At 46.7% G+C, this 115,343-nt stretch carries 99 protein-coding genes, 1 other RNA gene and 1 other annotated feature (2 of these 101 running past the window's edge); of the genes, 6 read left to right on the forward strand and 94 right to left on the reverse strand.

Going from position 1 to position 115,343, the window contains the following annotated elements; genetic code table 11:
* The 36 genes from ileS to ACYCS5_RS02490 form a co-directional block, all read right to left on the reverse strand.
* A protein-coding gene (ileS, locus tag ACYCS5_RS02315; RefSeq protein WP_341039634.1) for an isoleucine--tRNA ligase crosses the window boundary here: on the reverse strand, positions 1 to 2,836 show its 5' portion. The gene continues 254 nt to the left of window position 1, outside the view; 2,836 of the gene's 3,090 nt are visible here — the first part of the coding sequence; it begins with the start codon at positions 2,834 to 2,836; its stop codon lies beyond the left edge, outside the window.
* 79 nt (positions 2,837 to 2,915) lie between these two features.
* Positions 2,916 to 3,197, reverse strand: a binding site (T-box leader).
* A 165-nt stretch (positions 3,198 to 3,362) separates the two neighbouring features.
* Positions 3,363 to 3,872 carry a DivIVA domain-containing protein gene (locus tag ACYCS5_RS02320; RefSeq protein WP_023989434.1) on the reverse strand — a complete coding sequence of 170 codons (510 nt, stop codon included), beginning with the start codon at positions 3,870 to 3,872 and terminating at the stop codon, positions 3,363 to 3,365.
* A 172-nt stretch (positions 3,873 to 4,044) separates the two neighbouring features.
* Positions 4,045 to 4,827: a YlmH family RNA-binding protein gene (locus ACYCS5_RS02325; RefSeq protein WP_459760742.1), complete on the reverse strand. Its 783-nt coding sequence runs from the start codon at positions 4,825 to 4,827 to the stop codon at positions 4,045 to 4,047.
* A gap of 8 nt (positions 4,828 to 4,835) precedes the next feature.
* Positions 4,836 to 5,093, reverse strand: a complete 258-nt coding sequence (locus ACYCS5_RS02330) for a YggT family protein (RefSeq protein WP_029517743.1) — start codon at positions 5,091 to 5,093, stop codon at positions 4,836 to 4,838.
* A gap of 7 nt (positions 5,094 to 5,100) precedes the next feature.
* Positions 5,101 to 5,553 carry a cell division protein SepF gene (locus ACYCS5_RS02335; RefSeq protein ID WP_069010286.1) on the reverse strand — a complete coding sequence of 151 codons (453 nt, stop codon included), beginning with the start codon at positions 5,551 to 5,553 and terminating at the stop codon, positions 5,101 to 5,103.
* Positions 5,544 to 6,245, reverse strand: coding sequence for a YggS family pyridoxal phosphate-dependent enzyme (locus ACYCS5_RS02340; protein WP_459760743.1), 702 nt, complete (start codon positions 6,243 to 6,245; stop codon positions 5,544 to 5,546). Before ACYCS5_RS02340 ends, ACYCS5_RS02335 begins: the two co-directional genes overlap by 10 nt.
* Positions 6,246 to 6,253: 8 nt before the next feature.
* Positions 6,254 to 7,138, reverse strand: coding sequence for a peptidoglycan editing factor PgeF (gene pgeF, locus ACYCS5_RS02345; protein ID WP_459760744.1), 885 nt, complete (start codon positions 7,136 to 7,138; stop codon positions 6,254 to 6,256).
* 81 nt (positions 7,139 to 7,219) lie between these two features.
* A complete protein-coding gene (locus ACYCS5_RS02350; RefSeq protein ID WP_185156367.1) occupies positions 7,220 to 7,564 on the reverse strand; it encodes a YlmC/YmxH family sporulation protein in 345 nt (114 codons plus the stop codon).
* A gap of 299 nt (positions 7,565 to 7,863) precedes the next feature.
* A complete protein-coding gene (gene sigG, locus ACYCS5_RS02355) occupies positions 7,864 to 8,646 on the reverse strand; it encodes an RNA polymerase sporulation sigma factor SigG (protein WP_007431182.1) in 783 nt (260 codons plus the stop codon).
* A 96-nt stretch (positions 8,647 to 8,742) separates the two neighbouring features.
* Positions 8,743 to 9,483: an RNA polymerase sporulation sigma factor SigE gene (sigE, locus tag ACYCS5_RS02360; RefSeq protein ID WP_176715674.1), complete on the reverse strand. Its 741-nt coding sequence runs from the start codon at positions 9,481 to 9,483 to the stop codon at positions 8,743 to 8,745.
* Between the two features lie 105 nt (positions 9,484 to 9,588).
* The gene (gene spoIIGA / locus ACYCS5_RS02365; RefSeq protein ID WP_029517748.1) at positions 9,589 to 10,575 is read right to left on the reverse strand and encodes a sigma-E processing peptidase SpoIIGA; all 987 of its coding nucleotides are present in this window, start codon (positions 10,573 to 10,575) and stop codon (positions 9,589 to 9,591) included.
* A 188-nt stretch (positions 10,576 to 10,763) separates the two neighbouring features.
* Positions 10,764 to 11,888: a cell division protein FtsZ gene (gene ftsZ / locus ACYCS5_RS02370; RefSeq protein ID WP_013311084.1), complete on the reverse strand. Its 1,125-nt coding sequence runs from the start codon at positions 11,886 to 11,888 to the stop codon at positions 10,764 to 10,766.
* Positions 11,889 to 11,955: 67 nt separating this feature from the next.
* Entirely contained in the window at positions 11,956 to 13,227 is a 1,272-nt protein-coding gene (ftsA, locus tag ACYCS5_RS02375; protein ID WP_340932653.1) for a cell division protein FtsA, read from the reverse strand.
* 199 nt (positions 13,228 to 13,426) lie between these two features.
* Positions 13,427 to 14,191 carry a cell division protein FtsQ/DivIB gene (locus ACYCS5_RS02380; protein ID WP_069010282.1) on the reverse strand — a complete coding sequence of 255 codons (765 nt, stop codon included), beginning with the start codon at positions 14,189 to 14,191 and terminating at the stop codon, positions 13,427 to 13,429.
* 56 nt (positions 14,192 to 14,247) lie between these two features.
* Positions 14,248 to 15,558: a UDP-N-acetylglucosamine 1-carboxyvinyltransferase gene (gene murA / locus ACYCS5_RS02385; RefSeq protein ID WP_459760745.1), complete on the reverse strand. Its 1,311-nt coding sequence runs from the start codon at positions 15,556 to 15,558 to the stop codon at positions 14,248 to 14,250.
* Positions 15,548 to 16,453, reverse strand: coding sequence for a UDP-N-acetylmuramate dehydrogenase (gene murB / locus ACYCS5_RS02390; protein WP_029517752.1), 906 nt, complete (start codon positions 16,451 to 16,453; stop codon positions 15,548 to 15,550). Before murB ends, murA begins: the two co-directional genes overlap by 11 nt.
* A 146-nt stretch (positions 16,454 to 16,599) precedes the next feature.
* Complete coding sequence (gene murG / locus ACYCS5_RS02395) at positions 16,600 to 17,709, reverse strand: undecaprenyldiphospho-muramoylpentapeptide beta-N-acetylglucosaminyltransferase (RefSeq protein WP_340885915.1); 1,110 nt, start codon at positions 17,707 to 17,709, stop codon at positions 16,600 to 16,602.
* Positions 17,710 to 17,715: 6 nt separating this feature from the next.
* Positions 17,716 to 18,813, reverse strand: a complete 1,098-nt coding sequence (gene spoVE / locus ACYCS5_RS02400; protein WP_029517754.1) for a stage V sporulation protein E — start codon at positions 18,811 to 18,813, stop codon at positions 17,716 to 17,718.
* A gap of 49 nt (positions 18,814 to 18,862) precedes the next feature.
* Positions 18,863 to 20,284, reverse strand: a complete 1,422-nt coding sequence (gene murD / locus ACYCS5_RS02405) for a UDP-N-acetylmuramoyl-L-alanine--D-glutamate ligase (RefSeq protein ID WP_340885918.1) — start codon at positions 20,282 to 20,284, stop codon at positions 18,863 to 18,865.
* A 4-nt stretch (positions 20,285 to 20,288) separates the two neighbouring features.
* The gene (gene mraY / locus ACYCS5_RS02410; RefSeq protein WP_013311092.1) at positions 20,289 to 21,257 is read right to left on the reverse strand and encodes a phospho-N-acetylmuramoyl-pentapeptide-transferase; all 969 of its coding nucleotides are present in this window, start codon (positions 21,255 to 21,257) and stop codon (positions 20,289 to 20,291) included.
* Between the two features lie 22 nt (positions 21,258 to 21,279).
* Positions 21,280 to 22,683: a UDP-N-acetylmuramoyl-tripeptide--D-alanyl-D-alanine ligase gene (locus tag ACYCS5_RS02415; RefSeq protein ID WP_459761293.1), complete on the reverse strand. Its 1,404-nt coding sequence runs from the start codon at positions 22,681 to 22,683 to the stop codon at positions 21,280 to 21,282.
* Positions 22,683 to 24,170, reverse strand: a complete 1,488-nt coding sequence (locus ACYCS5_RS02420) for a UDP-N-acetylmuramoyl-L-alanyl-D-glutamate--2,6-diaminopimelate ligase (protein WP_029517757.1) — start codon at positions 24,168 to 24,170, stop codon at positions 22,683 to 22,685. Before ACYCS5_RS02420 ends, ACYCS5_RS02415 begins: the two co-directional genes overlap by 1 nt.
* Positions 24,171 to 24,225: 55 nt before the next feature.
* On the reverse strand, positions 24,226 to 26,142 hold the full coding sequence (locus tag ACYCS5_RS02425; protein ID WP_025721601.1) for a stage V sporulation protein D: 1,917 nt from the start codon (positions 26,140 to 26,142) through the stop codon (positions 24,226 to 24,228).
* Positions 26,143 to 26,224: 82 nt separating this feature from the next.
* Positions 26,225 to 28,579 carry a penicillin-binding transpeptidase domain-containing protein gene (locus ACYCS5_RS02430; RefSeq protein WP_165149083.1) on the reverse strand — a complete coding sequence of 785 codons (2,355 nt, stop codon included), beginning with the start codon at positions 28,577 to 28,579 and terminating at the stop codon, positions 26,225 to 26,227.
* Positions 28,580 to 28,639: 60 nt separating this feature from the next.
* On the reverse strand, positions 28,640 to 29,020 hold the full coding sequence (locus ACYCS5_RS02435) for a type VI secretion system membrane subunit TssM (RefSeq protein ID WP_029517759.1): 381 nt from the start codon (positions 29,018 to 29,020) through the stop codon (positions 28,640 to 28,642).
* A 24-nt stretch (positions 29,021 to 29,044) separates the two neighbouring features.
* A complete protein-coding gene (rsmH, locus tag ACYCS5_RS02440; RefSeq protein WP_023989455.1) occupies positions 29,045 to 29,995 on the reverse strand; it encodes a 16S rRNA (cytosine(1402)-N(4))-methyltransferase RsmH in 951 nt (316 codons plus the stop codon).
* Positions 29,996 to 30,012: 17 nt separating this feature from the next.
* A complete protein-coding gene (gene mraZ / locus ACYCS5_RS02445; protein WP_013311099.1) occupies positions 30,013 to 30,450 on the reverse strand; it encodes a division/cell wall cluster transcriptional repressor MraZ in 438 nt (145 codons plus the stop codon).
* A 332-nt stretch (positions 30,451 to 30,782) separates the two neighbouring features.
* Positions 30,783 to 32,048, reverse strand: coding sequence for an adenosylhomocysteinase (locus tag ACYCS5_RS02450; RefSeq protein ID WP_318627862.1), 1,266 nt, complete (start codon positions 32,046 to 32,048; stop codon positions 30,783 to 30,785).
* A 65-nt stretch (positions 32,049 to 32,113) separates the two neighbouring features.
* Positions 32,114 to 33,745, reverse strand: coding sequence for a bacillithiol biosynthesis cysteine-adding enzyme BshC (bshC, locus tag ACYCS5_RS02455; protein ID WP_340932660.1), 1,632 nt, complete (start codon positions 33,743 to 33,745; stop codon positions 32,114 to 32,116).
* A gap of 122 nt (positions 33,746 to 33,867) precedes the next feature.
* Positions 33,868 to 34,806 (reverse strand): ABC transporter ATP-binding protein, encoded by a 939-nt coding sequence (locus tag ACYCS5_RS02460; protein ID WP_029517761.1) that lies wholly within the window; start codon positions 34,804 to 34,806, stop codon positions 33,868 to 33,870.
* Positions 34,807 to 34,817: 11 nt separating this feature from the next.
* Positions 34,818 to 35,768 carry an ABC transporter permease gene (locus ACYCS5_RS02465; RefSeq protein ID WP_459760746.1) on the reverse strand — a complete coding sequence of 317 codons (951 nt, stop codon included), beginning with the start codon at positions 35,766 to 35,768 and terminating at the stop codon, positions 34,818 to 34,820.
* 4 nt (positions 35,769 to 35,772) lie between these two features.
* Entirely contained in the window at positions 35,773 to 36,705 is a 933-nt protein-coding gene (locus tag ACYCS5_RS02470) for an ABC transporter permease (RefSeq protein ID WP_029517763.1), read from the reverse strand.
* 202 nt (positions 36,706 to 36,907) lie between these two features.
* On the reverse strand, positions 36,908 to 38,611 hold the full coding sequence (locus tag ACYCS5_RS02475) for a peptide ABC transporter substrate-binding protein (protein ID WP_029517764.1): 1,704 nt from the start codon (positions 38,609 to 38,611) through the stop codon (positions 36,908 to 36,910).
* Between the two features lie 153 nt (positions 38,612 to 38,764).
* On the reverse strand, positions 38,765 to 39,154 hold the full coding sequence (locus ACYCS5_RS02480; protein WP_013311106.1) for a DUF3397 domain-containing protein: 390 nt from the start codon (positions 39,152 to 39,154) through the stop codon (positions 38,765 to 38,767).
* 4 nt (positions 39,155 to 39,158) lie between these two features.
* Entirely contained in the window at positions 39,159 to 40,118 is a 960-nt protein-coding gene (locus ACYCS5_RS02485) for a ketopantoate reductase family protein (RefSeq protein WP_340956092.1), read from the reverse strand.
* A gap of 126 nt (positions 40,119 to 40,244) precedes the next feature.
* Positions 40,245 to 40,895: an RsfA family transcriptional regulator gene (locus ACYCS5_RS02490; RefSeq protein ID WP_039272257.1), complete on the reverse strand. Its 651-nt coding sequence runs from the start codon at positions 40,893 to 40,895 to the stop codon at positions 40,245 to 40,247.
* 297 nt (positions 40,896 to 41,192) lie between these two features.
* On the opposite strand from ACYCS5_RS02490, the gene ACYCS5_RS02495 reads away from it, so the two are divergent.
* Entirely contained in the window at positions 41,193 to 42,278 is a 1,086-nt protein-coding gene (locus ACYCS5_RS02495) for a coiled-coil domain-containing protein (protein ID WP_459760747.1), read from the forward strand.
* A gap of 101 nt (positions 42,279 to 42,379) precedes the next feature.
* Here ACYCS5_RS02495 and ACYCS5_RS02500 read toward each other — a convergent pair whose 3' ends face one another.
* The 5 genes from ACYCS5_RS02500 to ACYCS5_RS02520 all read right to left on the reverse strand — a co-directional run bounded on the left by ACYCS5_RS02500 (position 42,380) and on the right by ACYCS5_RS02520 (position 48,579).
* On the reverse strand, positions 42,380 to 43,711 hold the full coding sequence (locus tag ACYCS5_RS02500; protein ID WP_029517767.1) for a PhoH family protein: 1,332 nt from the start codon (positions 43,709 to 43,711) through the stop codon (positions 42,380 to 42,382).
* Between the two features lie 302 nt (positions 43,712 to 44,013).
* On the reverse strand, positions 44,014 to 45,075 hold the full coding sequence (locus ACYCS5_RS02505; protein WP_039272259.1) for an LCP family protein: 1,062 nt from the start codon (positions 45,073 to 45,075) through the stop codon (positions 44,014 to 44,016).
* 125 nt (positions 45,076 to 45,200) lie between these two features.
* On the reverse strand, positions 45,201 to 47,042 hold the full coding sequence (gene typA / locus ACYCS5_RS02510) for a translational GTPase TypA (protein ID WP_029517769.1): 1,842 nt from the start codon (positions 47,040 to 47,042) through the stop codon (positions 45,201 to 45,203).
* A gap of 291 nt (positions 47,043 to 47,333) precedes the next feature.
* Positions 47,334 to 47,825: a LiaF transmembrane domain-containing protein gene (locus ACYCS5_RS02515; protein ID WP_039272260.1), complete on the reverse strand. Its 492-nt coding sequence runs from the start codon at positions 47,823 to 47,825 to the stop codon at positions 47,334 to 47,336.
* A 94-nt stretch (positions 47,826 to 47,919) separates the two neighbouring features.
* Positions 47,920 to 48,579: a TerC family protein gene (locus ACYCS5_RS02520; protein ID WP_342425027.1), complete on the reverse strand. Its 660-nt coding sequence runs from the start codon at positions 48,577 to 48,579 to the stop codon at positions 47,920 to 47,922.
* 217 nt (positions 48,580 to 48,796) lie between these two features.
* On the opposite strand from ACYCS5_RS02520, the gene ACYCS5_RS02525 reads away from it, so the two are divergent.
* The gene (locus tag ACYCS5_RS02525; RefSeq protein ID WP_430024322.1) at positions 48,797 to 49,492 is read left to right on the forward strand and encodes a TerC family protein; all 696 of its coding nucleotides are present in this window, start codon (positions 48,797 to 48,799) and stop codon (positions 49,490 to 49,492) included.
* A 73-nt stretch (positions 49,493 to 49,565) separates the two neighbouring features.
* Here the strand turns inward: ACYCS5_RS02525 and thiI are convergent, their stop codons facing one another.
* The 6 genes from thiI to ACYCS5_RS02555 all read right to left on the reverse strand — a co-directional run bounded on the left by thiI (position 49,566) and on the right by ACYCS5_RS02555 (position 54,374).
* Positions 49,566 to 50,792 carry a tRNA uracil 4-sulfurtransferase ThiI gene (gene thiI / locus ACYCS5_RS02530; protein WP_459760748.1) on the reverse strand — a complete coding sequence of 409 codons (1,227 nt, stop codon included), beginning with the start codon at positions 50,790 to 50,792 and terminating at the stop codon, positions 49,566 to 49,568.
* A gap of 1 nt (position 50,793) precedes the next feature.
* Positions 50,794 to 51,942, reverse strand: a complete 1,149-nt coding sequence (locus ACYCS5_RS02535; RefSeq protein ID WP_165149077.1) for a cysteine desulfurase family protein — start codon at positions 51,940 to 51,942, stop codon at positions 50,794 to 50,796.
* 158 nt (positions 51,943 to 52,100) lie between these two features.
* A complete protein-coding gene (locus ACYCS5_RS02540) occupies positions 52,101 to 52,793 on the reverse strand; it encodes a lytic transglycosylase domain-containing protein (protein WP_318627858.1) in 693 nt (230 codons plus the stop codon).
* Positions 52,794 to 53,015: 222 nt separating this feature from the next.
* A complete protein-coding gene (locus ACYCS5_RS02545; protein ID WP_322251723.1) occupies positions 53,016 to 53,408 on the reverse strand; it encodes a hypothetical protein in 393 nt (130 codons plus the stop codon).
* A gap of 44 nt (positions 53,409 to 53,452) precedes the next feature.
* Positions 53,453 to 53,680, reverse strand: a complete 228-nt coding sequence (locus tag ACYCS5_RS02550) for a DUF1540 domain-containing protein (RefSeq protein WP_029517777.1) — start codon at positions 53,678 to 53,680, stop codon at positions 53,453 to 53,455.
* Between the two features lie 187 nt (positions 53,681 to 53,867).
* Positions 53,868 to 54,374 carry a YpuI family protein gene (locus tag ACYCS5_RS02555; RefSeq protein WP_069010271.1) on the reverse strand — a complete coding sequence of 169 codons (507 nt, stop codon included), beginning with the start codon at positions 54,372 to 54,374 and terminating at the stop codon, positions 53,868 to 53,870.
* Between the two features lie 186 nt (positions 54,375 to 54,560).
* Here ACYCS5_RS02555 and ACYCS5_RS02560 point away from each other — a divergent pair, with 186 nt between their 5' ends.
* Entirely contained in the window at positions 54,561 to 56,441 is a 1,881-nt protein-coding gene (locus ACYCS5_RS02560) for a S8 family peptidase (protein WP_459760749.1), read from the forward strand.
* A gap of 57 nt (positions 56,442 to 56,498) precedes the next feature.
* On the opposite strand, the gene ACYCS5_RS02565 is transcribed toward ACYCS5_RS02560, so the two are convergent.
* Entirely contained in the window at positions 56,499 to 56,729 is a 231-nt protein-coding gene (locus tag ACYCS5_RS02565) for a hypothetical protein (protein WP_459760750.1), read from the reverse strand.
* 88 nt (positions 56,730 to 56,817) lie between these two features.
* The gene (gene pdxR / locus ACYCS5_RS02570; RefSeq protein WP_029517780.1) at positions 56,818 to 58,293 is read right to left on the reverse strand and encodes a MocR-like pyridoxine biosynthesis transcription factor PdxR; all 1,476 of its coding nucleotides are present in this window, start codon (positions 58,291 to 58,293) and stop codon (positions 56,818 to 56,820) included.
* A 116-nt stretch (positions 58,294 to 58,409) separates the two neighbouring features.
* Here pdxR and ACYCS5_RS02575 point away from each other — a divergent pair, with 116 nt between their 5' ends.
* A complete protein-coding gene (locus ACYCS5_RS02575) occupies positions 58,410 to 59,630 on the forward strand; it encodes an aminotransferase-like domain-containing protein (RefSeq protein WP_165149062.1) in 1,221 nt (406 codons plus the stop codon).
* Positions 59,631 to 60,088: 458 nt separating this feature from the next.
* Here ACYCS5_RS02575 and rnpB read toward each other — a convergent pair.
* The 33 genes from rnpB to ACYCS5_RS02740 all read right to left on the reverse strand — a co-directional run bounded on the left by rnpB (position 60,089) and on the right by ACYCS5_RS02740 (position 102,082).
* Positions 60,089 to 60,487: RNase P RNA component class A (gene rnpB / locus ACYCS5_RS02580), an RNA gene on the reverse strand.
* 79 nt (positions 60,488 to 60,566) lie between these two features.
* Positions 60,567 to 61,133, reverse strand: a complete 567-nt coding sequence (locus tag ACYCS5_RS02585; RefSeq protein ID WP_029517782.1) for a flavin reductase family protein — start codon at positions 61,131 to 61,133, stop codon at positions 60,567 to 60,569.
* Positions 61,134 to 61,193: 60 nt separating this feature from the next.
* Positions 61,194 to 62,309 (reverse strand): Nif3-like dinuclear metal center hexameric protein, encoded by a 1,116-nt coding sequence (locus ACYCS5_RS02590; RefSeq protein ID WP_165149059.1) that lies wholly within the window; start codon positions 62,307 to 62,309, stop codon positions 61,194 to 61,196.
* Complete coding sequence (locus ACYCS5_RS02595) at positions 62,285 to 63,046, reverse strand: tRNA (adenine(22)-N(1))-methyltransferase (RefSeq protein ID WP_029517784.1); 762 nt, start codon at positions 63,044 to 63,046, stop codon at positions 62,285 to 62,287. Before ACYCS5_RS02595 ends, ACYCS5_RS02590 begins: the two co-directional genes overlap by 25 nt.
* A complete protein-coding gene (locus tag ACYCS5_RS02600; RefSeq protein ID WP_459760751.1) occupies positions 63,043 to 63,882 on the reverse strand; it encodes a hypothetical protein in 840 nt (279 codons plus the stop codon). The genes ACYCS5_RS02595 and ACYCS5_RS02600 overlap by 4 nt, the downstream gene beginning before the upstream one ends.
* An 87-nt stretch (positions 63,883 to 63,969) precedes the next feature.
* The gene (gene rpoD, locus ACYCS5_RS02605; protein ID WP_007431230.1) at positions 63,970 to 65,103 is read right to left on the reverse strand and encodes an RNA polymerase sigma factor RpoD; all 1,134 of its coding nucleotides are present in this window, start codon (positions 65,101 to 65,103) and stop codon (positions 63,970 to 63,972) included.
* A 43-nt stretch (positions 65,104 to 65,146) separates the two neighbouring features.
* Entirely contained in the window at positions 65,147 to 67,021 is a 1,875-nt protein-coding gene (gene dnaG / locus ACYCS5_RS02610; RefSeq protein ID WP_029517786.1) for a DNA primase, read from the reverse strand.
* Positions 67,014 to 67,490, reverse strand: a complete 477-nt coding sequence (locus tag ACYCS5_RS02615) for a YaiI/YqxD family protein (RefSeq protein WP_029517787.1) — start codon at positions 67,488 to 67,490, stop codon at positions 67,014 to 67,016. The genes dnaG and ACYCS5_RS02615 overlap by 8 nt, the downstream gene beginning before the upstream one ends.
* Positions 67,491 to 67,605: 115 nt before the next feature.
* Positions 67,606 to 69,681 carry a glycine--tRNA ligase subunit beta gene (glyS, locus tag ACYCS5_RS02620; protein WP_340885942.1) on the reverse strand — a complete coding sequence of 692 codons (2,076 nt, stop codon included), beginning with the start codon at positions 69,679 to 69,681 and terminating at the stop codon, positions 67,606 to 67,608.
* A complete protein-coding gene (glyQ, locus tag ACYCS5_RS02625) occupies positions 69,674 to 70,561 on the reverse strand; it encodes a glycine--tRNA ligase subunit alpha (protein WP_023989480.1) in 888 nt (295 codons plus the stop codon). The genes glyS and glyQ overlap by 8 nt, the downstream gene beginning before the upstream one ends.
* 403 nt (positions 70,562 to 70,964) lie before the next feature.
* Positions 70,965 to 71,717: a DNA repair protein RecO gene (gene recO / locus ACYCS5_RS02630; RefSeq protein ID WP_013311133.1), complete on the reverse strand. Its 753-nt coding sequence runs from the start codon at positions 71,715 to 71,717 to the stop codon at positions 70,965 to 70,967.
* Between the two features lie 42 nt (positions 71,718 to 71,759).
* Positions 71,760 to 71,897 carry a YqzL family protein gene (locus ACYCS5_RS02635; protein WP_080658633.1) on the reverse strand — a complete coding sequence of 46 codons (138 nt, stop codon included), beginning with the start codon at positions 71,895 to 71,897 and terminating at the stop codon, positions 71,760 to 71,762.
* Between the two features lie 506 nt (positions 71,898 to 72,403).
* The gene (era, locus tag ACYCS5_RS02640) at positions 72,404 to 73,306 is read right to left on the reverse strand and encodes a GTPase Era (RefSeq protein ID WP_459760752.1); all 903 of its coding nucleotides are present in this window, start codon (positions 73,304 to 73,306) and stop codon (positions 72,404 to 72,406) included.
* A gap of 49 nt (positions 73,307 to 73,355) precedes the next feature.
* On the reverse strand, positions 73,356 to 73,730 hold the full coding sequence (locus tag ACYCS5_RS02645) for a diacylglycerol kinase family protein (RefSeq protein ID WP_025722122.1): 375 nt from the start codon (positions 73,728 to 73,730) through the stop codon (positions 73,356 to 73,358).
* Positions 73,730 to 74,227: an rRNA maturation RNase YbeY gene (gene ybeY / locus ACYCS5_RS02650; RefSeq protein ID WP_029517792.1), complete on the reverse strand. Its 498-nt coding sequence runs from the start codon at positions 74,225 to 74,227 to the stop codon at positions 73,730 to 73,732. The genes ACYCS5_RS02645 and ybeY overlap by 1 nt, the downstream gene beginning before the upstream one ends.
* Positions 74,228 to 74,282: 55 nt before the next feature.
* Positions 74,283 to 76,529: an HD family phosphohydrolase gene (locus tag ACYCS5_RS02655; protein WP_069010263.1), complete on the reverse strand. Its 2,247-nt coding sequence runs from the start codon at positions 76,527 to 76,529 to the stop codon at positions 74,283 to 74,285.
* Positions 76,530 to 76,624: 95 nt separating this feature from the next.
* A complete protein-coding gene (locus ACYCS5_RS02660; RefSeq protein ID WP_029517794.1) occupies positions 76,625 to 77,596 on the reverse strand; it encodes a PhoH family protein in 972 nt (323 codons plus the stop codon).
* A 6-nt stretch (positions 77,597 to 77,602) separates the two neighbouring features.
* On the reverse strand, positions 77,603 to 78,796 hold the full coding sequence (yqfD, locus tag ACYCS5_RS02665) for a sporulation protein YqfD (protein WP_029517795.1): 1,194 nt from the start codon (positions 78,794 to 78,796) through the stop codon (positions 77,603 to 77,605).
* The gene (yqfC, locus tag ACYCS5_RS02670; RefSeq protein ID WP_029517796.1) at positions 78,793 to 79,086 is read right to left on the reverse strand and encodes a sporulation protein YqfC; all 294 of its coding nucleotides are present in this window, start codon (positions 79,084 to 79,086) and stop codon (positions 78,793 to 78,795) included. Before yqfC ends, yqfD begins: the two co-directional genes overlap by 4 nt.
* Before the next feature lie 381 nt (positions 79,087 to 79,467).
* A complete protein-coding gene (locus ACYCS5_RS02675) occupies positions 79,468 to 80,877 on the reverse strand; it encodes an amino acid permease (RefSeq protein ID WP_165149027.1) in 1,410 nt (469 codons plus the stop codon).
* A 421-nt stretch (positions 80,878 to 81,298) separates the two neighbouring features.
* On the reverse strand, positions 81,299 to 81,877 hold the full coding sequence (locus ACYCS5_RS02680) for a hypothetical protein (protein ID WP_340932677.1): 579 nt from the start codon (positions 81,875 to 81,877) through the stop codon (positions 81,299 to 81,301).
* Positions 81,878 to 81,921: 44 nt separating this feature from the next.
* Positions 81,922 to 82,923, reverse strand: a complete 1,002-nt coding sequence (floA, locus tag ACYCS5_RS02685; protein WP_029517799.1) for a flotillin-like protein FloA — start codon at positions 82,921 to 82,923, stop codon at positions 81,922 to 81,924.
* Positions 82,924 to 82,966: 43 nt separating this feature from the next.
* On the reverse strand, positions 82,967 to 84,334 hold the full coding sequence (locus ACYCS5_RS02690) for an NfeD family protein (RefSeq protein ID WP_165149024.1): 1,368 nt from the start codon (positions 84,332 to 84,334) through the stop codon (positions 82,967 to 82,969).
* Between the two features lie 279 nt (positions 84,335 to 84,613).
* Entirely contained in the window at positions 84,614 to 85,057 is a 444-nt protein-coding gene (locus ACYCS5_RS02695) for a GatB/YqeY domain-containing protein (protein WP_013311146.1), read from the reverse strand.
* Between the two features lie 16 nt (positions 85,058 to 85,073).
* Complete coding sequence (gene rpsU, locus ACYCS5_RS02700; protein WP_005547957.1) at positions 85,074 to 85,247, reverse strand: 30S ribosomal protein S21; 174 nt, start codon at positions 85,245 to 85,247, stop codon at positions 85,074 to 85,076.
* 171 nt (positions 85,248 to 85,418) lie between these two features.
* Positions 85,419 to 85,778, reverse strand: a complete 360-nt coding sequence (locus tag ACYCS5_RS02705; RefSeq protein WP_025722131.1) for a histidine triad nucleotide-binding protein — start codon at positions 85,776 to 85,778, stop codon at positions 85,419 to 85,421.
* 162 nt (positions 85,779 to 85,940) lie between these two features.
* Positions 85,941 to 87,284: an aminotransferase-like domain-containing protein gene (locus ACYCS5_RS02710; RefSeq protein ID WP_459760753.1), complete on the reverse strand. Its 1,344-nt coding sequence runs from the start codon at positions 87,282 to 87,284 to the stop codon at positions 85,941 to 85,943.
* Between the two features lie 329 nt (positions 87,285 to 87,613).
* Positions 87,614 to 88,018, reverse strand: coding sequence for a hypothetical protein (locus ACYCS5_RS02715; RefSeq protein ID WP_029517802.1), 405 nt, complete (start codon positions 88,016 to 88,018; stop codon positions 87,614 to 87,616).
* 260 nt (positions 88,019 to 88,278) lie between these two features.
* The gene (locus ACYCS5_RS02720) at positions 88,279 to 91,674 is read right to left on the reverse strand and encodes an AAA family ATPase (RefSeq protein WP_459760754.1); all 3,396 of its coding nucleotides are present in this window, start codon (positions 91,672 to 91,674) and stop codon (positions 88,279 to 88,281) included.
* Positions 91,671 to 92,855, reverse strand: coding sequence for an exonuclease SbcCD subunit D (locus ACYCS5_RS02725; protein WP_459760755.1), 1,185 nt, complete (start codon positions 92,853 to 92,855; stop codon positions 91,671 to 91,673). Before ACYCS5_RS02725 ends, ACYCS5_RS02720 begins: the two co-directional genes overlap by 4 nt.
* Before the next feature lie 28 nt (positions 92,856 to 92,883).
* The gene (addA, locus tag ACYCS5_RS02730) at positions 92,884 to 96,903 is read right to left on the reverse strand and encodes a helicase-exonuclease AddAB subunit AddA (RefSeq protein ID WP_459760756.1); all 4,020 of its coding nucleotides are present in this window, start codon (positions 96,901 to 96,903) and stop codon (positions 92,884 to 92,886) included.
* Positions 96,900 to 100,466 (reverse strand): helicase-exonuclease AddAB subunit AddB, encoded by a 3,567-nt coding sequence (addB, locus tag ACYCS5_RS02735; protein WP_459760757.1) that lies wholly within the window; start codon positions 100,464 to 100,466, stop codon positions 96,900 to 96,902. Before addB ends, addA begins: the two co-directional genes overlap by 4 nt.
* Before the next feature lie 236 nt (positions 100,467 to 100,702).
* Entirely contained in the window at positions 100,703 to 102,082 is a 1,380-nt protein-coding gene (locus ACYCS5_RS02740) for a class I SAM-dependent rRNA methyltransferase (protein ID WP_165149006.1), read from the reverse strand.
* Positions 102,083 to 102,479: 397 nt separating this feature from the next.
* Here ACYCS5_RS02740 and ACYCS5_RS02745 point away from each other — a divergent pair, with 397 nt between their 5' ends.
* Positions 102,480 to 103,502 (forward strand): Na/Pi cotransporter family protein, encoded by a 1,023-nt coding sequence (locus ACYCS5_RS02745; RefSeq protein WP_459760758.1) that lies wholly within the window; start codon positions 102,480 to 102,482, stop codon positions 103,500 to 103,502.
* Here ACYCS5_RS02745 and ACYCS5_RS02750 read toward each other — a convergent pair.
* The 5 genes from ACYCS5_RS02750 to prmA all read right to left on the reverse strand — a co-directional run bounded on the left by ACYCS5_RS02750 (position 103,492) and on the right by prmA (position 107,989).
* On the reverse strand, positions 103,492 to 103,926 hold the full coding sequence (locus tag ACYCS5_RS02750) for an NUDIX hydrolase (RefSeq protein ID WP_029515343.1): 435 nt from the start codon (positions 103,924 to 103,926) through the stop codon (positions 103,492 to 103,494). The genes ACYCS5_RS02745 and ACYCS5_RS02750 overlap by 11 nt on opposite strands.
* A 104-nt stretch (positions 103,927 to 104,030) precedes the next feature.
* Complete coding sequence (gene mtaB / locus ACYCS5_RS02755; RefSeq protein WP_029515344.1) at positions 104,031 to 105,374, reverse strand: tRNA (N(6)-L-threonylcarbamoyladenosine(37)-C(2))-methylthiotransferase MtaB; 1,344 nt, start codon at positions 105,372 to 105,374, stop codon at positions 104,031 to 104,033.
* A 1-nt stretch (position 105,375) separates the two neighbouring features.
* Positions 105,376 to 106,140 (reverse strand): 16S rRNA (uracil(1498)-N(3))-methyltransferase, encoded by a 765-nt coding sequence (locus ACYCS5_RS02760; RefSeq protein ID WP_459760759.1) that lies wholly within the window; start codon positions 106,138 to 106,140, stop codon positions 105,376 to 105,378.
* A gap of 188 nt (positions 106,141 to 106,328) precedes the next feature.
* Positions 106,329 to 107,021 (reverse strand): site-2 protease family protein, encoded by a 693-nt coding sequence (locus ACYCS5_RS02765; RefSeq protein WP_029515346.1) that lies wholly within the window; start codon positions 107,019 to 107,021, stop codon positions 106,329 to 106,331.
* Between the two features lie 2 nt (positions 107,022 to 107,023).
* Positions 107,024 to 107,989, reverse strand: coding sequence for a 50S ribosomal protein L11 methyltransferase (gene prmA, locus ACYCS5_RS02770; protein WP_029515347.1), 966 nt, complete (start codon positions 107,987 to 107,989; stop codon positions 107,024 to 107,026).
* A 39-nt stretch (positions 107,990 to 108,028) separates the two neighbouring features.
* On the opposite strand from prmA, the gene ACYCS5_RS02775 reads away from it, so the two are divergent.
* On the forward strand, positions 108,029 to 108,427 hold the full coding sequence (locus tag ACYCS5_RS02775; protein ID WP_459760760.1) for a hypothetical protein: 399 nt from the start codon (positions 108,029 to 108,031) through the stop codon (positions 108,425 to 108,427).
* An 84-nt stretch (positions 108,428 to 108,511) separates the two neighbouring features.
* On the opposite strand, the gene ACYCS5_RS02780 is transcribed toward ACYCS5_RS02775, so the two are convergent.
* The 7 genes from ACYCS5_RS02780 to dnaJ all read right to left on the reverse strand — a co-directional run.
* On the reverse strand, positions 108,512 to 108,697 hold the full coding sequence (locus ACYCS5_RS02780; RefSeq protein ID WP_069290020.1) for a YfhD family protein: 186 nt from the start codon (positions 108,695 to 108,697) through the stop codon (positions 108,512 to 108,514).
* 24 nt (positions 108,698 to 108,721) lie between these two features.
* Entirely contained in the window at positions 108,722 to 109,096 is a 375-nt protein-coding gene (locus ACYCS5_RS02785) for a hypothetical protein (RefSeq protein ID WP_069012560.1), read from the reverse strand.
* Between the two features lie 168 nt (positions 109,097 to 109,264).
* Entirely contained in the window at positions 109,265 to 110,461 is a 1,197-nt protein-coding gene (locus ACYCS5_RS02790; RefSeq protein ID WP_069012559.1) for an NAD(P)-dependent malic enzyme, read from the reverse strand.
* 63 nt (positions 110,462 to 110,524) lie between these two features.
* Positions 110,525 to 111,871 (reverse strand): 2-hydroxycarboxylate transporter family protein, encoded by a 1,347-nt coding sequence (locus tag ACYCS5_RS02795; RefSeq protein WP_165148994.1) that lies wholly within the window; start codon positions 111,869 to 111,871, stop codon positions 110,525 to 110,527.
* Positions 111,872 to 111,992: 121 nt separating this feature from the next.
* Entirely contained in the window at positions 111,993 to 112,700 is a 708-nt protein-coding gene (dcuR, locus tag ACYCS5_RS02800) for a two-component system response regulator DcuR (RefSeq protein WP_165148991.1), read from the reverse strand.
* Complete coding sequence (dcuS, locus tag ACYCS5_RS02805; RefSeq protein WP_165148988.1) at positions 112,693 to 114,348, reverse strand: DcuS/MalK family sensor histidine kinase; 1,656 nt, start codon at positions 114,346 to 114,348, stop codon at positions 112,693 to 112,695. The genes dcuR and dcuS overlap by 8 nt, the downstream gene beginning before the upstream one ends.
* A 155-nt stretch (positions 114,349 to 114,503) precedes the next feature.
* On the reverse strand, positions 114,504 to 115,343 hold the 3' portion of the coding sequence (gene dnaJ / locus ACYCS5_RS02810) for a molecular chaperone DnaJ (protein ID WP_029515355.1). 291 nt of this gene lie beyond the right edge of the window; only the last 840 of its 1,131 coding nucleotides appear in the window; its start codon lies beyond the right edge, outside the window; the stop codon is at positions 114,504 to 114,506.

Genomic DNA, 115,343 nt, shown 5'->3' on the forward strand with positions numbered 1-115,343 from the left:
CCGGTGTAATGTCCGTGTTCAACGCTACCGTTAAGCCATAACCGGAAGCAGAAGCGAAGCCTTCTTTCGCTTTTTTCTCTACCAGCAATTCTTCAGCTGTAACTTGCAGCTCTTCACCTTCTGGAGAAGCGACATTTAACATTCCCTGTTCTACAACAGTGCGGGTATCCTCAGCAGACATTCCTTTAAAAAAGTTTTGTAGGAAAACGACATTTTTGCCGTATTTCTTGCCTGCTACTTTCAAATTCAGTTTCAGTGTAAAATCTACAAAGCCGCTATCGTCCGTCTCAACATGAATATGCTTCACGTTAATCTCATCTTTGATGATCTCCTCATAGCCACTCAGTTCAAAATCTTGATCCATGGATAGAATCAACTCGGACAACGGTTGACGCGTTTTCAAACCCGTTTCGTTGCGGACGTTACGCGCCAATTCAACGACACGACGTGCCGTTTCCATATCTCGTTCCAATTCCAGATCGATCAAGGATTCATTGGCAGTCGGATAATCATCCAGATGAACACTTTCCCCGTTACTCAGGTTGAGGTAAATATCCTCGGCAAGCAGTGGTGTAAACGGCGCAAGCAGTTTGGCAGTCGTTAACAGCACTTCAGTCAGTGTACGGTATGCATCCAGCTTATCTTCTGTAAGACCATTGCCCCAGAATCGGTCGCGTGAACGACGGATATACCAGTTGCTCAGCTCATCCACAAACGACTCAATTGCTTTGGATGAGTTCAGGAAGTCATTTACAGCCAGCGCTTTGTCCACTACCAAAATCAGGCTGTTCAGACGGGACAAAATCCAGCGATCCAACTTATGAGCCGATGGTTTGAACGGGTGCTGTGCCGGATCAAATCCGTCGATATCCGCATATAAGGTCAGAAAAGCATGTGTATTCACAAGCGTATCTACCAGCTTCGATTTAGCCTCACCTACGATTCCTTTGGAAAAACGTTTGCTATTCCATGGTGCACTATCGGACAACAATGCCCAGCGGAAAGCATCTGTACCATACTCGTCAATCACTTCCCACGGATCAATAACATTACCCTTTGATTTGGACATTTTCTGCCCTTGCTCATCCAGTACATGGCCTGTCGCCATGACAGCTTTATAAGGAGCTTTGCCAGTCAGCATAGTCGAAACCGCAAGCAAGCTATAGAACCAGCCACGAGTCTGGTCAATCCCTTCACAGATCATATCTGCCGGAAATTGTTGCTCGAACGTTTCATTATTTTCAAAAGGATAATGATGCTGTGCAAACGGCATGGAGCCGCTATCAAACCATACGTCGATCACTTCCGGTGTACGAGTCATTTCGTATTTACCGCATTGGCTACGAACCTTAATATCATCTACATATGGTTTGTGCAGCTCGATGTCCGCTGGTACGTCGCCAATCGCACGTTCCCTCAATTCAGCAATACTATGCGGAGCAAACTGTTCTCCAGTTTCCTCACAAACCCAGATGTTTAGCGGTGTACCCCAGTAGCGATCACGACTGATGTTCCAATCCACCAGTTCCTCCAAAAACTTGCCAAAACGTCCTTCACGTACATGACCCGGATACCATTCGACTTCGCTGTTGTTGGCAATCAGTTGATCCTTGATCGCAGTTGTTTTGATAAACCAACTGTCCATAGCATAGTACAATAATGGAGTATCGCAACGCCAGCAGAACGGATAGCTATGCTCGTATTTTTCCTTGCTGTACAGCAGGCCTTTTTCGGACAGCATTTTTACAATATCTACATCACAGTCTTTCACAAAACGACCTGCAAAATCAGTGATTTCCTCTACATAGTTACCTTGAAGATCCACCACGTTGATGAACTCAACACCATTTTCACGACATACCCGGTAATCATCTTCACCATGCGCTGGAGCCATATGAACGATACCTGTACCGCTGGAATCTGTTACGAACTTCGCACCCAGAATCTGATTACCCTTCTCAACCTGAAAATACGTAAATGGCGGGGTATAGGTTTGGCCAACCAGTTCTGAACCAGATAGCGTGCCAATCACTTCATGCTCGCCTTTAATGACGTCTTCAACCAGATTTTTAGCAACGATGTATACACCGTCTTCCTGCTTCACACGTGCATATTCCAGTTCAGGGTTGACGGCGAGCGCCACGTGACTCGGCAAGGTCCAAGGTGTTGTCGTCCAAGCCAGTACATATTCACCACTACTATGCAACTTGAACTTGGCCGTGGCACTCAGATCCTTTACATCTTTGTAGCCCTGCGCTACTTCATGAGAACTTAGCGTTGTCTGACAATCCGGACAATACGGACTCACACGATGACCACGATACAGCAGATCTTTTTCATGAATGGTCGCCAAAATGTTCCATACGCTCTCGATATAGTTATTATCCAATGTAATGTACGGGTTATCGAGGTCTGTCCAGTATCCGATCGCTTCGGTTAGATCACGCCATTGTTGCTCGTATTCAAACACGCTCGCCTTACATTTTTTTATAAACTTTTCAACGCCGTATTCTTCAATTTCAGGTTTATGGGAGATCCCCAGTTGCTTCTGTACACCTAATTCTACCGGCAAGCCATGCGTGTCCCAGCCTGCCTTACGTACGACGCGGTATCCCTTCATTGTCTGATATCGGCCCACAAAATCCTTAATTACACGGCCCAGCACGTGACCGATATGCGGTTTACCGTTAGCTGTTGGTGGGCCCTCATAGAACACAAAATTTGGCTTTCCTTCACGATTTGTAATGGATTTACGGAATGTGTCCTCCTGCTTCCATTTGCTCAGGATGCGCAGGTCACGGGACCGTGCTTTTTCTTTAACATCCACTCTGTTCATACTGTCATACTCCCTCTCTGCTCATCATTGATTTCCCTAGCATTTCCTAAAAAAAGCAACAAAAAAAGCCCCATCCCTGTAAAGGGACGAGACTGTGCTCGCGTTACCACCCTGATTCCGTAAAAATAGACCATTCTAAAAATACAGTCTCATCACGGCTCTCTGAGCCCCACTCAACTACAGCAGGGCGCCATTATAACGCATGGCAAACGGTGATTGCTTACACACGCCATACATCTTAAGCGCTTCAGCTCACTTCTCCGGGAGGATCTTCGGTCATGTTCTGAACGTTGGCTTGCACCGGAAGGCCAACTCTCTGAGGGACAAATCATGACGTACTCGTTCCCATCAACGAATTAAACATGTTAAATTCATCGAATATTACAGCAACATCGTTACCTTGAATAACAACCATCAGCCGACGGACGGATAATCATTGAATTCAGTATAGTATTTACAGTTATAGCCTGTTTAAAGTGAAAAGTCAACCCTAACAACGCCTAATAAAAGCTTGTCAGAAATGAAATTAATAAATTTCTTTCATCTCACGCTCGCGCTCCAGTACTTCGCGTTCCCGGTTTTCAAGAGCTTCCCAGCCGTCTTGGCTTAACAAGTCAAGCTGTGCTTCCACCAGTGTACGAAACCGTGCTCGGTAAATCGATGCCTGCTTCTTCAGCTCTTCAACCTCCAACGCGATCTTGCGGGATTTGGACAATGCTTCGTTCACAATACGGTCCGCATTTTTTTCCGCTTCCTTCACGATCAGTTGGGATTCTTTCTTGGCGTTGTTACGAACTTCATCTGCGGCTTCCTGCGCTACGATAATCGTCTTACTCAGCGTATCCTCAATGGTCGCGAAATGATCGAGCTTCTCCTGTACGTTCAACAACTCGGTGCTCAGTTCTTTATTTTCACGAATAACGCCCTCGTAATCTTTGATCACCTGATCCAAAAATTCATTAACCTGATCCTCATCATAACCGCGAAGCCGGCGGGCAAATTCCTTGTTATGTATATCCAATGGCGTTAATGGCATGCCGTCCACCTCCTATAAGATTGACAAAAAATACATTTTCCGCGTCACGACGCTCACTATCATCTATCGGTCATCATACCCCGTTTTGTGAATACTGTACAGAGCAAAATCGTTCCAGTTCTTCGCTATAGCTTAATTCTTTCGACAGAAAGCTCGTGATTCCTGCCTACAGCTATACAAACTTACCAATTTTGACACGGAATCTTCCCTTTTTTGTCATCCCGCCTGTTTCAAGCACTTTGAAACGCCCAAAACCCTGCATGGAAATAACGTCTCCAGCTTTAAGTGGAGTGGATGGATTCTCCTCCACCTTCCAATTTACCCTGCACCGTCCCGCCCGAATCGGTGTTAATATTTTACTGCGGCTTAGCTTGTACACATCGCTAGCAATACCGTCCAGACGCAAAGAAGCGACCGTCAGGTCTAGCGTCTCTAATGCAACTTCCTTCGTTCGCAGACTAGCTACAGGCAATAGTTCTGTCCATACATGAACACGGTGTACCTGCTGCAAATGCATCGTCATAAAATTACCGATCTCTGAAGCTACCAATACATGACACCCATCATCCAGTACATGAATATCTCCAATTTTCCCACGTTTGATTCCAAGTCCCAGTAGGGCACCTAGATAATCACCGTGCTCAAGGGTACCTATTTTAAGATCGTCAGATGTGATGGAAAGGACCTGAATCCCCATCTCCTCACCGTCCAAATACGAATAATCGGGCGCAATCAGCGCCCGCTTTCGTTCCGAAGCCATGTATCCGCCATCTACCCTAATCGTGACCTTGTCTTCCTTCGAAGCAAGTGTCTCCAATATGTACTGTTGGCGCGGGTCCAAGAAATCAGTCAGCTTCTGCTCATGATAAGCCCCCGCATGACTGATCCATTCGGAAGCACGATCCACATAATCCCGTTCATCCGGGTGAAAATGCTCATAAATCTCAGTTCGCATAACTCCTCCTAGACGAGCTTACCAATTAAAGAAATCAAACCGTACGACGCAAAACGCAGAGCAATCAGCGCAACGATGGGAGAAATATCAATCATCCCGAAGATTGGCGGTATAAACCTGCGAAAAGGAGACAAATACGGCTCCACAAACTTGGCAAGTAAATCACCAATCACACTCTCTCTAGCATTAGGAAGCCATGACAGCAGAACATATGCAATGATCATGTACGAATAAATCTGAAATAGCCAGTAAATTACCTCGATCAAGAAAAGTTCACCTCATTCTGTTAAGTTCTTGTTCAGTGTCAGCCAGTATTTCCGTAATAGAGCCTTGAATCTCAACCGTATCTGGTGTACACAGAAAAATATTGTTCCCGACCTTGGAAATACCACCACCCAGTGCATACACAGTACCACTCAAAAAATCAATAATGCGTAGCGCCTGATCCTTGCGAATTCGTTGCAAATTGACTACGACGGTGCGATGGGAACGGATATGGTCGGCAATTTCCTGTGCTTCATCATAAGAACGCGGCTCATACAGGACAACTTTCACATTTTTCTGTGAATGGATGCTGACAACATTAGTGCCCTTCTGGTTCTTACGTTTATCAAAGCTTGGGGTTTCAATTTCTTGATCTTCCTGCGTATTCATAACCTCTCGCTCTATAACTTCCTCTTCTTCCTGAAGCCCCAGAAAGTTCATGAACTTATTCATTACGCCCAATGGAAATCCTCCTCTCGTCCGACCAGTACGGAACCAAGCCGCAGCCAGGTCGCTCCTTCTTCAACCGCCACTACAAAATCATTGGACATCCCCATAGACAAGTGAACGATGGGTTCCCTGGTCAAGGCTTGTCCATTTAACCTATCCCGTAATTCACGCAATCCCCGAAACACAGGCCGAGTTTTTTCCGGGTCTTCCTCATGAGGAGCCATCGTCATCAAGCCAATCACGTCCACATGTTCCAGCTCGCGAATTTGTTCCAAAAAGGGGACAACCGCCTCAGAGGACAAGCCATATTTGGACATTTCCCCAGAAATATTGACTTGCACAAAAGCTTTAACTCGCAGTCCCAGAGCAGCTGCCTTCTTATCCAATTCCTGAGCGAGTGATAAGCGGTCAAGCGAATGTATAAATTTAAATTTTCCAATTACATCTTTAACCTTATTCGTTTGGAGATGACCAATAAAATGCCACGTTCCCCGGTCACCCAGCTTACTCCATTTATCCGCAGCATCCTGCCAGCGATTTTCGCCCACATGCTCTAAGTCGCTATCCAATACCGATGTCATTGTCGCCGCCGAAACATATTTCGTGACAGCGATCACATTTACTTCATCACGCGAACGTCCGCTTCGGGCACATGCCGCTTCTACACGGGCATTCACTTCTTTAATTCGTTCCTCCAAAGACACGGGAGGACTCACCTCTCTTCCAGACCAATCCAACTCGCCATTCTTCCTGTGACGCCGCCTTCTTTGCGATATGAAAAAAACAAATCGCTACGGCTACTCGTGCATAAGGTAGTACATTCGATATGGCTCGGCAATATTCCTGCTTTCATCATAATGTGTCGATTGCATTGTTTCAAGTCAAGTAGTGTTTTACCGTCGGCTAAGGGGAAGTAAACAGAACCTTCCCATTTATCATTACCCGGGCAATCATGCTCCAAAACCCGAATTTGGTTCATCACGTGCTCATCCACCTCATAGGATTCAGAACCAATGGAAGGACCAATAGCTGCTAGTATATCAGACGGCTGAGATCCATATTCGTTTTGCATGGTCTGTACCATTTTCAATGCAATTTCCGCAACGGTTCCCTTCCAGCCTGCATGCGCCAGCCCAATCACACGGCGCACTGGATCACAAAAATATAAGGGTACACAGTCTGCATAAAAAGACGTCAGCAAAATGCCAGGTACATTCGTCAATAGTCCATCTGTGTCCTGAAAAGCGGATGCACGATCCAGAAAGCCCCGCCCGCGGTCAGCAGCCTTGACCACAGCAACATGATGACCATGAACCTGTTCACCGCACGTCCACGCTTCAGCAGCGAAACCAAGTTGCTCTGCAATGAGCCGCCGGTTACGAATGACTTTCTCGGGGTCATCCCCTACATGAAACGCACAGTTTAGACTAGCGTAGGGTACCTCACTGACACCACCATGACGACCTGTAAAACCCGCTGTTAATCCCTGAACCTGCCGCTCCCAAGATTGAATATATAACAACTCCGGTACGGGACGTCCGCCATCTTGCATTGGCATAGCTCCCGTAGCCTCGGTATTCACTACAAATGGTTCCATTCATTCTCACCTCTACTGCCCAGTGTACCAAAAAGCCGCCGCTGTGTCTTCACAACATACTAAATTACGTGTCCCTCTTGTTCAAAAGACCCGTCGGTCATTCCGCTCCTGACGTTCGATATACGGCTTTTCCTCCCTTTCATCCGGTGGCTCATGCAATCCCTCCAATCGAACAAGCACAACATCCGAACCAATTTTCACAATGTTGCGCCACGGAATAACCAATTCGCTTCCCCCTCCAAACCAGCCCATGAATCGACTGCTGCCCGGAACCACAATAGCTTCAATTTTCCCTTGTCGTACGTCAATCTCCAGATCACTGATTTGTCCCAGACGTCGCCCATCTACAATGTTAATGACATCCTTGGTTTGAAACTCGGAAATTTTCATGGCTCTTACTGACGTTTCCGGTGCACTCACACGCATCACATCCTTTAATTCACTATATGAGCGAAAGAGCCCAAAAAATGTCCTGTAAACGCAAAAACGATCCGGATAGGATCGTCAGGCTGTCGAGAAACCCCCTGTTTTTTAATCAGGTTTAAAATGGCCACTTTGATCAAATAAAAATGGGTCCTCAGATCGTTTTAAATCGATTTTTGTTTTAAAAGTTGAGTTTCCCCAAATAAAAAATAAAGTGCCGGAAAGTCCGTTGGACTTTCTCGACACTCTGACGATCCGGATAGGATCGTTTTTATCGCTGAATCATTCAAGCATTCATTTCATTAGGACTTTACATGTTTTTGCATTTGCTGTATAGCCGACTTCTCTAATCTTGAAACCTGGGCTTGAGAGATACCGATTTCGTCGGCAACCTCCATTTGCGTCTTTCCTTCATAAAAACGCATAGACAATATCATCTTTTCACGCTGGCCCAGGCGATGCATCGCTTCCCGCAGAGCGATTTCCTCAATCCATGAAACGTCTTTATTTCTGTCATCACTGATCTGATCCATCACATAGATTGGGTCGCCCCCGTCGTGATATATCGGCTCGAACAGCGAAACCGGATCCTGAATTGCATCCAACGCGAACACAACATCTTCTTTAGGCACATTCAGTGCCTCTGAAATTTCAAAAATCGTTGGTTCCCGCGAGTTCAGATTCGTCAGACTGTCCCGCACCTGAAGCGCCTTATATGCAATATCCCGTAACGAACGGGATACACGGATCGGATTGTTATCCCGCAAATAACGGCGGATCTCTCCGATAATCATCGGCACCGCGTAAGTGGAGAACTTTACGTTTTGCGAAAGGTCAAAATTATCAATCGCCTTCATTAGGCCGATACATCCTACCTGAAACAAATCGTCCACAAACTCTCCCCGATTGTTAAATCGTTGAATCACACTCAGGACGAGTCGGAGATTGCCGTTGACCAATTTTTCTCTGGCTGATCGTTCATTATTTTGCTGAAGTGATGTGAACAACTCGCGCATTTCTGCATTGGTTAATACCGGCAGTTTGGCGGTATCCACACCGCAAATTTCCACTTTGTTTCGGGTCATCGTGTCTTACCTCCCAAGGAGCAACATTAATGTACATTATCTCCTGAGGGCATTTTTTTATTCGCCGTTTCCATCGCTTCCGGATATACCCATGCATTATACCATTTTATTAAATTCTTTTCGTAAGCGCTTTATTATTCGTTTTTCCAGACGCGAAATATACGATTGCGAGATACCCAACAGGTCAGCAACATCCTTCTGTGTCTTCTCTTCTCCGTCTTGTAAGCCGAAGCGCAGCTCCATAATCAAACGCTCTCGATCCGTCAACTTATCCAGTGCTTTATGCAATAATTTACGGTCTACCTGCTCTTCAATATTACGGTAAATGGTATCATTTTCCGTCCCCATCACATCGGAAAGCAACAACTCGTTACCGTCCCAATCAATATTCAGAGGCTCATCAAAAGAAACTTCCGTTCTTGTTTTACTATTGCGACGCAAATACATCAAAATCTCATTCTCAATGCATCGGGACGCATAGGTGGCAAGTTTGATTTTCTTCTCCGGATCAAAAGTGTTAACCGCTTTGATTAGTCCAATAGCACCGATGGATACGAGATCTTCAATGTTGATGCCCGTATTCTCAAATTTGCGGGCAATATATACGACTAACCGCAAATTTCTTTCGATTAGCATCGACCGTACTGCCGCATCTCCAGAAGAAAGTTTTCCCAGCAAATATTCTTCTTCGTCTCTCGTCAGCGGTGGGGGGAGCGCCTCGCTGCCGCCAATATAATAAATTTCTTCACTTTTCAGCCCAAGTAAAAATAAAATACGATAATATTGCAGTTGCAACGCTAGCCTAATTTTCATCTTCAATTTCATCTGTTCTCGCATATCATTCTCCCCCTTTTGAAAATAGTGCAATTCCTGCTGTGCTCCGTGCATTTCACCATTGGATATTTCTTGTCGCCTTCAAACATCATTTTGTGTTATGCTCCATCATCCTGATTCTGTAAAATGTTCACTCAAATGTGCATCTCGTTTCTGGTTGGTATCAGCACTGCCCCCTTCTTGTGCCGTCACATCCGGGTGGATGATGGCGCGATACTTCCCCTCTGCCGACAATGTTCCCCCGTCCAAGCCAATCAACACTCGATGATGTACAAAATGAACCCCATTCATCACCACCTCTACCCGGTCTGGTTTAAGGGCAAGCATAAAGGAATGACTGCGGTTAATTCCACGATAGGGGACGAGACGAACACGATCCTGCCAGCTAAACGATTCGTCTCCCAGTTCCATCACCAGTTGGTCAGCATTACCCTCAGAACATTTTTGGAGCCAGGAAGCGGGCAAATACGACTCCCACAATGCTGCCTCCATGACCATCACCGGGGTTCGGGTCAAAGGATCATGGAGCTGGTTACCTGTATCCAACAAGCCTGTACACTCAATATGATCCTGCCCAATCCACACCTGCACTTGTCCCAGAAACCCACTCATCCTTTCTGTGCGCTGCTTTGAGGACTGCACAATTCGAAAGAAAAGCATCACTCCGCCAAATGCGCATAAAATAAACCAGAATGCAATTTTCAGTTCAAAAGACATTCCTCCTGAAGCGGTGTACCAGATGCCATTAAACAATTCCCCCGTATTTTGGAGAAAATAATGCATCCCCAAAATGCCACCTGCAGCTACAAAATTGATCATGTAAAAGGCACCCATTGTACGAAGATACTTTTGCATGCTGCCAAATCCAAAAGCCACCAGCAGCATTATGACCGATAATGCCAGTTTGATCAGGAACGTAAATAAAAAGGACAGTTCCGGCACAAACATCATGACCACGTACATTGCGCCGATTCCAGCTGAAGCCATCAACCTCCACCACACCGGACGGATTTTTCTCATCCAAGCGGTGACCATCAGCAGCACAGCATCAATGAACAAATTGGCCAAAAAAATCAAGTCGATATAAACAACCAAGGCTTCACCCGCCCAGCGTTTGCAGGATAGGCTTAAGTATAGTAGTCATGCTGTTCAAAGTCTGTCTAACGGTGGGGACGGTGACCGACTAATTTTGTCGGAAAGAGGAGAAGCACCTGAACTGCAGGATACGTAAAACAGAAAGAAGCCCGCATCTCCAGGGAGAATGCGGGCAGTCTGAATTGAAACTAGTTATCGTTATTATTATTGCGCGAACGGTTACGTAAAAATGTAGGAATGTCTAATTGATCACTGCTTTGAGTGTTACCAAATGGACGCAAGTTAGGAGAGCCTTTTTCCGCCGATTCAGAAGTAGCCGGGTTAGCTGCCGGTTTACGTCCCGGTGCTGGTTGACTTGGCTTGCCTTCAAAGCCAGTGGCAATGACGGTAACCTTGATCTCTTCTTTCAACTCTTCGTCAATGATAGCACCAAAAATCATATTTACTTCCGGATCGGAAGCCGATGTTACAATTTCAGCTGCCTCATTAACCTCATACAGAGACAGGTTGTTGCCGCCAGTGATGTTCATAATCACACCACGAGCACCTTCAATGGATGTCTCCAACAACGGGCTCATGATCGCCTTGCGTGCTGCTTCAGCCGCACGATTTTCACCAGTTGCTTCGCCAATCCCCATCAAAGCGGAGCCACGCTCCGTCATGATCGTCTTAACGTCAGCAAAGTCAAGGTTGATTAGACCCGGTACAGCGATCAAATCTGAAATACCTTGTACCGCCTGACGCAGAACATTGTCCGCTTCACGGAATGCTTCCAACATCGGGGTTTTCTTGTCCACAATTTCAAGCAAGCGGTCATTCGGGATTACAATCAAAGTGTCTACTTTTTCTTTTAATCCCTCAATACCAAGTTCAGCTTGATTGGAGCGCTTACGCCCTTCAAACGTGAACGGTCGGGTTACCACGCCTACAGTCAGCGCGCCGCATTCCTTGGCAATTTCAGCAATGACAGGAGCCGCTCCGGTTCCTGTACCGCCACCCATTCCCGCCGTTACGAATACCATATCCGCACCTTTGAGCGTATTCATAATGAGCTCACGCGACTCTTCAGCCGCTTTTTTACCCACATCTGGGTTAGCGCCGGCACCCAGACCGCGGGTCAGCTTATCGCCAATTTGAAGCTTATGCTCAGACTTCGCTAAATGAAGTGCTTGGGCATCTGTATTGACTGTAATGAACTCCACACCCTGAACACCATTTTCGATCATTCGGTTAACCGCATTGCTGCCGCCGCCTCCGACGCCGATCACTTTAATTTGAGCCAAGCTCTCCATTTCAAAATCAAATTCCAACATACTATTCCATCTCCCCCTCAATGTGCATGGATGGCCCGTCCATGATTGGCATAATTAGCAATGAACGTTATATAAATTCACTGAACATATTTTTTAAGCGTTCAATCAACCCCTGCTTTTGCTCGCCTTCCGCAACGGGACTACTGCTTTTGGCTCGGTTAGTCGGCTTCTTGGCACTTCCGCCACTGTTGCTAACGCTAGTCGATCTTCCGCGATAGTAACGAATAGCATTATGCAAGATTCCAACTCCGCTCGTGTAGCCCGGATCCCTTACACCGATAAAATCAGGTACGGCGATCCTTACGGAAGCGGCCAGTTCGCTTTGTGCCACCTGAAGTACACCAGGCATGGAGACGGTGCCTCCGGTAAGTATATAACCTCCCGGAAGCTCTGTGTAACCCAAGCGCTTAACTTCCGCCTGAATGAGTTGAAAAATTTCCTGCACTCTCGGCTCAATAATAGCAGCCAAATCCTGCTGGTTAAACTCCTTATCCACATTACTGCCGATACGTGTCACTTTAAAGACGACATCGACTGCCGCATCATCATACCATGCGCAGCCGTATTTAAGCTTTACTTTTTCGGCTTGATCGGTAAGGGTTCTCAGTCCGTAGGCAATATCATTGGTTACAAACTCTCCACCAATCGGAAGTGTTGATGTGGCAACAATCGTTCCTTCCTGGAAAATGGCAACATTCGTAGAACCTGCACCAATATCCACCAGAACTGAACCCATTACCTTTTCATCCTTCGAAAGAGACAATTGTCCGGCTCCAAGAGGCAGCAAGACCAGATCTTTAATCCTCAAGCCAGCTTTCTCAACGCAGCGCAACAGATTATGTATCGGGGTCTTGCCTCCAGTAACAATCGTAGCCTCTACTTCGAGACGAACTCCAATCATACCGCGAGGGTCCTGAATGCCTTCAAGGCCATCAACGACGTACTGCTTGGCTACCACGTCAATAATTTCTCTCTCCGGTGGTACGGCAATAACTTCAGCTGCCTTCAGTACACGCTCAATGTCCTCCTCACCGATTTCACGGTCCTCGTTGGACACGGCTACTACGCCATGACTATTTTGCAGGCCAATATGATTGCCTGAAATCCCCACATACACTTCTGTTATTTGAATACCAACCATGCGTTCTGCGTGATCCACGGCGTTACGGATTGATTGCACGGTTTGATCAATGTCTACAATTGCACCTTTGCGAATCCCTTCCGAGTCGGCAGATCCAACTCCAATAATATTAAAGGTTCCATTATTCATTTCCCCAATAATAGCCCGAACTTTGGATGTACCGATGTCCAAACTAACAATGATGTCATTGTTGCTCAAGTCTGTGGCACCTCCTGACTCCAAAATGAATTTCGTTCTTTAAACACACTCTGTACATATTCAACAAACTCCATGCTTTCCCTCTTTTTTCTACAAATTTTTTAGAAGCCAATTTATGGTTGCAGTCACATAAAAATTTGAAGAAAAAAGAAGGAGGCAAGTCTATTACCCATAAAATCAATTCTAGCATTTTTTCACATCACTGAGTAGTATCTTTTTCTTGGCTCTCTTCACTCGTATCTGGTTTGAACGGAACGTAGGAATCCGCCTCCAACATGGTGATCAAACCTGGATCTTCTGTTTCTAGCACCTGATTCAAATAGCTGATTTTAGAATTCAGTAGAGAAACGGTTGTTATAACCTCAAACTGGGAACGTGTGTACATTTTGATGCGGTCCGGAAAAGAAGGAATCGGCGCAGGAATGATTTCCGAAATATCGGCAGTCCATTCCCCTGGAATGCGTGATAAAGCATCACACAGCTTCGCTTTGTACGGATCATCGGATTTCCATTTGGTCAAAATAGGCTTCTCAACGGCTATTCCGCTACTCCCCACGCCCACGCTTGTCCCATTCGCTAGAATAGCACGAAGGCTCCCGTCACTCTGCAACTCGTAAGCGACCGTAGCAAACTCTTTAATGTGAATAGCAATAATACCCGGAAACTGCTTGTCCACTGTGACTTGCTGTATCGATTGAATTTCCCGCAACTTCTCAGAGATGTCAGATGAACTGACTCCGAAATACTGATCTCCAACAGCCAGACCGCTTCGGTTAAGAAGCTGGTCTCGGGTCGAAAATACATTACCATCAAAACGAATTTCAGAAACCCGACTCAACGAAGAACGGAAAAAGAGAACAGCGAGCAATACGATAAACAACAAAATGAGAAGAATAGCTATCTTCCGGCTTGTTCTTTTTTTCGTTCTGTTCTTTTTAAGAACAGGTATTTGAGCATTTGGCATAGCTTCTCTCCACAAAAGCCTTTTGTCCCCCCGTTAATGGAGGGACATTACAGGCATTAATTTACGAAATCCAGTTGCTCCGGCACCGGAGACTGACGGCTCATTCGGGCTCCCAGTCCCTGAAAAAGACGCTCGATCCGGTCATACCCTCTGTCAATATGATGAACCTGCTCGACAACGGTACGTCCTTGAGCCGCTAGACCCGCTATGACCAGCGCAGCCCCTGCCCGCAGATCGGTAGCCTCTACCGTAGCCCCGTACAGACGTGAAACTCCTCTTATAAAGGCAGCATTTGCATCAACCGTAATATCAGCACCCATTACATTTAGTTCATCCACATGTTTGAATCGGCTTTCGAAGACGGTCTCTTTCATGACACTGAATCCGTCCGCCAAAGAAAGCAGAACCATGACCTGAGATTGCAAATCCGTCGGAAAAGACGGGTAAGGGGAGGTAACGATCCTCTCCACTGCTTTGGGACGACTCATACAACTTACGGTCATTATATCATTCAAGATGCCGACTTGAACACCAGCCCGCCTGAGGACATGAATTAGAGCAGACAAGTGGGATGGATTGCAGTGTGTCAACGACACACTTCCTCGTGTAGCTGCAGCTGCGATCATAACCGTTCCAGCAACTATGCGGTCAGGAATGACCTCATACGTACACGGATTGAGGCAACTGCCCCCCGTAATTGTAATCGTGTCGGTTCCAGCACCGATAATGCGGGCTCCCATGGCATTCAAGAAGTTTTGTAAATCCTGAATCTCCGGTTCCCTCGCTGCATTGGTGATCGTTGTTCGTCCTTCAGCCAACGCAGCGGCCATCATAATATTTTCCGTTGCACCTACACTCGGGAAATCCATGTGGATGTCCGAGCCGATCAGCTTGTGGGCTCGAAACGTAATTTGCTCGTCTTTTTCCTCTATCTCTGCGCCAAGAGCTTTTAAGCCCTCTAGGTGAAGATCAATTTTGCGCTCGCCTATGGCACAGCCTCCGGGCTGGTAAATAGAAACTTCTCCATATCTGGCGAGCAGCGGTCCCATCAGAAAGATAGATGAGCGCATTTGCTTCATCAAATCTTCCGGAATTTGGAACGTTCGGACGGACGACGTATCCACGTATACCGTTTCCTCTTCATGTCGGCATGTACAGCCGAGTCTTTCAAGGATGTGCAGCATGACCTTAATGTCTAAAAGATGGGGCACATTCCGAATTTCTACCTTACCTTGTGCAAGTAAGCTCGCTGCAAGAATAGGTAGTGCCGCATTTTTTGCCCCATGGATACGTATGGTGCCTGACAGGGGACGGCCTCCCTCAATCACCAATTTGTCCAATGTATCACCTCCGAGTTTACCGCTCACCCACTACGAAAACCTCCGGAACTAGCTTGATGCCGGTTTGAGATGATATTGTACTTTGAATATGCTTCATTAGGGTAAGCACGTCCTCTGCTGTCGCTTGACCGGTATTTACAATGAAATTGGCATGCTGTACAGATACCTCTGCGCCTCCCGCCTTCAAGCCCTTGAGACCTGCGCTCTCAATAAGACGGGCAGCATAGTCTCCTGGAGGATTGCGGAACACGCTTCCTGCACAAGCTAACTGTAGCGGCTGAGTCAGCCGACGGCGGTCTTTAAAAGCCGCAAGCGCTGCTGAAATTTCCTCGCGGTCGCCCCGCTTCATCCGAAACACTGCCTCTGTCACCATTCCACGTTGCTCATGCAACACGGAGTGACGATAGCTGAAATGCATATTCTCGGCATCATACACAGCCAATTCCCCTGTATCCAGCACAATCTCAGCGGACTGGAATATTTGTGACACATCAGACCCATGGGCGCCAGCGTTCATGTAGACAGCCCCACCGACCGATCCTGGGATACCACCAGCAAATTCAAGACCGGATAGGCCCTGTTTGCTGGCCATAACGCACAGTTTGACCAGTGAAACGCCTCCTCCAGCAACGATCTGTTCATCTTCAAAATGAACATAATCAAATCCTGGTCCCAGCTTGATCACAAGTCCCCGTATCCCTTTGTCAGAGACGAGCATGTTGGAGCCCCGCCCCAACTGCATCCAGGGAATTCCGTGCTCGCTAGCCAGCTTCAAAACTCTTGCCAGCTGCTCTTTGGTATCCGGGATGACAAGTGCATCCGCAGGGCCTCCAATCTTCCATGTCGTATATTTGGACAGCGGCTCATGCTCCAGCACTTTTCCGATATCATGCTCCGCTAATAATGGCATCCATTGCTGCATTGTACTGAAACCTCCTTGTTGCTTGCCCCGCATGGTTATAAGGCTCTCACCTGACAACCGGCAGCCTGAGTGATGGTCACAATCTATAGGGTATCCTATGTAAATACCATCCGGTGTGTGACAACCGCCCAATTCTACGCTGCAAACTACCTTTTACGGGCAAGACGCTCCATTTCTTTTACTAAAATATCCGCTGAGTCAGGCTTGCCAAGCGCAGACGCCGACTCCGCCATGCGACTCCGCCATGCCTTATCCTTCATAATTCCCGCTATAGATTGAAACAGGGCCGGGCCACTCAGTTCCTTTTCTACAATCATGACGGATGCGCCTGCCTTTTCAAGGGTACGAGCATTAGCCTCCTGATGGTTATTCGTCACATTAGGTGATGGGATCAGAATGGACGGAATGCCGAGCGATGTAATCTCTGCCAAGAAGGACGCACCTGCACGATTAACAATTAAAGAAGTACAGGCCAGCACCTCTGGCATATTGTGAATATAGGGAAGCACATGTAGATGATTGGGCAATGAGCCGATCTGATTCCGTATGCTATCCAGCGTTTGCTCGTAATAAGATTCTCCGGTTACATATACAAAATGGACGTCTTTCAGTTGCGAAAGTTGCGGAGCCATTGCAATCATGGCGTCATTAATGGCCTTCGCTCCCCTGCTGCCACCGACCACAAGGACAACTGAGCTGTCCATCGGAACCCCAATCGTAGCAAATCCCCGATCCCGGTTAGCCAAACGAACTGTTGTAGCACGCGGGTTTCCGGTGTACAGTACATTTTTAGCTTTGGGAAAAGCTCCTTCTGAGCCTTCAAAGCTAACAGCCACTGTATCCACATAGCGACTCAGAAATGTATTAGTCAGCCCTGGAATTGCATTTTGCTCATGAATAATGCTGGGAATTCCCAACTTGGAAGCTGCATAAACGACGGGGCCACATACATATCCCCCAGTTCCAATAACGACATCTGGCTTAAATTTCTTTAATAATGCTTTGGATCTGCGAACCCCATTGAAAAAACGCATGATCGTTTTTATATTTTCCACAGACAAGCTGCGACGAAATCCTGTGATATCAATAGCCTCAAATGGAATTTTTTCCTGAGGAACCAACTTACTTTCGAGTCCTCGTTGACCGCCAATGTATAAAAATTCAGCGTCTGGATCAATTTCTTCGCACTGTCTGGCTACGGCCAACGCCGGATAAATATGCCCTCCGGTGCCGCCGCCGCTCAACACGACGCGCATAAACGTTCACCTCGCATAACGTGATAAATTTAGTAAAATGCCCAGAGCAGTTAGCATTAAGGTCAGAGAAGAACCTCCATAGCTGATTAAGGGCAGTGTTATTCCTGTCACCGGCATTAAACCGATAACGACACCAATATTAATGACGACCTGTACGGCAACCATTGCGACAATACCCACCGCAAGCAAACTACCATAGGTATCCGGAATGGTTATAGCGACACGCATTCCTCTCCACACGAGAACCAAAAAGAGCCCCAGCACCGTCATTCCACCGATAAAGCCAAGCTCCTCCGCCAAAATGGAAAAAATAAAATCAGTTTGCGGCTCAGGAACGTAGCTATATTTTTGTCGACTCATGCCGAGTCCCAAGCCCGCCAGCCCGCCAGGACCAATCGCATATAGCGATTGAATAATTTGATAGCCTGCGCCAAGCGGATCGGACCAAGGGTCCAGAAAAGCTGTGATGCGCTGGAGTCGATAAGGCGCAGCTGCAATCAGTGCAGCAAACCCCGCTGCTCCCGACAGAGCTAGCAGACCGAGATGCTTCATACGCGCGCCTGCCGTAAATACGATGAGCATGGACGCTCCCATCATTACCGTACCTGTGCCCAAATCGGGCTGGAGCATAATAAGCCCAAAAGCCAGTCCCATGAGTCCAAGCGGCGGCAACAGGCCGCGCGTAAAAGAGCTAATATCATAATCAGGACGACTGAGCCAACGAGCGAGAAAAAGAATCATACCTAGCTTCATAAACTCGGAAGGCTGAATGCCGAAAGAGCTAATACCGAGCCAGCTTCGTGCCCCGCCTCTTACTACACCAATGCCGGGAATTAATACGGCAACCAGCAGCGCTAGACAGATCAACAATACGACCTTGGCATATTTCTGCCAGACCCGGTAGTCCGTTCTGGCAGTAAAGTACATCGCTACTAGGCCGAGCCCCGCAAACAGCAATTGTCGCTTAACAAAATAGTAGGAGTCCCCGTACTCGTGAAAAGCGAGGACGGCGCCCGCACTATATACCATAACCATGCCGATGGCTAATAAGCTTACAATACAAACGAAAAGCCATAGATCCGGCGCTGGACGAGACTGCTTCATCAGGAGGCCACCCCTTGCATAAAAGTAGGGGCTTATCCAACCCCCCTACTTACAATTTATGCGCCGCCTCTTTAAAAATACGTCCACGCTCTTCATAGGATCGGAACATATCCCAGCTTGCACAGGCGGGTGAGAGTAATACCACATCTCCCGTCTCAGCAAATTCAGAAGCCTTGTTCACAGCCTCCACGAGCGTAGCGGCGGCATCCTCCCCATTATCGACGACCTTGACATGCTCTATTCCGGCCTGCTTGGCCCGCTCAGCCAGCTTATGCCGTGTCTCACCCAGGAGCACAACGGCTTTCACACCTTCCTGTAAAGAAGGTACGAGCTCTGTATAATCAGAGCCACGATCCAATCCTCCGGCAATGAGTACAATAGGCTGCTTAAAGGAAGATAAGGCCATCATCGTTGCTTTCGAATTGGTTGCTTTGGAATTATTGTAATAAGCTACACCAGCGTGTTCTAAAACATATTCAAGCCGATGTTCTACGCCGCGAAAAGTACTTAATGGTTCCGCCAAATTTGCTGGTTCTGCGCCTGCAGCAATGGCGATTGCGCAGGCAGCAAGAGCATTTTCTACGTTAAAACGACCCGGAAGTCCAATCTCAGCTATGCCTATAATGGGATGCAGCACACCATTTCCATCGCGGTATACGATGCTACGTTCAATATCGTCCGTCACATCCGGTATGTATGGCGGATCAGCAAACAACCCTTCCTGCAAACGTTCTGTCGTAGAGAACGGAAGCAGCTTCGCTTTTATATAGGGTACCAGCTCCCGGCAGACGGGGTCGTCCCAGTTCACCACCGCAGTATCCGCCGCCGTTTGATTGGCAAATAGACGCGCCTTGGATGCAACGTAGTCCTCCATGCCTCCGTGGTAGTCCAAATGGGTCTCTGCTACATTGAGCAGGCAGGCCACAGCGGGCTTGAAATCCTTTGTTCCTTTTAACTGAAAGCTGCTCAGCTCCACAACCATCCACTCATCCGACTTGGCGTCCACAGCCGCCTCACATAAGGGCGTACCGATATTACCAGCCACGATTGGATTCATGCCGGATGCCTCCAACAGCTTGCCTACCCAAGTGGTCGTGGTCGTCTTTCCGTTGGAGCCAGTAATTCCGATGATCGGAGCTTTACATAGATGGTAGGCGACCTCAACCTCGGTCACAACCTCAATGCCGAGCTCGACAGCTTTCTGTACGGGAGGGGCCGTATAAGGAATGCCTGGATTTTTGACAACCAGCTTCACTCCAGGATGAATCAACCCCTCTGGGTGACCCCCGCATAAAACGGAAATTCCCAAAGCCTCTAATTCAGAAGCTTCGGGACATTGTTCCCTATCTTTTTTATCATTGACTGTCAGCTTCGCTCCGGCCTGGTGCAGCACCTTGGCAACTTGCACGCCGCTTTTGGCCAGACCGATAATGACGACTTCCTGATCTCTGTATGCGTCTGGATGGTTCATTGGTCTACAACCCCTTGTTGAGATAAAGTCCGAGTCCTGCCAACAGCAGTCCTACAGCCCAGAATGTAATAACTACGCGCCATTCGGACCAGCCGGACAGCTCGAAATGATGATGAATCGGGCTCATTTTGAAAATACGCTTGCCACGTGTTTTAAAGGAAGCTACCTGCAAGACCACGGACAGCATTTCAATTACGAATACACCGCCGATAATGAGAAACAAAATTTCGCTTTTCGTAACGATGGCAATGGCACCTATGGCGCCGCCGATTCCCAGCGAGCCTGTGTCACCCATAAACACCTTGGCAGGATGAGCATTATATACGAGAAATCCTAGTACAGCGCCAATCATAGCTGCTGAGCATACTGCTGCCGGAAGCGAGGTTGCCTGAATCGCGACAATGGCATAAGCAGCAAAGGCAATGGCACTTGTACCGGACAGCAGCCCGTCCAGCCCATCCGTGAAATTGACAGCGTTGCTAATTGCCAGCATCATGATAATGATGAACGGATAATAGAACCAGCCGCCCCAATCAAATGACCATGACGTTCCAGGGATGCCGATCGCAGTACTATGATCATTGCTAAGCAGAAGCCAGCACATGATCGCGCCAAACAATAATTGTCCAAACAGCTTTTGACGCGCCGTCAGGCCTAACGAGCGTTTGAATACAATTTTGATATAGTCGTCCAAAAAGCCGATCAGCCCAAAGCCGAGCGTAGCAACCAGCAGAACGTAAAAGTCCGTATTTTTGATAGCTGAAAACTTAAGAAAGGTCAGCGTAAAAGCCACCAGAATCACGATACCGCCCATTGTAGGCGTACCTATCTTTTTAAGATGGCTTTGTGGCCCGTCATCCCGGACCTGCTGGCCAAATTTCATTCGCCGCAGCAGCGGAATGAGCAGTGGAGCGGCAATGACCGCCAGTATAAACGATACGACGATCGTCAGCAGTAATAATTGAATATCCATGGGAGTCTCCCTCTCGTCAACATCAGTTCTGTAGCGGACCGTTTTTCAGCGCATCCACAATTTCTTCTAGTCGCATCCCTCTGGATGCCTTAACCAGCACAATATCATTGGCGTGGAGATGAACCCGCAAATGCTGGATCAACTCTTGCTTATCTGTATAAGCGTGCACGTTAACAGCTGGCATCAACCCTTGCGCGCCCTGTGCAATCGAAGTGCCTAACGCACCGTAGGTAAACAGTACCTCTACGTCGTGCTTTGCCGCGAAAATTCCAATTTCCTCATGGAATTGCTTTTCCTCAGATCCCAGCTCCAGCATGTCACCAAGTACGGCGACTTTACGTCCATCCGTTTTATACGCAGACAACGTCTGAATTGCAGCCTTCATTGAAGCCGGACTGGCGTTATAAGCGTCGTTTAGCACAGTAAGTCCATTAGGACAGTTCACGACCTCAATGCGCATGCCCGTCAGTTTTAAAGACGACAACCCTTTACGTATATGGTCTGCATCGACATTGAAATGACGCGCTACCGCCAGTGCTGCCAAACCATTTACAACATTGTGCTGACCAAGCAAGGGAAGTCGGAAAGCCTCTTTCCCAGATTGGGCTGTTATGAATAAGCTACCTTCTCCATCCGAAGTGATTTCAGTTGGATAGTCATCGTTGCCTGCAGCTAGCCCGAACGTAAATAATTTTAAACCTTCAGGCTTGACCGTTTCAGACTCCGCCAACACTTGTGAAAGCAGTGGTTCATCCCCGTTGTAGATCAGCAAACCACCGGGCTTAAGGCCACTTGTGATTTCCAACTTTGCACGAGCGATTTCCGCACGAGAACCAAGCTGCAGCAAGTGCGATTCGCCTATGTTCGTTATGATAGCTACATCCGGTTGGGCAATATTAGCCAGCAGACGAATCTCTCCACGTCCACTCATGCCCATCTCCAGAATGAGAATATCTGTATCCTGCGGCATGGACAGTACCGTTAAAGGCAAACCGATATGATTGTTATAATTTCCTTCGGTTTTGTGTACTTTAAAAGTCGTGCCCAGCAGAGCGTTTACGATGTCTTTCGTTGTCGTCTTGCCGTTGCTTCCCGTGATCCCAACGACAGAAACGCCAGTTTCGCGTAAGTATGCAGCTGCTAGATGCTGAAGGGCTTCTAACGTATCCTCTACCTCAATAGCGTTCTCAGCCGGAGGTACGCCATGATCCTTTTGCCATAAAAATGCAGCTGCACCTGCCTCACTTACGATCTGCTGCACATAATTATGCCCATCAAATCGTTCGCCCACGAGTGGAACAAACAACCCTTGGCTCTGCGGCCTGCGAGAATCTGTAAAAACGCCTTCGACTATCTGTTCGGCGTCCGCTTCTCCGTGAAGTGTTCCTTCACACATAGATGCAATCTGACCGATTGTTCTTTTCATCACTTGGATAAACCCCTTATCGCTTCTTTGGCTACGATGCGGTCATCGAATTCATGCACCGTTTTTCCGATCAACTGGTAAGTCTCATGACCTTTTCCCGCAATCAATACTACATCGTCAGGGCTTGCCATTTCAACAGCTTTATGAATTGCAGTTCTGCGATCCACGATCAATTCGTATCGTTCTGCGGGTATACCTTCGTCAATCAGCCCTTGTTCGATGTCTTTCAAAATCACTTTCGGGTCCTCTGTTCGCGGATTGTCGGAAGTAATAAACGAATGATCACTGTAACGCGCAGCAATTTTCCCCATCAACGGACGTTTCGTACGATCCCGGTCACCGCCGCATCCAAATACACACCATACTTTACCGACCGCAAATTCCTTTACGGTGCGAAGGACATTTTCCAATCCGTCCGGTGTATGGGCATAGTCTACAATAACAGCAAAGGGCTGACCCGCATCTACAGGCTCTACCCGCCCATCTACGCCTGCGATAGACTCTAGACTCCTCTTGATATCCGCCAGCGAAATTCCCTCCAGCAGAGCTGCAGTAATGGCCGCCAGTGCGTTGTACACATTGAACTTGCCCACCATTCGAAGCTCAATATCGGTATCTCCTTTAAAAGTGGACACATGGAAGAAGGTTCCCTTGGCACCAATAGTGATACGAGATGCCTGCACATCAGATTCCTTTTCCACGCCGTATGTAATCACTTGGGCCGCAGTTTGAGCCTGCAAATAGGAAGAAGCCGGATCGTCTGCATTCAGAACAGCATATTTGCTATCTGATGCATCGCGCGAGAAAGCATTTCCCAACCTAGAGAACAAAAGTCCTTTTGCAGCACGGTACTCCTCCATTGTGTTGTGGTAGTCCAGGTGGTCCTGCGTCAGGTTTGTAAATATAGCTGTGCGAAAATCAGTTCCCTTGACGCGACCCTGCTCCAACGCATGTGAGGATACTTCCATGACACAGCATTGAACCCCCTGCTCTGCCATATTTCCCAGATAACGTTGAAGTTCCACCGCTTCGGGCGTAGTGCCAGACATTGGATAAGACTGACCACCGTAACGCATTTGAATCGTACCAATCAGTCCGGTGTTCACCCCGGCGTCCTTCATGATCTTTTCAATCAGATAAGTTATCGTTGTTTTACCGTTGGTTCCGGTTATGCCGATCATGCGCATGCGTCGGCTCGGTGAATCAAACATATAATCCGCCAAAACCGCCATGGCATGTCGTGCATCCTTAACTACAAGCTGCGGAACAGGTACATCCAGTTCCCGTTCAACGACCAAAGCTGCCGCTCCGGACGCAATTGCCTGCTCAGCATAGTCATGTCCGTCCACTGTAAAACCTGGCAGACACAGAAATAAATCTCCCGGTTGCACTCGACGTGAATCCGCCCCGATTCCTCGGCAATCCACTGTACCGTCACCCACGACACGGGAGACGGCCAGCAGTGAAGCCAATTGTTGAAGCTGCATCTTTCATTCCTCCATTGCTCTCTCGTTATTCATAGTATGGTATAAAATGAACCTATCAATCCCCCATGTAAATACGGATCGTTGATCCCCGCTCCAATCTGGAGCCCGGCTTCGGCGCCTGACTCACGACCGTCTTGCCTGACCCGGATTTTACGAGCATAAAGTTCATATTCATATCTTCGTACAAATCAGCTGCAGTAGCACCTACCAGATCAGGTACCGTTTCGATCGGATTTTCTCCATACTTGTACTCTTTGGCAATTTGATTGGTGCGAGGTGGTATTTTTAAGGCAATCAGCGCGTCCTTTAAAATATTTTGCACGATTGGCGCAGCAACAACCCCGCCGAATTGAATGCCCTTCGGGTTATCGACAGCGGTATAGACGACGATTTGCGGATCATCTGCCGGTGCAAAACCAATAAAGGATACAATATGCTCCGAGGAAGAATAACGCCCGTTAATCACCTTTTGTGCTGTCCCCGTTTTACCTCCCACCCGGTAGCCTTCAATAAAAGCAGGACGACCTGTACCTTTAGCAACGACACTTTCCAGCGCTTCCCTTACCTGTCGGGAGGTGTCCTCTGAAATGACCCTACGTACCAGTTCTGGTTCTACTTTTTCCAGCACTTTTCCGGTTCCCGGCTGAACCCAACCTTTTGTAATGTGAGGCTTGTAAAGATTACCGCCATTGATTGCCGCTGATACAGCCGTAACCTGCTGGATCGGGGTGACAGACACCCCTTGACCAAAAGCGGTCGTCGCCAGTTCTACAGGACCGACCTGAGGTAGCTTGAACAAAATGCCATTGCCCTCACCAATCATGTCGATCCCCGTTTTGCTGCCGAAGCCGAAATTGCGAATGTACTTGAACAGTGTTTCTTTGCCTAACCGCTGCCCCAATGTTACAAAACCAGGGTTGCAAGAATTCTCCACCACTTGAAGGAAAGTTTGGCTCCCATGTCCGCCTTTCTTCCAGCAACGCAGGCGTGCTCCACCGACTTCAATATATCCCGGATCAAAAAAACGGTCATTTTTGAGATTGACCTTCTTTTCTTCCAAGGCAGCCGCCAATGTAATAATTTTAAAAGTAGACCCAGGTTCATATGTCATCCAGATAGGCAGATTTCGATTGTAGATTTCAGGCGCATATTGCTTGTATAGCGCTGGCTCATAGCTAGGTCGTCCAGCCATGCCTAATATTTCACCCGTCTTGGGGTTCATAGCTATAGACAACGCGGACTTCGCCTGAAATTTGACCATGGCTTGGTCAAGCTCCCGCTCCATAATGGACTGCACAGACTTATCAATGGTTAATTGTAAATTCAGTCCATCCTTCGGTTCAATGTATTTTTCGGAAGAACCTGGCATCAGACGACCACCTGCATCTGATAAATATGCAATACTTCCGTCAATTCCCCGAAGCTTACTGTTTTGCTGCTTCTCTACGCCTGTCAGCCCTTGATTATCAATTCCTGTAAACCCAAGAATATGAGCGGCTAGATCACCATAAGGATAATAACGTTTGTTGTCTTCAGCAACAACGATACCCGGCAGCTTCAAATCACGAATTTGCTGCGCTTTCTCCATCGTAATTTTTCGTCCGCCGGGCTGAAGTTTTTGGCTTGCTGTTCGTTTGGTAATCAGCTTGAGCACTTTATCCTCACTCATATCCAGCAAGGGCGCCAGCCTGCGTGCCGTTTCTTCCGGCTTCTTAATCTGTACTGGTATCGCCATGACTGTGGGCGAACTGACATTGTAGGTCAGCGCCGTACCCTGCCGATCCAAAATTTCGCCACGCTTGGCGGCAAATGGAATATTGCGGCGCCACGAATCCTCAGCCTTGGCCGAGAGCTCGCCTCCTTTACCCAATTGAACATAGGCGAGCCGGATCGACAAGGCCGCAAACAGTACAAATAATCCCATTAGCCCCCATACCAGCCTTCGCCGCATGGTCACGTTAGATTTTTTCAAACGCGCTCCCTCCGTTCCTCAAATACTCATGACATGTCTTACCTCATGAATATTCAAAAGAACGAACATTAAGAACAAGCTATCAGTTATCCTCGCCTTTAATCTCAGCAGCACTTTTCTCATCTGCAACAGCCGATATTCCTCTCTTAGGAGCTCCCGCATCTGTTCCAGCTTCGGCAGTAGTACCGGATTCGTTTTTATTATCGGCCTCCGTTTTTGTTGCGCTCCCAATCTGGTTAGCTGCAACTCCATTGGTCGAGTCCTGTGTATCCTCCGGTTTCACTCCGGTCACCGTTTCTTTGGCCGGCTGAAGCATCACACTGACGATTCGCTTTCCATTTACCATTTGCGCCTTTTGAGAGACGACATAACCTTCGCCGCTTACCTGCACACCAACCCTCATAAGGGTTAGAACTTGAAGTGTGTCACGCAACGAAACACCTGTAAAATCAGGAATAGTCATGTTGGCACTATCCTCAGTCAGCAAGTAAATGCGTTGTCCGGGTTTCATTTTGACGCCTGCTTCAGGATACTGGCGAACAATTTTGGAGCCTTTGCCTACCGTTTCATAGGCAATCCCCTGTTTGAGCAATGCGTTTTGCGCATCCTTCTTCACCTGACCCGTTAATTGTGGTACCGTTGGCAAATTCAATGTTTTTACAACAGCGCCACCTGATTTATTCGTTTTAGTTCCCGTTTTTGGAACACCCATATATTGCAACGATTGGGATACGATTTTTTTAAATACAGGCGCTGCTGCTGTACCGCCGCCTACCGATTTGTTAGGTTCGTCCATAACAACCAAAACAGCCATTTTCGGATCATTTACCGGTGCAAAACCTATAAAGGACACGACATCCTTCGAATGGTCATATACTTTTCCAACGACCTTCGTCGCTGTACCTGTTTTACCAGCTACACGATATCCGTCGATATAAGCAAGGCGTCCCGTACCAATTTCCTGGTCAGACACAACCTGCTCCAGATAGCTACTTGTCTGAGCTGCAGATTCCTGAGTAATCACTTGGCGGATTTCCTTTGGCTGAATCGTCTGCACTTCGCCTGTATCTGGGTTTATAATTTCCTTTACCAGATGAGGCTGCATCAGCTTCCCCCCGTTAGCAATTGCCGAGATGGCAGCTACCTGCTGGATTGGCGTCACCTGGACACGTCCGTGTCCATATGAAGCTGTTGCGACCTCGGATTTGTACTGGGTATGGAATGTGATAGCTCCGGTAGACTCACTCGGAAGATCAATACCCGTTTTCACCCCGAAACCAAAGTTATTAATATATTTCTTCAGCCTTTCGCCACCCAACTTATCCAGCCCCAGATGGACAAAGCCGACGTTACTTGAACGCTTGACTCCCTGAAGATAAGTTAACGTTCCCCAGTTACGGCTTACGTCACGAATATCCCAACCTCCGACCCGAATCATACCAGATTGGTAGGATTCATTCGGATTGAATACCTTTTCTTGAACCGCGGCAGCCAAGGTCACAATCTTAAACGTGGAGCCCGGCTCGTAGATGGACTGAGTAGCATTATTACGGAAATTTTCCAAAGGTGTACTCCCATATGTATTGGGATTAAAATTCGGGTAGGTCGCCATACCGAGAACATCCATCGTTTTGGGATCAGCCGCTACCACAGTCATCGTTTTCGGATTGTATTTTGCAATAGCTTCCTGCATGGCATCCTCTATATAATACTGAATCGTATCGTCAATCGTCAGCTTTAAATTTTTACCATTTTGTGCCGGCTTATAGACACTTCCCGATCCTTGAAGAGGAACTCCCTTCCGATCCCGCTGATACAGAAGCTTTCCAGCCGTCCCCGAGAGCTCTTTATTATAATAAGCTTCCAACCCCATACCTGCTGTGCCATCTTTTCTTTGATAGCCAAGAACATGGGAAGCCAGCTTATTTTCTGGATAATAGCGTTTGGATCCTTGAACAGTGTCCACAGCTCCAATTACTTGATACTTATCCTTCAAATACTCTTTGAACGTATCCACTTGTGCCTTGACCTCAGGATCTACCTTCCAGCCTCCATTGCGGATCTCGCGGTTTTTTAAGTAGTTCCCCGCTTTATCCTTTGCAGAAAGATGCCTTCTCAGCTCATCCTCAGGTGTTTTGAGTAATTGGTGTAGCTTAGCTACAACCTCATTCTCCAAATCATACTCCTGAATGATGGTAGGATTGACAACTACCGTATAAGCCGGTGCATCCGTAGCCAATACGTTTCCTTTACGGTCCGTAATGGTTCCACGCTTGGGCTGAATCACCTGATCTTTTTCCACTTGAGTAACTACCAGGTTATGCCAGTACTCCCCGCTCACAACTTGAATCCAAAATACCTTAAGTAGCAGAACAAGAAAAAAGAGGGTAATACATCCCCCTATCAGCAGTGTACGAAGCTTTATTCTTTTGACCATAGCTCAAACCTCTCTGCAAAAAAATGTACGTCAGAGCATAGCTTGATGCTATGCCCTTAACTATTTGGCAGCCTGCTTTTCCACACGAATGGGCTCTCTTGTTGGTTCGATATATCCCTGTTCCTTTGCAGTCGGCACGATCTGATTTTCCAGACGCTCCTTTTGAATCTTCAGTTGGGCGATATTGGTCTGTAATTTGGAAATGTCCTTGCTTGCCGTATTAATCGAATAATTGATTTGATAAATGTGAGCGTACCTGCCAATCAACATACCAGCAATGACAATGCACGCTACAAGTGTCAATAGATACAGCAGCTTTTCTCGAATCGGCAGCTCTCTGCGGCGTGTAACGACTTTGGTGGTCTCACGATACCGTTGTTGCTGAACCTGTTCCTGACGGGCTCTTTCTTTTACAGCCAAATTACCGCGTGTATAAGCCATGTCGCCTCTCCTTCTCCATTAAATTTACAATTTTTCGGCAACTCTCAGCTTCGCTGACCGGGACCGTGGATTAAGCTCCAATTCCTGCTCTGACGCCACAATCGGCTTACGGTTCACCAGCTTCAGATCGCCTATCATTTTGTCCTCCAAAATAGGCAGATCAGATGGATAGATGCTTTTCGCCAAATACTCCTTGAAAATATGCTTGCATATCCGATCCTCCAGAGAATGGAATGTAATGACCGAAATTCTGCCTCCTGGAGCCAGACATCTTATTGCCTGATGCAAAGTATCTTCTAGTGCACCCAACTCATCATTTACAGCAATCCGCAAAGCCTGGAAACTGCGTTTAGCCGGATGTCCCCCGGTTCTGCGTGCCGCAGCCGGAATTCCTTCTTTGATAATATCGACAAGTTCCCCTGTTGTGTGAATAGGCTTGTTCAATCGACGTTCAATCATGATCTTTGCGATCCGTCGTGAAAACTTCTCTTCTCCGTAATGAAACAAAATACGCGCAATCTCTGCTTCCGACCATTCATTGACAATTTCGTAAGCCGTAAGCGAGCTACTCTGATCCATCCGCATATCAAGCGGCGCATCATGATTGTAACTAAATCCCCGTTCCCCCTCATCGAACTGGGGCGAGGACACACCCAGATCGAACAAAATACCCTGGACCTGCGGGACGCCGTCTTTTTCGGGCAATCCCAATTCAGTCAGCTTGTCCTGCAAGTGGCGGAAGTTAGATTTCACTAATGAAATTTTTCCTTCATAGGCTGACAGCTTCTCTCGCGCATTGTTCAATGCCCAGTCGTCCTGATCAAAGGCAATAAGCCTTCCCTCAGGGCCAAGCTGTGATGCAATGACGGAACTGTGTCCTGCCCCACCCAACGTGCAGTCCACATAAATCCCGTCCTGCCTGATGTTTAGTGCCTGTGTTGCTTCTTCTTTGAGTACGGTAATGTGGTGAAACAAACGGCTGACCTCCTAAATTACAATTCAAAGTTGAAATCAACCAATTTCTCAGCAATGTCATTAAATGCTTCCTCTGATTGGTTGAAATATTGCTCCCAAGTGTGCTTACTCCAAATCTCTACACGGGTGGACACTCCCAATACGACGCACTCTTTAGTAAGCTTGGCGTATTCGCACAAATTCCCCGGTAAATTTACCCTGCCCTGTTTGTCCAATTCGCATTCAGTCGCCCCCGAGAAAAAAAAACGGGTAAACGCCCGCGCATCGGCCTTCATCAGAGGCAGTGCTTTAAGTTTTTTCTCCATGACAGCCCACTCATCCATAGGATACACGAAGAGGCATTGGTCCAGCCCGCGGGTAACCACGAACGAGGCACCGAGAAGTTCACGAAACTTGGCCGGTACAGTAAGCCGACCCTTCTCATCAATGCTATGTTGGAACTCCCCCATAAACATTGGTTTCGTCACCCCTTACCCCATTCTCCCACTTTGGCCCACTTTCCACCACCTAAGCATAATAGATTCGCTTTAAAAAATCAAAGACCTCTTTTTCATTACCAAAAAGTGATAGAAGCTGGATCCATAGCATTATGTCTGTTATTGTAGCCCTGCGTCATAAGATACAAAAAAGCCCCTTATCCCATGAAGCCGGCACCCGACAATATGCATCAGGTTTCGAAACCACACGGAATAAAGGGCTTACTCTCTGTCCATTATGTCAACCTAAACAAACACTTGCATTAAAAACACAACACTTTTGCAGCGAAAATCGTGACGAAAAAATCCGATTACGCGTTCCAGCTGTCCAAATAGACCTTTTGGTCTTCAGTTAACGTGTCAATTTGGATTCCCAGACTATCAAGCTTGAATCGAGCTACCTGCTCATCGATTTCATAAGGTACATTAATAACGGCTTTGCCAAGCTCATTGTAACGATCATTCACGTATTTCAAGCCAAGCGCCTGAAGCGCAAATGTCGTATCCATAATTTCTGCTGGATGACCATCGGCGGCAGCTAGATTCACGAGGCGTCCTTCTGCCAGCAAATACATTTTACGTCCATCTTTAAAGCGATATTCCTCAATATTACGACGCACCGTACGAATGGATTCAGAACGTTTAGCAAGCTCAGGCTTACTAACCTCCACATCAAAATGCCCTGCGTTACACAGCACAGCCCCATCCTTCATCACATCAAAGTGTTCCCCTGTAATTACAGCCTTGTTACCAGTTACTGTAATAAAGAAATCACCCAGTTTGGCAGCCTCTACCATTGGTAACACATGGAAACCATCCATATGGGCTTCTACAGCCTTGATTGGATCAACTTCGGTTACAACAACGTTGGCTCCCAACCCTTTCGCACGCATTGCAACCCCTTTGCCACACCAGCCATAACCTACCACAACCACTGTACTTCCGGCTACAACCAGATTAGTCGTACGAATAATGCCGTCGAAAGCTGACTGTCCTGTACCATAGCGGTTGTCAAACAAATATTTGCAGTAAGCATCATTAACAGCCACCATCGGAAAGTGAAGTTGCCCTTCTTTTTCCAATGCCTTCAAACGAATAATGCCAGTAGTTGTCTCCTCTGCTCCCCCACGGATCGTAGAAATCAGATCAGGCCGTTCGGATTGCAACAGAGTAACCAAGTCACCACCATCATCTATAATGAGATCCGGCTTTGTTTCCAGTGCCTTGATTTGCAAATTTTTGAATTCTTCTGGGTCCGGATTGTATTTAGCTAATACTGTAACGCCATCTTCAACTAATGCGGCGCAAACATCATCTTGTGTGGACAATGGATTACTACCCGTAATAGTTACCTGCGCTCCACCTGCTTGTACCACTTTAGCCAAATAAGCCGTTTTGGCCTCCAGATGTAGACAGATGGTTACCTTCAAACCAGCAAAAGGCTGCTCTTGCTCGAATTGTTGACGTATACGGTTCAATACCGGCATATGTGCTTCTACCCAATCAATTTTCAAATGACCTTCAGGAGCCAATTTAAGATCGTGAACTATGCTATTTTGCAGAGAATGGGAAGTCATACTTTGTTTCCTCCTTCAAATTGGTTAAATTTTATTCCATGATAAATCCTATATAAAACAACAAATTATACATAAATAACACGATGCGTACCCGTCAAATCCAATGGTACATTCATAATCGTATCCATCAGACTGAGACCATAACGATTCAGAAAATGATAGATCGTATACGCCCGCTCCTGCGGCTGTCCAAATGGGAAAAGCGACCATTCAATACGATCCCACTGGCGAAGTGCTGTTTCATTTTGTCGAAGCAACGCTTCCTGAACTTTTGCCTCCAGATAGGCGATCTGTGACAGAATCTTATCGCGGTTGGTTTCTCCAAGCCGTAGCAAACCTTTTTCAATCAAACCTGTCTGCTGCACAAGCGGTTCGTACATGCGGACAAAAGCTTCCTTTGCCCCGGAAAACTGATCCTGCATTCCAAGCCGATCTTGAGTGGCAATCCATTGCTTTTTCCGTTCCTCAAGTCCGTCTCGAACTTGACCAAAACTTAATTCATACTTAAGCATATGCTTCTCCACACCTGACTCTACCAACGTAAAAGACATCCGTGGCAGCAGTATCGGCATCTGCATCTCCAACACCCCGAAAGCATCCCGTGTAATCGCCCAGTAAGCAATCTCTCCTAGACCCAGCACAGATGCCAGCACCGGAAACAGTGAATCCTGCATTAGAGGACGAGTTAGCACATTATTACTAAAACGTTCGGGATGTCTATCTATCTCTTCAAGCAGTTCATCCACAGTAAACACCACCAGACCGTGTCGATCTGTGAATAGCCCAGCTTTTTTGAAAAGCAGCAAACGTTCATCTTCATGGATATAAAAGAGATTCGCGCCGCCTTCATGCACATCCGCTTGTAAATGATAGCCATAATCTACGATCCGCGTGGCAGTCGTCCGGTAAGCCTGCTCCAACTCATCATTGTGCAGAACCAGCCGCTTAAAAACGGATGCTTCCAGCTTGCGTAGCGAAGGATCTGCTGAATCTAAAAGTACTAATCCATAGCTGCCGAACAAAAGGCCCAGCAACTTGGCAAAGGCTTCACTCAGTCCATATGAGTCCGTTAATCCGTTCTCAATCATGCGCATTATATCAGCCTTATGTTCTGAATCTGGCAAGCTTTGCTCTATATCCGCTATCGCTTGCTTCCACTCAACAGTATCAACTTTAATCGCACTAACCGAAGAACGGCGTTCTAGTTGCTTATTCAGCTTGATTTTGACGGCTTGTGGGTCATTTGCCATTACGTATGTATGATTGACCTCATCCCAGTCATGATCTTCGCCAGCAATCCAGAAGACGGGGATAACCGGACGTCCAAGCCGTTCCTCAGCTTCTCTCGCTGCCTTAATAATTGTAGCGGCTTTGTAAATGACCAGCATCGGACCTGTGAACAGCCCGCTTTGCTGTCCGCCAGCTACTACTAAGGCATCTGGACTATCCAGACGGTCCAATGAAGCACGAACCGCCTCATACGAATTGTATTTCTCATTGTATATACGAAGACATGCTACGACATCCTTACGGTTTAATCGCAGATGCCCCGTCTTATCCAGCCACTTCGCCCGTTGGGCATAAGCATCGGCGTGCAGCACATTATATTCATACAAGTCGCTTGCGCGTCCTGTACCCTGTATATAATCTTCTGCCAAAGCCGACCCTCCACGAAGCGTTTCCGGAATTATTTTCATGGGTCTGCCTCCTGTCTCCACCAAAACCTTACTGCTTGATTGTACCGAAAGCCCATGTCCACGTCAAAGCTTCCTACAAAAAAAACCGCCGAATAACTCGGCGGTTGTTGCATAAAACAAGATCAGGCGTAAGGCTCAGCTACAAAATGTCCTTTAGACACTTCGATGAGCGTGGCATTTTCCAGGTTATAAGCCCCTGTCTTATTGCCAGATGCATCATGAATCGGGCCTGCTTGGTCGCCTGGCATAATAATCCGTTTTTTGTTAGCTTCTACTTCTGGATCAGGAAGTGGGATCGCCGACAAAAGCATTTTCGTATAAGGATGGATCGGATTTGCATACAACTCAGCGCTTTCTGCAAGCTCGACCATTCTCCCCATATACATTACAGCTACCCGATCACTGATGTGCTTAACCATCGACAGATCATGCGCAATGAACAGATATGTCAGACCCAAACGTTCTTGAAGCTCTTTTAGCAGGTTGACAACCTGAGCCTGGATAGATACGTCAAGAGCTGAAATCGGCTCATCACAAATGATGAATTTAGGATTAACCGCTAGTGCGCGTGCAATACCGATCCGCTGACGTTGACCACCAGAAAACTCATGCGGATAGCGTGTTGCATGGTCAGGGTTCAAACCAACCAGATCAAGTAACTCTTCAATCCGTTTCTTACGTTCTGCACGGCTACCCGCCATATTGTGAATATCCAGCGCCTCACCAATAATATCAGAAACAGTAAAACGCGGGTTCAATGATGCATATGGATCTTGAAAGATCATCTGCATATCACGGCGCATGGCTTTCATTTTACTCGGTGATAATTTGTAAATATCTGTCCCGTTAAAACGTACGCTTCCTGCTGTAGGTTCATACAAGCGCAAAATCGTACGACCCGCTGTAGACTTACCACAGCCGGATTCGCCAACCATACCCAGCGTTTCACCCTCACGAATATAGAAATTCAGGTTGTCCACCGCTTTGAGCACACGGTTTTTGCCAACATTAAAATACTTTTTAAGACCTTCAACCTCAATTAAATTGTTGCTACTCACCATGATCTCACCTCCTATTTCTTCAACTTCGGATCAAGCGCATCACGCAAGCCGTCGCCAAAAAGGTTGAACGCAAGCATAATCAAACTGATCAAACCTGCCGGGAAAAGCATCCGCCACGGGTAATACATCCACCCGGTCAGAGCTGATTCAATCATTGAACCCAGCGATGCCTCCGGATTCGGTACCCCTAACCCGAGGAAGCTCAGGAAAGCTTCGGAAAAAATAGCGGTCGGTACGCTCAACGTCAATGTAACGATGATCGGACCTACTGCATTAGGCAAGAGGTGGCGGAAAAGCAAACGACCTGCTCCAGCACCCATGGAACGGGAAGCAAGTACAAACTCTCTGTTTTTGAGTTGCATCATTTCACCACGTACAATCCACGACATGTTAATCCACCCGGTCACACAAAGCGCAATAATGATTGTAGTGATACTTGGCTCCAGTACAACCAGCAACAGGATCGTAACAAGCAAGTAAGGAATGGAGTACAAGATTTCAGAAAATTTATTCATGATTTCATCAACGCGGCCACCAAAGTAACCCATAATTCCACCATAAATAACACCAATCAGCAAATCAATCAAAGCTGCAGCCAGACCTATCGTCAAGGAAATCCGTGCTCCCATCCATGTACGGACAAACATATCACGTCCAAGATCATCCGTACCGAACCAATGCTCCGCGGAAGGTGGCAGATTCGTGCTGAGTAAATCATTAGAGTAATAATTATAGGGTGACAATATCGGGCCGATTAAAGAAAAAAGCACAATCAGAACTAAAACAATCAAGCTAGTCATTGCAACCTTGTTTTTACGAAGTCGTTCCCAGGCATCGCGCCAAGCAGATAAGCTTTCTCGCTGAATAACTTCAGACTGCTTTTCATCGACACCTATTTTTTGGAAATCTCCCGGTTTCACCTGAAGTTTATCCAAATTCACAGCATTGTCTTTCACAGACATAAAGTTACCCCTCCTTCCCGCCGGACAGCTTAATCCGAGGATCAATAAACCCATACGCGACATCTGTAATAAAACGCGCTAACATAAGCAAAACACCGTAAAAAATCGTTATCCCCATAATCATAGTGTAATCACGGCTTGTGATACTTTCCACAAACACTTTACCAATACCGCCAATCCCGAAAATCCGTTCAATAACCACAGATCCGGTAATAATATTCGCTGTCATTGGACCTACGTAGGTAACAACTGGCAAAATAGCATTCCGCACAACGTGCTTGAACATGATCGTAATGGATTTCAAGCCTTTAGCTTTGGCCGTTTTGATATAATCTGCATGCAGTACTTCTATCATACTGGAACGCGTCAATCGTGCAATAAACGCAATTGGTTGAGCGGACAAAGCCGCAACAGGCAGAACGTAGTCCATTGGGCCCTCAAAACCCATAACATTAAACAATTCCAACTTTTGGGCAAAAAAGAACTGGATTAATGATGCCAAAACGAAGCTGGGAACCGCAATACCTAGAATTGCCAATATCATCGCTACGGTATCAATGAGTCTACGATGGTACAAAGCCGCCAGCATGCCTAGTAAAATACCGACAATAATGGAGACAATAATTGCTACGAGACCTAATTTTAATGATACCATAAAGGTCTGTCCAATAATGTCGCTCACATCTTGATTCAATTTTTTCATAGAAATACCAAAATCACCCGTAACAATATCACCTAAGTATTTAAAATATTGTACATATACAGGCTTATCCAACCCATACTGTTCCATTAATCGGGCTTGAATCTCAGGAGACGTCGCTCTTTCGCTCATAAAAGGGTTACCTGGAATTGCCTTCATCAGAAAGAACGTCGCAGAGATCAGAATGAGCAAAGAAATAAGCATAAATATAAATTTACTGATCAAATAACGCGCCATCGCCCGTTTACACCCCCCATATTTTTTCGACACCATTCGATTCTATAGAAATAGAGTTGGGTTGTCCAATCTACTTATATGCATGGTTAATTTAATCATATTAAGAAGAACCCTCACACACAAAAAAAACGGGATATATATGGCAGTACCCACATATATATCCCGAAGTAACTCTTCAACTTCAGAATCAAGTATCAGCTACTTACTGTGTTATATAAGCTCTTGTAAAATCAATTGCACCACTAAAATCCAAGGCAACGCCTTTTACATTTGGTTTCGTCAAAGAAGTATTAGAGTAGTAATAAATCGGCAGTAAAACCATATCATCCTGAACAAGAAGCTTCTCTGCTTTCGCAAATATTTCCATGCGTTTTCCTGGATCAGTTTCTGTTTTAGCCGCTTTAATCAAACCATCATATTCAGGATTAGAATATCCAGAATTATTGTTGCCATTACCAGTTGTCCAGATATCCAAGAATGTCATCGGATCATTAAAGTCAGCAGACCATCCACCACGAGCAATTTGGAAATTCAACTTGTTACGTGTTTGGATAAATACGCCCCACTCCTGGTTTTGCGTTTTCACATCGATTCCCAGGCTTTTCTTCCACATATCTGCAACTGCCAAAGCAATTTTTTGGTGTCCTTCAGTAGAATTGTAGAGTAGAGTGATTGGAGGGAGTGAAGTTACTCCTTCTTCCTTCATACCTTCTTGAAGCAATTTCTTCGCTTCAGCTACATCTTCTTTGAAATAATCATCTTTATGCTCATTACGGTATTCCTGAGATAAACCTTTAATACCCGGAGGTACAAAGCCGTAAGCAGGAATCTCTCCACCCATCGTTACTCTATCAACAATCGGCTGACGTTGAATCGACATTGCAAATGCTTTACGAATTTTAAGATTATTGAACGGTTTTTCGGTGACGTTAAACAAATAGTAATAGGTGCTTGCTATACCTTTAGCCTGGAATTCATTAGGCATTTCATTTTTCACAGCCATCATTTGGTCTGCAGGAATTTCACCATTAGGTTTACCTGCATAATCAAGTTGTCCACTTCTGTAAGAAGCGAGTTCTGTTGCACCGCTGTTTACAAGGGACATTGTAATTTTCTTCAGTTTAATTTCGTCCTTACCCCAATAATTCTCGCTTTTGGAAACCTCAATCTTTTGACCTGTCTCCCAAGTCGACAATGTGAAAGGCCCGTTAGTGATCATGCTTTCTTTTTTAGTCGCCCATTTATCATTACCTTTAACAGACGGATGCACCGGATAATAGGTGTAGAAAGAAGTCAATCCCAGGAAGTAAGGTGTTGCATGTTCCAGTTCTACCTGTAATGTATGGTCGTCAACTGCTTTGACACCTACATCTTTGAAGTCCGTAACTTTAGTACCTTTAAAAGATTTGGAAGTGCTCAGGTTGTAACCCTCAGCATTTTTGATATAGTACAATTGGTAAGCATATGGAGGTGCAGGAGCCGTGGAAGGATCCAATACCCGTTGCCAAGCAAATACGAAGTCGCTTGCTTTGACTGGGTCGCCATTACTCCATTTTGCAGTATCGCGAAGCTTAAACGTATAGGTTTTGCCGTCATCGGAAATTTTCCAAGATTCAGCTACGCCAGGAATTTCTTTACCATCAGGGCCCATGCGAACAAGACCTTCATACATTGTTTTTAAAACAGTGTTTGCTTGAGTATCTTGAGCCTGTGCCGGATCGAACGTTGGCGGCTCGGATGCAAGGTTAATGCGCAAAATTTGCTTGTCGGCCGGAGCCGGCGTAGTCGAGGTGTTTTCTTGTGCGCCCTTACCATTGGTATCGTTCTTGCTGGAGCCGCAACCTGCGAGCAATGCGCCAACTGCAAGAATGAGTGTCAAAAGGACTAAAAAGCTTTTCCTTTTCATCTAGCGTTTTCCCCCTAGTTCTAAAGTGGTATATGTTTATAGATTATACAACCAGCGGTCAAAAAAATCTACATTACATTTCTTCAAATTGAGCTTTTTTTTCAAAAAAACATGATTAATTCATATTTTCTCACCGTTTCATGTCATGTTATATCACATGATGTTGAATATATTCTTAAATATACCAACAACAGTCAACAAAATATACGCCAATGTCATTGCTATAAAAGTTAATCTCCAGACCGCTCTACATAATCTTTTACCATCAACCTTTCCTTTTATTCGATTTTGAGCTCCTCCAATTAAACCCAAGGCCAGTAATAGGAGCAGTAGAATCAAATAAAAACCGAATCGAGATGTAAAAATGACGTTAAAGAGTGCTGCGACGGAAAATATCAGAAAAAACGTGGTAATATCCATAGAAGTAAGTAACGATTTCTTTTTTTCCATTTTAAGAATGTAGCGACAAACCGCAAACACGATCAAAAACGGAAAAAAGGGAAGAATACTGAAAGTGATAATGGTACCTTGTATAAGACTCAACTGATCACCCCTCTTTTAGCCGCATACCTTCAATTAATTGCCACAATACCTCATGAGTTGGTGCAGTAACCCCAGCCTGATCTGCCATCTGCACCAGTTGTCCGTTAATTGAAGCAACTTCTGTCATGGACTGTGCAAGTACATCAGCTAGCATGGACGAGTGATTTTCTGCCGTTGACCGGCATACATTTATAATTTGCTCCCACCATGCGTTTTCCCAGTGGATACCATGAGCTTCATACACTTGAATGCCTTCATCGTACAACCTGCGCATCATATGTATTCGAATAGGGTGCGAAAGCAGCTCGCCATTACGAACTCGCCATACCGCCGTCAGCGGATTGATTACAGCATTGATCAACAACTTGCGATACATACCGTTCTCGATTTCTTTCGACAAGCAAGCGTCAAATCCTGCTGCAAGCAGCCGATTTAGCACACATTGGTTAAAATTATTGTTCTTCGACTCCTCCCCTTCCTCCGAACAACCTATTTCAGTAACACCCGATCCTGCATGTACAATAGATGCGACTCCCTGCCTCTTGGCTCCTTCAGTCGTCACAGCAGGGTATACCACAGCTTTAGGCCAAGCCTTTCTAATGCGTTCTATATGACCGATTCCATTTTGCAAGCAAACGATTCCTATAGCTCTGTCCATTTGAGCTGCAGGCTGGATCTGTTCTAATACTTCCTCAATCGCCCCCTGTTTGGTCATAAGCATTATCCATCGTGCCGGAGCCTGTGAATTTAACCGTTGCCAATCTGCCAATGGCGCTACCTTCAATTTATCTCCGGACACATGTATTGCCACCTGTCCCTCCTTATCAAACACAGTAATTCCTTCATGAGTAATGACGCGTGCCTGCTCAAGTGTACGTGTCCACAGCCTTACTTTTGTACCCGAGGCAGATAACCTCCCGGCAAACAACAATCCCAGCGAACCCGCTCCAATAATATCAATCACCTTTGTATCGTCTCGCTTCCATCTTTTTTTCTACTATATCATATGCACTCTAAAGAAATACAAAAAACGCCAACTACGGCAAAGCGCTAGTTGACGTTTTATTTCAGAATTGCAGAAGTAATCTTGTTACTCAATGCGCTCCAGATTCCCATTGGCGTCCATTTTGAATCTGGATTTAAGCTCTTCCTCATCTTCAGTAATTAGAGCCAAGCGCCGAGCCCGGTCCATAATCTGAATCAGAGCTTTATAATCATCATTCACAACACGATAGTCGGTTTGCACCTCATTCACTTCTTTGGACAGCCGGTCATTAATGGAGCGAAGCTGATTCAATTCTTCTTCCTTTTCCCGTAAATCTTTCTCCAGCATCTTAATCTGCCGATTCGTTTCCTGGACGGATCCCTTCCATTGACGCAAGAAACGAATTACTGCATCAATAGATAATGTATCCTCACTCGTACCATCTGTTCTGTACCCACCTTCAACTGTATCAAGCGAGGCAAAAGCCGCAACCTGTGATACACCTACCGGGTTCTGCTTGCGGATATAACTGCGCTTCTGGCGCTGTGCTTTGGCAATGCTAATTGCTTCATCGTAACGTTTGCGCACGCAACTGTTCCAACGAAAGCCGCATGCTGCAGAGGTTCTTCCTATCTTTTGTCCTACCTCCTCAAACGCAGCAAGCTGCGTTCCACCTTCACGGATATGCCGCAATGTCACCTCCGCCAATATCAAGTCATCTTCCACACTCCATGCATCTTGTCTTATTGCAGTCATGCCTCTAGCCCTCCTAACAACATCCTGAAATAACCGTCTTCATGAACCGATCCTGCCGGTATTTGAATAGGGTATAAAAGCTGTTTATTCATTCCTATGCCTCTCGTAGAGTTCATAGAATCTATTTGATACTAAATTGTATTTCCATTTCTGCAAGAACTCATACGTGAACGTAAACAGTTTCGGGTTTCAAGCATGCTCAGACTGCTGTACAATAAAATGAATGGTTAAAGAAACAGAAAGGATCATATACATTACTATTAGTTTTTTTCGGGAATACATAAAAGGGGAAACCAAATGAACAAACGAATAAAAATCACAATCAGCACCCTGCTGAGCACCATTATGTTGCTAACTTTCATATATGTACGTCCTACTCTAGCCGCTCCCTCCCAAGAAGAAAGTCAGATTTTACAAGATAGCCTGTCGATTGTAGAGATAGACCATGAAATTGAGCGAATCAGTCAGGAGCAACAGACTCTTTTGCAGCGCCAGCAGGAACTGCGAAGTAACCTCACCGTTCAGCAAGAGCAAATGACCATACAACGGAAGCGTGCAGGCTCTGTGCTGCGATCTTATTATATGGGGGAAAGGGACAAGCTGTTAAGTGTGGTGCTAGGGGCAAAAAGTATAAGGCAACTTCTCTCTCTGTACGATTACTACTTGTTATTGATTAGTCACGATCAGGATGTGCTTCAAGAATACGAATCCAATTATCAATCTATGCGAAAAACAGAACAACAAGTCACCCAAGCCTCAATGGAATTGGAGACAGTCAAAACAAACTTACTGGCTCAACGCAAACGCATTGTCCTGCTTCAGTCGCGTGTAAATGACGGCGTTAACGCCAGCAATGACCCGGATACCCTACGCAAGCTAATTGGCGAAATGACAGCTTATTGGGAGAATGTAGGTGTCTACGAGGTAAATAAACACTTTAAAGCATTAGCTCAAGCTATGCAGGATTTACCGCAATTCATTCAACAACAACAAGGTGCCATGGTTACAAATGGAAAAGTCATTACGATAAGCATTCGTGAAGAGGACTTTAACCGTTTTTTAAAGTCAGAAAATGAATTGTTTAATCACTTCAACTTTACATTTGCGCAGGATCAAATTATGGTAGAAGGCCAACAAGGAACGATGAAATTAAGGGTAGAAGGTCACTACACGGTGGAGAATGAACCAAAAAATTCAATTTTATTTCATGTGGATCGATTAGTATTTAATGGTCTGGAACTACCTGATACGACCCGCAACAAGCTGGAAAGGGATTTTGATCTGGGTTTCTACCCACAGCAGCTTATTTCCTATGTCAAAGCCACAGAAGTACGCACTTTAGCAGGAATGCTTGAAGTTAAGCTCGAATTAAATTTTAAGTAAACTGGCTTTTGCTTGCCTTCAATGTTCTGAATTTTCACGCGTATAAAACAAGACCCCGGGATATTCCCGAGGTCTTGTTATTTGTAATAACGATATGGACTTTATAGCAGATCGGCTGCCAACTGTGCGAGCTTGGAGCGTTCTCCTTTTTCCAACATGATATGCCCGCTAATCCCTTCTTGCTTAAACCGCTCCACTACATAGGTTAAACCGTTGCTGGCTGCATCCAGATAAGGGTGATCAATCTGCTCCGGGTCTCCCATCAAAATGATCTTGCTTCCCTCACCCACCCGAGACACAATCGTTTTAATCTCATGTCGGGATAAATTCTGCGCCTCATCGACTATAATAAATTGCCCAGGTATCGAACGTCCGCGAATATAAGTAAGTGCCTCCACCTGAATACTGCCCAAGCCCATCAAAATTTTGTCGATATCACCTGATTTTTTGGCATCAAACAGATATTCCAGATTGTCGTAGATTGGTTGCATCCATGGACGAAGCTTTTCATCCTTTTCTCCTGGTAAATAACCAATATCCTTGCCCATAGGAACAACAGGTCGAGCAATCAGCAGTTTCTTGAAGCGATGTTCATCCTCTACTTTAAGCAAACCTGCCGCCAGCGCCAGCAACGTTTTGCCCGTACCCGCTTTTCCTGTAATGGTCACGAGAGGGATATCATCATTAAGCAAAAGCTCCAATGCCATCCTCTGTTGAGCATTGCGCGCGCTGATTCCCCATACTGATTCGTTACTTAAGTACAGCGGCTCTAATCGCTCTGCCTCCTGGTTAACTTTCAGTAATGCTGATTTTCCAGTTCCCATTTCATCTTTCAGAATGACAAATTCATGTGGATACAGTGTATAAGGTAGTTCCAGTGACTTGATTAGTAAAAAACGGTTAGAGTAAAATTCATCTATGATGGACGGGTGCACCTGTATTGCCGAGTATCCGGGGTATAGCTCACTTAAATCGCCTGTTCTATCGGAGAGGTAGTCTTCAGTCAGCAGTCCCAATACATCTGCTTTGATCCTGACCAGCACGTCTTTACTGACCAAAACGACCGAACGCGGCTCAGGCTGCTCCTGCTCTTCCAGATGATAATTCAAGGCGACCGCCAAAATCCGGTTATCGTTCGAAACCTCCCCGAACATCTCCTGAACTTTCAAAAAACTTCGGTGGTTCAACTCAACCTTAAGCCTTCCACCTTGGGGAAGTGGAACGCCACTATGCAGATGGCCCACTTCTCTCAACCCGTCCAACAATCGCGATACATTGCGGGCATTCCGTCCAATCTCATCCGCGTTGCGTTTTTTGGAGTCGATTTCTTCCAGAACTACAGCTGGAATAACAACTTCATGTTCTTTGAAGGTAAAAATGGCTTTCGGATCATGCAGCAGCACATTCGTATCCAGCACAAAAATTTTCTTCATTAAATCCCCTCCAAAGCGGCGTGGACAATCTCGTGTTTCATACCTATACCTATTCACCGGGTACCTAATACTTGCTGATTCCCTGAAAAAAGAACCCCAAAGCAGCATAAAACAACGAAAAGTTGTAAGTGAAGATAGCCTCTGAGCCTGTCCATTTTTGAATTTAGACACAAAAGGCCCAGTGATTGCTCACTGGACCTAGACTTGGTTCACTATAACTTTAGACATACCTCAACCCCCTTATGTTATATAAGAGCTTTACTCGCTGCGAATATAACATAAGCGGGAAGAAATATACATACTCAGGAATTGGAAGAAGCTGCGGTATTGTCGCTTGCTTTTTTAGCTAACTCCTCTTGTAGCGCTTGTTTGGCCAAATCGAGCTGTTGCTCATCAATGTACACATACGGGCTACGCCATGTTCCCGCTACCGGATTGTATTTCACATTTTGCTTGGAAATATTCCAGTAGGTTTGTACGATATTTTTCATTTGCTGTGACTCAATATCTGTCATCATATTCTTATCAACCGATTTAATAATTGCACTAAACTTGGTCAAAGCGTTAAAGGATTGCATTTGGTCAATTAGAGAATGAAGCACCTGATTTTGTCGACGATTGCGATCAAAATCGTCAGATTCAGCTGTTCTCGGACGACAATTCGATTTGCGGTAGCGAACAAAATCAAGAGCCTGGTCACCGTTCAAATGCTTGGCTCCAGCTGTCAGATTAATATCGGTACCATCTGCACGGTCACGATAACACATGTTTTTATCAACCGTCACATCTACGCCACCCAAATTATCTACTACATCTCTAAAGCCCTGGAAGTTAATAACCGTCACATAATCGATATCAATGTTTAAATATTTGCCGATCATCTTCTTCATCTGTTCTTCAGCAACTTCACCAGATTCTTTTTCTCTAGCCTTAAACACCGGATAATACTCATTCAACTTGCGAGGTTTATATCCATCCATTTCTAGACGCGTATCGCGCGGTAGGGACACGATGGTAGACGATTTAGTATTGGGGTTCAATGTAGCTACCATAATAACGTCGGACAAATAAGTCGGATGATCAGGGCGGTAATCGGTTCCTAGCAATAAGATAGTCAAAGGCTTAGTTTCTGCCAATTGTGTTTTGGGTACTTCCTTGTTGATCCCCGTATCCAAAACTTCCTCTACCTGATTGTAAAGATAGTAGGTATAACCACCTGCTGCTAAAATACCTATAATGAGCAGAAACAAGACAAACTTCATAAACGATCTGAAAAAGCTTTTTTTCTTTTTCGTTTTTTTCGGTTTGGCGGATTTTTTCCCAGTTTGTGTCCGGGGAGGCAATCCGTTCGAAAGATTACTCATGCTTCAACACCTTTTCCTGCGTTTTGAGAAATATAGCTTTCTCCAAGTTTACAATCCTAAAACACACACAGCGGCGCATCCCGTTCCCGGGCGTCGCCGCTGTGGCCAAAGACCAATCCAATCAATTACATATTTGCTTGTGCTGTTTTACGTTGCTTCTCTGCACGCTCACGTTCACCTTTGTTCAAAATCTTTTTACGCAAACGGATGGCATTAGGTGTAATTTCGCAATACTCGTCATCATTCAGGTATTCGAGCGCCTGCTCCAAAGAGAAGATTACAGGTGTTTTCAGTTTAACTGTATCGTCTTTTGTTGCTGAACGAACGTTTGTCAGTTGTTTTTCTTTACAAATGTTAACGACGATGTCGTTATCACGTGTGTGCTCTCCAACGATCATACCCTCATAGATTTCAGTACCTGGCTCTAGGAACAAAATACCGCGATCTTCTACGCCCAGCATACCATAAAATGTAGAGCTGCCGTTTTCTGTTGACACGAGTACACCCTGATGACGTCCACCTACTTGACCGCCAACAAATGGTCCATAGCTGTCAAACGCATGGTTCATTACGCCATAACCACGAGTCAAAGTCAGGAAGTTTGTAGTGTAGCCGATCAGACCACGTGCAGGGATCAGGAATTCCAAGCGAACTTGTCCGGTGCCGTTATTAATCATGTTAACCATTTCGGCTTTACGGGAGCCCAAACTTTCCATAACTGCGCCCATGCTTTCTTCCGGAATATCAATAAGGAGACGTTCGATTGGCTCCATTTTCTTACCATCAATTTCCTTGACGATAACTTCCGGTTTGGACACTTGCAGTTCGTAACCTTCACGACGCATGTTTTCAATCAAGATACCCAGATGCAACTCACCACGTCCGGATACAATAAAGGCGTCCGGGCTATCCGTTTCATCAACACGTAAGCTGACATCCGTTTCGAGTTCTTTCAGAAGACGCTCACGCAATTTACGGGATGTTACCCACTTACCATCGCGACCTGCGAATGGGCTGTTGTTAACCAAGAAGGTCATTTGCAGTGTCGGCTCATCAATCTTCAGTACAGGCAGCGCTTCAGGATGGTTTGGATCAGCAATGGTTTCACCAATGTTGATATCTTTAATTCCCGCAATCGCTACAATGTCACCAGCGCCCGCTTGATCCGTTTCAATACGTTTCAGGCCTTGGAAGCCGAACAGCTTCTCAATACGCGCCGATTTACTACTACCATCACGTTGCATAACTGTGACTGCTTGCCCCTGCTTGATGATACCGCGGTTTACACGACCTACTGCAATTCGGCCAAGGTATTCGTTATAATCCATCAGTGTTACGAGGAATTGAAGAGGCTCATCTACATTCTCAGTTGGAGCCGGAATATGCTCTACAACTGTTTCGTACAATGCTTGCATGTTATCGTCTTGCTTTTCAGCATCCATGCTGGATGTTCCGTTCAGCGCCGAAGCGTACACAACAGGGAATTCCAGTTGCTCATCATTCGCACCCAGCTCGATGAACAGATCCAGTACTTCGTCAATAACTTCTGCCGGACGAGCCGCCGGACGGTCAATTTTGTTCACTACAACGATAGGCGTCAGATTTTGTTCCAGCGCTTTACGCAGTACGAATTTCGTTTGCGGCATGCAACCTTCGTAAGCATCTACGACAAGCAAAACACCGTCAACCATTTTCATAATCCGTTCCACTTCGCCACCAAAGTCGGCGTGTCCTGGTGTATCTACAATGTTAATCAGATAATCTTTGTAAGTGATAGCTGTATTTTTAGCCAAAATCGTAATACCGCGTTCACGCTCCAGATCGTTGGAGTCCATGGCGCGCTCCTGAACAGCCTCGTGTTCTCTAAATGTTCCGGACTGTTGAAGCAGCTTGTCGACAAGCGTCGTTTTTCCGTGGTCGACGTGGGCAATAATCGCAATATTGCGAATGTTTTCTCTAGCATGCATGGTTTGTATCCATATCCTTTCCGTATATCAAAATAGTGTCTCTATCCTGAAGCAGTGCTGATTCAAGGCTAACAATCGTTCTTTAGGCCCACTCCCTGCCAGCCTTCTATATGTTTCAGGCTTTGTACAGACAGCTTCTCTCTCCGATTCGCGTGAAAACCTTAAAATAAGCGTCAGAAATCATTCCGACGCTCTTATCATATCCATTATATTATAGTTGAAATATGTCATAAAGCAAGACATTATTGCCTGTTCCGTAATTTACCGCCATAAAATCTCATTGCTTGTCGTTTACCATTTGCGTTTGCCACGGTTGTTTACGACCAACCAGATTCCAGCGCCGATCAGTAAAACTGCAATAACATATATGATACCCGTTCTTAACAGGGTAATGACCAATAAAAACACCGATACCAAGCCCAATATCACGCCCCCCGTATATACATTACGAGAAAGCGAAATATCATTAATGGCGTACTCCCATAATCCAACCGCCACACCTAGAAGTAACAAAGGCCATAAATAGGCCATTAAATGCCAGCCCCAAATATTGCAGAGCAAAAATAAGAAGCCATAAACCGATAAAATCCCTGCTGGCAGCAACATAAAGGGTGAAACTTTACGCTTCATGTACATTGCATGCAGTACGATTCCAGGTATTAAAAACAGCAAAGGCCAAAAGTTTCGTCCCAAGAAGGAGAACGTCCCCAGTTTCCCCAACAAAATAATCAGTCCTACGGCAACAATGCCCACTCCGATCATACGCTCTTTTCCGGAATTCATCGTGGTCTCCTTTGTTTGCTGAATTTGTTTTTAGGTCGCTTAATGTGATTGTTTTTAAGTATATTTTAGCCGATGTTTTCCAAAAAAACTACGTTCAAATATGATGAGCACGTAGCTGACGATATATTCCTGCAATCACAACTGCTGAGGCTAAGAGTCCTGGTAACCATGCATGTATAAGCTCTCCCGCACCTGCTAACCATACACCCAATCGGGGATCACGCAGTAGCATTTCTCCTGCCGTAAAAGCCAGGATTGCAGATCCGAGCAAAACAAGTACAGGGAACCGGTGAAGCCAGATCGCAATTACGTTGCTGCCCCAGACAACTATCGGAATGCTAATTGCAATACCAATGACAATAATGGCGATATCCCCATCTGCTAGTGCTGCAATAGCTAATACGTTATCTAGACTCATCACAAAGTCCGCTACCAGAATCACCTGTATAGCCTTCCATATGGTTGTTTCTGCTCTGACTCCTACATGATCCTCACTCTCATAAAGCAGCTTAAACGCAATCCATAACAGAAGTAGACCGCCTGCCGCCTGAATAAAGGGTATGCCCAGCAAAATGACAGCTACAAAAGTCAAAACACAGCGCAGGAGGACTGCACCGACTGCCCCCCACCATATAGCTTGACTCCGCTGCCTTGCAGGCAAATTTTTGCTCGCCATGGCTATAACAACCGCATTATCACCGCTTAACACCAAATTAATCATTAATATTTTCAACAGCAAAATGATATGCTCCATGTGTACAAACACCCCCATCCTACTTGTATGCGAAATAGGACGAGGCTATGCTTATAAGCTTTGTCAAATAAGTCATCATTTATTAAAAAATGATGTCAAATTCGTTGAGTAAAGACCTTGAAATCAATAACAAACAGCCATATAATGAATCGTATTTCCGGAAAACGGGTATTAAAATAAACAACATACAATGACTTTAGGATGTTTAATCAGGGAGATGAGAACGATTGATATGTCCGGACTTCAGTTCTTTTGGCTACTGCTTAATGTGATATTTATTGATCTTCTGCTCGCAGGGGATAATGCGATTGTAATTGGACTTGCCGCCAGAAAGCTGCCTCCTGCAACGCAAAAAAAAGCGATTCTGTACGGCACCGGTGGTGCCCTGCTTATTCGCATAGCAGCCACCATTGTGGTACTCTGGCTGCTTCAAGTACCGTGGTTGTTACTCATCGGGGGGATTATGTTAGTCTGGATTGCGTATAAGTTGCTCGTAGACCAGGAGGACCATACCGAAGTCAAAGCGGGAACAACATTATGGGGTGCTATCCGCACGATTGTTGTAGCCGATGCGGCTATGGGTCTGGACAATGTGATTGCTGTTGCTGGCGCTGCCCAGCAGCATTTGCTACTTGTAGTGCTGGGTCTGTTAATCAGCGTGCCAATCGTGGTATGGGGAAGCACTCTTTTTATTAAACTGATCAATAAATTCCCCTGGATTATCTATTTGGGATCGGCTGTGCTTGGTTATACGGCCTCTAATATGATTACTGAAGAACGTAAGCTGGAACCCTACTTTACCGAGCACCCTGCGCTGCGCATCTTGTTTATTGCTACAGTTATGGCTGGTATTTTGCTCACGGGATATCTTCAAAATCGCAAAACAGTATCCAGTCGAGAAAAAGCGGTTTAAAATGATTCAAAAACTGTTTTAACTAAAATCAAAAAAGGCAGACCCCATAATAACAGTGGGTCTGCCTTTTTGTTTAAAACCAATCTTCCTGTATAACTTCCTCATTACGCCCCTCTATAGCTCCGCCTGACTCCAGGACAAGCGTTTCCGTTGCAGCCACAGCCTGTTCAATCAAGGCATTTAAATCCCGAATAGAGGCTTCAATCTTTTGAACAACCCACAAATTTGGATTGGTCGTTGGGGATTTAGGAACAAACAATGTGCAGCAATCTTCATATGGAAGGATGGATAAATCGTAGGTGCCAATTTGCTTAGCGATTTCCGTGATCTCCTGCTTATCCATCATGACGAGAGGTCGCAGCAATGGTAATTCTGTTGAACGGCCAATCACATTCATGCTGGATAACGTTTGACTAGCAACTTGACCCAGACTGTCACCCGTCACGAGTGCCCGCGCTCCTTCACGCTCAGCCAGCATCGTTGCAATTCGCAGCATAGACCGTCTCATTAGCGTTATAATCAGATTGTCCTGTCCAGTGCGCGTAAAGGCCGTCTGCACCTCTGTAAACGGTACAAGGTGGATTTTGATCCGCCCTGCATAGCCTGCTAATACCCTTGCCAATTCAATGACCTTTTCTTTCGCACGCTCACTTGTAAACGGATAGCTATAAAAATGTACACATTCAATTTCCAGTCCTCTACGCATGGAAGACCATCCTGCTACCGGGCTGTCGATTCCACCAGACAGCAGCAGCATAGCTTTACCGTTCGTTCCTAACGGAAAGCCCCCTACAGCCATAATAACATCGCTGAATATATAGGCCGCCTGCTCTCTGACCTCCACACGCAACTCAATATCTGGTTGATGCACATCGACCCTCAACGCTTGAAACTCTCGCAAAATAGGAGAACCAATTAAATGGTTCATCTCTTGTGAGGAATGAGCAAACTCCTTCCACACTCTGCGGGCATTTACCTTGAAAGTCGTTCCCTCGGCCACATTCAGCTCACGCATCAAAGCTACAGCGGTCTCAATTATAGCACCCAGCTCGACAGGAGCCATTTTGACAGGACTTATTGTCGTGATGCCAAACACTTTTTGTAACACTTGAATGATCTGTTCATAAGGCTCTCCTCCGAGTACCACATAAATCCGTCCAAATTCCTTCCGCAAAGAAGCGCCGGGAAACGGCTTGAGCAGCAGCTTCACGTGATTCAGTACTGCCTTTTCAAAACGAGTTCGATTCTTCCCTTTTAATGTAAATTCACCGAAGCGAAGTAACAGCATATCATAGTGCATTTTAACGTTTCCACCTTTCAAGGGATTCCAGCTTGGCTACAGCCTGTTGCAGTGCAAGTATAAGCTCATCGATATCCTGTTCCGTATGCTCGTCACCGAAGCTGATACGAATGCCGCCAGATGCTTCTGCCTCATTGCGGCCCATCGCCTGCAGCACCCGGCTGGGCTCGGCCAACTTCGAAGAACAAGCCGATTTGGTGGATACGGCCACACCTAGTTGCTCCAGCGTATGCAGCAGCACCTCGGCCTTCATACCCGGATACGAAAAGTGGACAATATGCGGTGCTTCCTCCCCGCTGTTTAGCCGCAGTTGAGGGATTGTCTGCACTTCTGCGACCACCCGTTCTCTCCACTCGGTCATACGTCGTGCTGTTTCTGCTTGTCGTTCGCCCGCTAGTCGTACCGCTTTGGACATACCAACAAGCAGTGGCACATTTTCCGTACCTGCACGAAAACCCTGCTCCTGAGAGCCGCCACTATGCAGTGGGAAAACCTCTACACCTTCCCGAACGAATAGTAGTCCAGCACCTTTAGGTCCACGCAGCTTATGCGCAGAGAGGCTGTACAGATCAGCCTGCCAGCCCCGGATATCAACCGGCAGCTTTCCAAACCCTTGTACACCGTCAATATGAAATAGAATACGGGGGAACTGTTTCTTCAGCGCAGCTCCGATATCATGCACCGGTTGCACCCTTCCCGTCTCATTATTGACATGCATAATACTGACTAAAATCGTATCTTTACGGACAGCGGCACAAACCTGTTCGGCGCTCACATGCCCTTCTGCATCGACAGGTAAAAATGTAACCTCAAAACCCAGATTTGTCAGTTGTCTGCAAGCTTCATACACAGACGGGTGTTCTGTCGATACAGTAACAATATGCTTGCCTCTGGTCTGATACTGCAAAGCTACTCCCTTAATAGCAAGATTGTTGCTTTCCGTTGCCCCAGATGTGAAGACAATCTCTGATGGATACACTCCCAAAGCCGCAGCACATACTTCGCGCGAACGCTTAAGCAACTTATCCGCATCCTCTCCATACCGATGCATCGAAGATGGATTGCCATAGTGGCGTCTCATGATCTCGGCAACGGTTGTAATCACCTCTTCAAAAGGCGGAGTTGTCGCGGCATAATCAAAATATTTCATTAAACTCCCCTTTCTACCCTACAACTGCTGCAACAAAAAAAGACCAAAACAGGGAAAGGTCGCTACATTATAGCGACACCCTTTCCCCATATTGACCCTGTTCTGCGGACCTAATCTAAATTGAAATTACGCACTTTTTTCGTTATAAGCTATAGGGCTTAGATCGTATATTTTTCACGTGCATTTTGAATCTTGTTAATATATCTTTGCGTTTCCAGCGGAAGCTTATCCAGTACAGACATTAACTGTTCATCACTACTTACACCAAGCCGCTGCACCCGTCCGGGACCTGCATTATATGCAGCCAGCGCCATATTTTCTTGTCCGTTAAAACGTTTAATCTGATAAGACAAATAACGAACTCCAGCATCAATATTTTGTCCAGGATCATACGGGTCACTGACTCCCAGACCTTGAGCCGTAGCATCCATAAGTTGCATAAGCCCTTTGGCCCCGGCCGAAGAAGTGACCGACGGATTGAATGAAGATTCCGTATCAATAACTGCTTTAATCAACGCTACTGGAACGCCGTATTTCTGACTAGCCTCGTTAATCAAATCATCATATGCCGTAGGTGTTGTAGGTCCGTCTGTTGCTGTGCTGGAAGGAGCGGGATACAATGACGAAGCCGTTCCCCTCGAAGGTCCCAATTGAAGCCAAAGCAAACCATTTTCGTCTCTGGTAACATCACTTGAATTTTCTCGAGTCACAGCACCATCTGTTTCCAACTGACCTACTTGTTCCAGTAATCCGGAAAAAGCGTCCGTTGTCCCCGTCTGGGTTGTAGCACTCATATTATTTAACAGCTGCATGTCTAACATGGACTTGGACACGCGCGGATCAATTTGCATGTGGTGTTCCCAACTTTCTATAGTTGTTATATCCCAAATAGCTTGTCGTTACTGCTATGATACAACTTTTTACTATGTACTTCCATACCTTTTAATGAAAAAAAGCTCCGTTTCTGTCGAAAAGACAGCGGAGCTTTATAGATCAGCTTAAATGTAATTATATCACTAAGATGATTTTTCTCGGATATACAAAAGAAAACTGTACTTTTTCCTCCAGCAAGGTCAGCGAACGAACGGGATAAAAGCAAAATAACTCAATGTCGCCAGCGCCCCAAGACCAATCGACCAAATGCCGGTCGTTTTGCTGCCATTCACATAAGCAAAAAAGCCTAAAACTGCAGCAATAGGCCCCAGTACAATGGACCACATAAACAATGAGGCAATTCCCGCAGCCAGACCAACATAGCCAGAAATACGACCACTATTGTTTATAACTTGCTCTTCACCCTTGACCTCATGTCGAGTCGCAACTGAGCCGGGAGCAACCTCTGCTGCATATTCCTCACGATCATTACGGCGCTTGGCAGATCGTTCATGAATGTGACGGGGGTAATCTACACGTTTGCGGCTAACATGCTCTTCATTCTGATGCTTGTCGTTTTCATGATCTTCCATAATAAACTGCACCTCCAAATGCAAAATGAATCGCGTAATAAAATTTACACGGACTTCGGTTTAAAAGTGTGGCAACAGGTTGCGGCTGATGTGTCGGCCTTATCACGTTCTTCTGAACTGAAGCTTTCCCCCGCATATTCTTCTTTAAATTTCTTTCCGGCATGACCATCAACTTCAATCATGATCAAATCTGCCTTGCACAAGTTGTTTTCTCCCCAATAATGACAATTGGCTACGCTACACTTAACGATTGGCTTGGCCTCTTGGCTCATGATCATCACCTCGGATTCATTGTCCCCCCGCTATCCCGCACCTATGCGTTTATGGTATATGGCAGTTGGTGACATACGAAAAAAGCCGCTTCCTTCACCTCCTCCAAAATGGCAGGAAGCAAGTAGAAAACGGCTTGCTTGTCTTGTTTTAGTTTTTGATTAGAAATGATCTTCCCCGTTGAATGCTTTATGCATGAGTACGGCGAGTCTGCATCCGGCGCTGAGTCAAATAGTCACTTTCATAATAAGTCAGATCATCACGCAATTCTTCAAAATTTTTCGTAATGTCCATGATCACTTCGCGAGCGGCTGGCACTGGCGTTTTACGGAAGCGGATAGCATCTTGCCCCGTATACGCATAACGTCCATCCTCTGCGTAAGTTTCATTTTTGGGATAAAAAAAGCTGTTCACGCAGTCATGGTAAACGTTATACAATGCCTTTTCCGCAAAATCGACGTCAAAATTGGCACGGCGTAAAGCCACACCCAACTTTTCATAAGATACTTCGGAAAAAACAAGGACATGACGGAGATCCGACAAAAAGCCTTTGTAAAAGAGCACGGACTCCTCATTGCCATCTGCAGCCAGTTGCGGCAGAGCATGCTCATTGAGGAATGTTTCCACCCGTTTCACGGCAGTTTTCAGTCTCTCCTGCGCCGACTCACATAATTTTTGTACGTTGACTGCTGACATCAAGGCAGCTCCCCCTTATTTGTTGCTTGTTCATCAATTTGGTTACCCGAAAATAGTCCCCTCTAACCGAAAGAGCTGTAATTTTCAGTATTTATCCTACCACAAATAAGCATTGAAAGGTATAAAAACATGCCAACCTCCTCACGCTAAACCATAAATTTATGAATTCTCAAGGAGGACGGTCCCATGTCTCGGCGAAAATGGTTAAAACCCCTGCTAGGAGCAGCTGCCGGGGTGCTTCTCATCACACTGATGCTGCCTTCCCGTGATCACCGCCATACACCGCAGCCCGAATATACGGCCAAGATGGTGCCACAGCAAGAGAAGCAACTCAAAAAAGGAATGTTGGCTTTGGACCTGTCCGCTACGGATACCCTCACACGCATGGATGCAAGGCAGGATATTCAGTACGTGATGCGGGAACTTGATGGTAAAACTGCTGATCAGAAAAGGGAATTTACCCGCACGCTACAGCAATCGCACAGTCATCTTCATACGTTACAGTGGATTCACACAAGCGACGGGAATACGAACACCTACACGGGCAGCAAAGCACAAACTCGTCTGCTCAGTCATCCTCAAATTAAAAGCAGCTTGGCTGCGGCTCGCCGTTCCGTCATGCAAAATAAATCCTACGAATCTGCTGCATTTCAGGCTGAAGGCGGTAAATATTTTGTCATGGCAGAACCATCGGCTGACGGAACATGCGGCGTTGCTGCTCTGGTCAGTCAGCAAGTATTGCGTGACGTGGAGAAGCATCAGCGGAAAAATTTGCGTTTGATTCCCTATCCAAAAGAAGGCAGCTACAAAATCGAATCCGTACATCCCGACACATTGCACGATATTACTGTCAAGACGGGCCACGACAACGAAAATGCAAGCCATTATTTTGAAAATGAAATTGTCGTTCGCTTCCATCATAATCCTGATTCACGACAACTGCAGGAAATTGCAGCAGATTTACACTGTGCGCCAGGCCGCAAGCTTGGTTATACCTATGTATTTCATTCGGATAAGATGAACTTTAAGGAGCTAAAGCAATATTTTTCAAGAAAGTGGAACCCGCTTTATACGGAACCTCACTATATGTATCTAACCAATGAGAGCACACCTATCAAAGCGGACAGCTCTATTCCCAATGATTTGCTCTTTTCCCGCTATCAATGGAATCTGCCGGCAACTGAAACCAACCGAGGTTGGAAATTAAGCAAAGGTAGCAAGGACGTAATTGTCGCTGTCGTAGATACGGGAGTAGATTTGGATCACCCCGACCTAAAAGGTCAAATCCTTTCAGGTCGTAACGTGGTAAACCCGTCTGAAAAGCCTTATGATGACGTCGGTCACGGAACGCACGTCGCCGGCATCATTTCTGCCCTCGTGAATAATGGTGAGGGGGTCGCTGGCATGACATGGTACAACAAAGTCATGCCGATCAAGGTACTTGACCAATCCGGCTCCGGCACGACTTACTCGGTTGCAGAAGGTATTATCTGGGCAGCTGATCACGGTGCCAAGGTTATCAATTTGAGTCTGGGCAATTACGCACAAGCTGAATTTTTGCATGATGCGATCAAATACGCCTATGATAAAGATGTCGTATTAATCGCAGCCACAGGCAATGACAATACGGAACGACCTGGCTATCCAGCAGCGTATCCTGAAGTGTTTGCCGTTTCCGCTACAGATTCTTCTATGCACCGTGCATCCTTTTCTAACTATGGAGATTATGTAGACGTCATGGCTCCAGGTGCAAGTATTGCCAGTACGTACCCAGGGAATCAATATGCTGCACTGTCGGGCACTTCAATGGCCAGTCCCCATGTATCAGCACTTGCTGCCCTGATTCGATCCGTTAACCCCGATCTGACCAACAAAGAGGTTATGGATTTAATGAGAAGCAGCGTAATTGACTTGGGCACACCAGGGCATGACAAATATTTCGGATATGGTCAAATTGACGTGTATAAAGCGTTGAAAGCAGCACAACGTCCATATGTTCCTTTGCAATTCTATCCACAGCATTTAAGTGACAAGTTAAAATCTATTTTAAAGAAACTGGAAACGTAAGATTCCTTATTGGAAAAAAGCAGCCATGTTGCTCCATGGCTGCTTTTTTGGGCTTTATTAACGCTTGGAACTGCTGCGAACAGGACGCTTGCTATGACTGCGAGTATGACAGCAAGGTTCTCCAGGATCCTTTATACTCACCGGAAATACGTGATGTGGTACAGGTACAATGTGCGGCTGATTAACAATTTCAATTGGATGAACCACAGGCACGACTTGTGGGAAAAATTGATGATTTACAAATTGGATCGGCGGGCACACGATCGGGTCGTAAGGGCAATGACTCATAATGTGCAACTCCTTTCGGTGAATTAGTACAGCATATTAAGAAGGCATGTGCTGTGCTTGGATGTTTACCCCCTAATACAAATATCCCTTATAAAATAGGCTTCCGTTCAACAATGACCGAATGATCAAGCAGTTCGCCCAACAAACGGCACAGTTTGTGAAGACCTGTTATAAGTGTTTCCTTGTCCACATACGAAAAAGAAATACGGATATGATTACTGTCCATACCACCTGCATAGCACACTGCACCAGGTAAAAAGGAAACGCCTTCTCGGTCAGCCAGCCGCTCCAATTCTGGAATATCAACATTAGGAGGAAGCTTAATCCACACATTTAAGCCGCCTTCGGGAGCATACCAGCTAACCTCTGGCGGAGCATAGCGCTGGAGCGTATACAATGCGACTGTCAACCGATCCCGCATTTGTTCCCGCAACCAGACAAGATGTCGATCAAGACGGTTCCTGATAAAGGGCAATAGCGCTTTTTGCGTTAATAGAGGGCTCCCCAAATCCGTAGTAGACTTGGCAGCCACCAAACGATCCATTACACTGCCAGTGGCCGCTACACAAGCTATACGGCAGCCGGGAGCAACGGTTTTGCTAAAGCTTTTGATATATATCACATGTCCGGATTGATCATGTGCCTTGATAGAGAGTGGCGGCTTTGTTTTATAGTAGAGGTCAGAAAATGGATCATCCTCAACAATGAGGCAATGATAACTTTGAGCTAGATCCAATAATTGTGTGCGTCTGGCCGTCGTTAAAGTTACTCCGGTAGGATTATGAAAGGTGGGTATCGTGTAGATCAGTTTTGGGGGATGAGTATCACAAAGACGCGTGAGGATATCGATCCGCATGCCCTGCTCATCCATCGGAATCATAATTACTTTGGCACCACGACTGGTAAATACATCAATGGCCCCCGTATATGTAGGAGCCTCCATGTAGACAACATCTCCAGAACCAACAAAAGTACGTGCCACCAGGTCAATGCCCTGTTGGGCACCACTGGTCACGAGCAGCTGTTCTGCAACAGTGCATAGGCCACGTTCGTTCAGGTGATCTACAAACACTTCCCTCAGCGCTAAATCACCTTCAAAAGTACCGTATGCTGCCATTGCATCAGGATTTCCAGAGGATAGACGTTGAGTATCAGCGATGATTTCGCGTGTAGGAAGAAGCTCCGGTTGAATTGCTGCTATATGAAAAGAATAGGGAACCTGTCTGCTATGGTTAAAGTTTCTCCATAACTGTGCGCGTGGCAAATAATCGATCAGCGACATTTGCCATGACAAATCCTGCGCTCCCTCACGTTGAACAGCTACCGAAGGCTCTGCTACATAGCAACCTTTTCCCTGTGTACAGGTAACCAGATTAATAGACTCCAGCTCAGCATATGCCTTGCTTACAGTTACGGGACTTACCGCAAGCAAACTGGACAAATGACGGACAGAGGGAAGCTTTGTGCCCTGAGGCAACAGTCCAGACTGGATGCGATCTGCTAATGTTTTGGCAATCTGTAAATATAATTTAACACTGCTATTGCGGCTGAGATCAATATGCATCGGAACCGTCCCCTCCAAAAATCAACTGTTACATTTAGACGTTTACTGTTATACTTCATTATCGATATAATACAACAAATTTCATAGTACAGTATAGAACACAGGAGATGATTGGATTGGAACACAAATTTTCGGGTATGGCTCGTACTCAGGGCTCGTCCATGGTAAGGGACATTTTAAAGCTGACACAGGGAACAGATGTGTTATCTCTGGCAGGCGGCCTTCCTGCCGATGCCTTTTTCCCCATCGAAGCTGTTGCTAAAGCCTATGAGCAGGTATTTCGCCTCGGCGGTACTACCGCTCTTCAATACGGCCTAACCGAGGGCTACATTCCTCTACGGGAACGTCTTGCAGCAATCATGTCATCCCAAGGCATCTCCGTCACCAGAGATAACATCATCATGACGACGGGCTCACAGCAGACCATTGATCTGGTTTCGCGTGTATTGCTCGATCCGCAGGATACTGTATTGGTGGAGTCCCCTACTTATTTGGCAGCTCTTCAGGTATTTAATTCCTATGGTGCCAACATTGTAAGTGTAGATACAGACTCTAACGGTATGCGATTAGAAGATCTTGAAGCCAAGATCAAAAAACATCAGCCTAAATTCGTGTATGTCATCCCAACCTTCTCCAACCCGGCAGGAAGTGTTTGGAGTATGGAACGAAGAACAGGCGTTGTTGAAATATGCCGTAAATACGGCACTTTGATTTTTGAAGATGATCCTTACGGACGTCTTAAATTTGACGAAAACCTTAACTTTCCATCCCTTTTCTCAATCGATCAACAGCTAGGTGGAGACGGTCATGTGATGTACACTTCTACATTCTCCAAAACCGTCGCTCCTGGTGTTCGATCTGGTTGGCTGGTAGCTAATCAAGCGATTGTCGTTAAAGTCGCCAATGCCAAACAATCTGCCGATCTGCACTCCAGCAGTATTGATCAACGTGCTTTGAATGAGTTATTGGACTTTTTTGACTTGGACGGACATATTCGTACTGTGTCTGCTGAGTACCATACTCGTATGCTACGTCTCACGTCGCTGATGAAAGAACGCCAATGGGAAGGAATCACCTGGAATGATGCACTTGGCGGTATGTTTATGTGGGTTACTTTACCCGAGGGATTCCGTTCTGATCGGTTGCTGCAACTCGCAATTCAGGAAGGAGTGGCATTTGTGCCTGGACAAGTCTTCTATGCTGACCTAAGTGGCAGCAACCATATGCGAATCAACTTCACGCATACGGATCCTTCCTTGCTTCCAAAAGCAGTTGACCGATTGGATCGGGCACTGAAGATGTACACAGAGGAAAGTGTGGTAAAAAGCGTGCGCTGATGGAGTTGACACAGTGAGGCCGCTTCGCGAATCATTTGATCTTACGATCGCTGTTGCCCCCGGATTCCTAATTATATAAGTTCCGACAAAGGTCGGAATCCGGGGGCAAAGGCGAACGCTTCGCTTCTCCAGATTCAAATGCTCCGCTGCGCTAACTGCGTGCCTCATCCCCACACGTTTTTATGGTAAAGGGAATGAGTAGATGGAAAAACGAATGAAGCTCCCAACATGATATTGGGGGCTTCATTCTGCTTTGGCAAAGAACAAACAAAAGTAAATTTAGCACTATAAAAATGCACTATTTCTGCATAAATACGGTATGTTAAAAAGGGTGTGCCATCATTCCCACAGGAATATGACACACCCTTTTTAATTCAATAAATACATTTGGATTAAAGGCTTTCATGCAAACAGGTCATTTACAAAAGTTAAATTCATACATTTTAAGGTGTTGCAGTGGGGAAAGTTTTCCGTAAGCCGGGTTCTGTGCTATTCGTGGTACAGACGGGAACTACCCTCCCACTACAAGCGACAATCATCTATCTAGGCCGAACATTGCTATCCAGCTCCAGCGACCAACCTAGACACGCCTCGGGCTAAGGCTGCTTCGCGAAGAAGCTGTGTCCCATTAGGTCTTGCTCCAGATGGGGTTTACCAGGAACGAAGTCACCAGCGTTCCTCGGGGTCTCTTACACCTCGGTTCCATCCTTGCCTGTGCCGCAAGCGGCCATCGGCGGTCCATTTCTGTGGCACTATCCTTCAACTCGCGCTGACTGGACGTTATCCAGCATCCTGCCCTATGGAGCCCGGACTTTCCTCTCGCGGCTTACGCCACCAGCGATTGTCTGTCAAACTTTCCGAACAACATTACATAGTATACAGGGAACGCGCGCATGATACAACCCTGAAAATATTGTAAAACGTATAGATCTCTGTTTACTTGCCCAAATAAAACGGATGTACCTTTCTCTGCAATGAATCATCCGCCACATAATAAGCAGACCTTCCCACGTATAGCGGGATAGAAAGCTTACTAAAATCAGGAACGTCCTCATCTAGGAACAGTTCATCATCTCGGTAGGTCTGCTGTATTTCACCGACGATCCAATCATGATCTCCATAGGTATGAATATCCACGACTTTACACTCATAAGCAAGATAAGCCTCCAGCAATATAGGCACATTGACTGAAATTCCATCCTCATATGCAATGCCAAACTGCTGAAACTTATCTACATCTTTACCACTAAAGGTACCTACAGCCTGAATCCATTCCGATCTGTGCGCAGGCAGAAACTGAATACCAAAGCCTCCGCTTTTCTCGATCAGTCCGTGAGAATATGTTTCCTTCCTCAGTGAAATGCCATACATGCCCGGTGATGATCCGATATAGGTATGCCAGCCTGAGGCCATTACATTATTTTCCCCCTCATAGCGGGAAGTAACAACAGCGACCATGCCTGGATAGGCATGAATTGCAGAATCAGCTATCAGCGTCCGCATAGAACCTCTCCCTACAAAAAAATAATAGAGCATCTTCATTTTCTCATAGATGTTGATATTTTACAAAAATTGAAAAGGTTCGGTTTCTACCTGAGATACATGTACTTCCGTTGAATAACGACCTTCTACCAAGCGTTTGCGCATCCATTCTGCGGTTTTAGGCTTCATAATCTTTTCAGCATTATGTCCAGGGTCAATAATAGCAATCCCCGCCATCAGGGCATCGTGAGCCGTGTGATAGTCAATATCCCCTGTGACCAATACATCAGCACCTTTGAAAAGCGACTTATTCACATAGCGGCTGCCTGAGCCCCCAAGCACGGCTGCCTTTTTGATCATACGGTCCAAGTCGCCCACCACACGTACATGCTCCACGTTGAGGCCATTTTTCACAACATCGACAAACTCCCGTAGCGTGCGAGTTTCCTTAAGCTTGCCCACCCGTCCCAAACCAAAGGAACGGCCCTGCAAATCCATGTGATACAGGTCATAAGCCACCTCTTCATAAGGATGAGCCTTCAGCATCGCTTGAACAACTTTATTGCGTACACCCTGCGGTACAATGGTCTCAATACGAACCTCTTCACTACGTTCCATTTTACCCTGCTCACCCAAAAACGGCTGTGTGCCTTCACCCGGCACAAAAGTTCCATAGCCGTCAATGTTAAAGCTGCAATGGCTGTAGTTGCCGATATGTCCAGCTCCCGCCCCCAGTATGGCATCCAGTACCCGTTGATGATGTGTTTTGGGTACGAAAACAACAAGCTTGAATAATTGCTCGGTGTGAACATCCTCAAGCGTACCTTCACTTTGAATACCCAGTGCTTCTGCCATCCAGTCATTCATGCCGTCCTCAGCTGTATCCAGATTCGTATGACTGATGTAGACAGCAATATCATTCTTGATCAGTTTTTCATACAATCTACCCGCAGGCTGATCTGTGTTCAAAGCTTTAAGTGGGCGGAATATAATCGCATGATGCGCAATAATGAGGTCAGCTTTTATGCGGAGTGCCTCTTCGACAACCTCATCATTAACATCTAGGGCTACTAATATGCTTTTGATTTCCTTTTGCAGACTACCCAGCTGAAGCCCGATTCTATCGTCCGGAACTGCCAAGTATTTCGGAGCCAGCTGCTCCATATAGCTAATTACTGTCTGTCCTTTGGCAAACATGCAAGTACCTCCTCTAGCTGTTCAATTTGCTTGCGCAATTGCTCCCGCTTATGCTGTGCGGATTCCTGATCTGATCGTGCCACTTGTGCCAGCACATCCTCAAGCTTGCGAATCTCCAATTTCCATTTATAAAAAAAGATTTCATTCGGTGCTTTGACCAATAGTGGTCCGAGTTGCATCAACAAATCCGGTGTCAGTACCAGCGAACTATCGGGAATTTTCCATGGTTGATACAGCGCATCCTGTTTCAGTGGGCTTACCGAATCAGGTACTGCCGTCAGAATCTCATATATTTTCCCGTCTTCTTCCATAATATGTTCACTTGTTAGTACCCATTGATGTTCGATGAGCCAACGGCGTAAGATATCCTCTCCTACGTTAGGCTGTAGAACAAGTTGTTTCACTGAAACAAGCTTGTCTTTCCCTTGCTCTAAAATGGTAGCGATCAAGGCACCACCCATCCCGGCTATCGTAATAACATCAACTTCATCGACCTTAATTACAGCCAAGCCATCTCCCTTTCTAACCGCAATGCGATCCGTGAGACCTGCTTCGGCCACCTGCTTTTGAGCCGCACGCAACGGTCCATCATTGACTTCACCCGCCACAGCTTGCGGTACTCTGCCACTACGCACTGCGGCCACGGGGAGTAGTCCATGATCCGAGCCAATATCCGCAAGTCTGCTCCCGGCAGGTATTTGTTCCATAATATATTGTAATCGTTGAGAAAGTTTCATAACGTCACCCACGTAATCCATTTTTTTCGAGTCCAAAATAAAATTCCAACAACAAATGCCAACTTCAGTATGCTGTAAAACACCACATCTCCCGCCGCTTGATGGCGCAGGATAAACGTGTCTGCTTCAGCCATGAATGCTAGTGTCATGCCTATAGCGAAATAAACCAAAGCGAGACGCGGAAAGCGGCGATGTACCCACCAGCTTAACCAGATCAACAATACTGCGTGCAAAATCCAAAATGCCTCAAGCATCACTAAAGTTGCTGTAGGCCAGAAGCGGCCTATAAGGATCGCGTACACTAAAAGTAGCCCAGCAATGCCACAGTAATGAAGTAAGCTGTTGCGCAAAGTTAATCCCACAAGACACCATACCACACCGCATAGGCCTACGAGCAAAAGAAACCAAACCTTAGCTTCACCTTGATGGAGCTGAATGATCCATACACCCGAACCCAACATAATCGCACTGCCTAAAGTGCTCAACATCGCGCTCATACTCTTTTCAGAAGACCGCCAAAATGCGGCCACTCCATAGCAAATCGTAGTAACTGCACTCGCCGAGAATATTTGCATTGCCAACGGAAAAGCGGTAAAATAAAAACCGATCAAACAAATGCAGGAAATAATGACAAAACCAAGAAGCCAGGCGATCCCATGCCCGTGTCTAAGATATGTAAGCAGCCCGGTGTTGTTACGGTTCTGGCTCTGCGACGGATCTACGTCCTCCCGATACAGGTTAGACAAAAAATCGCAATATTGCTCAGGGAGCAGCCGACTTCGCCGCCAATGCTCAATTTCATGTAACAGTATTGCCCGCTTTTTCTCTTGGTCCAAGCTTCTTCCCCTCCACCAAGACTGCCATGAGATAAAAAAAGACCTCCTGCGCGCTTCAAGCCGCAGAAGGTCCGCAATGTAACGCTTCTATTCGAGGAAATCCTTCAGTCGCTTACTGCGGCTTGGATGGCGCAACTTACGTAGCGCTTTGGCCTCAATCTGACGAATACGTTCACGTGTAACACCAAACACTTTACCCACTTCTTCAAGGGTTCTGGTTCTTCCGTCGTCCAAACCAAAGCGGAGACGCAAAACATTCTCTTCCCGTTCGGTTAACGTATCCAGTACATCCTCGAGCTGTTCCTTTAGAAGTTCATAGGCAGCCGCATCTGCAGGCGCCAACGCTTCTTGATCCTCAATGAAATCCCCCAGATGTGAGTCATCCTCTTCACCAATTGGTGTTTCCAATGAAACCGGTTCTTGGGCAATTTTCATAATTTCCCGTACTTTTTCCACGCTCAGCTCCATTTCGGCAGCCACTTCCTCGGGCGTAGGTTCGCGCCCCAGCTCTTGCAACAGTTGACGCGATACGCGAATCAGCTTGTTGATCGTTTCCACCATATGCACCGGAATACGGATCGTTCTCGCCTGATCGGCTATCGCGCGCGTAATGGCCTGACGAATCCACCAGGTTGCATAGGTACTGAATTTAAAGCCTTTTTCGTAATCAAATTTTTCTACTGCCTTAATCAAACCCATATTACCTTCCTGAATCAGATCCAGGAAAAGCATTCCGCGACCAACATAACGTTTGGCAATACTTACAACCAGACGCAAGTTCGCTTCTGCCAACCGGCGCTTAGCTTCTTCATCGCCGTTATTGATCCGTTTGGCAAGCTCCACCTCATCATCAGCAGAAAGCAACGGTACACGACCGATTTCTTTCAAGTACATCCGGACTGGGTCATTAATTTTAATACCGGGAGGCAGGCTCAGATCGTCATCGAAATTAAAATCATCCCCATCATTGTTTTCCGGGTCGTCATTTTGACGCAATCTGGTAACTTCTTCGTCGTTGTCATTCACAACCTCAATCCCCAAGTCACCCAGCTGCTCATAAAACTCATCCATTTGCTCGGGGTCCTGATCAAACGGCGATAGTTTTTCCATGATATCTTTGTAGTTCAGAGAAGAACTTTTTTTACCCAACTCAATCAGTTGATCTTTAACCTGATCCAGTGTTAGTTCCGTCTCCAGTTCAGTATGCTGATCATTCGCCATCTTTCGACTCCCTCCTCCCTAGAAACATCCGACCTCTGTGTGTTCATTGTCTCTCTAGGGCTATAATCTCACTTGCAATTTGTGCTGCGCGCAGAAAGTCACCTAAGCGCTCAGCGGCTCTCATTTCTTCCCTCTTCAAATCCAGTTGCTCCTGCAATGGAAATTTTCGCACTTGATGAATATAATCATCCAAAATGTGCGGTGCCCATACGCCTGGAGCATCCATCATCATGATCGAACTTACGTTCTTCTCCAGTCGGTCGTCTTGCAAAGATGAAATAAAACGGCTTGTATCCGGTAACTTCCCTTGCGCGTAATAGGCATATAGATAAGCAGCAATTGCTGCATGATCCTCAATATTAAAGGCGTCGCCCAGATGCTTTTCTACATACTCTGCAGCTTCTAAATCCTGCATCATCCAGTGAAGCAGTCTGCGTTCAGCCACATGGTAAGCCGGCAACAGATTAGGTGTGGAGACCTGCCCTTTTTTATGCCTACCATTATTCCACCCATTTTCGTTATTATCCCCAAAGTTCTGTTTTTTTTGCAGGGATTGACGCAGTAAATTGCATTCTTGCTTCAAGGTTTCAAAATCCACCTTGACTTCGGCTGACACTTCGCGCAGATACACTTCCCGCTCGGTCGGGGATGACAGAGGTGCAATGACATTTAATGCTTCGCGGGAATACGCGATTCTTCCTTCTTCCTCTTGCAGTATATGGTTTTTTTTCAGATATATAAGCTTAAATTTCACCGTTGAAACAGCACTTTCGATAATTTGGCGCTGGAATCGTTCGCCGCCGTATTGCCGGATAAAATCATCCGGGTCCATACCGTCACTGACCAGCGCTACTTTCACGTGAAGCCCCGCATTTTCCAACAGCGGAAAATTTTTAAGCGCAGCAGCTTGTCCTGCCCGGTCACCATCATAACAAATAATGACCTCGTCGCACAGTCCTTTTAACATCGTAGCATGGTGCTCTGTTAGAGCAGTGCCCATGGCGGCCACCCCATTTTGTACGCCAGCTTCCCATGCCGAGATGACATCACCGTAGCCTTCAAAAAGAACACTTTGGCGAAGCTTGCGAATTGAGGTTTTAGCATGATGGAGATTGTACAGCGTTCGGCTCTTGTTGAATAGCTTGGTCTCCGGTGAATTCAAATACTTCGGCTGTCCCTCACCAAGTATACGGCCTGCAAAGGCAATAACTTTTCCGTTGCGATTCCAAATGGGAAACATGATACGATCTCTGAATCGATCCACATATCCATCACCCTCATGCCGGGGAGAAATAAGCCCTCCCTTTTCCATCTCCACGGGATCAAAAGAACGCTTATCCAGAAACTGAACGATTGTATCCCATCGGTTGGGTGCATAGCCAATTTGAAATTGATCAATGATCTTGTCACTGAATCCTCGTGAGCGCAAGTATTCCATAGCTGGTTTGCCGTGCTCCGTATTTTTAAGCAAAAAATGGTACATCTTAGAAGTTAACTCATACGCTTGCAACAGCCTGTCCAACTCAGGATGCTGATGCGATGAATCACGTCCCTGCCATTCGCCGAGCGGGATATGACTTTCTTCTGCCATTGTCCTGACAGCTTCGGGAAAGGATAGTCCTTCGATTTCCATCATAAACTTGATGGCATTGCCTCCCGCGCCGCAGCCGTAGCAGTAAAAAATCTGACGATCCGGTGTCACGGTGAATGAAGGGGTTTTTTCGGAATGAAAAGGACAGAGGCCTTTCATATATTTCCCCTGCTTGGTCAAATGCACGTACTTGCTTACCGTATCTACAATATCATGATGTTGTAAAACTGACTCAATGATATCGTCCGGTATGTTACCTTGTCCGGCACTCATATTAACCACCTTCATCTCTTTAGCACGTAAATATAATTCGATACCGTTACTCATTCTCCTGCAAGCGAAGTAAAAGTTTTGTCAGTTTATGTTGAAAAACTTCACGATCCTCTAATGAAAACGGTTTAGGGCCTTTTCCATAACGTCCTTTTTTCCGTTCTTTGGCAGAAGTATGACGTCGGTCAAGCATGAAATCTATCGAATCGTTTCGATACATAGCTCCGCGAAAAGACATCACTTCACAACCTTTTGCCAAGGCAAGTGCAGCAAGACCATAATCATTGGTGGTTACAATATCTCCACGGCGGATATGATTGGCAATATAGAGATCGGCACTTTGGTCGCTTCGGTCTACTTTAACGACGCTTACACCTTTGCTGCCCTGAATGAGATGATCATATGAAGATACCATAATAACCTCAATATGAAAACGGGAAGCTATCTCCGCAATTTCACTTTTAACAGGACAAGCGTCCCCGTCAACAACGATCCTCACACCCAGTAAAGTTCCGGTTCCCCCCATAAGCATCCCCCATCCGCATTCGAGTAAAATACGGAACGGCTGCAAGATTACTCTTACACCGTTCCGTATATTTATACCCATTTTTTCAAGTTGTTCATACTACCACAACTGACGTTTAAACTACAAGCTTGGAAAAATCGGCAAAACGCTTCAGTTCTGAGTCAATAACAGCCAGCAATGCCAAACGATTATTACGAACAGCGTCATCCTCAGCCATAACCATAACGGAATCAAAGAACGCCGTTACCGCAGGGGTAATGGATGAAGCTAGCGCTAACGCCCGTGTCGCATCACCTTCCTGTAGAGCTACGCTGTAAGATTCATAAGCGCTATACCATGCTTCGTAAAGCGTTTTTTCGCCTTGTTCCGTAAACTCACCCGTATTAACTGACTTATGAACTGCTTTAGCAGCCAGATTACCTACACGATTAAAGGATTCAACTGTTGCTTTGAATACCTCACCTGTTTGTACGGCAGTCATTAACGCAGCTCCGCGGTTAACAACGGAAGCAACGTCGTCATATCCAGCTGCAAGCACAGCATCCACAACGTCATAACGAAGTGTCTCAGACAATAGTTTCTTCACGCGTAATCCAAAAAACTCATGTAATTCTTTACGTATTTCATCCGCGGAACGTTTCATATTTCCAAGGTTGCTGTGCACATCGAGCGCGATATTGAACACATCAGACAACGTAGCTGAAAGCTTACGATCCAACAAAATCTGCACAATACCTGCTGCCTGGCGACGAAGCGCGTAAGGGTCCTGTGAACCTGTTGGAATAATACCGATGGAGAAGCAGCCTGTAATAGTATCTATCTTGTCTGCGATACTTACAATCGCTCCAGCATTCGTTGAAGGAACCGTTTCTCCTGCATAACGCGGCTGGTAATGCTCAAACACCGCTCTTGCCACTTCTTCCTTCTCTCCAGCCTTACGAGCATAGTCCTCACCCATCACACCTTGCAGTTCCGGGAACTCATATACCATTTGTGTTACCAGGTCAAATTTACAAATATCCGCTGCTCGACTAACCGATTCCTGTGTATCTGGAGAAACGCGAAGCTTCTCTGCCAGAGCATCAGCAATACGGCGGATCCGGCGCACTTTGTCTCCAACCGTTCCCAGCTCTTCGTGGAAAACGATACTTTCCAGTTTGGAGAGTGCATCCTTAATTTCCAGCTTCTGATCTTCTTCATAAAAGAATTTGGCATCAGACAGCCGCGCACGCAATACTTTTTCATTCCCTTTAGCAATGACTTCCAGCGATTGACTTCCTCCGTTACGTACCGTAACAAAATATGGCAGTAGCTCTCCTGTGCGATCCAGCACTGGGAAATAGCGTTGATGTTCACGCATGGAAGTAATGAGTACATCCTTCGGAATGTTCAGGAACGCAGGATCAAAACCTCCGAACAGTACTGTTGGGGTTTCCACCAAATACAGCACTTCTTCCAGCAAATCATCTTTTACCGCAATCGTCCAATCTTTTTCGGCAGCCAGCGCTTCAATCTGCTTCACGATAAGCGATTGACGTTCCTCAATGTCCACAATGACATGCTGCTTGCGAAGCACTTCAACATAGTCAGCTGGACTTTCTACTACGGCATCCTGTCCAAGGAAACGATGCCCTCTTGTCACGTTTCCTGACTGCACGCCGGCAATCTCCAAATTAACAATATCGTTACCAAACAAGGCAATCAACCAGCGGATCGGACGAACAAATTTAAAGTCATAACTCGCCCAGCGCATAAATTTAGGGAATGTCATGGCATGTAAAATGTGCAATAAACCTTCGGACAGTACATCCGCCGTTGGAACACCTATGCTGCTCTTAGTTGCGTAAATATATTCCACGCCTCCAAGCTCCTTGAACGTAAACTGTTCAGGATCAACACCTTGGCTGCGAGCAAAGCCCAGTGCAGCCTTGCTCCAGTTACCAGCTTCGTCTAGTGCGATTTTGCGGGAAGGACCTTTAACCTCTTCGTTAATATCTTCTTGCTTCTCCGCTACTTCCTTCACAAGTACCGCCAAACGGCGAGGTGTAGCATAAGCCTCTACAGCACCATAAGCAATACGCGAGCTGTCAAGCCATGCCGTCATACGCTGCTTCAACTGCTGAATCGCATTCGGGATAAAACGTGCAGGGACTTCTTCCAACCCGATCTCAAACAATAAATCTTTAGACATTTGCCGCACCTCCTTTCTTCAACAGCGGGAAGCCCAGCTTCTCGCGCTCCTCCAGATAGGTCGCAGCCACCTGACGCGCCAAATTACGCACTCGTATAATAAACCCAGTCCGTTCCGTCACACTGATCGCTCCGCGAGCGTCCAGCAAGTTGAACGCATGAGAACATTTCAGCACATAATCATAGGCTGGAAATACAAGATGCTGCGCCATCGCTTTATTTGCCTCTTCTTCGTACATATTGAAAAGAGTAAAGAGCATTTTGACGTCAGATACTTCGAACGTATACTTGGAATGCTCAAATTCAGGCTGGTGGAAGACATCACCGTACGTGATTCCGTTGACCCACTCCAAATCGAACACATTCTCCTTGTCCTGGATGTAGGAAGCAAGACGCTCCATACCATACGTGATTTCTACCGCAACCGGACTGGCATCAATACCGCCCACTTGCTGGAAATAGGTGAATTGGGTAATTTCCATACCGTCCAGCCATACTTCCCAACCTAAGCCCCACGCTCCCAACGTCGGTGCTTCCCAGTTGTCTTCAACGAAACGAATATCATGCTCCAGAGGGTTAATGCCCAAACGGCTCAAACTCTCCAAATACAATTCCTGAATGTTATCCGGTGAAGGCTTCAAAACGACTTGGAACTGATGATGCTGATACAGGCGATTCGGGTTCTCACCATAACGTCCGTCTGACGGACGACGAGAAGGCTCAACATAAGCTACATTCCACGGCTCAGGTCCGATCGAACGTAAATACGTCATTGGGTTCATCGTGCCTGCCCCTTTTTCCGTATCATACGGCTGTACAATAATACAGTTGTGTTCAGCCCAAAATTGTTGCAGCGTTAAAATCATCTGCTGAAAATTCATTGGTACACGCTCCCTTTCCACTTCTCTCAAATGTTGGTGATTTCTTCTCATTAAGCTCGTATGTACAGGGCTATTTTATCCCAAAAGCCTTGCTAGAGACAGCAAAAAGCCCCCGCCTCTACGCCTGTACAGACGTAGGGACGAGAGCTGACTCCCGCGGTTCCACCCTACTTGATTGCGATCCTACATCACCAATCAGATCGTAATCCTCTTTTCCGTGTCCATTCAGACGCTCCCGAGTGCCTTGTTCACGAAGAATTCCCGCTGGGCTTACACCGTCCCCAACTCGCTAATTACAGAGAATACATCCCGCTACTTTCTCGTTCAATGCATCTGCTCCCGAAGGAGATATATAGTAGGATATTACACGTTTTCAGCAATACAGTCAAGAGAATAGGGCGTTTCACATATCGTATTTGTCGAGCTGATCCAAGAAATTGCGGGATTTCAGCTTGACCTCCAACTGCATATCCATGAACTGACGCATGACATGTTTGATCTCCAGCTTGGTGGAGTCCTTCACGTCAATGTTGCCGAGCCGATTCAAATCCATTCTGGCGAACAAGCGCAGCAACTTCAATGTACGTGGAGTCACGCTCAATGCCGCTGGATCAAAATGCTTGTAGCTCCGACACAAAACTCCGCCTAGTCTCGGACTGACAAACATATCTTCATCAGCACATTGTTGACCACTTGAAATACATGCATCAAGCTGAGGAGCATATCCGGCCGCCTGCAATATTTTAAATTCATAAATACTCATGACGATCAGCGGATCTTTGCCACTCTCCAGCGCCTCCAAACATGCTTTTAGCTGCTTAAACCAGAACGCACCTGTTTCCTCATCCTGTAACACCCGATCGAGTAATTCACAAGCATAGGAAGCGTAAGCAGCCTTAGTAATATCCTCGCGTAATGTATGGTGGGATTGGATGATTTCACCGGCATTCAACGTGCCTAAGCCTGTGTTTCGAAAAAAAACGAATTCACCGTACGTAAACGGCTGCGTTAAAGCAGCGTGACGGCTTTTGGACTTTTTTGCACCTCTGACCAGCACGCCTGCTTTGCCTCCGCTTTCGGTGCAAAGCGTAATAATTTTGTTCCCCTCACCGTAATCCATGCTGCGGATGACGATTCCTTCCACCCTGTAAAGCATGCCTCTTCCCCCAAACATTCGCGAAGAAGCCAGTGGCTTGTACTATTCACGGGCTTCTTCATGCTCGTCCGACTCTCCTTCATCCGTATCTTGCTCCCTTGTCATGGCGCTCTCCCGGTATAACAGATACGCACCGACATCTCCAGTCATCGCAAAATACTTCCACGAAAAATCTCGCAATCGTATTCATCCTTTCTTCGGAAATGACGTTTGCATCTCAAAATTAGGATGATGCGAAGTGAAGGGAAGTATGCGATGGAATAAATGGTTGGTTTGAGAAAGGCTGCTGTATGTAGAATGGAATACGCTTCGCAAATGATTTGATCTTACGATCGCTGTTACCCCCGAATTTATTTGAATGTAAAACATACAAAGGGTTAAATTCGAGGGTAAAGGCGAACGCTATCGCTTCTTCAGATTCAAATCCTTCGCTCCGCTACATCGTGCATACAAGGCCTTTTTAAAACACACCTATTTCATCGCTGGAAGAAAAGGATAAAAAGAGCAAGAAGTTAAGCGCCGCACATACGCGGCGCTTTAAATGATCAGGAGACTATTACTATCTCAGCCAAGAGATCGGGACGGCTTTTTTATGATGCTTACTACAACTAATACATATTTATTTAATATCAATTTTCAGCCTCAATAAACCTTGAACTAAAGCGACGTAGAATTGAGTTCTGTTTTTAAGCGTCGCGATGGAAGCCCAGGTCACGAAGAACGCGTTCCTGGTTGCGCCAGTCTTTTTTGACCTTAACCCAAAGTTCCAGGAAAATCTTGGAGCCTAGCAGGTTTTGGATATCCTGGCGGGCCTGTTTGCCCACTTCTTTGAGCATGGCTCCCTGTTTGCCGATAATAATCCCCTTCTGGGAGTCACGTTCTACAAAAATAACAGCCATAATATGCACTACACCATTATCCTGCACTTTCATGTCTTCAATCATAACCGCAATAGAATGGGGTACTTCCTCACGTGTCATATGCAGAATTTTTTCCCGAACCAGCTCGGCAATAACAAACTGCTCAGGATGGTCGGTAATTTGATCATCTGGATAATATTGCGGACCTTCTGGCAAGTATTTTTGCACCTGCTCGAGCAGGGTGTTTACATTGTTGCCCATTTTGGCCGAGATCGGTACAATTTCTGCAAAATCGTATAACTTGCGATACTGCTCAATCAGGGGCAACAACGCTTCCGGCTCAATGCGATCAATTTTATTCAGCACCAAGATAACTGGCGTTTTTACTTGTTTAAGCTGTTCCGCAATAAAACGGTCGCCACCACCTAGGCCTTCAGCAGCGTCAATAAGAAAAAGTACCGCTTCTACTTCACCCAACGTATTAAAAGCAGTCTGATTCATGTAATCACCTAATTTTGACTGGCGCTTATGAATCCCGGGTGTATCCAAAAATACAATTTGTGTGTCCTCTGTAGTATATACGCCATGAATTTTGTTGCGTGTAGTTTGCGGCTTGTCCGACATAATGGCAATCTTCTGCCCAATGACATGGTTCATCAGTGTAGATTTTCCGACATTGGGTCTGCCAACAATTGCGACAAAGCCTGATTTAAAGTGTTTCTTAGCCATTTCATTTCCTCCAGCGCGATTAAGCACCTATTTTATTTTGGTTTTTCCATTAAAACAGCGAACTAATTAACGTCAACATAGGCCTATAAAACACAAATATACCAATAATTACAGCAAAAACCGCTGCCAGGAGCACGGCTCCGGCGGCGGTGTCTTTAGCCGCTTTGGCCAGCGGATGAATATCAGGTGAGATGAGATCCACCGCTGCTTCAACAGCGGTGTTGAACAGTTCGGCTACAATGACTATAGCGATAGCCACGCAGACGAATAACCAGTCGAGCCGGGAGATGTGCAGAGTTAAGCCTGCTACAATGACAAGGAGCGCCACGGCCACATGTATCCGCATATTTACTTGCGTACGCAGAGCGTACATCACGCCTTCTGCCGCATAGCGAAAAGTCATTCTCCAAGGCTGACGTCTCATTACCTTGTCAACCCCGCTTGAGCCAGTACAGCTTCCTGTTTGCCCATCATTTCAGCTTCACTCACATCATCCTGATGATCATAGCCTAACAGATGAAGAAAGCCGTGAACAAACAAAAAACCGATTTCACGCTCAATCGAATGTCCGTATTCTTCACTCTGAGCTTGCGCTGTTTGTACAGAGATTATAATATCCCCCAAAACATCAGGTACATCATTCAATGAATTTTCATCATTCGGTTCGTAAATAATTTCAAGCTCTTCATCCAGTGTTTCCTTCATAGCAAAAGACAACACATCGGTGGGACGATCAATTCCCCGATAGTCCCTGTTCAACTCATGAATTTGCTCATCATTAACGAAGGTAAGGGCTACCTCACCGTCAGTGACTCCTTCCACTTTGCCTGCCTCCTCTAATAAGGTGTTCAGCAGCGTAATCAAGGATTCGTTAATTACCATATCGTTTTGTTCATTATTCCAAGCTAATTGAAGGCCCATGCCAACCGCTCCTTTTAATTCTAGTGCTCTAACCGTACTTCATGCACAAGTTATATTAAGCTTTTCCGTTTTCAGACTTGGGCCTTTCCTCCGGATACTCAATACGGGAATGGAAAATCCCCATTACTGTTTCCTTGAGGGTTTGAGCCACGATATCAAGCTCCCGCATGGTCAGCTCGCAGTCGTTAAATTGGTGATCATCCAGACGGCTCTTAATAATTTTCTCAATCATGGATTCAACCTGTTCCACTGTCGGCTTCCGTAAGGAACGAACTGCTGCCTCCACGCTATCAGCAATTCCCACCACAGCAGACTCTTTAGACTGAGCCTTCGGTCCCGGATAACGGAAATCATCCTCCGTGAAGTCAGGCTCCACCCCCCGCTCTTCAGCTTCGCGCAACGCCTTGTGATAAAAATAGTGTAAGAATGTCGTTCCGTGGTGCTGCTCGGCAATATCGCGAATGGGCTTGGGCAGCTTGTAATCCAATTGCATTTCCACGCCGTCACGAGCATGGGCGATAATGATGGATTTGCTCAGCTTGGGCTCTATTGTATCATGTGGATTTTCCAACCCATTTTGATTTTCAATGAAGTACGAAGGCCTCTTGGTTTTACCAATATCATGATAATACGAACCAACCCGGCACAACAAGCCGTTTGCCCCTATAGCCTCCGCTGCGGCCTCTGACAGATTACCCACCATTACACTATGATGATACGTTCCCGGTGTCTCCGTAAGCAGCTTGCGGAGCAATGGATGATTGGGATTTGACAGCTCAACAAGCTTCAGTGCCGACAAGATACCAAAGGTAGACTCAAAAAATGGCATTAGCCCAATAACAAGTATTGCTGTTATCAGACCGCCTGCAAAAGCAAAAGCTACCCCATAGAGCGTCGTCGTTTGAGTCCAATTCCCTTGGTCAATCAGTGCGAGAGAAAAAACAGACAGGGCACCGAACAGGCATACCATAATCGCCCCTTTGAACAGTGTTGAACGCTGGCTGGCTCGATGAGTAGAGAAAATCGCTGCCAGACAGACCACAATAGCAAAAAATCCAAAATTAAAGTCGAAAATTTGTCCCTGACGGACATTCAAAATAACACTTGCCAATATACTGAATATAACGGCACATACGAAAGCCAACGACATATCAAGCAACAGCGTTACAAGCATAGCTCCAAGCGCGATAGGCGCCAGATAGCCGAGATAGGAACGTTCATTGTTCTGCAGTATGGAAATTAACATCATTGCTCCAACTGTTATCACAAAGATTAATACTAGCATGAGCAACTGCGCATTATTATACTTGAAGTTTCGTGTTCGTGATTGAAATTGACGAATATACATAAACAGGCCCAATGCCAGCATCATAGACAACATCAGCAGTCCAAATTGTGGCCAATAATTGATTTTATCCTTGAGCAATTCATTTTCATCAAGCAGTGTATAGATTTCCTGGGTAATAATCTCACCCTTCTTGACGAGTACTTCACCCTGTTTAATGTAAACTGTCGGTGTATCTTCACGAGCCTGTACCTTTGCGTCCTTCGTAGCTGTATCATCATAAAACTTGTTGGCGGTAATCACAAGCCTTGCAAGTTCCTGAACAACCTCCCGTGAAGTACGCTTAGTAAGCGAGCTTGTACTAACCCGCTCAGCTACTTTCGCTCGGGCTGTCTGAGCATCCGTAATTTGATCATTCATCAACCCTGTCACAATCTCACGGGCAACAGGCCGCATTTCAGCAATATCCTCAGATGTAAGGCGCGGAATTTTAATGAATGTCTCCTCTGGAATTCGGTACGTTTGCTCTTTCGTTTTTTCCAGCACTTCATCCAGCAACTTATCTGGGTAGGCATCCGCATTACGGCTGTTATTCACAAAATTTTGTACAAATTCCCGTGCACGTTGCGGAATCTCATCCTTATAAATCGAAATCTTATCTGCTCTGGAGACCTGGTCATCCTGATTGAGCCGTTCAATTCGATCCAAAATACCAGTAATCAGGTTATCGTTGCGAACGGGCACAATGGTATACATGGGCTGCACACGTTCAGCTGATTCCTCTTGAGCCTTCAAAGTCGCCTTACTGTTAGGAAGCTGCATCGGGGCGACAATTTCCTTTTCACTCGGTTGATTTACCCGAATATCATAACGCTCGGGAAGCAGCTTGGACGCAAAGCCTACATAAAAAAGAACCACCAAAAATAAAAACAGAAGATAGCGTGTCGCCACGCTATACTTCCATCCATTCATTCTATGCTGGAACGTTTTCCCTTTAGATAATTCCTTCGAGGTCATCTAAAACAATCCCTCTCCATCATCTTTTTCAAGGCAGCTACACTGCTCATTTTATACTTTTTCTGGTCGTACACGGCATACTCGTGATTGAATGACTATCCTTGATTTTCGGCAACTCGGTCATAAGCAACAATAATTTTCTGTACCAGGGAATGACGGACAACATCCTCTTCTGCAAACTGGACAAAGCCTATTTCCTCAATCCCTTGTAAAATCGCATTCGCTTCAATCAGACCGGATTTTTTGCCACGAGGCAAATCAATTTGCGTAACATCGCCGGTAATGACCATTTTGGAGCCAAAGCCAAGTCGAGTCAAAAACATTTTCATTTGCTCGGGTGTAGTGTTTTGCGCTTCGTCCAAAATAATAAAAGAGTCATCCAGCGTACGTCCCCGCATATAAGCCAAAGGTGCAATTTCTATTAATCCGCGCTCCAGTGCCTTTGCAGTCTGCTCTGGGCCCATCACATCGTATAGGGCATCATACAATGGGCGTAAATACGGATCAACTTTTTCCTGTAAATCCCCTGGTAAAAAACCTAAATTTTCACCTGCTTCCACCGCAGGACGAGTCAGTACAATGCGCTTGACTGAACCTTCCTTCAGGGCAGCTACGGCCAGCACTACAGCCAGATAGGTTTTACCAGTACCCGCCGGGCCAATTCCAAATACAATATCGCGTTTCTTAATCGTGGTTACATAGTGCTTTTGTCCAATCGTTTTGACGCGAATCGGTTTACCCCGGAACGTCGTCGTAATTTCACCCTTGAACAAATCGAGCAGCTGATCAGCGCGCAAATCTTTTGCCAGTTCAATCGCATAATGGACATCCCTTTCGGTCAGTATATACCCATTGCGAATTAACTGGAGTAATACGTCGAACAATTGTTCGAGCACTTCCACCTCGTGAGCATTACCAAAAACATTAACTTCTGCCTCACGAGATGCTATTTTTGCGGGAATAGCTGCTTCGATTAATTTCAAAAAGGAATCCTGCGGGCCAAATAACGCCTGTCCTTCTCCCGCATTGTTCAATGCAATTTGTATGCTGCGTTGTTGTTCTGCCAAATAGCCTCATTCTCCTTGGTTATGAACTAACGGAAGTTCTTCCGCAATATCCTGCTCCACTTCAAAAAGCACTTTCATATAAACTTTACCATTCTCTCTCTTCTCATGCAAAATTTTTTGGCTCATTATTTTCGTTCCTTTGCCGTATTTAGCTAAAATATCAGCTCGCGCGCCTTCTAAACCTGACATTTTCGCTTCTGCTTCCGTAAGCTTCTGCTCCTGTATCTTTGTCTCCCTCACACTTTCGGTCATCCAACCCATCGGAAGTTTGTAGGAACGCCATGTTAGCGGATCATGTTCAACTGTTGTTTTATGTGTAGAATAAGGTATTTTCCCATATCCCCACAATTGTATCGCACGGTTGCCTAGGACCAGATACAAGCGGTCATGACTGATACCTGTATACGTGCTGCTGCGTTGCACCGTGGGACTGCTAATTTCGTATTCATGCCATACAAGACCCTTAACCTCTCCTTTGGCTACGACCTGCTGTTGGTTCTCCTCATCTCCAAGCGTTCCAGAGATGAGGATGGCTCCTTTTTTGACACGCGTATTTTTATGCACGACAGGACGACCCTGCTCGGCAAAAATTTCAGTAACTACCGCATCTGCCTTACTAATGATATGACGAGGGCTGTAGAGCGGCGCAGGGGTAGGCTGTGAAGCTTCAACAACCTGAATCGTCACCAAAGTACCCTGCTTTTCCACACCGATCCAGGATGCCTCTGGAAGCTTCTGCATGAGCGCACGTGAAAGCTTGTCTTGACTGGATAGACGAAAGCTCCATTGAAATGGATACAGGCCCTCCTGTCGAGCGGCTTTGAGAACAGATTCCGTCGATAGCTTATCATTCCCCTTTACTTCAATGTCCCAGATAAGCGAAGACATCAGCAGAAGACCTATCCAGAACAAAGCCAATCCAGCCAGGAAAAATTTACGTTTGGCAAGTCGTACAGCAGTAAAGGGAAGCCCTTGCCGCTTCAGAACATGCATTTTACAGCCTGTCCTTCTCAAAAGCGGGCGTAGGAGGAAGACGTGCGGCAGCAGAAGGTTCATTTCTGCATGTCTAGTACCCATCGGCCGCACGTTCCACACAGGTATATGGTGATCGGTGAGTAAATTAATGAAAGCTTCCACACTTTCGCCCTTGATAGCAAGGGTAACCGTACCACGCAGCTTTGCTAAAGCAGGATGTTTCACGAGCCTTCCTCCGTTCCTTCCATTTGGATATCCGTTATATGTCCCTCCACACTTACCTGCTCTGGCAGAATAGACGTAATGACTAGATCATGGCCGGACACCCTCAGCCTGCCTTGCGCAAGTGCAAGTACGAGCTGATCCGGCGTGAAATCCACCACGCCCCGGTGATTCTCCACATAAAGCTGACGGCTGCCGATGAGGGTTAACCGCGGCAGGTCAAATAGAATGTCCTGCGGAAGCTCCAGCGTCTCGCTGGCCCACTTTCGCAGTTTGCGGCTCATCCTGCTCATACGGCGAAATCTCCCTTCCTGTCATCAAAATATTTGTTATCCAACGGCTTAAAGTTGTTTTGATGACAGCACGCTGCTATTTTTTCATCTTCTGTTATTGCCATCCGGTACCCATAGATGTTTCAAGGCAGCTACGCTGCTGGCTTTCCATCTTATATTCTTATTATCAGTGAACACCATTACACCAGCGCCACAGATATCTGTACTGTACATTTTATGATCCAGTCGCGGCATTTATGAGGCTAAACTTACAATTCGTAGTAGCTACTATATAGCAGAGGAAAAAGATGTGTCCTTTCAAAATTCACAACAAAAAAGACAACCTCATTTTCATATTGAAAACAAAGGTTGTCTTCTTTTGAATTTCATTAAATGACACGGTTATTTTTCGCTATCTCGATTTAAAAGAGAGTTTTTTCTAGAGTATAAGAAGTAAACAGCCATACCAATGACAAGCCAAATAATAAAGCGAATAAATGTCTGGCCATTCAAATTAAGAATGAGCACCCCACATGAAACGATAGCCAGGATCGGGATATACGGAACTCCAGGACATCGGAAGGCCCTTGGCAAGTCAGGTTGTGTTTTTCTCATAACGATAACGGCGACCGAAATCAGAATAAATGCTGACAAGGTTCCAATGTTCACCAAACTTGCTAACTCATCCAGCGGAATCAGTCCACCCATTAATGCAGATAAAGTGCCGAAAAACAACGTGTTAATGTAGGGCGTTTTGTATTTGGAATGAACCTTGGATAATACTTTGGGGACTAAGCCGTCACGTGACATAGCAAACATAATACGAGTTTGACCATAGAGCATTACCAGCATGACCGTTGTCATCCCTAAGATGGCTCCTATATCTACTATACCTGCAACCCAGTTCTGGCCTGCAACCTGCAATACCAATGACACGGGGTGAGAGATACCTTCAAATTGCATAAACGGTACTATACCAGTCATAATCGCGCTAACAATGACATACAAAAACGTACAAATAATGAGAGAGAAAATAATGCCTCGCGGTAAATTAGTAGTGGGATTTTTAGTTTCTTCAGCCGCTGATGAAACAGCATCAAAACCAATAAAAGAAAAAAACACAAGAGCTGCGGCTCCAAACACCCCACTGAACCCAAACGGCATAAACGGTGTCCAATTATCTGGCTTCACATATCTAAAAGCAACAATGATAAATAATAAAATAACAACAATTTTTATGATTACCATGATGTTGTTTATCCGTTTTGATTCTTTTATCCCTAAATAAAGCAAGAACGTGATACCCATCAAAATTAAAAAAGCTGGGAGATTAAAATAAGTAGTTTGGTCTTTCAAAGCCCCCGGTGCGGCAGTGAATTCAAGCGGAATGTGAAGGCCAATTCCGTTCAAAAATGATACAAAGTAACCCGACCAACCTGCGGAAACGGCGCTGGCTGCCAGCATGTATTCCAAAATTAAATCCCATCCAATAATAAAGGCCAATAGCTCCCCCATCGTAGCATATGTAAAGGTGTAAACAGAACCGGATACTGGAACGGTGGATGCAAACTCCGCATAAGCCAATGCTGCGAATAAACACGCGAGTCCCGCAATCACAAAAGAAAGAACCAAGCCTGGACCAGCCGTAACTGCTCCTGTACCTGTCAACACAAAAATTCCCGTTCCGATAATGGCTCCAATTCCAAGCATCGTTAAATCAAACGCACCCAGCTCCCTTTTGAGTGCTTTTTCCCCTCGCGTAGCGGCAATCAACTGATCAATGCTTTTCTTTCTAAACAAGCTATTTCCCATCGATCCCATCCTCCTAAAAATTAATTTTTCCATTTTTATAACCTTGTTGTATCACCTCGATATAAATAAAATTTTAGGTAAAATTGGAGTGAATTTCATAAGTATCTATCATTGAGAACATTATATATAAAAAAGAAAAAATGAAAACTGCTTTCGGAAAGCTCCATTCATATTGTTACATTTGATCATTTTTCAGGAATATATTTTCATAAATGAGGCGCTAAATTAGACAAAATGCCACCATTTTAGATGACAACAAATGTGAGAAAGCTAGAGCACACAAGGGATTATCACATTCGTTGTCAGGTAATTAGAGCATTTGTCGTTAATTCACTTTTTATTCCGAGCATGGTTATGTATTCCTAAAGCATCACAAAAAAAGATCCGCCACAGCCAAAGCCGTGACGGATCCACTATCATTTTAACGTCTTCCTCCACCCATGTAGCGCTTGGAACGTGGAGGACCTAATATTTCTGCCCAAATCACACCTCTGCGCAGATCAGCCGTATCCACCGTATTACGGTCTTGCGAAGCTATCTCTGGCGCATCTGTAATTTCCCCTGACTCCCTCGCATTGGATATACGATCGAGACGGGCTAAAACCATTTTTCGTTCTTCTTCCATAGCACGGATCCGATCCTCTAGAGTCGAACCGTTATCTAATGAATCCCGGTTCATTCGTTCTTCCGTTTCCGGCCGATCGCCCATTTCTTCTATGCGACGAGCTTCCATAACCGTCCGTCGTTCATTAGGAAATTGACGTTGCAGCTCTCCAGCAATATCCTGCTGACGTTGCTCTTGCCCATGTTCCATTGTGAAGGGTCCGGATGACGTCGAGGGCCCACGAGAACCATGATCACCACCAAAGGTAGGCATACCTTTTCGCGGCGGTGATTTCCGCCCTGTACCTTGGATGCTTTTCCCCAAAAAAGACACCAAAGCAAAGCCAATCACGATCAGGATATACAAATGTTCAAAGATCCAGCTGATAAAGTTCATTACTCACCACCTAGCTGCCGTAATTCATCGGCTATGTCCCGTTATTAATCCCGGTTCTTGTTGTCATTCCCCGAGTTCTCATTCGGTTTGCCTAAGGAGCCACGCATTTGCGTATCCGCCTCAATATTTTTCAAATTCATATAGTCCATGACACCAAGCTTCCCGCCGCGTAGCGCTTCAGCCATTGCCAGCGGTACTTCGGATTCGGATTCCACCACGCGTGCTCTCATTTCTACAACACGCGCCTTCATTTCCTGCTCCTGCGCTACAGCCATCGCACGCCGCTCTTCCGCTTTTGCCTGCGCAATACGTTTGTCGGCTTCCGCCTGCTCTGTTTGCAGAAAAGCACCAATATTTTTACCTACATCAACGTCCGCAATATCAATGGACAGGATTTCAAATGCTGTCCCGGCATCCAAACCTTTGGACAATACGGTTCTTGAAATTGAATCCGGGTTCTCCAGCACGTCCTTATGCGAGTTACTGGAACCTACGGTCGTAACAATACCTTCACCGACCCGTGCAATAATCGTTTCTTCTCCAGCCCCCCCAACAAGTCGATCAATGTTGGCACGCACCGTAACACGAGCTTTAACCTTCACTTCAATACCATCCTTGGCGACCGCAGCAACAATAGGTGTCTCAATAACACGCGGATTAACGCTCATTTGGACCGCTTGCAGAACATCCCGTCCAGCAAGATCAATCGCTGCCGCACGTTCAAACTCAAGCGGAATGTTAGCACGCTGCGCAGCAATCAACGCATTGATCACTCGGTCTACATTCCCTCCTGCGAGAAAGTGGCTTTCCAGCTGGTTGATGTTCAAGCCCAGACCCGCCTTGGTTGCCTTAATGAGCGGATTGACAATTCGGCTTGGCGTGACGCGCCGTAAGCGCATAGCTACCAGCGTAATGATGCCAATGCGCACACCCGAAGCCAATGCTGAAATCCACAGCATCACCGGGAAGAAACTAAAAAATACGCTCAATACAATAATCACTACAACGGCAATCAGCAAAACGCTGACAATACCCGATTCGAACACTCGCATCATCCTCCATTAATCTAATTCTTTGTTATTTGCTTGTTTAGACGCTAGTGTCTGCCTTGACCACAATTCGCCCGCCTTCTACTTTGGATACTATAATCGGCATATCTGTAGCAATAAACTCGCCGTTCGTTACAACATCGACTCGCTCATCAGCGATCAGCACCGTTCCGGCTGGACGAAGTGGAGTCAGACTGACACCCCTTTGACCTAATAGCATTTCCCGGTTCACAACTGAAGAAAAACCTTGTTCAGCCGTTAAACTTTCTTTAAGTATAAAACGGTTCCATATCCCTCGGTCCTTGAATACAACCGCGATGATCGCTACCACGGCAACCGCAGCTGCAAAGGCAATGCCCAAAGATATAAACGCATGCTGCATGTTGTATGCTGCACGAACAACTCCGGCGACAAGGCTGACGGAACCCAAAATGCCCAAAATACCAAAACTCGGGATGAACATTTCAAGTATAAGCAGAGCCAGACCGATAATAAACAACAACCACGTCTCCGAACCTGCAAAACCAGCGATATAATTGCCGAAAAAATACAAACCAAATCCGAGTATGCCCAAAATTCCCGGTACACCAAAACCGGGTACGATCAACTCAATAACAATACCTGCGATACCGATAAATAAAAGCAACGTCTGTACAATTGGGTTGGTCAATATCTCGGCTGCTTTTTCAGCCCATGTTCGCTCCACGTGAATGACATCATCCGTGCTGTAGCCCATCCACTGGATAACCTCTTGTTCGGAAGACGCGATGTGATCCGCATAACCCAACTTTAGCGCTTCCTCACTGGTTAAAGAAATGATCTGACCATTTTCCTTGTTAAAGTTCATCTCAGGAATAGATATGGTCGTTTTAGAGTCAACCATACCTCTGGCAATATCCGGATTACGTCCGCCAGCTTCTGCGGCAGATGCCATGCTACTCTTCCACCAGGCTATCGTTTTTGGATCTGTGATAGCCTGCCCCCCGCCGTCTACTAACGCTGCTGCTCCGATGATACTCCCCGGTTTCATAACAATCTTGTTTGCGCTCAACGCAATATAGCTACCCGCTGAGGCCGCTTCGCCCCTTATATAGGCTACGGTCGGAATTGGACTGTCTTTAATCAGTTTGCCCAGCTTCTCCGCTGTATCTACCCGTCCACCGGGAGTGTTAATATCCAGTAAAATCAGACCTGCTTTGGAATCTGCTGCTTCTGCAAATCCACGTTCCATAAATTTGCCCAGGCCATGCTCAATTTCCTGATCGACTGGTATAACAAACACAGCTCCACCTTTCGTTTGGGCCGCCGCTGATTCGGAATGAACTAAGGGCAACAGCAAAACGGATACCATAATCCACAACGTTAAAAGGGTCCATTTGCGACAGGAGTGGTGATGTTCTCTATGCATTTCTCTCCCCCCTTTCGATCTTTCTATGTTACAGCATACCAAACTTTGTTAGACAACTATACAGTTTTCAGGATGTAATGTGAAATTATTGGGTATATTGCTAATCCTGACGGCTGCCAAATACTTTACGCACCCAACAAACATCACGTTTCACACAATTAACAATAGCGCTTACATAAAAGTATCTTCTCATCATTACATTCTATGGTAGGCAACACATATATAGAAATAACACCCTCTGTAAACAGAGGGTGTTGTGTTTTCCTGTTTGTCGCAGGTTTATTGCAGAAATTGCTGAACCGCTTGGTTCACGAGCTTACCGTCAGCGCGGCCTTTTACCTTAGGCATCAAGGCCGTCATTACTTTCCCCATCTCGGCTTTCGAAGAAGCACCGGTTTCCTGGATGGTCTGCTGTACAATAACTTTAATTTCTTCCTCAGAAAGTTGTTCGGGAAGGTACTGAGCGATGATCTCTATTTCTGCTTTAGTGCTTGTCGCAAGTTCATCACGACCGGCTTTTTCAAATTCATGGAGGGCATCTTTTCGCTGTTTGATCTCACGACTCAGAATATCAAGCACTTCGTTGTCGTCCAAATCCCGTTTCAAATCTATTTCAAGATTTTTAATCGTAGAACGAACCATTCGAATGGTGGAGAGTTTGAACTTGTCCTTACTCTTCATTGCTTGCTTCATATCTTCGTTCAATCGTTCGCTCAAATTCATGATTGCTTAGATCCTCCTAGAACTTTCTCTTACGAGCAGCCTCGGACTTTTTCTTGCGCTTTACGCTTGGCTTTTCATAATGCTTGCGTTTCTTCACCTCAGCCAATACGCCATCCTTAGCAATGGAACGTTTAAAGCGACGAAGTGCAGCATCAATTGTCTCGTTTTTGCGAACTTTAGTTTCAGACACCAGTTTTCCCTCCCTCCGACCAGACCGTCCAAGAGCAATAACACGGTTCATCAAATTTTATTATAGGTGAAACGGAAACCAGGTGTCAACCTATAAGAAAAAATGAATACATAAAGGGCCACTTTTCTCCATTCACATCCGTATTACTGAAAAGACAAGCTCTGTCATTTTTTAAGAATGTGAGTCCGAAATACCTGTCAAGGCACCCAATTTGGCGCCGCCCAGTAAGTGATAATGCAGATGCCCCACCGCTTGTCCACTATCCGGGCCACAGTTGTTAATCAACCGATAACCAGACTCGGCGATTCCTAACTTTTTCGCAACCTCAACCGCAACACGATGAATCTCCGCGATAAGTGGAAGATCCTCCTCCGTCACAGCGTTCATCGAAGGAATATATTTTTTGGGAATAATGAGCACGTGTACTGGCGCCGCAGGCTGGATGTCATGAAATGCGAGCACATTGTCGGTTTCCAACACCTTTTTGCTGGGGATGGTTCCATCCACAATTTTCAAAAACAGATCGTCCATTCAAAACCCTCCTTTGGCAGTGAGCCGATCATAAGTAAATAGGCATAAACAGCCCTTGCTCTCGGCATTCAAAGTTATGTATTTCCCACACTGAATAGAAACATATACAGCCATGTTTGGTTATACTTATGTTTCTATATGTATCATAACGGAAAAAGGGTCTTAATACCAGTTTCCCTTACTAACTTCCTCTATAATGGCTTTCACCCCTCCATCAATTTGATCCAGCTGCGCGCGCGAAATACTTATGCGCAAAAACTTCTCTTGTTCCCTATAGCCTGATAAATAAAAGCCCTTGCCAGCTACAACCTGGATGTTCCTCGCGGAAAGACACTGTACCAAGCGTTCCAAATTCACCGTCCGAGGCAGTTTAAACTGCATATAAACTCCTGAAGTTACAGCTGAAGTCTGAACGTATCCGGCCTGATTGTATCGTTCCACAGCCTTATTAAGAGCACGAACGCGCTCCGAATACAGTTTGCATATCGCGTGCTTGTGGCGCTCATACATTCCATTTTTAATATAAATATCAAGCGCCGCCTGAGACAAAATAGACGTGTCGACATATCTTTTATAGGTATTAAACGTCTTCAATAGGGCTTCTGGCAATACCGCAACTCCTAATCGCAAGCCGGGGAAAATGATTTTCGAGAAGCTTTTCAAATAAATAACCTGGTCCGTCTGGTCGTATGCATAAATGGGATCAAACAGATGATCGGCCCCCAAATCTGCCATATAGTCATCTTCTACGATGTACACATCATATTTGGCGGCTAAGGCAGCTATCGCTTTTCGCTCCTCTGTGTTGTAAGAGACTCCTAATGGATTATGATATCTTGACATGGTATAAAAAAACTTGATGCTCTCGTTCTTAAATTGATTCTCCAATTCGTGAAAATCCATACCTTCCGCTGTCCGGACGATGGTACTGACGGGTATGTTCTCTTCCTCCAGAAAACGCAAATATATATCGTAACTTGGCTGCTCGACCAAAACCTTTTCTTTGCCATTGGGAAATGGCATTTTAGCGAGTATCTCCAATGCCTGCTGAACACCCGAAGTAACGATAATCCGATCCACTTTTGCAAACACCTGAGTATCAGCTAAATGGGAAACCAACGTATGACGCAGTGTTTCCAGTCCTTGCGAATCGCCATAAGTGAACAGATGATATTTGTAGGTGTCAATAGCCTGATTCAAACAATGTTGGAAATCCAGATAAGGGAATACATTTAAATCCGGGGAGGCCGAAGCAAAATCAACGAAGTCTTGCATATGGCTATGGTGTAAATCGCCCGAATTTTCCACTACATAGTATCCACTTTGCGGTATGGAATAGATGGCGTGTTTCTTTTCAAGTTCAGCGTATGCCCGCAAAATCGTGCTTTTGCTGCACCTGTATAATTCAGAAGCCTCACGGACCGACGGCAGCTTGTAACCTGATTTATATTGTCCCTCGCGAATTTTAAGTTCTATATCCAATAAAATTGAAACGTATTTTTTCACAATATCCTCCCACCTGCTCTTTACATACTCATTACATGCTCATTTCATTACATGCTTATTCCGTCTTATGTTTCTTTACACGCTAGATGTTACCATGGTTTATGGATAAACAGGATACCTCATTTCATTGAACTGTACTGATACAGTTTTAATTATTGGATCATATTTGGGATGGTTTACGTGAAAAAGAGGCTGTTTCTTCATAATGGAAGAAACAGCCTTGCATGGTGATGATGTATGGATGCGCCTTAAAGTCACTTGTACTGTACAAGAACTGTAGGCGGGAGAGAGCAGAGAATTCACTATATCTGGCGACTAAGGAATTAGGATTAGTAATAAGGCAGCAAGCTAATCGCTGTCAACGCTGCAAGTGGCAGAATCAAACGATTAAAGCGACGGCGTCCGTATGGGAACCCATATGCATAAGCGGGTACTGGATACGGGTACGGATACGGATACGGAGGATAAGACGCATAACCACCATAAGCACGGGAGCCGCAGCCACAATTGTTAGGCGGATAGGGGAGATTAACATTGACATTCTCCATCTCGTCTCCACCCATAGGAACGGCTAAGTATATCTTTTCATCATCCACATGCTCTACAATGCCGTCATACATTGTCCCGTCCTTCACCCATACGCATACATAACGATGCATATGCTTTTGACATAGTGTTTTAGCATCCGTCTGTTCAGGTGCTGTAACTTTTTCGGTTGTCATGCTTTTTTCCATGGTTGTTTCCTCCTAGGCTCTGCATGTATACCGTATGTTATTCAAAAACGGGCCATTTGCTACATCAAATTGGGCGAATTCCGGCTTGCAAAAAAAAGAAGCACCCCGGGAGCTCTTGGCAGAGCCCCTCTGAACGGACGTATGATGGGAAGATTTCTTCCGCAGCATACGTCCGCCGGGGTGCTGTATGATTAACTTGTCGGCTTGGCTGTATTATAACAATAGTTTGAAACTGTATCTGTGACCTGTATCACATTACTTCAAAAAGTTTCCATAACCACACGTGATCCGCCTCCAGCCTGCTCTGCTGGAAGAACAACCAACTTGCGCGGAAGACGGGCCCGTAGTTCAGGCACATGACTAATCACACCAACAGACAATTGATCGTGGTGCAGCTTTTCCAGTGAGGTGATCACCGTGTCAAGCAGCTCAGGGTCCAACGTTCCAAAGCCTTCATCCAGAAAGAAAAATTGCAGAGGGTACTGGCCCCGCAATTGAATTTGAGCCGACAGCGCAAGCGCAAGCGACAAGGAGGTCAGGAACGTTTCGCCACCGGACAAGGTCGATACCGGACGTTTGACCCCACCGTTGGCATCGTCACTAATGACAAAACCACCGCTGGAATCTACCTCTAGCGCGTATCGCTGCTTGGTCAGAAAACGCAGGCGGCGTGAAGCCGATTGACTGACCTGCATGAGCTGCTCCTCAGCAATATATTCAACAAAGGCATTGCCGCGAAAAACAGTCTGGAGCTTGGACATTTTTTCCGCTTCACTACGCAAATGTACACGATTGGACTCCAGCTCCATCCAGCGGACGTGCCGACGCTGCAAGTCCTCTAAATCACGCTCAGCCTTGGCGCGATTTTGAAGCGCCTCTTCATCGCGTGCACGGCAATCACGTAGCTGTGCAGTGGCCGCTTCCCACTGTTCCTCTGTTACCGTTGCTCCATTCAGCTGCTCTTCGACATGCTTTAAGCGGGAAGACATCTCCTTTTCCCGTTCTCGATGTAAACTCACTTCACGCTCATAGCGTGCGGCTTCTTCCGGTCCCAGGCAGCATTCCATAACCTCTGCTTCCGTAGCAAAAGAGGAGGCTTCCAGACGACTGCCCCAACGGGACTCTGCCATCTGACGTCTTTCTTCTGCCGAGTCGGAGGCCTGCCGGGCAATCAGTGAAGCATGAACGGCTTGCTGCTTGCGTTCTTCCGCTTCAGTACGTTGTCGTGCCGCGGCTTCGGCTCCGTTTTTCAGCCCCAACAGTCGCGAGGTCGCTTCTTCCAGCAATGAAGCCGCTTGGCCATCTCCAACCCACTTTCGGAGCTGGGCTAGCTTTTCGCGAAGCGAATCATCTTTGCTTTGGAGCCCTGTACGACGGGCAATAATGATTTTGTCTTCCTCGATGATACTCTGCTGTATCTGTTGAACACGCGCCGCCTTTTCTTCGAGGAAGGTCACACTCGTCTCCAGCCGGGACCGCAGCTCTTCCGCGCGCCCATCGCGCTCCTGCATGGCGCGGTAACGCTCCGCGGCTTCGTCCGGAGCGACATCCGTTAGCTGCGCCGCCCATTCGGCGCGCAGCCCCTCGCTGCGCGTGATGCATGCCTCGCGCTTGCTCTGTGCCTGCGTCAGCGCTACAGCTGCTGCCTCCTGCTCGGCGGCGGCACGGATACGCCGCTGCTGTCCAGCGGCGTCTGCTTCGCGCAGCGCCAGTGCCTCGGCAGGCAGCGCATGCGCACGTGCGGCTAGCTCGGCTGCAGCACGTTCCAGCGCCGCGCAGCGCTCCGCCCATGCTGCGGCACCACGCGGCTCTGCTGGCGCTGCCGCAGGCGTGAAAGGCTCGCCCGTGGCGGCAGCGCCACTGTTTGCGGTGGCGGGCTGCGCCAGCAAGCTGCGTTGCTCGTGCAACTGCTGGCGCAGTGTGAGGCGCAGCTCCTGCAAACCGAGACGCAGGCGTTGCAGCTCATCCGGCGCAGCGGCATCCGCGCTATGCGCCGCGGCAACGGCAGGCGCGGGGTGATGCAGCGAGCCGCACACTGCGCACGGCTCGCCTTCGCGCAACTCGGCAGCGAGATGCTGAGCGAGACGGCCCAGCTCCTCGGCACGGAGCTCGTGACGCAGCTGTTCTTCCTCGGCAGCCAGTGACGACATATCGGCGGTGATTTCTGCCTCCAACGTCAGCAATGCCTCAATGCCATCAGCTGCCTGTGCAGCAAGGGCAGAACGCCGTGCCTCCGTCTCCTGTGTCTCCTGGTCCGTCAGCTTTAGACGTTCGTCAGCTTGCGCAAGCCGTTTCTCCTGAGTCACGTACTCCAGTTCAGCTTCACGCAATTGCTCATTCGCGATTTCCAGCTGTTGCAACCGTTGCACAGCCTCTTGCAGCATACGCCGCTCATCTGCTCGCACTTCATTTTGCTTTAGCTCTTGTTGAAGCTCTTGCTGTCGCTTCAAGCCTCGCGTCTGTAGCTCTTGTTCCTTTGCGAGTCCTTCTGCATGTTCAGCAAGGATTTGTTCGCTATGCCCAAGCTCGGCCGCCAGACGGTCCCGTTCGGTCTGCAACGCTTCCGTATCACGCTCCAGTTGAAGCGCCTGTTCTAGTTGGTCGATCCGAAGCAATAGCTTTGGTTCTTCGGCACTGAGTGCTTGCCGGGCCTGCTCATCTGCTTGCGCAGAGACAAGCGCAGCCTCCTGCGCGGTAGCGGCCAGGACTGCCACTTCTTCGGCAGTCTTATGCCGTTTTTCCGCTTCAGCAATGGCTTCCTTCCAATCCGTCAGCGCAGGCAGCAATGCCTCGGCTGAAGTTGCTTGTCGAAGCTTGTGCTCCAGCAAAGCAATGCCCGGCTCCTGTGCTGCCAACTGCTTCAGCTCTTTCGATCTTTGGCTGAGCTCAATGACTAGCTCACGTGTTTTGTTTAGCGCCTCCGATTCACGTGAGACACGCTCTAGCTCGCGACGCGAAGCTTCTGCATTGGCAATCGCCTCTTTGAGACGCAACTCTACATGTTCAAGTGCTTCAGCACTCGCATCCCCCAGCCCTTGCTGCTCCGCCTCTAATGCTTTCAGTGCGATATCGTTATCTTTCACACGACGGCTTAGCTTCTGTGCAAGTTGATCTCCGTACTTCTCCAGATGGAACAAACGCTGTAGCATCTGTCTGCGTTCACTGCCCTTTAAGGACAAGAATTCCGCAAACTTTCCCTGCGGCAATACGACAGCTCGTGTAAAATCGTCCATTTTCAGGCCGATATACTCCTCCACACAGCGCGTCACATCCTGCACCTTATCGGCAAGCACTTCCTCGCCATCCTCTGTTAACGCAATAAAACGGCTAAGCGTATTATTAACCGATACGCCTCCAGCACGTTTGAAACGTCGTTCTACACGGTAACGACGAGGTCCTTGAGCTGACATTAATTCAAACGTAAATGCAACAGACAACGTATCCTCGGCATGATTCATAATGCCTTGTGTACCATTCACTGCCCGCTCCACTTTACCGTACATAGCCAACGTAATGGCATCCAGCAGCGTTGATTTTCCACTACCCGTTGGGCCAAAAATTCCGAACAACCCAGTTTCGGTCAAATCGTCAAAGCGAATTTCCTGCGACTCCCGGTAGCTTTGCAACCCCGCCAGTTTTAGAAGGATTGGTTTCATGCGTCCTCCTCCTCAGCGTGATCTCTTGCATCATCCTGTTCCACCAGCTCCAGAAATAACTGCACTAATCCGTCATCTGGCTGTGCTCCGCCTGTCTGCCGCTGATAGAATGCCCGGAACAGCTCATGCACTGGCAGTTCTAATCGTTGGTGCTCCAGCTGTGCGGCAGCCATTTCTGGATACATGGGGCGAATATGAATGATACCTTCACGGCTTTTGCGCAGCCGCTGAATATCTCCCATCGACATTGCTTCATCCAGCGTAATTTCCAGATCAATAAAGGCATCGGCATCTAGTTCTTCGTCCAGCCAGCGATATACTTCCTCCAGACCTCCCCGTGCGCGCCACCTCACTAATGGGCGTCCACTGGTAATATACAGTTCCTCGACCTGAGCAGGCTTGCCAGCAACCACGTCAATTAACGTAACCGATTTGGCTTGTCCGGCTTCGGAAAAGCTATAAGCCAGCGGCGAGCCACTATAACGCATCAGCCCGTCTCCTTTCACATATTGGGGACGATGCAAATGTCCTAGAGCCGTATACTGTGCCCCAATGCTCAAAGCAGACGGATCTACGGTATACGCCCCCCCGACCTGAATCGGGCGTTCCGAGTCCGACTCCAGCCCGCCGAGCACATAAATATGGCTCATCGACAAATTAACGGTGTCAGGCCGAAATGCTGTCCCTAGCTGTGACATCAGCAAGCCCACACGGCGACTGTATGCCTCGCGCAAGACTGTTTCATCTCCGTCTTCAGACAATAGCTCGTTCAGACGAGACTCGGAGGGATATGGCAAGGCTGCAATGCATGCCATTTCACCCGTTCGCGGTGTACGAACGTGTACCGCTTCCCCATGGGGCAGTCCCAGCAATGTAATTCCGCGCCCGCTCACCAGTGGTGTGACCGAGGATACCCTTTCCGGCTGATCATGATTGCCCGCAATGACGACTAGTGGTCTTCCTCCAGCCGTAAGACGGGCAGACGTTTCATAAAACAATTGCTCGGCTGCGGCTGAAGGATTGACTGAGTCGTATACGTCTCCAGCCATCATAATCAAATCGGCCTGCTGATCGTCAGCCATTTTCGCTAGTTCTTCCAAAAACGCCTCCTGCTCCTTCAAACGGCTGCGTCCTTCCAACGTGCGACCCAAATGCCAATCACCTGTATGCAAAATCCGCATGTTATTCCTCCTCTCCCTAGCTATATAACTACAGCTGTACACTCTCTCCAGCTTCTAAAAAATACAGCCACTTCTCAGCAACCTTTTTGCCTGTAATTTCTTCGATCACACGGGCATACAGCTCCAATTGAAAACGATATTGGTCTGTTAAATGGGACAGTGTACGATACTCAGATATCCGATCTGTTTTATAATCCACCAGCACGAGTCCTTCGGGAGTTTCAAATAGACAGTCAATAATGCCGTTCATCAGCACTTTATCTCCGTCCTGTCCACCTTCCGAATCTGTTTCTTGTCCTGGTGACATCGATGGTAAGCTGTGGTTCCAGTAATCGTTTGCCCGCATGGTATAAGTAAACGGAAGCTCTCTTTGAACATGCGATGCCCCCAACATTCTGCTACCCAGCTCACTAGTGAAAAAGCGTAATATTTTATTCGTATCTAGCGCCTTTGCATGGACATTCAGTAACATACGCTGATTGAGCAAACGAGCCTTTGTTTCCTCAATAACTTCGGCGCTCATCCCCCCATCTAGTGGCAAATGCAGCATCAACGTATGATAGACCGTTCCTCGTTCCGTTGGAGTCAGTCGCTGATTCCCCATAAACTTAGGTCTGCGCAAGTGTAATTGACTGCCCCCAGTGTGAGAATCCTCCCGATCCTCCGGTAACTCTGCTAGTACGGTGGTAGATAGATTCAACCAGTCGTCCGATCCCATCTCCTGCATTTCCAGCCATCTTTTCATCTCAGTAACCGATGTATTGGCTGCCGTCTTGCCGGCCCGCTCATACGGATAGGTCCAGGAAAGAGCAGCTTCAATGTCCGTTTCACTCTTTTCGTTCAAGTCGATTAGCTCCGCATTTCTCAGTGCTTCTGTCTTCTTTTGGCGCTCTTCGCCCGACACCTCTTCCTCATGATCTGAGTTCACACGAGAGCCGGAAAATGTTTCCGAGGCCACAATTTTAAATAACCAGTCTGTTCCCGGCATATGTTCCAATTTGTGATAGTACCCATCTTGATCACCTGCCGCTTCCCTCAACAAAGTAGCAGAAGGATGCCGAATCAAAGCGGGACCTACCCAGTCCAGATAGCTGCGGCCTGCCGCCAGCATATAGTCTGGTAAGACCGTTTCCGTATGCTCTTTGGCACGTGCCCAACCCGCTGCGCGTGAAGCTAGATCCTTCACGGTTCCGGTCATAATCAGCTTTTCACGCGGCCGTGTAAGCGCCACATATAACACCCGCATTTCCTCAGCCAATAGCTCCAGCTGTGAGCGTCGGCGGATCGCTAAATTGGGCAGCGTAGGGTAGCTGACACGATTTTGTTCCTCCACATATTTAGGACCAAACCCCAACTCCTTGTGCATAAGAAACGGCGCATTGAGATCCTGTTGATTGAACATTTTTGCCGTCCCGGCTATAAACACGATAGGGAATTCAAGTCCTTTACTTTTATGAATGGTCATAATGCGGACAGCTTGATCGGGTTCGGTCCCCCCGCTAATGGATCCTAAATCACCGCCTCGCTCCCGTAGACGGGAAATGAAGGTCAGAAATCGGAACAATCCTCGGTTGGACGTTGAAGTCTCATACTGTCTCGCTCGGTCATATAGCGCCCGCAAATTGCTTTGACGCTGTGAGCCGCCAGGCAGTCCACCGACCCAGTCCAGATACCCTGTTTCCTCCAGCACATTCCAAATCAATGCACTTAAGCTACCTTGTCGGGCTTCCTGCCGCCAGGCTTCCAAATTATGCAAAAATGAACGTAGTCGGGCAGACAACGTATTCCCGTTATTTCTATTACCAAAGTCAGATGAAGATAAAGAGTCCTTAGGGAAAAGATCCAACTCCATGATGTCAGCAGTGGTCCCTTTTTCGCTCTCCTTCAGTGGGTCCGCCTCTGCCGCCGCCAGCAATGCGCCATAAAACAATCCATCCGGCTTTTCCAACCGAATTTGTGCCAGTTCATCTTCGGTCAAGCCGACAATCGGCGAACGAAGCACGGATGCAAGCGGGATGTCCTGCTGTGGATTATCAATAATGTGCAGCAGAGACAACATTACCTCAACTTCCGTTGCTTTAAAAAAGCCTGTCGTCTGCTCCCCGGAGGCCGGAATGCCCTCAAGCCGCAGTTCCTCTACAATTAGGGGGGCCCACACGCTTGCCGAACGAAGCAAAATGACGATATCGCCGTAGATTGCCGGGCGCATCGCTTTTAATCCTCTGTCGTAAATCAACAGTGGTTGTCCGGTATCTCCGGTCAGTTCTTTAATCCGTTGCGCAATCGCACGAGCCTCTAACTGTGCCGTTTCCAGTTCCACAAGCTCAGCCAGCTCACTTTCCTGAAAAACAGATTCGTCCTCCGTTTCGGACAGCTCCGAAGCCTCGGAAAGACCATGGCCACCCTTATCTACTAACAGCAGCTCAGGTGCGTATACAGATGCGGTGTCTTGATCCGACGGGTCGGGATAGGATGCGCCGTGTACCAGCCACGCTCGTTCATCGTACTCAATTTCCGCCACATCCACACTCATAATCTGGCGGAACACCAAATTGACCGCATCGACAACTTCCTCCCGACTGCGGAAATTACGCGCCAAATCAATTAAAAATCCATCTTCCTGCTCCTGCATGCCGTACCGTTGATACTTATTCAAAAACAGACCCGGCTCCGCCAGCCGAAACCGATAAATACTCTGTTTCACATCGCCCACCATAAAACGGTTACCCGGTTCCTCCCGTGATACCAGCCTAACGATATCTTCCTGTACGGTATTCGTATCCTGATATTCATCTAGCAGCACCTCGTCGAATTGCGCCTTGTATTCGAGCGCAGCATCGGAAGGTAGTAGCCTGTACGGAGTAGAATCGGGATGTCGTAATATTTTCAGACAATAATGTTCCAAATCCCCGAAATCCACCAACCCTTTTGACTGCTTGTGCTGTTGAAAACGTTCCCCGAATACAAGCACGGTTTCTACCAGTTCGTTCATCAACGGAGCTGCGGCGTGCAGCTCCTCCCAATAGGCTTCTGCTCTCCTGCCAAACAGGGAAGCCTTCATATCTGTAATCATTTTTTTGGCTGCTTCGCGCAGCGTCTTAACCCGTTCCTGCAATGCAGGCTCAGTCTGATCTTTTTTGACCGGCTTGAGCTTACCGAAGGCAGCTGTCTGAAAATGATCATATAGAGATGCCCACGGCTGTGTCTCCAATTCCTGCAGCATTCCCTTCACCATCGCCGTATCCTCTTGCAGCGTCACTGTATAAGGTGCAGGACCGCCGGGCTGCATAGCAGTTTCATGCGCCTGTTCCAGCAAGCTCGCTGCTCCGCGCAATGAAAGTGCAGCATCCGCCAAAATGCTGCGAACCCAAGGCGTCTCTCCGAGAGCCGCTACATCCTGCACACGAAATGCAGTTGCTGTCTCCCGCAGCCAATGCTCCGGCCAAGGATGACTTTGAGAAAAATCATACAGCCGCTGAACAAGCACATACATCGCATCATCGGTGCGTTCTCCACTAAACCAGTCGACTAGTCTGCGGAATGTACTGCCTTCATCATGAGCCTCATATTTCTCCTCAAACAGTTCTTCTAGAAGCTCCTGGCGCAGCAATTCTGTCTCATGCTCATTCATAATCCGAAAACCAGGATCAAGGGGAATGGCCTGATAATGCCTGCGGATGACCTCCATACAAAATGAGTGAAGCGTCGTAATCGAGGCCCGATTCAGCAACGATAGCTGACGGCGTACATGTTCACTTTCCGGTTCCTGCTCCAATACACGTTCCAACGCTTCGCGTATCCGTTGACGCATTTCGGCGGCGGCTGCCTTCGTAAAGGTCGCTACCAGTAACCGATCCACACTGAAGCCAAGCTGGGGATCGACAATTTTACGAATAATACGCTCTACAAGCACCGCTGTTTTACCAGACCCCGCCGCTGCCGCAACCAGCATGTTGTTACCAGATTCCGAAATGGCACGCCACTGGTCATCGCTCCACATACTGCCTTCCGGCTTCGGTAAACCCTTAATGTTTGACATGCCTATCATTGGTCCATTCCTCCTTTCCCTTCCTGTGTATGACCCAGCAGATTCCAAATCTGATCCTTACCGGGTTTACCCCATTGATTGTAGCCACTGCCCTCCAGACTGTCGTCAAATTGACAAACAGGCTTAAAAGAGCAGAAGGTACATGCCGTCTCTTGCTGGATACGATACGGTTCAATGGCCACATCGCCCTCTGTCATCCGTGTACCAATCGTCCGAATATTATTACGCACCGAAGCTAGCAGGCTGTCCCACTGTTCCGGCGAAGCAACCGAGGCACTGCTATAAAAACTACCGTCTGCTTTCACTGCAACAGGTAAAATAGAAGAATATCCCTTGTCCAATGATGTATCCATCTGCCCAACTACATCCCGATCCGCAAGCAATAATCCTTTCATCTTAAAACGTTTCAAAAGCTCCTGACGGGCCTGTTCTGCGCTAAGACCGTTAGGCGACTGTAACATCGGATTGTGGACGTGAAAATATAGGGTACCCGCTGGATAAGCTGTCTCGCCCAACCATTCCTCCGCCGCATTCAGCAGCACGTCCAGGTACGTGAGCATTTGCAGAGACAAGCCATAGTACACTTCATGCAGCTTGAGATCCTTTTGGCTGGATTTGTAATCGATGACACGCAAAAGTAAACCTTTTTCTCCCTCTGCCACATCCACACGGTCAATCCGTCCGACAATTTCCATCACAACACCGTTATCTAACTGGAAGCTTAATGGAGGAAGCTGCTGACCCGGCCCAAAGTCCAACTCCAGCCCAATCGGCTCAAAGCTACCTCTTCGCGCATGTTCACCTAAGATCAACGAAGCACGGCTCACGATGTCTTTCAATTTACGTAAAATGTAGCCATACCGCTTGGAGCTCATTAAAATTTCGCCTTGCAGACGAGGAGCCAAACGCTCCACTGTACTTTCCGCCTCTTGGCGGCATTCCTCCGTGCTGAGACTGCCCCAGCTGACATTGCGATTACGCAGATTGATCGCCATCTCTCCAAGCGCTGCATGGAATAATTGTCCGATATCCGGGGCCTTCAGGCGATACATTTGACGTTCCTTCAAACGAAGACCATGAGAGGCAAAGTGCGAAAATGGACATGCCACAAAACGTTCCATACGAGATACGCTGGTACGCAGCTTGCTGCCGTACAGACGACGGCTCGTTTCCTTCTGCATTTCGGCATGATTCTCGTAAAAAAGTGAGGTCAACAGCTGACGCAGCTTGTCCTTCTCACGCCCTTGCTGGCTGGCATACCAGTTATATACCTCCCACCAAGGAGATAAAATGTCACCGCCACGTCGCCATTGTCGTAATTGCGCAATAAGCTGCGGCAAAGCCTCGGACGGATGAGAAGCATACTCCCATTGCGTCGTCCAAGCATCCCCAGGCAAAGGGTATCCAGCCAGTGGGCGTTCGTCCAGACTAGGAAACAATTGCCGCACATATCGTACTAACTCAGACGGCAACAATGACTTGCCTTCTTCATCAGTCACGGCATAGCTCATCCACAGGCTTCTACCGGCTGAAGTAAGGGCCGTATAAGCGAGAAAACGTTCGTCCAGCAGACGTCTTGTCATATCCGGCGCCAGCTCTACGCCTCGTTCGTTTAATGCCGTACGCTCCTGCTCATTCAGCACACCGTCCTCATGGAACACAGCCGGCATCACACCTTCGTTCATACCTAGCACAAAAGCATGTTGAATACCGGTCACACGTGTACGATCCGTGTTTCCGACTAGAACCTGATCCAGAGCTGGCGGAACAAGTCCCATACGGAATTCAGCCAATCCCGTTTCCAGCACACCCGCAAACAAAGAGGTATCCAGCCTCTCGTCACCCATCATTTCGACGATTTGATCCAGTAGTTCAAGCACTGCATCCCATACCTGACGATGCTCCTTGGCCTGCTCAGGATTTCCTGCTTCCTCTGCCTGATGAATGAAGGCGTCCAGCTTGTGGCCAATTTCTGCATCCTCCAGTAACAGATATACCGCTTCACACTTCTCAAGTGCAGTTCGTGCCTTGCCCACACGTTTCTCAAACGCACGTAAAGGCGTCACGATTACATCCCGACACAGCTCCATCAAATCCAACGTTTCATCCCGCCTACGGTTCCGTTCCTGCTCCTCCAGCTCCAGTGACAAGCTGGGCACAGCCTGCCACGGGCGACCGTCTGTCCAACGGCTACCTTGTATTCCGCAGGCCAGTACATAGTTTTCCAGACGATCCATCTCCTCGCGGCTCACCCGACCATCCAGCGGCAGGAGAAGATCTGTTTTGACCGCACGGAATACATCCTCATATCGCCAGCGTCGCTGCACGATATCCAGTGAAGCCCGAATCAATTCCACTAAGGGATGATGCAATACACTTCTCCGCTGATCCAGAAATACTGGAACCTCATATTGTTTGAATATCGGTTCCACCCATGACTCATAATCTTCAATATGACGCACAAACAAGGCCATCTCCCGATAACGCGCGCCCTCATCTCGGGCTAAACGACGCATTTCGCGTACAGCCCCTTCCAACTCAGCGCGGCGATTCGCTGCAGCATACAGTTTTATGCCTTCCGGCTGTTCTTCTGTCCACTGCTCTCGTAGCTGCTGCAGCCGCATCCGTTGTTCCTGATTCCGTAACCCTGTACGATATTCAAAGTTAGCCTCCAAATACGCCAACGCCGGACGCTCCTTAAATCTCGGCGGCGGATCAGGGCGAAGTAATTGTGTCTGCGTCTCTATCATTAGCTCGTCTGCCATTCCTTTGAGCTTTACATACGTAGCCGCCGAAGGATGAAACAAATCCAGCTCATGCGGAAGCTGTCCGTTCTCGTAGCTGCGGTTGCAAGTCAGCGCCACCGTCAATGAAGAGGCATGCAGCATAAGCTGCTCCACAACCTTATATTCATGTGGTGTAAACCTACGGTAGCCATCCATCCAAATATCTGCCCCACGCACAAGGGAAGACTCAGCAATCTGTTCTGCCAGCATGCGCAGCGTATCTTCACCATCGATATATTTAAGCGTCAGCTCTCGTTCAAAATCCTCATAGATTAGACTGATATCTTTGAGCTTGCCGCGCAAAATCGGAGTTGACTCTCCTGCAGCGTTCATTCGCTCCAGTTGCTCGGGTACAGACCGAGTATCATTTCCATACTGCTTTAGCTCCGTAAACAATGTATTCAACCGATCCACAAAGCCGAGCTGGTCTCCCGAATCCTTAAACAAATTCAGTTCATCCTTGCGACGACGAATAATTTTATATAAAAGCATCTTCTTGCCTTCTTCCGTTACAGGCACCAGCGCTGAACCCCCAGTTTCCTGCATAACTAAATAGGCAAGACGGTGAAATCCCATCACTTGGGCGCGCACCGACCCCTGAATACCGTTTCCGGCTTCTGTAAGTAACGCATGCTCAGAAGCAAATGACGATTGCTCCGGTACAAGTAACAGCATAGGCTTACCTAGCGGCTCCTCGCGTAACATAGACGTCATTTCATTGCGGATTAACGTACTTTTACCACTCCCAGAGCGGCCAATCAACAAACGGACCGACATGATGCGGCCTCCTTTCCAACGAACAACATTCTATTAAACAGTATAGCATATCAGGCAAGAGAGAAAAGAACGTACGTTTGCCATGTTGTAGCAATTCTTTCTCCCTCTAAAAAATAAATCAGTCCCGCAGAATGGCTTGGTGCACGCCTTCTCTACAGGACTGATTTATACCTAAAACGAGTTTATTTTACCTATTTAATCACCAAAAGGGCGATTGACTTTGACTTTGTATGAAACTACAACTGTGTCCGGCTGCGCACCTCAAAGATGGCGAATTTCAAGTAATGGCCTTCCTCCACACCCAAAATTTGAGGATGGTCCTTACCAGCTGCTCTCCAGTCTACCAGACGAAGGATTTTGCCGGCATCTGCCGCTGCTTCCTTAATGGTGTCCAAAAACAACTCCGGCCGCATGTGGAACGAGCAACTCGCTGTCACCAGATAGCCGCCCTCATTAACGAGCTTCATCCCGTGCAGGTTGATATCTTTATATCCACGTGTAGCCCCTTTGACAGCGTTCTTCGTTTTGGCAAAGGCTGGCGGATCAAGAATGACCACGTCAAAGGTGCGTCCGCCACCCGCTGTCAGCGGCTTAGACGTATCTCCTTTGCCCCCGGCTCGTGCATTGCGTTCCTCTACACCTTTCACCTGATTACGCAAATATTGAAAAGCATCGTCGACGACAAACTCGACGCGTTCCTCAAAACCGTTCAGCTTGACATTGTCCCGCGCACTTTCAATCGCATGCTCAGAAATATCAAGACAAGTTACTTTTTTAGCACCATATTTACAGGCATTGAGCGTAAAGCTTCCCGTATGTGAAAAACATTCCAATACGGTTGCGCCGTCCCAGAATGGGAATTCAACAACCTTACCACTTTTATTCACTGGCTTCATGACCGTTGTGGTAGCGTCCCCTGAGTCTGTAGCAACTTCTTGTAGCGTAATTCCACTACGTGCTCCCCAACCTGTCATCAACGGTGCTATGGCCGCACGATTTTCACGCTGGTCAAAGAAATAACCCGTCTTCTGGCCCTCTACGATATCAACCTTGATGTGCAGGCCATTTTCCGTCACCACTACATGACGCGGGCAATCACCGTACAAAGGACCCTTCGTTTGTTTCAATCCTTCCAGCTCTCGGATGGATACATCACTGCGCTCATATATACCAACAGGACCCAATACTTCAACGAGCGCATCCCTGATTTCTTCCCTGCGCCGATCCATGCCAAGCGTTAACAGCTGCACAACCAACACATCACCAAAACGGTCTACAATCAGTCCAGGCAAAAAATCAGCCTCACCGTACACCAACCGATAAGCGTCTCCCCCGGTCACAAAACGTTCGCGGTGCTCCAGGCATTTGCGAAAGCGTTGGGCAAAAAAGTTTTGATCCATTGCTTCTAGCGGCTCGTAGGACATCACACGCACTGTAATTTGTGAAGCTGGATTATAGTAGCCTGACGCCAAATAACGCCCCTGATGGTTAACGATACTGACCAAATCGCCTGCCTCTGGCTCCCCTTCGATCTTGGCTATTTCGTTTTTAAACACCCAAGGGTGTGCGTGCTCCAGCCTTTTTTTACGGCTGCGTTCTAATATTACTGAAGGCAAAATCCTTCACTCCTATTCTTAAGTTACTCAAAGTCCTTAAAAGTGCGGTGTTCGATGGGGCGCGGCTCCGCGGATCATTTGATCTTACGATCGCTGTTGCACGGGGATTCTTTGGATTTTATAAATGATTTTAATGGTAAGAATCCCCCTAGGTTTATACTTCCGAAGCAGCTTTCCTTTGGAAAGCTTTCAGGCGAACGCTCTCGCTTCTCCAGATTCAAATGATCCGCTTCGCTACTGCCCGCCTGTATATCGACGTCACGCTTTTAAAGCTTGCGAAGATACTACAAAATTATCGCTCCGTAAAAAAAAGCTCAGCCATGCTTGTCATGGCTGTCCTCGACAGATCATAGGCTGTTTACATAAGTATTTTCACCTAGAAAAGGGGGCTATGCCCGTGTTTATACATGTTATACTCCCGCTGTGCGGCGGGCTGTTTATTTTTTTGGGCGGGATGAAGCTGATGGAAGCAGCCCTCCGGCATTTGGCCGGGCCCTTCCTGACCCGCTGGCTGAATCGCGCCACAGTTTCCCCTTGGCGGGGCATGCTGTTCAGCTCAGGCATTACCGCCCTGTTGCAAAGCAGCACCGCTGTAACGGTGCTGACGATCGGACTGGTCAACGCCGGGCTGTTGACCTATGGCCGCACGCTCGGCATCATTCTCGGCACCAATATCGGTACCTGTCTCACCACCGAGCTGATGGGGCTCCAGCTTGGCAAGCTGGCTGTTCCGCTGCTCTGCGGCTCACTGCTCTGCTGGAGCGCCGCCGTACTGTGGGGAGAATCCGTCTCCGTTCGCCAGTACGCGTCTGCCGGAGTTTCACCCGGCTCCAATGGGCTTAGCCGTCCGCAGGCTGTACAATATATCAGCCTCGTATTTGCTGGATTTTCGCTGATTCTGGCAGGTATCCGCGTAATGCAAACGGTCGGCCCATGGATTGAGCAGGCCGGACTATTCCGCTGGTTTCTTGATCACGCTGCGGCCAACATGTGGTGGGCCTTCGCTGCGGGTGCCTGCCTGACCGCACTGGTTCACAGTAGCGCAGCCGTTATTGGCATGGCGATCAGCCTTGCCGCTGCGGGTGCCTTGCCAGCCGATGTAGGGATCGCCATCGTCATCGGCTCCAATGTAGGCACCTGCGTGACCGCCCTGATTGCCGCTGTTGGCGGCAGCGTGTCCGGCAAATTTGTAGCCTGGTCCCATGTGCTGCTGAACGTAGGCGGAGCCTTGCTCTTTATGCCGTTGATCCCTGGGCTAGAAATGGCCGCCGCCTGGATATCTACCGAGCCCGGAGCCAAGGTAGCCCATGCCCAAACCCTGTTTAACGTCATTAGCTCTCTACTGGTCTTGCCTCTGTGCTACCTACCTGTATGGACTCGTTTAGAGGATCGTATATCTCCCCACAGAATCAAACGTTAATTCCTAGCATGGACAGCGCCTTGCTCAAAATGACATCATTATTGTCATATCCGCCCTGGCGCTGGAGAAGCCATGCTTCCTCAGGCTTATGCCATGCAACTCCCTTAATTTCTTCGATTTGTGCCTGTAAATCCCCATCTAGTGCCTCTACAAGATAATAGTGTACTTCTTTATCCACTTCCCCAAATTCCGGATGCTGATACGTATAAGCAATCATATCTACATGCTGGATAATCCGCCCGTTCAACCCTGTTTCCTCGCGAATTTCACGTAAAGCCGTCTGTTCGATTGTTTCTCCCAACTCCATTTTTCCTTTAGCCAAGGATACCTTGCCATATCGGTCAGTAATGAGCTGAATTTCAAGCTGCTCCCCCTGTTTGCGAAACACAACACCGCCTGCGGAAATTTCCTTTTTTGCTGCCATCCTGTAATCTCCCTTCCTTGCGCAACAAGGATTCCGTCCTCTCTGTAAGGAAAGGCGAAATCCTTGTTTGCCATCTCTATTGCCTTTTCAGGCTTTTTTTGTTCTTACAGAGCTGTTTGCAGCCCATTCTCCAGTACGCGAACCAATTGGCCTTCACTTTCATTAATGCCTGCCTTCGTTAGCTTCACGCGGCATACCTTGCCAACCAGATCCTCAGTACCTTCAAACGCCAGTTGAATATAATTGTCACTATATCCATGGAGTATGCCGCTATCTTCGGTCCCTTTCGGCGCAACTTCCGGAATGACCTCCAGCACCTGACCTACAAACCTCTCAGCATACGCCAGTTGCATTTGCTCTGACAGTTGTATCAGCTCATGCACTCGTGCATTTTTCACGTCTTCGTCCACCTGATCCTCCATACGCGCCGCAGGAGTTCCACTACGCTTGGAGTACGGAAACACATGCATTTCTGAAAAACCGATTTTTTTCATCAGCTCATAGCCATTGCGGAACATTTCATCCGTCTCCCCAGGGAAGCCGACAATTACGTCCGTTGTAATCGCAACATCGGGCATTGCTTTGCGTATCATAAGCATTTTGTTATAAAACTCTTCTGTGGTGTACTTACGACGCATCCGTTTCAATACAGTGTCGTCCCCCGCCTGAAGCGGTATGTGAAAATGACGAACCAGCTTGGTGGAACGGTTCAGTACATCAAGCATTTTTTCATCAATCTGGCTGGCTTCAATCGAACTGATGCGGATACGCTCCAGCCCTTCCACCTTCTCCAGATCCCACAGCAGATCAGATAGATCATAATTATCCATGTCATCACCATAACCGCCAGTATGGATACCTGTGAGTACAATTTCCTTGTAGCCTGCGTGTACCAGTTGGCGCGCCTGTGCAATAATGCTCGCAGCGTCACGACTGCGGGATAGCCCCCGCGACCACGGAATGATGCAGAAGGTACAGAAGTTATTGCACCCATCCTGAATTTTCAAAAAGGCCCGAGTATGATTAGCAAAATCAGGCACATCCATTTCCTCAAATACACGCGTTTTCATAATATTGCGCACGGCGTTCACCGGTTGACGCGTCCCTTGAATTTCCTGCACGAACGGAATGATTTTGTCCCGATCCTGAGTCCCGATAACGAGATCAACGCCAGGAATATCCATAATTTCGGCAGGAGAAGTCTGGGCGTAACAGCCCGTTACTGCCACTATGGCATCTGGATTTCGGCGAATCGCACGGCGAATGATCTGACGACTCTTTTTATCGCCGGTATTCGTAACGGTACATGTATTAATAAGATAGACGTCAGCAGTCTGCTCATCAAAGTCCACCTGTTCATAACCTTCATTTTTAAATAGCTGCCAGATCGCTTCTGTATCATAAAAGTTTACCTTACAGCCCAATGTGTAAAATGCCACTGACGGCATATTAAACCCCTCCCATTTCTCCTGTCTCATATAAAATGCAAGCCAATGCAGCCATTCCTGCGGTCTCAGCACGCAAAATACGTCTTCCCAGTCCTGTAGACTGGGCCCCAGCCTGCTCGGCCTCCAGGCTTTCCGCTTCAGTAAAGCCGCCTTCCGGGCCTACCACCAGCAGAACACGCGGCATGTCCGTCGACGCCCATTGTTCTACCAATGGCTGGATTACATCCCGTAGCTGCTGACCCTGCTCTTTTTCATAACAATAACATATCAAATCATACCCAGCAAAAGAAGCCAGAAGTTCTTTCCACGTCATGGGCGCACTAATTTCTGGAATCCGGTTACGGTGGCTTTGTTCAGCCGCTTCCTTCACAATCTTGCGCCAACGCTCCAGTCGCTTGCCTTCTTTTTTGGCATCATACTGCACGACCGTACGCTCGGACAAAAACGGTACAAACCCGGTTGCTCCGATTTCTGTACATTTTTGCATCACCGTCTCCATCTTGTCTCCTTTAGGAAGACTCTGAGCGATGGTGACCTGCACATGCGGTTCAGAGGTCATCTTCAGCGGCTCAATAATCGTCGCCGTAACATTATCCTGCTCTATCGTATCCAATGCAGCCAGTGCTTCCCTAGATACCCCGTCACTGACTATAATTTTGTCACCACTACGGCCCCGCATGACTTTAGCGATATGCCGCGCGTCCTCACCCGCAACAATCACGTGATCTTCTAGAAATTGCTCTGCCGGGATAAAATAACGCTGCATTCTCTCTCACACCTATTCCTGGATTTTGCAAAAATCCTCATTCTAAAAATAACTGTTATCCACTAATGTTCCGTACAAAATCCGAATAAATCACCAAGCAACATCATATCATCTTTTGCGCCTGTATGACCAGTCTGTTCACTCTTCTATTCAAGGTATACCTACCATTCTCGTAAAAAAAGGAGCCCTTAGGCTCCGAATAATCCAGTGATATAAAAAGAGAACTGCAAAAACTGTATATAAATCATCTGGGCCAGCGTGTAAAGAGGTTCAATCGTTACAACTCGAACCTGTGGAATGACCAGGATAAGCAGAAAAATAAAGATCGACCACTGTTCAAACTGCTGGAGTTTGCGACGTACAGGAGTGGGGGCCACATCTTCCACAATCCGGTATCCATCCAGTGGAGGCAGTGGGATCAAATTAAAGATAAACAAAAACAGATTTAAATTGATCAAAGCATTGATAAACAAATAGATTGCTTGAGCCACCCGTTGGTTCTCCATCCCCGGCAATACTTGAAAATGAAGGAGCACGGCATAGATTAAAGTAGTAACAAATGCAAGCAGCAGATTGCTGAGCGGACCCGCAGCCGATACAATAATGCCCATGAGGCGCGGACGACTAAAGTTATCACGATTAACCGGAACTGGCTTGGCCCAGCCAAAGCCTCCGATCAGCAGCAGTAGCGTACCCAGCAGGTCAATATGCACTGCCGGATTTAAAGTCACGCGCCCAAGTAGCTTGGCTGTAGGGTCACCAAATTTATTGGCATAAAATGCATGTGCAAACTCATGAACCGTGAACGATATGATCACAGCCAGCAAATAAAATGGAAGAACATTTAAATTTACACGAAAAATATTTTGTAAAAAATCCATACTTACCTCTTTCTCGCCACAAACGCCAGCCAATCTTCATCCCGGCTTATTTCGGCAATCTCAAAGCCAGCTGCCTTCAACGCAGTTTCGACAACTTCTTCTTTGTTCTTCCAAATCCCTGAAGCAATATAAATACCACCTGGTTCCAGGGCTTTATATACATCGTCAATGAACAGCAAAATAATCTCTGCTAAAATATTAGCTACCACCAGCTTGACCGGTAACTGGATACCCAGCGTTGGATCGCTTGCATTAAGCACGGATAGCAAATCACTTTCTTTAATGGTAATGCGTTCCTCCAGCCCGTTCAGACGCGTATTTTCCCGCGCACTGGATACTGCCACCGGATCCAGATCCAAGGCAAGTACATGCTTCGCTCCCAGCTTTACAGCTCCAATGGCCAAAATACCGGAACCCGTGCCGACATCAATGACTTCTTCCCCGCCCTTAATCACAGATTCCAGCGTTCTCAGACAAAGGGATGTCGTAGGATGCGTTCCAGTCCCGAAGGCCATACCAGGGTCCAGCTCAATGATTTTTTCCTCTTCACTCGCAGGCTCATAGTCCTCCCAAGTAGGTTTAATCGTCAGACGGTCCGACACACGTAAAGGCTTGAAATATTGCTTCCAAGCATTTGCCCAGTCATCCTCATCAACTGTTTTCAGTTCATACTGAACCTCACCAGGGTCAATATCGAAAGTTCTCAATTCTTCGACGCGCGGCTCAATTTGCGAACGAATACTATCCATGTCCACTTCTTCGGCAAAATAACCTTTGATGATCGCTTGTCCTTCAGGTATGTCGTTCAAAGGTCGATCATACCACTGTCCATAGGACGTATCCCGCGGCTTGTTGAGCGAACCGGATTCTTCAATGGAAACCCCTCCTGCACCTGCTTCGTGCAGAAAATTCGAAATCATTTCGATGGCTTCTTCGGTTGTATGTATTGTAATTTCATTCCACAACATGGTTTTCATTTCCTCCTCATTTCACATGCATACATTACATTGTACTATATACATGCACAGGAGTTCAAAAAAGCTGGTAATCGTCCTTTTCCGATTTCTCCAGCCGGACTTGGAATTGCTACGACGTCTGTATTTATTGATCCTGCTATTTCTGGTGCTGTCAACAACCGCTTAGAGTTAAAAGCCTCGATTGGACTACGTTTCGTCGGTGTCGGCAACATTAGAGTACTTGTACGTATATGGAGAACCGGCAAGGAAATTTATTACGGACTGAAATCCAATGTCTTCGATAACAATATTATTCTTAATGTCGAAACGGTAGACGTTGCGCCTCTGGGCGTGCAAAACTACCAACTAATTATTGAAAATCAAACGCCTGCGACTACTACTTTCGTCGCCGGTCCTCTTGTTTTTAGTGCAACAGCATACAGCGGATAATGAATAGAAAAAGGAAAGAACACAAATAAGACGGGCTATCCCACAAATCATCCTATTGATGGAGATAACCCGTCTTATTAAATTCTACTCATTGTCGTTTATGATACGCTGCTGACGACGGTCAGCTACTTCGCTACGTCGGATCGCTTCCAGATCCTCAGCATCTGCCTGATCTGCTGAGAACTCAACATCTTCATTTTTAGCAGATTGCATGCGTTTGATTTTCTCTGTTTTGGTTAGCACTTTATCAAACCGTTTGTTTTTAGACATCGGTCACTGCCCCTTCCAAACTTTTCACAGCATTCCACCCGCTTGTTCCACGATGGACATTGCCTGATGATGAATGGATTCATCCACCACAGCAGTCAACAAAATATCGCGGCCTGTCGGTCCGCCCTGTCCTCCATCACTCATGCCACTGGCGGACGGATCAGCCGCAGCCAGTATTGCTGGAGTTGCATCTGTAAAGTCCACGCCCTGTGTCAATGAGGACAAGCTGCTAATCTGTCCTGAAAATACAGGCAATCCGGCGTTGCCAGTAGACTGCCGCGGATACCGGCTAAATCGGTCTATCGACACATCGGCTGCCCGGAGAGCTTCCAGTTTTCTAGCAGCTCCCTGTGCTTCCTCAGGACTTTTGAAATACGCCAAAATATTTTTTTCGCCCATCTCAAAATCTCCCTGTGTAGTATTGAGCGCAACTGCTCTTCAAGAGCATAGAGCGTTACGCTTTGTTATATCCTGCTCATTGGCACGATTTTATATTCCGACGGATGCAGACGATATCAAGAACAGTAGGCCAAGACAGTGAACCAGAGTTTGTGAAGAGCATAACTTTTACGGGTGTAAAACAGCTGCTGGAGCTTCACCTGACTTAGCTACTCCTGTCTCCCAAGCAGCGCGAATAACTGCATCCCGTACCTTTTGAACCACCTTCGGATTAAAAACATTCGGTATGATATAAGTTTCACTTAGCTCCTCAGGACAGATCGCATCAGCGATGGCAAGTCCGGCAGCTAGTTTCATTTCCTCATTAATCGTCGTAGCATGGCAATCTAGAGCACCCCGGAAAATTCCCGGGAAGCACAGCACATTGTTAATCTGATTTGGAAAATCGGAGCGGCCAGTAGCGAGCACACGTACATAAGGTGCAGCTACAGCCGGATCGATTTCCGGAATCGGATTCGCCATGGCGAACACAATAGGATCAGTTGCCATGCTCTGTATATCCTCTACAGTCAGTATGTTCGGGCCTGACACACCAATGAATACATCGGCTCCCACAATCACCTCGGATAAACTCCCACTTAAATTGTGCGGATTAGTCATGTTCGCATACTCTGTCCAATGCGGATTACTGTACTCCACATCACGGTGAATAGCTCCCTGTCGATCAACGCCAATCAGATTGCGCACACCTGCCTTAAGCAGCATACGGGAGCAGGCCATACCCGCTGCACCGATTCCTGCAAATACGACTTTGACATCCTCCATTTTTTTGCCACATACCTTTAATGCATTGACCAGACCCGCTAACACAACGACTGCCGTACCATGTTGATCATCATGAAATACTGGAATGTCCAGTTCCTGCTTCAACCGTCTCTCGATTTCAAAACAGCGTGGCGAAGATATATCCTCCAAATTAATGCCGCCAAAAGCAGGAGCAATCATTTTAACAATTTGAACAATTTCATCAGCGTCCTTCGTGTTGAGACAAATCGGAAAGGCGTCGACACCTGCAAATTGTTTGAACAACACCGCTTTACCCTCCATTACAGGCATAGCAGCCTCCGGCCCGATATCTCCTAATCCCAGTACTGCTGTTCCATCTGATACGACCGCTACAGTATTTTTTTTGATCGTTAATTCGAACGCTTTGGCAGGGTCATTGGCAATTTCCATACAAATTTCAGCTACACCCGGCGTATAAACTTTGGACAGCCCCTCCATCGTTTCAATTGGTTTCTTCGGTAAGGTCTCCATTTTGCCACCTGCGTGTAATTCTCTAATTTCATCTATTAAACTGCTCATATTTTTCTCCGTCCTTTCATGTCTCTTTTTGGATATGAATCTCAGTCCTGTGTATAAAACTCATCAGCTCCATAATTGGAGTAACAAAGTTGCTAAAATGACCGTGCCTGCCCCACCAATACGTGTTGCAATTTGCGCAAAAGGCATCAGTTCCATCCGATTGGACGCAGACAGAATGGCTACATCTCCCGTGCCCCCTAATCCACCGCGACAGCTAGTCACCAAAGCAGCTTCTACAGGATACATGTGAATCCATTTTCCTGTGAAGTATCCGGTAACAATCAATGCAACTACAACAGATGCGCAGGTGATGGCATAAGGAACCGTTAAGATCCCAACCACACTATCCAAAGGTACATACAAAATACCCAATCCCACCATCAAGGGCCATGTCAGACTTGCCGTTATACATTTGTATAAGTGAAAAGCTCCCTGCTCCAATGTGTTCGGCATAATCTGAATGCACTTAATTAACGCCGCCGCCAGAATCATGAGGATCGGACCTGGAATATGGAGATACGGCTCCAGCAACTTACCCACAATAAAGAAAGTGCAAGCTAACAGCAGACCTCCTCCCATCAATGGAAAAGAAATCGATTGTTCCAGACTTGCCGGGGCTAGCTTTTCTGCATGTTTTTCTAGTTTCAATAACCTCCCGTTACCTGAAGTTTTTGGATTTTTCTCCGCTAATCTCTTCAGAATACCCGCACCTATGATTGCAACAATGTTCCCGATAATTGCAGCGGGGATAAATTGAGACACGAATATTGCCGAATCCTTGCCCAGCACCAATCCATACGAAATGGACAACGGTAAAATGCCTTCCCCAATCCCACCGGAGATAATCGGAATGATGATGAAAAAAAATGTATGATAGGCGCTATAGCCAAAAGCCATACCCACTATCATCCCCACGGCAACTGCTGCAATAGATCCTATAATAATGGGGGCGAAAATCTTGACAATTCCGTTCATCAGCATTTTCCGATCCATACCAAGAATACTACCCGTTACTAGACATGCGATGTAGAAGTAAAGAAAATTCGAGGTTTTCATAAGCGTGTGTACAGCACCCATCGCAGATGGACTGAACATATTCCAAAATACCATTAACGATGGAACCATAAGAGATAAAATGGCCGGCCCGCCAATATGCTTAAGCAAAGGAAGTTTGGCCCCTAAATCACTGAGCAGTATACCTAAAATCATGATGACGGCAAACCCGCCTAACAGATCGTTCGGAAGTCTTTCAGTGATTGCAGCTGCATAAACAATCAGCGCGATCACGGCATAGAGCGGAAGAGGAATAACCCCCACCTTTACCCTGCCCAGCATTCTAATGCCATCTACAAGATTTTTGCTCCATCTTTGCCCCTTTTGAATGACAGGCTGGTTCGTAGCATTTTCCATAAATCTCCCTCCATAAAGTGAAGAATGATGATCATGTTTCCATTCTACACCTTGGAAAACGCTTTATTTGGTTTTAAAACTAATCATTCACTTTTGTAATTAAAGTAATCGGAAAAAAGGCTTAAATAAAACTATTCATGATGTCTTCTGCCTGTGGCAATATTCGGTATTGGTAAACAGGGCGTCCTATGGTTCCGTATATGGTTTCCATGGAAAGAGCCTCAATCTCTGTCATAAAAGCCAGGTACTTGCGCATAGACACCCTGGATATTCCTGCACTCTCCGCAATATCCTCGGTGGAAAATAGCACCTTGTTATGCCGCTGAATACAATTCCATATCATAGCCAGCGTGGATTTAGTTATGCCTTTGGGCAATCGTGCTAAGTCTTTAGTCAAGCTTTTATGATAAATCAGTCGGTCCAACTCCTCCTGAGAAAGTAGACTGCGCTCACGCACGATGCTAATGTGCTCTCGGTACCCCGTGAGGGCCTCCAAAAAACGGTTAAAGTGGAACGGCTTAATTAAGTAATCCACCGCGCCGAAGTTCATTGCTTTTTTGACACTGTTCATGTCACTTGCAGCCGAGATGACAATGACATCTATATTTACACCTGTCTCCCGTATGAATGACAGTAAATCGAGGCCATTGCTTTCCTGCATATACACATCTAGCAATATCAGATCAATGGCTTGTTCAGCTATATATTTCTTAGCCTCTTCCACAGAAGAAGCCCAACCCCCACATCGGAAACCTTCTACCTGCTCCATATATTTGCGGTTAAATTCCGCAACCATCGGATCATCTTCTACAATCAGGACATTAATCATGTTCATCATTCCCCGCTATAATGTATGGAATCGTAATCTGAAAACAGCACCCTTGCTCGGCTGGGATCAACTTTATACTTCCCTGTAATCTTTTCACGCTTTGCGTCACCAGATAAAGACCCATCCCTCGTGACTCTCCCTTGGTCGAAAAACCTTTTTCAAATATAGCCTTCACAAGCCCTTCCGGTATACCTGGACCATTGTCGCACATGATACAGGTCAGATAACCGTTCTTCTGGCTTTCTTCATAATAAAGTGAAAGGGTAATCCGCTTGTGCTCGAAAGATTCCATCGCCTCCACCGCATTATCAAACAGATTGCCAAGAATAGTAATCAGTTCATGCGTCGTTTGAGTTTGACTGGATTCGGGCAAGTAACTACCTGGAGTCAGTTCAAAACTTACCGCTACCTCTCTGGCCCGGCTTAATTTTCCCAACACAAACCCTGCCATAACCGGGTCCCTAATCTGCCGGGTGATAGAGCCAATTTCCACTTGATGATGCTCGACGGCATCCATAATGTAATGCTCCAGTTTATCATACATTTGCAAGTGCACCATTCCCATAATGACATGCAGCTTGTTCATAAATTCATGAGCCTGCGCACGTAGTGCTTCCGTGTACAGGGACACTCCTGTCAAACGTTCTGCCAGCTGGTTCATTTCGGTTTTATCTCGAAAGGTTACAATTGCTCCCACAATTTCCCCTTTGACCCGTATCGGAACACTGGTAGTCAGCAAAGTTATTCCACCCAGCTCCATTTCCTCATCCATTTGTGGAGTACTCGCTTCCAGGACCTCTTGCAATCGAAAAGCGGATAGATAAACGGTAATTTCCTGTCCGGAGAATGAGAAATCTTCAATCCCCGCTTGTCTAAGTAGACGAATCGCTTCTGCATTCATCAGCATGACGTGACCGAATTCATCTACCGCAATAACTCCTTCCTTGATGGATTGCAACATAGCGCTGCGTTCCTCCAGCAAGCGTGCGATTTCCGGCGGCTCCAGACCGACTAGCATATTTTTGATTTTACGAGCCAGCACTACCGCACCTCCAGTGCCGATCAATATTCCGATGCCAAGGGCGATAGCAATAAGACGGTTGTTGCCTTCCTGAGCCATCTGTACATCTTGCATGGATATACCAACAACAATCGCCCCTACCTGCTTCCCCGTTGGACTGAACACGGGGGAAAAGGCTCTCATGGACAAGCCCAATGTACCCTTCGCAACGGACACGCTCTCATGGCCATGAAGTGCAGTATACTCGTCTCCGCCGACAAAGGCTTTGCCGATCATCCTAGCATCCGGGTGCGTTTTACGAATTCCCTTCATATCCATAGCCACGATGAACTGGATGTGATTTGCTGCTGAGACCCTCTTCACATACTCCTGCATGGAAAGAGACGAACCCGTCCCTTGCAATTGCTCGACAATAAGCGGCGTATGGGCGAGTGTACGCGCGATGGACATTGCCTTTTCTTCCAGTCCCTTCTCAGTTTCCTGCTCCACTCTCTCCGCAAATAACAGGGTTACAGGCAGAAGCACAAGTGCCATAACTAGACATACTAGCAGTGTAATTAGGCCTCTGAGCTTTAATAATGGTTTACCCCGACGCAGCTTGAGCTGTACATTTCCGATGGAACTCACCCCTTTCTACTTGATATTAAGTCTCGATAGTTCAACATGCCTATACAAAAATGGTTATGTATGTGTTTACCTGAATATAAAAAAAGGAACTACCCCGCAATTGCGGAATAGTTTCCTTTGATTCATGGTTGAAGCTCCGCGATTTCTAATTGGGCTTAGTCGCCTCGGAAGGCGCGCTTCACACGGTCAAAAAAAGACTGCTCATTCTCATGCGTCTGTTCTCCGCTAAGCGAAGAGAACTGACGCAGCAAATCCTTTTGTTCCTCACTCAGCTTGCTAGGCGTTATCACAACTACCTTAATATGCTGGTCACCCTGACCAACGCCACGCAGTTTTGGCACACCTTTTCCTTTAAGACGGAAGTAAGTACCTGTTTGCGTACCTGCTGGAACTTTCAACTTCACTTTCTCGGTCAACGTCGGGATCTCGACTTCATCTCCCAATGCTGCCTGTGAGAACGTCAGCGGAATTTCGCAGTAGATATCGTCTCCCTCACGCTCAAAGAAGTCGTGCGATTTCACACGGAACACGACGTACAAGTCACCTGCCGGTCCTCCGTTGACACCGCCTTCGCCTTCACCGTTAATACGCATTTGTGCGCCGTCATCCACACCCGCTGGAATGCGAATATGAATTTTACGTTGCTTGCGTACCCGACCGGAACCGCTACAAGTCGTACATTTTTCTTTAATGATTTTACCGGAACCGCCGCAATTAGAGCAGGCGCGTCGATTAACCATACGACCAAACGGTGTATTCTGCACCACTTCTTCCTGTCCGCTGCCGTGGCAGACGGAGCAGGTTTGTGGTTGAGTACCCGCTTTGGCTCCCGTACCGTGACACGTATCACATGTTTCTGTACGTTCAATATGAATGTCGGTTTCTTTACCGAACACCGCTTCCTTGAACTCAATCGTCATCGTATATTGAAGATCGTTCCCACGCTGCGGTGCATTCGGATCACGTCGACCATTGCCGCCGCCACCAAAGAACAT

This window comes from Paenibacillus sp. SEL3, from assembly GCF_054602585.1.

Excerpts from the sequence above, each read along its gene's own strand:
- ACYCS5_RS02750 (WP_029515343.1), bottom strand. The coding sequence starts at position 103,926 with ATGGCAGCAAAAAAGGAAATTTCCGCAGGCGGTGTTGTGTTTCGCAAA.
- dnaG (WP_029517786.1), bottom strand. The coding sequence starts at position 67,021 with ATGAGTAACGGTATCGAATTATATTTACGTGCTAAAGAGATGAAGGTG.
- glyQ (WP_023989480.1), bottom strand. The coding sequence starts at position 70,561 with ATGAATTTTCAGCAGATGATTTTAACGCTGCAACAATTTTGGGCTGAA.
- addB (WP_459760757.1), bottom strand. The coding sequence starts at position 100,466 with ATGTCGGTCCGTTTGTTGATTGGCCGCTCTGGGAGTGGTAAAAGTACG.
- ACYCS5_RS02450 (WP_318627862.1), bottom strand. The coding sequence starts at position 32,048 with ATGACTTCCCATTCTCTGCAAAATAGCATAGTTCACGATCTTAAATTG.
- ACYCS5_RS02715 (WP_029517802.1), bottom strand. The coding sequence starts at position 88,018 with ATGGAAAAAAGCATGACAACCGAAAAAGTTACAGCACCTGAACAGACG.
- ACYCS5_RS02520 (WP_342425027.1), bottom strand. The coding sequence starts at position 48,579 with ATGGAGCATATCATTTTGCTGTTGAAAATATTAATGATTAATTTGGTG.
- sigE (WP_176715674.1), bottom strand. The coding sequence starts at position 9,483 with ATGCGAGAACAGATGAAATTGAAGATGAAAATTAGGCTAGCGTTGCAA.
- sigG (WP_007431182.1), bottom strand. The coding sequence starts at position 8,646 with ATGACCCGAAACAAAGTGGAAATTTGCGGTGTGGATACCGCCAAACTG.
- mraY (WP_013311092.1), bottom strand. The coding sequence starts at position 21,257 with ATGGATATTCAATTATTACTGCTGACGATCGTCGTATCGTTTATACTG.
- ACYCS5_RS02460 (WP_029517761.1), bottom strand. The coding sequence starts at position 34,806 with ATGGTGAGTAGCAACAATTTAATTGAGGTTGAAGGTCTTAAAAAGTAT.
- ACYCS5_RS02790 (WP_069012559.1), bottom strand. The coding sequence starts at position 110,461 with ATGAGCAGTTTAATAGATGAAATTAGAGAATTACACGCAGGTGGCAAA.
- murD (WP_340885918.1), bottom strand. The coding sequence starts at position 20,284 with ATGAACCATCCAGACGCATACAGAGATCAGGAAGTCGTCATTATCGGT.
- pdxR (WP_029517780.1), bottom strand. The coding sequence starts at position 58,293 with ATGCATATTGATCTCAGCCGCAATAGCAGTGTTAAATTATATTTACAG.
- ACYCS5_RS02585 (WP_029517782.1), bottom strand. The coding sequence starts at position 61,133 with ATGCGGACGCTGATAGCTGATTCTGCAATTCATGCCTATCCAGGCATG.
- ACYCS5_RS02320 (WP_023989434.1), bottom strand. The coding sequence starts at position 3,872 with ATGCCATTAACGCCATTGGATATACATAACAAGGAATTTGCCCGCCGG.
- mtaB (WP_029515344.1), bottom strand. The coding sequence starts at position 105,374 with ATGCCGTCAGTGGCATTTTACACATTGGGCTGTAAGGTAAACTTTTAT.
- ACYCS5_RS02555 (WP_069010271.1), bottom strand. The coding sequence starts at position 54,374 with ATGTCAGCAGTCAACGTACAAAAATTATGTGAGTCGGCGCAGGAGAGA.
- ACYCS5_RS02525 (WP_430024322.1), top strand. The coding sequence starts at position 48,797 with ATGAGAACGATTGATATGTCCGGACTTCAGTTCTTTTGGCTACTGCTT.
- thiI (WP_459760748.1), bottom strand. The coding sequence starts at position 50,792 with ATGCACTATGATATGCTGTTACTTCGCTTCGGTGAATTTACATTAAAA.
- murG (WP_340885915.1), bottom strand. The coding sequence starts at position 17,709 with ATGCGCGTCGTGTTGAGCGGCGGCGGCACCGGAGGGCATATTTATCCG.
- ACYCS5_RS02795 (WP_165148994.1), bottom strand. The coding sequence starts at position 111,871 with ATGGAAAATGCTACGAACCAGCCTGTCATTCAAAAGGGGCAAAGATGG.
- ACYCS5_RS02505 (WP_039272259.1), bottom strand. The coding sequence starts at position 45,075 with ATGAGTAATCTTTCGAACGGATTGCCTCCCCGGACACAAACTGGGAAA.
- addA (WP_459760756.1), bottom strand. The coding sequence starts at position 96,903 with ATGATAGGCATGTCAAACATTAAGGGTTTACCGAAGCCGGAAGGCAGT.
- ACYCS5_RS02645 (WP_025722122.1), bottom strand. The coding sequence starts at position 73,730 with ATGAGACGTCAGCCTTGGAGAATGACTTTTCGCTATGCGGCAGAAGGC.
- ACYCS5_RS02495 (WP_459760747.1), top strand. The coding sequence starts at position 41,193 with ATGAACAAACGAATAAAAATCACAATCAGCACCCTGCTGAGCACCATT.
- ACYCS5_RS02500 (WP_029517767.1), bottom strand. The coding sequence starts at position 43,711 with ATGAAGAAAATTTTTGTGCTGGATACGAATGTGCTGCTGCATGATCCG.
- dcuR (WP_165148991.1), bottom strand. The coding sequence starts at position 112,700 with ATGATTAATGTCCTGATTGTAGAAGATGATCCGATGGTTGCGGAATTT.
- ybeY (WP_029517792.1), bottom strand. The coding sequence starts at position 74,227 with ATGGGCCTTCAATTAGCTTGGAATAATGAACAAAACGATATGGTAATT.
- ACYCS5_RS02540 (WP_318627858.1), bottom strand. The coding sequence starts at position 52,793 with ATGCAAATTGATCCGCGCGTGTCCAAGTCCATGTTAGACATGCAGCTG.
- ACYCS5_RS02680 (WP_340932677.1), bottom strand. The coding sequence starts at position 81,877 with ATGAACTTTATCAGCTGGATCTTTGAACATTTGTATATCCTGATCGTG.
- ACYCS5_RS02470 (WP_029517763.1), bottom strand. The coding sequence starts at position 36,705 with ATGGCGCGTTATTTGATCAGTAAATTTATATTTATGCTTATTTCTTTG.
- prmA (WP_029515347.1), bottom strand. The coding sequence starts at position 107,989 with ATGTTGTGGAATGAAATTACAATACATACAACCGAAGAAGCCATCGAA.
- ACYCS5_RS02590 (WP_165149059.1), bottom strand. The coding sequence starts at position 62,309 with ATGTTTGCCAAAGGACAGACAGTAATTAGCTATATGGAGCAGCTGGCT.
- ACYCS5_RS02545 (WP_322251723.1), bottom strand. The coding sequence starts at position 53,408 with ATGGAAGATCATGAAAACGACAAGCATCAGAATGAAGAGCATGTTAGC.
- ACYCS5_RS02415 (WP_459761293.1), bottom strand. The coding sequence starts at position 22,683 with ATGAAAAGAACAATCGGTCAGATTGCATCTATGTGTGAAGGAACACTT.
- ACYCS5_RS02325 (WP_459760742.1), bottom strand. The coding sequence starts at position 4,827 with ATGCGAACTGAGATTTATGAGCATTTTCACCCGGATGAACGGGATTAT.
- spoVE (WP_029517754.1), bottom strand. The coding sequence starts at position 18,813 with ATGAAGCAGTCTCGTCCAGCGCCGGATCTATGGCTTTTCGTTTGTATT.
- ACYCS5_RS02475 (WP_029517764.1), bottom strand. The coding sequence starts at position 38,611 with ATGAAAAGGAAAAGCTTTTTAGTCCTTTTGACACTCATTCTTGCAGTT.
- ACYCS5_RS02435 (WP_029517759.1), bottom strand. The coding sequence starts at position 29,020 with ATGGCTTATACACGCGGTAATTTGGCTGTAAAAGAAAGAGCCCGTCAG.
- recO (WP_013311133.1), bottom strand. The coding sequence starts at position 71,717 with ATGCTTTACAGGGTGGAAGGAATCGTCATCCGCAGCATGGATTACGGT.
- glyS (WP_340885942.1), bottom strand. The coding sequence starts at position 69,681 with ATGTCTAAAGATTTATTGTTTGAGATCGGGTTGGAAGAAGTCCCTGCA.
- ACYCS5_RS02490 (WP_039272257.1), bottom strand. The coding sequence starts at position 40,895 with ATGACTGCAATAAGACAAGATGCATGGAGTGTGGAAGATGACTTGATA.
- ACYCS5_RS02535 (WP_165149077.1), bottom strand. The coding sequence starts at position 51,942 with ATGAAATATTTTGATTATGCCGCGACAACTCCGCCTTTTGAAGAGGTG.
- ACYCS5_RS02705 (WP_025722131.1), bottom strand. The coding sequence starts at position 85,778 with ATGGACGATCTGTTTTTGAAAATTGTGGATGGAACCATCCCCAGCAAA.
- ACYCS5_RS02720 (WP_459760754.1), bottom strand. The coding sequence starts at position 91,674 with ATGAAACCAATCCTTCTAAAACTGGCGGGGTTGCAAAGCTACCGGGAG.
- bshC (WP_340932660.1), bottom strand. The coding sequence starts at position 33,745 with ATGAAAATAATTCCGGAAACGCTTCGTGGAGGGTCGGCTTTGGCAGAA.
- ACYCS5_RS02765 (WP_029515346.1), bottom strand. The coding sequence starts at position 107,021 with ATGGATTTTTTACAAAATATTTTTCGTGTAAATTTAAATGTTCTTCCA.
- ACYCS5_RS02675 (WP_165149027.1), bottom strand. The coding sequence starts at position 80,877 with ATGGGAAATAGCTTGTTTAGAAAGAAAAGCATTGATCAGTTGATTGCC.
- ACYCS5_RS02380 (WP_069010282.1), bottom strand. The coding sequence starts at position 14,191 with ATGCCAAATGCTCAAATACCTGTTCTTAAAAAGAACAGAACGAAAAAA.
- ACYCS5_RS02595 (WP_029517784.1), bottom strand. The coding sequence starts at position 63,046 with ATGAAACTTTCTCAACGATTACAATATATTATGGAACAAATACCTGCC.
- ACYCS5_RS02760 (WP_459760759.1), bottom strand. The coding sequence starts at position 106,140 with ATGCAGCGTTATTTTATCCCGGCAGAGCAATTTCTAGAAGATCACGTG.
- ACYCS5_RS02725 (WP_459760755.1), bottom strand. The coding sequence starts at position 92,855 with ATGCGGATTTTGCATACAGGTGATTGGCATTTGGGTCGCACGTTGGAA.
- ACYCS5_RS02560 (WP_459760749.1), top strand. The coding sequence starts at position 54,561 with ATGTCTCGGCGAAAATGGTTAAAACCCCTGCTAGGAGCAGCTGCCGGG.
- ACYCS5_RS02420 (WP_029517757.1), bottom strand. The coding sequence starts at position 24,170 with ATGCAGCTTCAACAATTGGCTTCACTGCTGGCCGTCTCCCGTGTCGTG.
- ACYCS5_RS02550 (WP_029517777.1), bottom strand. The coding sequence starts at position 53,680 with ATGAGCCAAGAGGCCAAGCCAATCGTTAAGTGTAGCGTAGCCAATTGT.
- ACYCS5_RS02690 (WP_165149024.1), bottom strand. The coding sequence starts at position 84,334 with ATGCATAGAGAACATCACCACTCCTGTCGCAAATGGACCCTTTTAACG.
- ACYCS5_RS02515 (WP_039272260.1), bottom strand. The coding sequence starts at position 47,825 with ATGAATTCCGGAAAAGAGCGTATGATCGGAGTGGGCATTGTTGCCGTA.
- ACYCS5_RS02465 (WP_459760746.1), bottom strand. The coding sequence starts at position 35,768 with ATGTCTGTGAAAGACAATGCTGTGAATTTGGATAAACTTCAGGTGAAA.
- ACYCS5_RS02695 (WP_013311146.1), bottom strand. The coding sequence starts at position 85,057 with ATGAATTTGAGCGAACGATTGAACGAAGATATGAAGCAAGCAATGAAG.
- ACYCS5_RS02785 (WP_069012560.1), bottom strand. The coding sequence starts at position 109,096 with ATGGGCGAAAAAAATATTTTGGCGTATTTCAAAAGTCCTGAGGAAGCA.
- murB (WP_029517752.1), bottom strand. The coding sequence starts at position 16,453 with ATGCAGCAATGGATGCCATTATTAGCGGAGCATGATATCGGAAAAGTG.
- ftsZ (WP_013311084.1), bottom strand. The coding sequence starts at position 11,888 with ATGTTGGAATTTGATTTTGAAATGGAGAGCTTGGCTCAAATTAAAGTG.
- yqfC (WP_029517796.1), bottom strand. The coding sequence starts at position 79,086 with ATGAGCAGGATGAGCCGCAAACTGCGAAAGTGGGCCAGCGAGACGCTG.
- ACYCS5_RS02430 (WP_165149083.1), bottom strand. The coding sequence starts at position 28,579 with ATGGTCAAAAGAATAAAGCTTCGTACACTGCTGATAGGGGGATGTATT.
- ACYCS5_RS02780 (WP_069290020.1), bottom strand. The coding sequence starts at position 108,697 with ATGTCTAAAAACAAACGGTTTGATAAAGTGCTAACCAAAACAGAGAAA.
- ACYCS5_RS02565 (WP_459760750.1), bottom strand. The coding sequence starts at position 56,729 with ATGAGTCATTGCCCTTACGACCCGATCGTGTGCCCGCCGATCCAATTT.
- ACYCS5_RS02615 (WP_029517787.1), bottom strand. The coding sequence starts at position 67,490 with ATGGGGGGAACCGGAACTTTACTGGGTGTGAGGATCGTTGTTGACGGG.
- era (WP_459760752.1), bottom strand. The coding sequence starts at position 73,306 with ATGGCTAAGAAACACTTTAAATCAGGCTTTGTCGCAATTGTTGGCAGA.
- rpoD (WP_007431230.1), bottom strand. The coding sequence starts at position 65,103 with ATGGCGAATGATCAGCATACTGAACTGGAGACGGAACTAACACTGGAT.
- ACYCS5_RS02655 (WP_069010263.1), bottom strand. The coding sequence starts at position 76,529 with ATGACCTCGAAGGAATTATCTAAAGGGAAAACGTTCCAGCATAGAATG.
- ACYCS5_RS02350 (WP_185156367.1), bottom strand. The coding sequence starts at position 7,564 with ATGCGTGTGAGTGCACCGGAAACGTCAGTAAGAGCCATGAAAATTTCC.
- mraZ (WP_013311099.1), bottom strand. The coding sequence starts at position 30,450 with ATGTTTATGGGGGAGTTCCAACATAGCATTGATGAGAAGGGTCGGCTT.
- pgeF (WP_459760744.1), bottom strand. The coding sequence starts at position 7,138 with ATGGAACCATTTGTAGTGAATACCGAGGCTACGGGAGCTATGCCAATG.
- typA (WP_029517769.1), bottom strand. The coding sequence starts at position 47,042 with ATGCATGCTAGAGAAAACATTCGCAATATTGCGATTATTGCCCACGTC.